This is a genomic window from Psychromonas sp. Urea-02u-13 (assembly GCF_002835995.1).
GTDB lineage: Bacteria > Pseudomonadota > Gammaproteobacteria > Enterobacterales > Psychromonadaceae > Psychromonas.
Genome location: NZ_PJBZ01000040.1, coordinates 57,672 through 152,678, shown reverse-complemented (window position 1 = coordinate 152,678; position 95,007 = coordinate 57,672). Strand labels below are relative to the sequence as shown.

The 95,007-nt window shown below is 39.4% G+C and carries 72 protein-coding genes, 1 tRNA gene and 1 pseudogene (1 of these 74 cut by a window edge); 39 read left to right on the top strand and 35 right to left on the bottom strand.

Annotation, left to right across the window (positions count from 1 at the left end; genetic code table 11):
* Nucleotides 1-113: 113 nt before the first annotated feature.
* The 3 genes from purU (CXF74_RS03755) to gcvH all read right to left on the bottom strand — a co-directional run bounded on the left by purU (CXF74_RS03755) (nt 114) and on the right by gcvH (nt 5,162).
* Nucleotides 114-1,016: a formyltetrahydrofolate deformylase gene (gene purU / locus CXF74_RS03755; protein WP_101081059.1), complete on the bottom strand. Its 903-nt coding sequence runs from the start codon at nt 1,014-1,016 to the stop codon at nt 114-116.
* Between the two features lie 625 nt (nt 1,017-1,641).
* On the bottom strand, nt 1,642-4,542 hold the full coding sequence (gene gcvP / locus CXF74_RS03750) for an aminomethyl-transferring glycine dehydrogenase (RefSeq protein WP_101081058.1): 2,901 nt from the start codon (nt 4,540-4,542) through the stop codon (nt 1,642-1,644).
* 233 nt (nt 4,543-4,775) lie between these two features.
* Nucleotides 4,776-5,162: a glycine cleavage system protein GcvH gene (gcvH, locus tag CXF74_RS03745; protein WP_101081057.1), complete on the bottom strand. Its 387-nt coding sequence runs from the start codon at nt 5,160-5,162 to the stop codon at nt 4,776-4,778.
* Nucleotides 5,163-5,600: 438 nt separating this feature from the next.
* Between gcvH and CXF74_RS03740 the strand changes: the two genes are divergently transcribed.
* From CXF74_RS03740 to CXF74_RS03690, 11 genes are all read left to right on the top strand, one after another.
* On the top strand, nt 5,601-6,263 hold the full coding sequence (locus CXF74_RS03740) for a helix-turn-helix domain-containing protein (RefSeq protein WP_232772430.1): 663 nt from the start codon (nt 5,601-5,603) through the stop codon (nt 6,261-6,263).
* Nucleotides 6,264-6,359: 96 nt separating this feature from the next.
* The gene (gene gcvT, locus CXF74_RS03735; protein WP_101081056.1) at nt 6,360-7,478 is read left to right on the top strand and encodes a glycine cleavage system aminomethyltransferase GcvT; all 1,119 of its coding nucleotides are present in this window, start codon (nt 6,360-6,362) and stop codon (nt 7,476-7,478) included.
* Between the two features lie 1,245 nt (nt 7,479-8,723).
* Complete coding sequence (nrdA, locus tag CXF74_RS03730) at nt 8,724-10,991, top strand: class 1a ribonucleoside-diphosphate reductase subunit alpha (RefSeq protein ID WP_101081055.1); 2,268 nt, start codon at nt 8,724-8,726, stop codon at nt 10,989-10,991.
* 151 nt (nt 10,992-11,142) lie between these two features.
* Complete coding sequence (nrdB, locus tag CXF74_RS03725; protein ID WP_101081054.1) at nt 11,143-12,288, top strand: class Ia ribonucleoside-diphosphate reductase subunit beta; 1,146 nt, start codon at nt 11,143-11,145, stop codon at nt 12,286-12,288.
* A gap of 5 nt (nt 12,289-12,293) precedes the next feature.
* On the top strand, nt 12,294-12,545 hold the full coding sequence (gene yfaE, locus CXF74_RS03720; protein ID WP_101081053.1) for a class I ribonucleotide reductase maintenance protein YfaE: 252 nt from the start codon (nt 12,294-12,296) through the stop codon (nt 12,543-12,545).
* 181 nt (nt 12,546-12,726) lie between these two features.
* The gene (locus CXF74_RS03715; RefSeq protein ID WP_232772429.1) at nt 12,727-14,412 is read left to right on the top strand and encodes a tetratricopeptide repeat protein; all 1,686 of its coding nucleotides are present in this window, start codon (nt 12,727-12,729) and stop codon (nt 14,410-14,412) included.
* Between the two features lie 69 nt (nt 14,413-14,481).
* Entirely contained in the window at nt 14,482-16,098 is a 1,617-nt protein-coding gene (locus CXF74_RS03710; protein WP_101081051.1) for a cation:proton antiporter family protein, read from the top strand.
* Between the two features lie 196 nt (nt 16,099-16,294).
* Complete coding sequence (gene asnB, locus CXF74_RS03705) at nt 16,295-17,965, top strand: asparagine synthase B (RefSeq protein ID WP_101081050.1); 1,671 nt, start codon at nt 16,295-16,297, stop codon at nt 17,963-17,965.
* A gap of 191 nt (nt 17,966-18,156) precedes the next feature.
* Nucleotides 18,157-18,645, top strand: coding sequence for a YchJ family protein (locus tag CXF74_RS03700; protein WP_101081049.1), 489 nt, complete (start codon nt 18,157-18,159; stop codon nt 18,643-18,645).
* 13 nt (nt 18,646-18,658) lie between these two features.
* A complete protein-coding gene (gene purU / locus CXF74_RS03695) occupies nt 18,659-19,495 on the top strand; it encodes a formyltetrahydrofolate deformylase (protein WP_101081068.1) in 837 nt (278 codons plus the stop codon).
* A 263-nt stretch (nt 19,496-19,758) separates the two neighbouring features.
* Nucleotides 19,759-20,319 (top strand): VC2662 family protein, encoded by a 561-nt coding sequence (locus CXF74_RS03690; RefSeq protein ID WP_101081048.1) that lies wholly within the window; start codon nt 19,759-19,761, stop codon nt 20,317-20,319.
* Nucleotides 20,320-20,424: 105 nt separating this feature from the next.
* Here CXF74_RS03690 and CXF74_RS03685 read toward each other — a convergent pair whose 3' ends face one another.
* Nucleotides 20,425-20,976 carry a DUF3332 family protein gene (locus tag CXF74_RS03685; protein ID WP_101081047.1) on the bottom strand — a complete coding sequence of 184 codons (552 nt, stop codon included), beginning with the start codon at nt 20,974-20,976 and terminating at the stop codon, nt 20,425-20,427.
* A gap of 196 nt (nt 20,977-21,172) precedes the next feature.
* The gene (locus CXF74_RS03680) at nt 21,173-21,703 is read right to left on the bottom strand and encodes a VC2046/SO_2500 family protein (RefSeq protein WP_232772428.1); all 531 of its coding nucleotides are present in this window, start codon (nt 21,701-21,703) and stop codon (nt 21,173-21,175) included.
* Nucleotides 21,704-21,847: 144 nt separating this feature from the next.
* Here CXF74_RS03680 and CXF74_RS03675 point away from each other — a divergent pair.
* Nucleotides 21,848-21,931, top strand: a tRNA-Tyr gene (locus CXF74_RS03675).
* Between the two features lie 142 nt (nt 21,932-22,073).
* Nucleotides 22,074-23,708 (top strand): tetratricopeptide repeat-containing response regulator, encoded by a 1,635-nt coding sequence (locus CXF74_RS03670; RefSeq protein WP_101081046.1) that lies wholly within the window; start codon nt 22,074-22,076, stop codon nt 23,706-23,708.
* Here the strand turns inward: CXF74_RS03670 and hrpA are convergent.
* The 6 genes from hrpA to hisS all read right to left on the bottom strand — a co-directional run bounded on the left by hrpA (nt 23,705) and on the right by hisS (nt 33,259).
* The gene (hrpA, locus tag CXF74_RS03665) at nt 23,705-27,640 is read right to left on the bottom strand and encodes an ATP-dependent RNA helicase HrpA (protein WP_101081045.1); all 3,936 of its coding nucleotides are present in this window, start codon (nt 27,638-27,640) and stop codon (nt 23,705-23,707) included. The genes CXF74_RS03670 and hrpA overlap by 4 nt on opposite strands.
* 105 nt (nt 27,641-27,745) lie before the next feature.
* Entirely contained in the window at nt 27,746-27,970 is a 225-nt protein-coding gene (locus CXF74_RS03660) for a zinc ribbon domain-containing protein (protein WP_101081044.1), read from the bottom strand.
* 12 nt (nt 27,971-27,982) lie between these two features.
* Entirely contained in the window at nt 27,983-29,452 is a 1,470-nt protein-coding gene (der, locus tag CXF74_RS03655) for a ribosome biogenesis GTPase Der (RefSeq protein ID WP_101081043.1), read from the bottom strand.
* 474 nt (nt 29,453-29,926) lie between these two features.
* On the bottom strand, nt 29,927-31,129 hold the full coding sequence (gene bamB / locus CXF74_RS03650) for an outer membrane protein assembly factor BamB (RefSeq protein WP_101081042.1): 1,203 nt from the start codon (nt 31,127-31,129) through the stop codon (nt 29,927-29,929).
* A gap of 17 nt (nt 31,130-31,146) precedes the next feature.
* The gene (locus CXF74_RS03645) at nt 31,147-31,821 is read right to left on the bottom strand and encodes a tetratricopeptide repeat protein (protein ID WP_101081041.1); all 675 of its coding nucleotides are present in this window, start codon (nt 31,819-31,821) and stop codon (nt 31,147-31,149) included.
* Between the two features lie 166 nt (nt 31,822-31,987).
* The gene (hisS, locus tag CXF74_RS03640) at nt 31,988-33,259 is read right to left on the bottom strand and encodes a histidine--tRNA ligase (protein ID WP_101081040.1); all 1,272 of its coding nucleotides are present in this window, start codon (nt 33,257-33,259) and stop codon (nt 31,988-31,990) included.
* Nucleotides 33,260-33,706: 447 nt separating this feature from the next.
* Here hisS and CXF74_RS03635 point away from each other — a divergent pair, with 447 nt between their 5' ends.
* Nucleotides 33,707-35,620 (top strand): methyl-accepting chemotaxis protein, encoded by a 1,914-nt coding sequence (locus CXF74_RS03635; protein WP_101081039.1) that lies wholly within the window; start codon nt 33,707-33,709, stop codon nt 35,618-35,620.
* Nucleotides 35,621-35,933: 313 nt separating this feature from the next.
* Here the strand turns inward: CXF74_RS03635 and ispG are convergent, their stop codons facing one another.
* The 7 genes from ispG to CXF74_RS03605 form a co-directional block, all read right to left on the bottom strand.
* Nucleotides 35,934-37,043: a flavodoxin-dependent (E)-4-hydroxy-3-methylbut-2-enyl-diphosphate synthase gene (gene ispG / locus CXF74_RS03630; protein ID WP_101081038.1), complete on the bottom strand. Its 1,110-nt coding sequence runs from the start codon at nt 37,041-37,043 to the stop codon at nt 35,934-35,936.
* 21 nt (nt 37,044-37,064) lie between these two features.
* The gene (locus CXF74_RS03625; RefSeq protein ID WP_101081037.1) at nt 37,065-38,165 is read right to left on the bottom strand and encodes a RodZ domain-containing protein; all 1,101 of its coding nucleotides are present in this window, start codon (nt 38,163-38,165) and stop codon (nt 37,065-37,067) included.
* Nucleotides 38,166-38,167: 2 nt separating this feature from the next.
* Nucleotides 38,168-38,950 carry a type IV pilus biogenesis/stability protein PilW gene (gene pilW, locus CXF74_RS03620; RefSeq protein ID WP_101081036.1) on the bottom strand — a complete coding sequence of 261 codons (783 nt, stop codon included), beginning with the start codon at nt 38,948-38,950 and terminating at the stop codon, nt 38,168-38,170.
* Nucleotides 38,951-39,119: 169 nt separating this feature from the next.
* Nucleotides 39,120-40,238: a bifunctional tRNA (adenosine(37)-C2)-methyltransferase TrmG/ribosomal RNA large subunit methyltransferase RlmN gene (locus CXF74_RS03615; RefSeq protein ID WP_101081035.1), complete on the bottom strand. Its 1,119-nt coding sequence runs from the start codon at nt 40,236-40,238 to the stop codon at nt 39,120-39,122.
* A 242-nt stretch (nt 40,239-40,480) separates the two neighbouring features.
* On the bottom strand, nt 40,481-40,711 hold the full coding sequence (locus CXF74_RS21890; protein ID WP_157822322.1) for a FeoC-like transcriptional regulator: 231 nt from the start codon (nt 40,709-40,711) through the stop codon (nt 40,481-40,483).
* The gene (gene feoB, locus CXF74_RS03610; RefSeq protein WP_101081034.1) at nt 40,708-42,996 is read right to left on the bottom strand and encodes a Fe(2+) transporter permease subunit FeoB; all 2,289 of its coding nucleotides are present in this window, start codon (nt 42,994-42,996) and stop codon (nt 40,708-40,710) included. Before feoB ends, CXF74_RS21890 begins: the two co-directional genes overlap by 4 nt.
* Complete coding sequence (locus CXF74_RS03605) at nt 42,993-43,223, bottom strand: FeoA family protein (RefSeq protein WP_101081033.1); 231 nt, start codon at nt 43,221-43,223, stop codon at nt 42,993-42,995. Before CXF74_RS03605 ends, feoB begins: the two co-directional genes overlap by 4 nt.
* A 156-nt stretch (nt 43,224-43,379) precedes the next feature.
* Between CXF74_RS03605 and yciH the strand changes: the two genes are divergently transcribed.
* Together yciH and CXF74_RS03595 are read left to right on the top strand one after the other, a co-directional pair.
* A complete protein-coding gene (gene yciH / locus CXF74_RS03600) occupies nt 43,380-43,706 on the top strand; it encodes a stress response translation initiation inhibitor YciH (protein ID WP_101081032.1) in 327 nt (108 codons plus the stop codon).
* A gap of 10 nt (nt 43,707-43,716) precedes the next feature.
* Entirely contained in the window at nt 43,717-45,810 is a 2,094-nt protein-coding gene (locus CXF74_RS03595) for an AsmA family protein (RefSeq protein ID WP_101081031.1), read from the top strand.
* Nucleotides 45,811-45,948: 138 nt separating this feature from the next.
* On the opposite strand, the gene CXF74_RS03590 is transcribed toward CXF74_RS03595, so the two are convergent.
* Nucleotides 45,949-46,899, bottom strand: a complete 951-nt coding sequence (locus tag CXF74_RS03590; protein WP_101081030.1) for a TDT family transporter — start codon at nt 46,897-46,899, stop codon at nt 45,949-45,951.
* 104 nt (nt 46,900-47,003) lie between these two features.
* On the opposite strand from CXF74_RS03590, the gene CXF74_RS03585 reads away from it, so the two are divergent.
* Nucleotides 47,004-47,894, top strand: coding sequence for a LysR family transcriptional regulator (locus CXF74_RS03585; protein WP_101081029.1), 891 nt, complete (start codon nt 47,004-47,006; stop codon nt 47,892-47,894).
* Nucleotides 47,895-48,056: 162 nt separating this feature from the next.
* Here the strand turns inward: CXF74_RS03585 and aroC are convergent, their stop codons facing one another.
* Nucleotides 48,057-49,145 (bottom strand): chorismate synthase, encoded by a 1,089-nt coding sequence (aroC, locus tag CXF74_RS03580; protein WP_101081028.1) that lies wholly within the window; start codon nt 49,143-49,145, stop codon nt 48,057-48,059.
* A gap of 102 nt (nt 49,146-49,247) precedes the next feature.
* Nucleotides 49,248-50,159 carry a 50S ribosomal protein L3 N(5)-glutamine methyltransferase gene (gene prmB / locus CXF74_RS03575; protein ID WP_101081027.1) on the bottom strand — a complete coding sequence of 304 codons (912 nt, stop codon included), beginning with the start codon at nt 50,157-50,159 and terminating at the stop codon, nt 49,248-49,250.
* Between the two features lie 54 nt (nt 50,160-50,213).
* On the opposite strand from prmB, the gene smrB reads away from it, so the two are divergent.
* Nucleotides 50,214-50,756 carry an endonuclease SmrB gene (gene smrB / locus CXF74_RS03570; protein WP_101081026.1) on the top strand — a complete coding sequence of 181 codons (543 nt, stop codon included), beginning with the start codon at nt 50,214-50,216 and terminating at the stop codon, nt 50,754-50,756.
* A 565-nt stretch (nt 50,757-51,321) separates the two neighbouring features.
* Here the strand turns inward: smrB and CXF74_RS03560 are convergent.
* The gene (locus CXF74_RS03560; RefSeq protein ID WP_101081025.1) at nt 51,322-51,849 is read right to left on the bottom strand and encodes an NADPH-dependent FMN reductase; all 528 of its coding nucleotides are present in this window, start codon (nt 51,847-51,849) and stop codon (nt 51,322-51,324) included.
* A gap of 129 nt (nt 51,850-51,978) precedes the next feature.
* A complete protein-coding gene (locus tag CXF74_RS03555) occupies nt 51,979-52,848 on the bottom strand; it encodes a sterol desaturase family protein (RefSeq protein WP_101081024.1) in 870 nt (289 codons plus the stop codon).
* A gap of 156 nt (nt 52,849-53,004) precedes the next feature.
* On the opposite strand from CXF74_RS03555, the gene CXF74_RS03550 reads away from it, so the two are divergent.
* From CXF74_RS03550 to CXF74_RS03540, 3 genes are all read left to right on the top strand, one after another.
* Nucleotides 53,005-54,333 carry an imelysin family protein gene (locus tag CXF74_RS03550; RefSeq protein ID WP_101081023.1) on the top strand — a complete coding sequence of 443 codons (1,329 nt, stop codon included), beginning with the start codon at nt 53,005-53,007 and terminating at the stop codon, nt 54,331-54,333.
* Between the two features lie 74 nt (nt 54,334-54,407).
* On the top strand, nt 54,408-55,874 hold the full coding sequence (locus tag CXF74_RS03545; protein ID WP_101081022.1) for a di-heme oxidoreductase family protein: 1,467 nt from the start codon (nt 54,408-54,410) through the stop codon (nt 55,872-55,874).
* A gap of 623 nt (nt 55,875-56,497) precedes the next feature.
* Nucleotides 56,498-57,007 carry a hypothetical protein gene (locus tag CXF74_RS03540; protein WP_101081021.1) on the top strand — a complete coding sequence of 170 codons (510 nt, stop codon included), beginning with the start codon at nt 56,498-56,500 and terminating at the stop codon, nt 57,005-57,007.
* Between the two features lie 317 nt (nt 57,008-57,324).
* Here CXF74_RS03540 and CXF74_RS03535 read toward each other — a convergent pair whose 3' ends face one another.
* Nucleotides 57,325-58,896, bottom strand: coding sequence for an alpha-amylase (locus CXF74_RS03535; RefSeq protein WP_101081020.1), 1,572 nt, complete (start codon nt 58,894-58,896; stop codon nt 57,325-57,327).
* A 545-nt stretch (nt 58,897-59,441) separates the two neighbouring features.
* Between CXF74_RS03535 and CXF74_RS03530 the strand changes: the two genes are divergently transcribed.
* Complete coding sequence (locus tag CXF74_RS03530) at nt 59,442-60,494, top strand: aldo/keto reductase (RefSeq protein WP_101081019.1); 1,053 nt, start codon at nt 59,442-59,444, stop codon at nt 60,492-60,494.
* Nucleotides 60,495-60,821: 327 nt separating this feature from the next.
* On the opposite strand, the gene CXF74_RS03525 is transcribed toward CXF74_RS03530, so the two are convergent.
* The 3 genes from CXF74_RS03525 to leuA form a co-directional block, all read right to left on the bottom strand.
* Nucleotides 60,822-61,862 carry a succinylglutamate desuccinylase/aspartoacylase domain-containing protein gene (locus CXF74_RS03525; protein WP_101081018.1) on the bottom strand — a complete coding sequence of 347 codons (1,041 nt, stop codon included), beginning with the start codon at nt 61,860-61,862 and terminating at the stop codon, nt 60,822-60,824.
* On the bottom strand, nt 61,859-63,352 hold the full coding sequence (locus tag CXF74_RS03520) for a hypothetical protein (protein ID WP_232772426.1): 1,494 nt from the start codon (nt 63,350-63,352) through the stop codon (nt 61,859-61,861). Before CXF74_RS03520 ends, CXF74_RS03525 begins: the two co-directional genes overlap by 4 nt.
* A 406-nt stretch (nt 63,353-63,758) precedes the next feature.
* The gene (gene leuA, locus CXF74_RS03515) at nt 63,759-65,516 is read right to left on the bottom strand and encodes a 2-isopropylmalate synthase (protein ID WP_269800757.1); all 1,758 of its coding nucleotides are present in this window, start codon (nt 65,514-65,516) and stop codon (nt 63,759-63,761) included.
* A gap of 276 nt (nt 65,517-65,792) precedes the next feature.
* Here leuA and CXF74_RS03510 point away from each other — a divergent pair, with 276 nt between their 5' ends.
* Nucleotides 65,793-66,257, top strand: coding sequence for an Lrp/AsnC family transcriptional regulator (locus tag CXF74_RS03510; RefSeq protein WP_101081065.1), 465 nt, complete (start codon nt 65,793-65,795; stop codon nt 66,255-66,257).
* 415 nt (nt 66,258-66,672) lie between these two features.
* Nucleotides 66,673-68,631: a methyl-accepting chemotaxis protein gene (locus tag CXF74_RS03505; protein WP_101081016.1), complete on the top strand. Its 1,959-nt coding sequence runs from the start codon at nt 66,673-66,675 to the stop codon at nt 68,629-68,631.
* Nucleotides 68,632-68,768: 137 nt separating this feature from the next.
* Here CXF74_RS03505 and CXF74_RS03500 read toward each other — a convergent pair whose 3' ends face one another.
* Nucleotides 68,769-69,650, bottom strand: a complete 882-nt coding sequence (locus CXF74_RS03500; RefSeq protein ID WP_101081015.1) for a LysR family transcriptional regulator — start codon at nt 69,648-69,650, stop codon at nt 68,769-68,771.
* Nucleotides 69,651-69,820: 170 nt separating this feature from the next.
* Here CXF74_RS03500 and CXF74_RS03495 point away from each other — a divergent pair, with 170 nt between their 5' ends.
* The 3 genes from CXF74_RS03495 to CXF74_RS03485 all read left to right on the top strand — a co-directional run bounded on the left by CXF74_RS03495 (nt 69,821) and on the right by CXF74_RS03485 (nt 73,510).
* On the top strand, nt 69,821-70,735 hold the full coding sequence (locus tag CXF74_RS03495) for an aldo/keto reductase (protein WP_101081014.1): 915 nt from the start codon (nt 69,821-69,823) through the stop codon (nt 70,733-70,735).
* A 377-nt stretch (nt 70,736-71,112) separates the two neighbouring features.
* Nucleotides 71,113-72,411 carry a lipase family protein gene (locus CXF74_RS03490; RefSeq protein WP_101081013.1) on the top strand — a complete coding sequence of 433 codons (1,299 nt, stop codon included), beginning with the start codon at nt 71,113-71,115 and terminating at the stop codon, nt 72,409-72,411.
* A 181-nt stretch (nt 72,412-72,592) separates the two neighbouring features.
* Nucleotides 72,593-73,510 carry a DUF368 domain-containing protein gene (locus CXF74_RS03485; RefSeq protein ID WP_101081012.1) on the top strand — a complete coding sequence of 306 codons (918 nt, stop codon included), beginning with the start codon at nt 72,593-72,595 and terminating at the stop codon, nt 73,508-73,510.
* 432 nt (nt 73,511-73,942) lie between these two features.
* Here CXF74_RS03485 and CXF74_RS03480 read toward each other — a convergent pair whose 3' ends face one another.
* Together CXF74_RS03480 and CXF74_RS03475 are read right to left on the bottom strand one after the other, a co-directional pair.
* Nucleotides 73,943-74,539: an ankyrin repeat domain-containing protein gene (locus CXF74_RS03480; protein WP_101081011.1), complete on the bottom strand. Its 597-nt coding sequence runs from the start codon at nt 74,537-74,539 to the stop codon at nt 73,943-73,945.
* A 467-nt stretch (nt 74,540-75,006) separates the two neighbouring features.
* A complete protein-coding gene (locus CXF74_RS03475; protein ID WP_101081010.1) occupies nt 75,007-76,260 on the bottom strand; it encodes an MFS transporter in 1,254 nt (417 codons plus the stop codon).
* A 97-nt stretch (nt 76,261-76,357) separates the two neighbouring features.
* Between CXF74_RS03475 and CXF74_RS03470 the strand changes: the two genes are divergently transcribed.
* From CXF74_RS03470 to CXF74_RS03445, 6 genes are all read left to right on the top strand, one after another.
* On the top strand, nt 76,358-77,146 hold the full coding sequence (locus CXF74_RS03470; RefSeq protein ID WP_101081009.1) for an AraC family transcriptional regulator: 789 nt from the start codon (nt 76,358-76,360) through the stop codon (nt 77,144-77,146).
* Between the two features lie 346 nt (nt 77,147-77,492).
* Nucleotides 77,493-79,022, top strand: coding sequence for a methyl-accepting chemotaxis protein (locus tag CXF74_RS03465; protein ID WP_101081008.1), 1,530 nt, complete (start codon nt 77,493-77,495; stop codon nt 79,020-79,022).
* A gap of 925 nt (nt 79,023-79,947) precedes the next feature.
* Complete coding sequence (locus tag CXF74_RS03460) at nt 79,948-80,913, top strand: CsgG/HfaB family protein (protein ID WP_101081007.1); 966 nt, start codon at nt 79,948-79,950, stop codon at nt 80,911-80,913.
* The gene (locus tag CXF74_RS03455) at nt 80,913-81,233 is read left to right on the top strand and encodes a hypothetical protein (RefSeq protein WP_101081006.1); all 321 of its coding nucleotides are present in this window, start codon (nt 80,913-80,915) and stop codon (nt 81,231-81,233) included. The genes CXF74_RS03460 and CXF74_RS03455 overlap by 1 nt, the downstream gene beginning before the upstream one ends.
* Complete coding sequence (locus tag CXF74_RS03450; protein ID WP_101081005.1) at nt 81,230-81,598, top strand: DUF4810 domain-containing protein; 369 nt, start codon at nt 81,230-81,232, stop codon at nt 81,596-81,598. The genes CXF74_RS03455 and CXF74_RS03450 overlap by 4 nt, the downstream gene beginning before the upstream one ends.
* Nucleotides 81,598-82,245 carry a GNA1162 family protein gene (locus tag CXF74_RS03445; RefSeq protein WP_101081004.1) on the top strand — a complete coding sequence of 216 codons (648 nt, stop codon included), beginning with the start codon at nt 81,598-81,600 and terminating at the stop codon, nt 82,243-82,245. Before CXF74_RS03450 ends, CXF74_RS03445 begins: the two co-directional genes overlap by 1 nt.
* Nucleotides 82,246-83,550: 1,305 nt before the next feature.
* Here CXF74_RS03445 and CXF74_RS03440 read toward each other — a convergent pair.
* Nucleotides 83,551-84,285, bottom strand: coding sequence for a MipA/OmpV family protein (locus CXF74_RS03440; protein ID WP_101081003.1), 735 nt, complete (start codon nt 84,283-84,285; stop codon nt 83,551-83,553).
* A 256-nt stretch (nt 84,286-84,541) separates the two neighbouring features.
* Nucleotides 84,542-85,278, bottom strand: a pseudogene (locus tag CXF74_RS03435) (sulfite exporter TauE/SafE family protein).
* 1,455 nt (nt 85,279-86,733) lie between these two features.
* On the opposite strand from CXF74_RS03435, the gene aspA reads away from it, so the two are divergent.
* Nucleotides 86,734-88,194 carry an aspartate ammonia-lyase gene (gene aspA / locus CXF74_RS03430; protein WP_101081002.1) on the top strand — a complete coding sequence of 487 codons (1,461 nt, stop codon included), beginning with the start codon at nt 86,734-86,736 and terminating at the stop codon, nt 88,192-88,194.
* Between the two features lie 140 nt (nt 88,195-88,334).
* The gene (locus CXF74_RS03425) at nt 88,335-89,642 is read left to right on the top strand and encodes an anaerobic C4-dicarboxylate transporter (protein ID WP_101081001.1); all 1,308 of its coding nucleotides are present in this window, start codon (nt 88,335-88,337) and stop codon (nt 89,640-89,642) included.
* A 399-nt stretch (nt 89,643-90,041) separates the two neighbouring features.
* On the opposite strand, the gene CXF74_RS03420 is transcribed toward CXF74_RS03425, so the two are convergent.
* Both CXF74_RS03420 and CXF74_RS03410 read right to left on the bottom strand, forming a co-directional pair.
* Nucleotides 90,042-90,776, bottom strand: a complete 735-nt coding sequence (locus CXF74_RS03420) for a MipA/OmpV family protein (RefSeq protein ID WP_101081000.1) — start codon at nt 90,774-90,776, stop codon at nt 90,042-90,044.
* A gap of 259 nt (nt 90,777-91,035) precedes the next feature.
* The gene (locus CXF74_RS03410; RefSeq protein ID WP_101080998.1) at nt 91,036-91,770 is read right to left on the bottom strand and encodes a sulfite exporter TauE/SafE family protein; all 735 of its coding nucleotides are present in this window, start codon (nt 91,768-91,770) and stop codon (nt 91,036-91,038) included.
* A gap of 1,142 nt (nt 91,771-92,912) precedes the next feature.
* Between CXF74_RS03410 and CXF74_RS21885 the strand changes: the two genes are divergently transcribed.
* The 4 genes from CXF74_RS21885 to CXF74_RS03395 all read left to right on the top strand — a co-directional run bounded on the left by CXF74_RS21885 (nt 92,913) and on the right by CXF74_RS03395 (nt 94,735).
* The gene (locus tag CXF74_RS21885) at nt 92,913-93,332 is read left to right on the top strand and encodes a hypothetical protein (protein WP_157822321.1); all 420 of its coding nucleotides are present in this window, start codon (nt 92,913-92,915) and stop codon (nt 93,330-93,332) included.
* Nucleotides 93,251-93,523, top strand: a complete 273-nt coding sequence (locus tag CXF74_RS23065; RefSeq protein WP_101080997.1) for a hypothetical protein — start codon at nt 93,251-93,253, stop codon at nt 93,521-93,523. The genes CXF74_RS21885 and CXF74_RS23065 overlap by 82 nt, the downstream gene beginning before the upstream one ends.
* Before the next feature lie 55 nt (nt 93,524-93,578).
* Complete coding sequence (locus CXF74_RS03400) at nt 93,579-94,052, top strand: AAA family ATPase (protein ID WP_157822320.1); 474 nt, start codon at nt 93,579-93,581, stop codon at nt 94,050-94,052.
* 143 nt (nt 94,053-94,195) lie between these two features.
* A complete protein-coding gene (locus CXF74_RS03395) occupies nt 94,196-94,735 on the top strand; it encodes an ATP-binding protein (protein WP_232772425.1) in 540 nt (179 codons plus the stop codon).
* Between the two features lie 49 nt (nt 94,736-94,784).
* Here the strand turns inward: CXF74_RS03395 and CXF74_RS03390 are convergent, their stop codons facing one another.
* Nucleotides 94,785-95,007, bottom strand: partial view of an HNH endonuclease domain-containing protein gene (locus tag CXF74_RS03390; RefSeq protein WP_101080994.1) — the 3' portion only. Its footprint extends 458 nt past the window's final position; 223 of the gene's 681 nt are visible here — the last part of the coding sequence; its start codon lies beyond the right edge, outside the window — the gene reads right to left on this strand; its stop codon occupies nt 94,785-94,787.

The window sequence follows — 95,007 nt, the reverse complement described above, 5'->3', positions numbered from 1 at the left end:
CCCGGCTAAAAGACGACTGGGATGACGGAGTTCTGCATAGATAAACTAGCGATTCTAGCACTGAGATCCCGGCTAAAAGACTACCGGGATGACGGGCCTCTGCGTAATCGCAATTACTTAGCAAAAACCACGGTTTTTTTACCGTACAAGAAAATTCTATGTTCAATATGACAACGTACTGCCCTCGATAGCGTTTGGCATTCAATATCACGCCCTTTAGCGGCTAAATCCTGTGGCGAATAACTGTGGTCAACGGTTTCGACACCTTGGCTAATGATTGGACCTTCATCGAGATCGTCACTGACATAATGCGCTGTAGCTCCCACAAGTTTAATACCGCGTTCATAGGCTTGGTAATAAGGTCTTGCGCCTTTAAAGCCGGGTAATAATGAGTGATGAATATTAATCGCTTTACCGGAAAGCTTTTTGCTCATTTCATGAGAAAGCACTTGCATATAACGCGCTAATACCACTAAATCGGCTTCACAATCGTTAATGATTTTAGCGACTTTGGCCTCTTGTTGTGGTTTTGTTTCTTTACTAATAGGCAAGTGGTAATAAGGAATATCATGCCATTTAGCGAGCGCTTCTAAATCAGGGTGATTAGATATTATCGCGGGTATTTCGATATTAAGATCCCCCGTGCGGTAACGATATAACAAATCATTTAAACAATGATCGTGCTTTGACACCATGATCACCACTTTCGACTTATACGGGCTTGAGGCAAGGTTCCACTGCATTTCAAACTTGTTCGCGCGTGGTGAAAATTCGTTGCAAAAATCTTCTCGATTAAACTCGGCAGCCGTATCGGCTCTAAATTCGATACGGATAAAAAATCGCTGTTCATCGGTATCATCAAAGGAGTGAATATCATTAATATAAAACCCTTTCTCAAACAAAAATCGTGTCACTACATCCACCGTACCGGTCTGGCTAGGACAATCAGCCGTAATAATATGGGTTTGTACTAATGGTGTAGGCTGTACGTTAGAGAGTGGTTTGATATCGGGCATTTTCGATCCTTTATATTAATGTAAAAAGCAGCTAAGTCTGAGTATTCAAACTTAAAGAGTTTTATTATTATCGGAATTGAAACTTGTTTTGGGCTGACTCAAATTGAGTGCATCAACTAAACAAGGCGTATTAGAAAAGCATTTACAACAGGTACATTAAACAGTGTCAGAAACAAAAAAGGCGAACCTATATTGGTTCGCCTTTGCTTATACCCATGTGACCCCAAGATGCAAAGTCAGCAAGACAAATTGTGCCGAGATACCAGGCAGAAAATTGAACCTTTCGAGAGATTAATAAAAACACATAAATCCTCTATCGGTAGAATAAACATAAACACGTTAATTCCTTACTAGTTATTCTAAGTCGAAATTTGATAACGACGTAGATCGGTACAAGTTGCCTTGCCCTACGGGGCGCAAGCTCGAAAACCAGCTCGGTGTTACAACAATCAAAAAGTGAATAACAATAATGGATTAAAGTCTTTTTTTTAATCCCACCGTTAGAAGGTTCACGTAGTTAACGTTCGATAGGTTACCTCATGTTGTGCCTTGCCCTGATTATCGAGCTTGTGCCTGACAAAGCATCTTGAGGTAACATGGGTATAACTCATTAAATTTTAGAAGATTAATCTTCTACGTAATTTTCAATACTTGGGCACGAACAAATTAAGTTACGATCCCCAAATACGTTATCTACGCGATTTGTAGAAGGCCAGTATTTCGAATCTTTAGTGTGAAGCGACGGGAAACACGCTAACTCACGTGTGTAGTTATGGTCCCACTGTGCATCCATTAAATCCACTTGTGTATGCGGTGCATTCACTAATGGGTTGTCCGCTAATGTCCATTCGCCATCTTCTACTTGCTGCATTTCGTGACGGATTGCGATCATCGCATCACAGAATCTATCTAGCTCGCCTAGGTCTTCTGATTCCGTTGGTTCAATCATTAACGTGCCCGCTACAGGGAACGACATGGTTGGCGCATGGAAACCGTAATCCATCAGGCGTTTTGAAATATCTTCACCTGAAATACCAGAGGTTGCTTCAATCGGACGAATATCAATAATACATTCGTGCGCGACACGGCCTTCTTTACCAATGTATAAAACAGGGAAATGAGGACGTAAACGCTCCATTACATAGTTGGCGTTTAATATCGCCAGCTTAGTGGATTCGGTTAAGCCTTGTTCGCCCATCATGGCAATGTATGCGTATGAAATAGGTAGAATAGACGCTGAGCCTAACTCGGCAGCAGAAACTGCGTAATGTTTGCTATCAGCAGATTCTGTGACTTCGATATGTCCTGGTAAGAACGGGATCAGATGCGCTTTAACACCGATAGGTCCCATACCTGGGCCACCGCCACCGTGTGGAATACAGAATGTTTTGTGTAAGTTAAGGTGTGAAACATCTGAGCCGATGAAACCCGGGCTGGTTAAACCAACCTGTGCGTTCATGTTTGCGCCATCAAGGTAAACTTGACCGCCTGCGTCATGTACCCAATCACACACTTCTTGAATCGCTTCTTCGTACACGCCGTGTGTTGAAGGATACGTGATCATGATGCACGATAGATTTTCACGGTGTTTTTCGATTTTTGCTTTTAAGTCAGCATGGTCGATATTACCTAACGCATCACAGCCAACCACGACCACTTTCATCGAGACCATCGATGCGGTTGCTGGGTTTGTACCGTGTGCAGAGCTTGGGATTAAACAGATATTACGATGACCTTGGCCATTGCTTTGATGGTAACGCTGAATCGCGATTAATCCTGCGTATTCGCCCTGTGCGCCTGAGTTTGGTTGTAGTGAGAAACCATCGTAACCGGTTATTTCACATAACATGGTTGATAATTTCTCAGCCAGTTCTTGGTAACCAAAGCTTTGCTCTGTCGGTGCAAAGGGATGCATCTGTCCAAATTCAGGCCAAGTAACAGGTAACATTTCAGCCGCTGCATTTAGCTTCATGGTACAGCTTCCTAATGGAATCATACCGTGGGTTAATGAGTAATCTTTGTTCTCTAATTTTTTCATGTAACGCATCATTTGCGTTTCACTGTGATGCGCGCTGAAAACAGGATGCTGTAAGTATTTACTCTCACGGCGACAGCTTGCTGGAATGCCTGCAAATTCATCACTTGCCACTTGTGTCGTTAAATCAGCCACTTTTAATGCTGTGCCCGTAATCGCTAATAATAAGTCTTCAACATCTTGTGCTGTGGTTGTTTCATCAAGGCTAATACCTAATTGTACAGGCATGTTATCTGGTGTTGGGAATTTACGTAAGTTCATGCCTTCGGCTAATACACGATGATAAATCGCTTTACTGTGTTCATTAGTATTAATCGTTAAGGTATCAAAGAAGTGTTCGTTTTCAAGTTCAATGCCTTCAGCGCGTAAACCAGCTGCTAATATAGCGGTGAAGTGATGTACACGACGACCGATTTTACGCAGACCTTCAGGACCATGATACAAGGCATAAAAAGCAGACATATTGGCTAATAATGCTTGTGCCGTACAGATGTTCGATGTCGCTTTTTCGCGGCGGATATGTTGCTCACGTGTTTGCATTGCCATACGCAGTGCAGGTTTGCCTTTGCTGTCTTTAGACACGCCAATAACACGGCCCGGCATGGTACGTTTGAATTTGTCTTTAGTTGCCATGAAACCCGCATGTGGACCACCAAAACCCATCGGCACACCAAAACGTTGTGCGCTACCGATAACCACATCGGCGCCCATTTCACCCGGCGCTTTTAATAGCGTTAAGCTTAATAGGTCAGAAGCCACGGCCACTAAGGTCTTTTTAGCATGTGCGCTTTCAATCACATCGGTTAAGTCTTGCACGTTACCCGTGGTGCTTGGGTATTGTAAAATAGCACCAAATACATCGTGAGAATCTAGCTCTTCAACCGTGCCTGTGATGATGTCGTAACCGATGTATTCTGCACGCGTGCGGATAACATCGATAGTTTGTGGGTGTAATTGGTTGCTCACAAAAAAGGCGTTACTTTTGTTTTTGCCGGCACGTTTACACAATGTCATCGCTTCAGCAGCGGCCGTTGCTTCATCTAATAAAGAAGCATTAGCAATTTCCATTGCTGTTAGGTCCATGATCATTTGCTGATAGTTAAGCAGTGACTCTAAACGTCCCTGTGAAATTTCTGGCTGGTAAGGCGTATAAGCGGTGTACCAACCTGGGTTTTCTAATACGTTACGTAGCACCACATTTGGCACAAACGTGTTGTAATAACCTTGACCGATAAAACTACGGTTAATGACGTTTTTCTCGGCGATTGTTTTTAACGAAGTGAGCATATCAGCTTCACTTAACGCTTCAGCTAGCTGCATTTTTTCAGGCGAGCGGATAGCCGCAGGCACGGTTTGCTTTATTAGCTCATCAATACTGCTTAAACCAATGGTTTCTAGCATTATTTTCTGTTGCGCTAAATCTGGGCCGTTATGGCGTGTCGCGAAGTCGTTGTTATCACTTAATGAATCAAGAAACGTAGCATCAGTCATGGTTCTTCCTAAACGAGGTTATTTGTAATTATTAACACTTCTTAATATGAGGTGTTTAACAAACTGACAGTAAATGTTCAGGGCTAAGCCATTTAGGTCTAATTCAAGGCAAAAAAGCGCAGTTTAGTCGTTTAAATGAGCATTTTTTAACGAAGAAGTAGGCTTAAATGGCAACGGCCTGAGCATTTACTTAAAAAAAGCGCAGAGAATCTGCGCTGATATTATTGGTTTACTTAGTCTTCATCTTCTTCGTTAGCGGCCTGATAATCTTCATTTGATAACAGGTTATTTAACTCGCTTTCATCACTCATTTTGATTTTTACAATCCAACCTGCTGAATAAGCTGATTCGTTGATTAACTCAGGGCTATCTTCTAGCTCTTCATTAATTTCAATGATTTCGCCCGTTACCGGTGCGTATAAATCAGAAGCGGCTTTTACTGACTCAACTAACGAAAACGTTTCACCCGCTTCCACTTCATCGCCAACTTCAGGTAAATCAACAAATACCACGTCACCCAAGAAACCTTGTGCTTGGTTAGAGATACCCATAGTGATAGTACCGTCACCGTTATCAAGTGCCCATTCGTGCGTTTCAGAAAATTTTAATGTGCTTTCCATGTGTGATCCTTAATTGTTGTAATGATTGAATTGATTGTCTGCCAGTGTCTTGTTCAATATTAAGTTACTTTTGTTAACGTTATGCGAGCGCAGGAAAAAGAGTGCATAAGGTATTATTGGCACTATTTTCTACGTAATCATTTCCTGTGTTTCCTATAGTGGAAATTAAGCGCAAGGCTTCCACTCTCAACAAAAAACACACCACAAAAACATAACTCACTGATAAATAACAAAATATATCGCAATTGCATTGATCGCGCTAACCATTAACGTGATCTAGCCACTGAATTTTGTTTATTATATGGTCATTATCTCTTTGTGTTTAGTCATAAGTTTCCAAAAGGAAATATTGTTGCAGAAATGTTAAGTTGATCGGTTTTTCGCCAAGTAATTTTATTTTTGATAGTTACTATGTAATGCAATAAAGAAGGAAGTGTTATGAACGATGCTAACCAAGCAGAGGGTGATTCAATGAAAATCACCACGCCACCACAAGATGTTTATCCTTCAATGACCGTGAGTCATGGAGATGGCGAGAATAAAATCGCACCGATTAAACTCGGACAACGTTTAAAAGAGATCCGTAAAACATTGGGTCTGACATTAGAGGAAGCGAGTCAAAAAACAGGTTTAGCCCGTTCAACGCTTTCAAAAATTGAAAATGAACAAATTTCACCGACTTTTCAAGCGATGCAAAAACTGACCAGTGGTTTACAAATTGATATACCACAACTGTTTGCGGTGCCTAAACAGCTCTCAGCAACAGGTCGTCGTGATATTACTCGGTTTGAAGAGGGGAAAACACACCCGACATCAACCTATGAACACGAATTATTAGCAGTACAACTGACCAATAAAAAAATGATGCCATTTAAGTCATTAGTGCGTGCCCGTAGCTTTGAGGATTATTCAGGCTGGATACGTCACGATGGGGAAGAGTTCTTATTAGTCTTAGAGGGGGAAATCACCTTCTTTTCTGAATTTTATGAACCCGTTAACTTAAACAAAGGAGATTCAGTTTATTACGATGCCAATATGGGTCATATGCTGATTTCTGCGAGTGAACAAGATGCGCTAATTCTATGGGTTACTGCCTCTTAACGTGTGCATGCTCAGGTCGTCGCCATTTAATATTAATAGCACTTCGATTAATTCAAAGGTGCAAATACAACACATCATCTTATGGAGTATTAACCAATGACTGAACAACTGTTAACCACCCCGCTACACGCTTTGCATCTTGAGGCTAGCGCTAAAATGGTGCCTTTTGCAGGCTACGATATGCCAGTGCAATACAAACTAGGTGTGAAAAAAGAGCATTTACATTGCCGTGCGCAAGCCGGTTTGTTTGATGTTTCACACATGGGTCAACTGCGTTTAATTGGCGAGAACGCTTCTGCCTTTATGGAAACCTTAGTGCCTGTTGATATTATCGACTTACCTGCAGGTAAACAGCGTTATGCCTTTTTCACTAATGAGCAAGGCGGTATTAGTGATGATTTAATGGTCACTAACTTTGGCGATCATCTCTTTGTTGTTGTAAATGCGGCCTGTAAAACACAAGACATTAAACATATTCAAGCAACATTACCGAGTGATGTGCAATTAGAAATCATCGAAGACAGGGCTTTACTGGCATTACAAGGTCCACAAGCGGCGACAGTGTTAAGCAAATTAAATCCAGCAGCTAACGATATGGTGTTTATGGATGCACTTAAATTAGACCTTGCTGGTGTTGAATGTTATGTCAGTCGTTCAGGTTACACAGGTGAAGACGGTTATGAAATTTCAGTACCCGCTGCACAAGCCGATACATTAGCGCGTCAATTATTAAGCGATGATGCCGTTGAGTGGATTGGTTTAGGCGCACGTGACTCGCTACGTTTAGAATGTGGTTTGTGTTTATACGGACACGATTTAGACCCAACAACCACGCCAGTTGAAGCAAGCCTATTATGGGGCATCAGTAAAAATCGTCGCAGTGATGGAGAGCGCGCAGGTGGTTTTCCGGGTAGCGATTTAATTCTGGATCAAATCAAAACTAAAAATGTAACACGTAAACGCATTGGTTTAATTGGCCAAAGCAAAGCGCCAGTACGCGAAGGCACTAAGTTGTTTGATGCAGATGACAATGAAATTGGCATCGTGACAAGTGGTACTTACGGACCTTCAATTAAAAAACCTGTGGCAATGGGGTTTGTAACACTCGCTTTTACAGCAATTGATACTGAAGTGTTTGCCGAAGTACGTGGTAAGAAATTAGCCATGACAGTAAGCAAAATGCCGTTTGTTGCGCAGTCTTACTTCCGCGGTTAAGCAATAACAACACACTTTAAACGCGCGCTTATAAAAAGTGAGTGCGACAAAAAGGGATACAAACCGTGATAATCAGGTTTGTATCCCTTTTTTGTTAGCCAGTATTAAGCAAACAGCTGGTTTTTAGCGATAGGGTTCAAACACGCTTCCAGTTCTTCCTCTGTTGTTGGCATCATGCCCAGTTCAAAGGTTCTGTTAGATCCCAACATATAAGCACTCGTTTCACCATGATCGTGATGAAACCATTTTCCGTGAAGACTATACCCAAGTTACTTCAATATGCTTTGTCAGGCACAAGCTCGATAGGCAGAGCAAGGCACAACAAGAGGTAACCTATCGAACGTTAACTACGTGAACCTTCTAACGGTGGGATTAAAAAAGACTTTAATCCCTTATTGTTATTCACTTTTCGATTGTTGTAACGCCGAGCTGCCATGGTTGAATAATAAGCGAGCTTACGCCCCGTAGGGCAAGGCAACTTGCACCAATCTACGTTGTTATAAAATTTCGACTTAGAATGACTAGGCTTCAATTTTATGCCTGGCATCTCGGCACAATTTGCCTTGCTGACTTTGCATATTGAAGTAGCATAGGTATATATCCGTATAACATTTTGGCTGCATCAATAATTTCATAGTTATCCCTGTCTGTTTTTATACTAGTGAATAATAGAGTCGCTCTTTTCGTTAACATGCTATTAACGCTTTTGAATCCCCATAAAAACCGATTCAGCCATAAGACGCGTTGATTTAGATCAACCCGACGAATTAGTAAACAAATTGTAACCAGTTTGTGGCGACGAATGTGAACTCACGACAATAAACATAACCCGCGCATAATTGATGCCAAAACGCACTAAGATAAATTCAAAAGCCACTATAAATCATAAAAACATGAAGCAAATGGAATTTATGAGTTTTAGTTATTTAATTTTTTTTTCTTCATTGAAGGCAGATTTATTTTGTAAAAAGTGTTTGCATTTCATTACAAACATAGCTGACCTACGGACAAATGTTAGTGACTACCAACATCTTTTTTTATACGCAATTTATCCACAAATTATCCACGGAAAGATTAAAAATATTCACTTGAAAAAATGCTCAAACGCGTTATCTTGTGCCTCCTCATTTAACACAACACTACATGTTGTGTTTAAAATGAACAAATCACACAATTTACAAACAACCCTGTATTTGTTACATGGTTGTTATTCAACTTCTAAAAGTATTCGGGAAGGTAGTCATAATGAATAAAAACCTGTTTGTTACTAAACGTAATGGCAAGAGAGAGAGTATTGATCTCGAAAAGATTCACCGCGTCATCACATGGGCGGCCGAAGGCCTTAATAACGTTTCTGTTTCACAGGTAGAGTTAAATTCTCATATTCAATTTTATGATGGCATTCGCACCGATGATATTCATGAAACGATCATCAAAGCAGCTGCTGACCTTATCTCTGAAGAGTCGCCAGACTACCAATATTTAGCAGCGCATTTAGCGGTTTTCCACCTACGTAAAAGAGCCTACCAGCGCTTTACACCACCGAGTGTATTTGAACATGTGAGCAAAATGGTTTCCAAAGGGAAATATGATGCACATCTGTTAGAAGATTACAGCAAACAAGAATTTGAAGAGATGGATACATTCATCGATCATAATCGTGATTTGAACTTCTCTTACGGTGCGGTAAAACAGTTGGAAGGTAAGTACCTTATTCAAAACCGTGTAACCGGTGAAATTTACGAAAGCGCACAGTTTTTGTATCTTTTAGTGGCAGCGTGTTTGTTCTCAGCGTACGACAAATCAACACGTCTTGATTACGTTAAACGTTTTTACGATGCGACATCACAATTTAAAATCTCACTACCTACGCCAATTATGGCCGGTGTGCGTACACCAACACGTCAATTTAGCTCATGTGTATTAATTGAAACAGGCGATAGCTTGGATTCTATTAATGCAACATCAAGCGCCATTGTTAAATACGTGTCACAGCGTGCGGGTATTGGTATCAATGCGGGCCGTATTCGTGCAATGGGCAGTACTATTCGTGGTGGTGAAGCATTCCACACGGGTTGTATTCCGTTCTACAAGCATTTCCAAACAGCGGTAAAATCTTGTTCTCAAGGTGGCGTTCGTGGTGGTGCAGCAACGGTTTTCTACCCAATCTGGCATTTAGAAGTAGAATCGTTATTAGTCCTTAAAAACAACCGCGGTATTGACTCTAACCGTGTTCGCCATTTAGATTATGGTGTTCAATTAGGTCGTTTATTCTACCAACGTTTGATCGACAAAAAATCAATCTCATTATTCAGCCCTTCTGATACACCTGGGTTATATGATGCTTTCTTTGAAGACCAAGATGAGTTTGAACGTTTATACAACCTTTACGAAGGTGATGATTCAATTCGTCAAAAAAGCATTCCAGCTGTCGAGCTTTTCTCGCTGTTAATGCAAGAACGTGCAAGTACTGGCCGTATCTACATTCAAAACGTAGATCACTGTAATACACACAGCCCATTTGATAGTAAAGTTGCGCCGATTCGTCAAAGTAACTTATGTCTTGAAATTGCCTTACCAACGAAACCATTGAAACATATAATGGATGAAGAAGGTGAAATTGCGCTGTGTACGCTTTCAGCACTTAATTTAGGTGTAATCAATGAGTTAGATGATTTAGAAGAGCTAGCAGAATTAACAGTACGTGCGTTAGATAATCTATTAGATTACCAAGACTACCCAATTAAAGCGGCTGAAAACAGCTCAATGGCGCGTAGAACACTGGGCATAGGCGTGATTAACTACGCTTATTACTTAGCGAAGAATGGTGTTAAATACTCAGACGGCAGTGCAAACAACTTAACGCACAAAACCTTTGAAGCGATTCAGTTCTACTTGTTAAAAGCATCAAACAAGTTAGCGATTGAGCGTGGCGCTTGCCCTAAGTTTAATGAGACTCGTTATTCTCAAGGTATTTTACCGTTAGATAATTACAAAAAAGCAACGGATGCTATTCATAGCGAACCTTTGCATCATGATTGGGAAACACTGCGCGCTGACATCGTTAAGCACGGTTTACGTAACTCAACACTTTCTGCATTAATGCCGTCAGAGACGTCTAGTCAAATCTCTAACGCAACGAATGGTATTGAGCCCCCACGTGGCTTTATCAGTGTTAAAGCAAGTAAAGATGGCATTTTGAAGCAGGTTGTTCCTGAATTTGATAAATACAAAGATAACTATGAGCTATTATGGACAATTCCTAATAACAAAGGTTATTTAGAGTTAGTTGGTTTGATGCAAAAGTTTGTTGACCAAGCTATCTCTGCTAATACAAACTACGATCCTAAACGTTTCGACGATGGTAAAGTACCAATGACTAACCTGTTAAAAGACTTGTTAGTGGCTTATAAAATGGGCGTTAAAACATTGTATTACCATAATACCCGTGACGGCGCAGATGATGAAAAAGTGATCGAAGATGATTGTGCTGGTGGCGCTTGTAAAATATAAGCGAAACTAACAGCTACGGGCTACGAGCTACGAGCTACGAGCTACGGGCTACGGGCTAGAAGCTACGAGCTACGGGCTACGGGCTACGGGCTAGAAGCTAGTTACTAGCGATTAACACATAATAATAAAATACTGATATTTGGAGCATTTAATGGCTTATACAACTTTCTCTACCATTGCTAATGACGCAATGAAAGAACCTATGTTTTTTGGTAACCCAGTAAATGTGGCACGTTACGATCAACAAAAATTTGAAGTGTTTGAAAAACTAATTGAAAAACAACTGAGTTTTTTTTGGCGTCCTGAAGAGATTGATGTAAGTCGTGATCGCATCGATTTCATGAACCTGCCAGACCATGAACAGCATATTTTCATCTCTAACTTGAAATACCAAACACTGCTTGATTCAATTCAAGGCCGTAGCCCGAACATGGCATTATTGCCGATTGTTTCACTGCCTGAATTAGAAACATGGATCGAAACGTGGTCGTTCTCAGAAACGATTCACAGCCGTAGTTACACACATATTCTGCGTAACCTCTTTACTGACCCAAGTGAAGTGTTTGAAGATATCGTGACTAACGAAGAAATTCAAAAACGTGCGACTGATATTGCAGGTTATTACGATGCCTTAATTCATGCAGTGCAGTTCATGCAACTACATGGCTTAGAGCAAGACAAGGTTGAGTATTTCAACCTTGAAGGCAACCAAGAAAAATTAACACTACGCACGATTAAAAAGAAACTTTACCTGTGTGTTTGCTCTATCAATGCATTAGAAGCGATTCGTTTTTACGTTTCATTTGCTTGTTCTTTTGCTTTTGCAGAGCGCGACTTATTAGAAGGTAATGCAAAAATCATCAAGCTAATCGCACGTGATGAAGCATTACACTTAAACTCGACACAGCAAATTCTTAACCTTTGGGCTGACGGCAAAGACGATCCTGAAATGGCAGAAATTGCATTGGAATGTTTTGCTGAAGGTCGTGAAATCTTCTTAGAAGCGGCTGCACAAGAAAAAGAGTGGGCACAATACCTGTTCAAAGATGGATCGATGATTGGTCTTAATGAACAAATCCTTTGTCAGTATGTTGAATACATTAGTAATATACGTATGCAAGCGATTGGTTATGAAGCACCTTTTGAAGTTAAAACGAATCCTATCCCATGGATTAATCACTGGTTAGTGAGTGATAACGTACAAGTTGCACCTCAAGAAGCAGAAATCAGCTCTTACCTTGTTGGTCAAATCAACAGTAAAGTAAACAGCGACGATTTGAGCTCATTTGAGTTATAAAAAACATGGCTAACACACTGACTGTTGATGGTATTGAATATCCACTAGATACACAAAAAACCTTGCTTGAGAACTTAGAATCTCACGCAATAAAAGTGGAATTTCATTGCCGAGATGGTCATTGTGGCGCATGCCGTTGCGCGCTATTGGAAGGTGGCGTTGAATATGTCACTTACCCAATGGCCTATGTACGCGATAACGAGATTTTAACCTGCTGCAGTAAATCCTCTCAAAACATTAAAATAGCCACCTACTAAACGCTCAAAATATACTCCATAATAAGTAGCCTCTGTGAGTTTACTCACAAAAAAATATCTCCATTAAAGAAGATTCAACGACAAGTAACCATAAAATATCAAATGCCTTATACTTTAAGTATCTGCAATTTTTGGAAACCCACGTTACTGGATGTTTACGTTTTTTAGATTCACCCCTATTATGCTTTTTTTAGCAGCGACATTTAATGCTGGGGCATCGTCACATGCAGAATTCAATGCGGGTTATGACGCAGCGCAGTCAGGTAATTACAAACGCGCCGTTGCTCTGTGGACCCCACTGGCTGAGCAAGGTGATGCCTCTGCTCAATACACATTAGGCTGGATGTTTGAAAGTGGCCAAGGCGTACCGCAAAATTACAAACAAGCAGCATTTTGGTATACAAAAGCAGCTAAACAAGGTGACGTAGCAGCGCAATACGTACTGGCCACTATGTATAACAAAGGCAATGGCGTGCCATTAGACAACTTACAAGCGGTACAATGGTTTACTAAAGCAGCCAATCAAGGTGATGCGGTTGCACAGTTCAAATTAGGCGTTCACTTCCAAAAAGGCTCAGGGGTTGAACAAGACTACAAACAAAGCTTAGTCTGGTTTACTAAAGCGGCGGAGCAAGGCCATCTCACCTCACAAATCAACCTTGGTAAAATATATCAATCCGGCAGAGGCATTAAGCTCGATTATAAAAAAGCCATTGAATGGTATGAAAAAGCGGCTAATCAAAATAATGCATTAGGCTTATATCACCTTGCTTTTATGTATGAACATGGCCGTGGTGTGCTTCAAGACTTACTTAAAGCTAAATCCCTCTATTTGCAATCTGCCAACAGTCAATATGCCCCCTCAGCCTACAAACTGGCAGAGTTTTATGAACAGGGAAAAGGCATTGATATTGATTTTAAACGTGCCGGGAAATGGTACAAGCGTTCAGCTCAAAAAGGCAATAGTGGTGCACAATTTAAACTCGGTAATTTATACAAAGAAGGCAAAGGGGTAAGAAAAAACATTCGTACGGCCATTGACTGGTACATTCAAGCATCAAATCAAGATCATGCCCTTGCCCATTATCAACTCGGTGTTATTTATGAGAAGGGCGTGGTAGAAAAACAAAAGAGTCAGTCGGTTAATGTAAATTACAAAAAAGCATTACAACATTTTAAGCAGTCCTCGCAATTAGGTTACTTACGCGCACATGCTCGCCTTGCTTATCTTTACGAGAATGCACTCGGAACAGAAATAGACATTGATCAAGCGGTGGCGCTTTATCAACAAGCAACACAACCTTGGGCACTAGAACGCTATCAAATATTAACTAGCCAATTGGCTTGCTTTGATACCGCAACCACGCAATTGTTTTCAGTCAATATTGCTTGTACAACACGACAAATATTACGAGAAAAAATAAAAGAACAAAAAATAATCGCGATTGATGAAAACATTAATCACTGGTCAGACACCTATTTTACTGGCGCGATGATACCCGGCAGTAGCCAACTGCAGATAACTTACAGTCGCGAAGATTTATTTGTCAGCGCAGAATACACCTTTGTTGGGCGTAATAAACCAGCGCTAATCAGCCAAGTTAAAAACAAATTGGTTGAAAGATATGGCCCGCCTACAACACAAAGCGGTGAAGTGAAAGAAGGACCTGCTAGTTTTGAATGGGTGTTAGAGGATGGCATTCATTTAAGTGTCAGCCGCGCTTGGCCAGACACCACTACGTTTGTATTGTATACCTCGCCAGAAAAACAAAAAACACAAGAAGCGCAACAACTACAATCAAGCGATAAAACGTTTATACCACCTGAACAACAAGCAGGTGCTAAAATTGAATCCGAACTTTTTTAACAAAGCGTTTGGAATCATCATTTTATTCCCATAGAATCATATAGATAAACACTTATATAAGTTGAAATAATGGATACCACGTTACTCTTTTTCATCGGCACTGCATTTACATTTGGCATGGTCATTAACTTTACTGGCTTACCGCCTATGGTTGGCTTTTTATTGGCCGGTTTTGTGCTTAATTACCTTGGCTTTGAAGTCACTGAAGGGTTAACCACACTGGCTAATTTAGGGGTAACAATCCTACTTTTTTCAATCGGTTTAAAACTGGATATTCGCACCCTGTTTAAAGCAGAAGTATGGGCAGGCGCCTCGATTCACATCTTTGCTAGCATCCTCTTTTATGGGGCAATACTGTTTCTTTTAAAACACCTGGGTTTGCATTATTTTATCGACTTAGAGGTCAGCTCTCTCTTATTAGTCGCCTTTGCGTTAAGTTTTTCTAGTACCGTTTTTGCTGTAAAAATTCTTGAAGAAAAAAGCGAAACAAACTCTCTGTATGGTCGTATCGCCATTGGTATTTTGATCATGCAAGATATTTTCGCGGTGCTCTTTTTAACCGTTTCTGTCGGTAAAGTTCCCTCTCTTTGGGCGCTGTGCTTATTTGCATTGCCGCTTATCCGCCCGCTTCTGTTTAAATTATTAGACCGAGCAGGTCATGGCGAACTATTAGTTTTATATGGCTTCTTTTTAGCCCTAGTAGTAGGCGCTGGTCTCTTTGAGGCTGTGGGTATGAAAGCGGATTTAGGGGCGCTGATTGCAGGTATGTTATTAGCCGGTCATGCAAGTGCTAAAGATATGGCTAAATCGTTATTTAATATGAAAGAGCTGTTTTTAATCTGCTTCTTTTTAAGCATTGGATTAGGTGGGTTACCCGGATTTAATCATTTTGTAGTGGCGAGCATCCTTTCGGTATTATTACTTGGAAAAATTGCCCTCTACTTTTTAACACTCACTAAATTCCAGTTACGTTCACGTACCTCTCTTTTTGCAGCCTTCTCGTTAGCGAATTACAGTGAGTTTGGGTTGATTGTTGCGTCATTAGCCACTTACAAAGGCTGGTTATCTCAGGATTGGTTAATTATTACTGCGATAGCTGTTTCTCTTAGTTTTATTATCGCGTCTCTCTTTAATAAATACGCAGATGATATCTATACCCATTTCTCGCCGACCTTAAAACGTTTTCAATCTAAACACCTGCATAAAGATGATAGACCCGTACGCGTAGGTGACGCACAAATACTGGTGATGGGCATGGGACGTATTGGCGCAGGCGCATACGATGCTTTAAAGGTAAGTTATGGCGAACACGTAATGGGTATCGATTATAACCATCAAACCACCCTCAAACATCGTGAACTAGGTCGACGTGTGATCACCGGCGATGCACTCGATTCAGATTTTTGGAACAAATTACAGTTAACCGATAACATTAAACTTATTTTACTGGCCATGCCTGATCATAACGGTAATCGTTATGCGGCAGAACAGCTTAAAAAAATAGACAGTTGTAACTTTAAAGTCGCCGCACTAGCACATTATAAAAGTGATGAAATTGAGCTTAATGCACTGGGTGTTAACCCAGTTTTTAATATGTATGAAGAAGCGGGTTCTGGTTTTGCTCGACACGTATGGTCGGAGTTACAACCACAGATAGTGAACAGTCGTGGCGATCAAGAATTATAACCCTTTAACAAAAAGCAACATTCGCGCTTATTTAGGCAATTATTCCTCACTTACCGAGGAAGTGTGACTTGGTGAGTGCTATTTTGTGTGACTTTTTACACTTATTCTGTAAAAATCGCCGTTAATTAAACAAATTTATTGTTTAACATCGGTTAATTTAACTTATCTAAAACAATAAAATTATAAAGGTAATATTATGTGTTCTATTTTTGGTGTATTCGACATTAAAAGCGATCCAATCGCTTTACGTCAGCAAGCAATTGAGATGTCAAAGTTATTACGTCACCGTGGACCTGATTGGTCTGGTGTTTACGCAAGCAATAAAGCGATTCTTGTTCACGAACGTCTTTCAATTGTTGATGTAAATACAGGTGCACAACCTCTATACAACCAAGATAAGAGCCACATCCTCGCGGTAAATGGTGAAATTTATAATCACAAAGACTTAGAAGCAACATTAACCTGTGATTACCAATTCAAAACAAAATCTGACTGTGAAGTTATTCTTGGCCTTTACGAAGAAAAAGGTAACCAATTTTTAGATGATCTAAACGGTATTTTTGCATTCTGTTTATACGATACCAATAAAGACAAATACCTGATTGGTCGTGACCACATGGGTATTATTCCACTTTACATGGGCTGGGATGAATTCGGTAACTTCTACGTTGCCTCTGAAATGAAAGCACTAACACCTATTTGTGTAAAAGTTGAAGAGTTTCCACCGGGTCATTACCTTGATAGTGAAGTGGGTGAAGTAACAAAATATTACGTTCGTGATTGGATGGAATTTGATGCAGTTAAAGATAACGGTGGCAGCGCTGCAGAAATCGGTAAAGCATTAGAAGAGTCAGTTAAACGCCAACTAATGTGTGATGTGCCTTACGGTGTATTACTTTCTGGTGGTCTTGATTCATCGGTTATTTCAGCTATCACGCAAAAATTTGCGAAACAGCGTGTCGAAGATAATGATGAAACTGGCGCTTGGTGGCCACAACTTCACTCTTTCTCGGTTGGCCTTGAAGGTTCACCCGATTTAGCAGCGGCACAAAAAGTAGCTGAAGAGTTAGGGACGGTGCATCACCCAATCATCTTTACAGAACAAAATGGTATTGATGCCCTTAAAGAAGTTATCTATCATCTTGAAACCTACGATGTAACAACCATTCGTGCTTCTACGCCAATGTACTTAATGGCGCGTAAAATCAAAGCGATGGGTATCAAAATGGTACTTTCTGGTGAAGGTGCTGATGAAATATTCGCGGGTTACTTGTACTTCCACAAAGCACCAAATGCAAAAGAATTGCATGAAGAGCTAAACCGTAAACTAAACAAACTACATATGTTTGATTGTTTACGTGCTAATAAATCAATGTCTGCTTGGGGTGTTGAAGCACGTGTCCCATTCTTAGATAAAGAGTTCTTAGATGTTGCGATGCGCACTAACCCTGAACTTAAAATGATCAAAGACGGTCGTATTGAGAAAAACATTTTACGTGAAGCCTTTGATGGGCAATTATTACCAGAAGTTTTATGGCGTCAAAAAGAGCAATTCTCTGATGGTGTTGGTTACAGCTGGATTGATACGTTAAAAGCACATATCGAAACACAAGTTACCGATCAACAGCTTACAAGTGCTGAGTTTAAATTCCCAATCAATACACCCGATACTAAAGAAGCTTATTTCTACCGTAGTATTTTTGCAGAGCACTTCCCACTAGACAGTGCTGCACAATGTGTACCACATGGTAAATCAGTGGCTTGTTCAACCGTTGAAGCATTAGCTTGGGACGAAAGTTTCCAAAATAACGCAGATCCATCTGGACGTGCAGCCGGTATACATAACGACGCATACGTACAAAAATAATAAATAATCACATAGGATGTCGTGATTTAAAACTTACTTCATCGTTGAAAAATGCTAGTTTAGAATATTAAACTGCGCTTTTCCACCTTGAATTAAGCATAAATAGCTTACCCCTAAGCAATGTTCAATAGTATTATAAAGCGCTCATCGAGCGCTTTTTTTATGGCTTACATTTAAGCGAGAATAGAATAATGACAAATACTGTTGCAACGATTTGCCCTTGTAAAAGTGGTCAAGATTACCAACATTGCTGTGATGTTTTCCACAGTAAACAACAAAAACCTGCAAGTTGTGCGCAGTTAATGCGTTCTCGTTACAGCGCGTTTATATTACAACTGGGTGATTACCTGCTTAATACTTACCACCCTGATTTTCGTGGAGAGTTAACCATTGAGCAACTCTCAGAGAAAAGCTTAAATTGGTGCAATCTACAAATAATAGACACTGAAAGCTTACCAGAAACAGGATTTGTTGAATTTAAAGCCTGGTATTTCAATAAGGGTCAACTCTCATGTCACCATGAACGCTCTAACTTTGTGAAAGATCATGATCAATGGCTTTATTGCGATGGGACTTTTTATCCAGAAGAAAAATCAGGTAAGATAGCTCGCAATGATCCTTGCCCTTGTGCAAGTGGTAAAAAATTCAAAAAATGTTGTGCATTAAATAACAAGAACTGAGATAAACATGGAAATGGAAAAGAAAACATTATTGACCGATTGCCCAGATAGCAAAGGTCTTATCGCCCAAATTACTAATATATGCCAAAAGCATCAGCTGAATATCGTTAAAAATAACGAGTTTGTTGACCATCAGCATGGGCGATTTTTTATGCGCACCGAGATTGAAGGTATTTTTAATGACCACACATTATTAGCAGATCTTGATTACAATTTGCCTAAAGGCTCACATCGCTCTTTGATATCAGGAAAAAAGAAACGCATCGTTATACTAGTGACAAAAGAAGCGCACTGTATCGGTGATATATTAATGAAAAGTACCTATGGCGGTATTGATGTTGAGATTGCAGCTGTTGTGGGTAACTACGATATACTTGAAGATCTAGTCAGTAAGTTCAACATTCCTTACCACACTGTAAGCCATGAAGGTTTATCACGTGAAGAGCATGAAGAAAAAGTATTAGAAACGATTGCACCTTACACACCTGATTACGTTATCTTAGCGAAATACATGCGTATTTTAACGCCTAATTTTGTTGAAACCTATGCGAATAAACTAATCAATATTCACCATTCATTTCTGCCTGCCTTTATTGGTGCAAAGCCTTATCAACAAGCTTTTGACCGAGGCGTGAAAATCATTGGTGCTACGGCGCATTTTGTTAACAACGATCTTGATGAAGGGCCTATTATTACTCAAGATGTTGCACATATTGATCATGCTTACAGCGCTGCAGATTTAGCCAAAGCAGGCCGCGATGTTGAGCGTTCAGTATTAAGCCGTGCATTACAGCAAGTGCTTGATGATAAAGTATTTGTTTATGGCAATCGTACTGTTGTTTTTAAATAAGAACCTTACCTCAGGCTGCTGAGACTTAAGTAACCTGAGTTCTGGTTCACTATTAAATGCCCATTTCTTATGCCCTATTATTGGGCTAAATGGGCATCTTTCCCAATCAAGTTTTAGATAAAAGAAACAAACACCTACAATAAACCCCTCCCCCTAGATTATACTAAACTTACCAGTAACATGATGATGCTAAATTAGCGCATTAATCTATTTTGATACAATTATTTATAAATTCACTTATCGTTTATTTAATAGGAATCATTATGAAAAAATTACTTTCAGCAGTCGCAATTATAAGTGCCTTGAGCTCTATTTCAGTACAAGCAAGTCAATCCACATTTATGTACTCCTCGCTAAATGGTTACAATGCGCCACAAGCAGAAACAGTCGCTGGTGTTCGATTAGCGCTATTACACGGTGAAGTAAACGAAGTGAAAGGCCTTGATCTCGCTGTGATTGGCATGTCAGAAACCAATAAAACAACAGGGGTTAACTTAGGTATTTGGGGAGCGGCAAAAGTAAACCAAAGCATGACCGGCGCGTCATTGGGATTGTTTAATTGGATTCCAGGTCAAACCGTAGGTGCAAACTTAGGTATCGTAAATATTACCGGTGATGTAAAAGGCGCAAACCTTGCCCTTATGAATTACTCTGAAGGTGATACTGTCTTTGATATGGCAGCGGTCAGCATTTCTAAATCATCTACCGTGCAAGTTGGTTTTGTTAATATGACCGACAATATTAAAGGCGTACAAATTGGTTTATTAAATTGTGCAGATAATGGCTTCTTTAAATGTTTTCCCATTTTTAATTTTGCAAAGTAAAAACTAAAAATGAAAAGCTAAGTTTAAAAAAGGCCCGCTAATAGTGATATTAGCGGGCCTTTTATTTTTAGGTTTAGCGTTAGGTTTGCAAACTTAACGTTTTTATTAAGCTTTAGGTGCAACGTAAGCTTCTAATTCCGTAATAGAGGCAGTTGTTACAAACTCGCCGTCCATGTAGAAAGTAACCATGTCACCCTGTTTTTCACCACGTAACACCGCTTTCTCGCCATTTGTGTAAACGATATGAAAATCAAGTGTATCTGCATTAATAGCTTGAGCTTGTGCAGAATAAACAGATTTATCACCCGCCCCTATTTGTGTAATAGGATCAATCGGCGCTTCTTTTAGTGAAGGGTCTAAATCGTCATTAATGTTTAACATTGTTTTTGTTTTAGTATCAAAAATATGCGGTTTACCATTTAACGGGTTTTGGCCAGACCAAAATCCAATCGCATTGAATACTAACGCATCAACTGCAACTGTTAAGGCGTACACAGGTGCTAATAAAATATTTAGCCCACCACGCGCATAACGATTATCAACCGCTTCGAGGTTAAACTGCATCAACTTAGTCGTGACCGCATTACTACCGACACAACCTGCAAGGCTTGCGCTTAATGCAATCATAACGCCTATTTTCATTAGAATTTTTTTCATTGTCAGTTCCTTTAAATGAATTATTTTAAATCAAAGCCAAGTTTTGATGTTTTGTCCACATGACACTATGTGTCCAAAATGTAGCAAAAGAGAAAATAAAGTCAAAAAAAATTGATTTAAGTTAATGAAAACAGTGATTTTTTTAACAAAAGAAATGAATAAAGCGAGGAAGCTCACAGAGTAGAATGAAACTAAACTACATCACCCTCAACTTAACAGGCTTCTCATCGAGGTTTAAATCTTGGTATTTTTTTATTAAGGCGTAATCAACACCATTAGCTTCAGATGGGTTAGCTAACGCTTGGCTCTCTTTTAAACGACGCTGTGATAAAAATGATAAATTATCAACAACCTCAGGATCAAAGTTAGTATTGTTGCTACGTGAGAGAATAGCTTCATTATTTAACAGAGACTGTAAACGGATAGAAGAAAGGTCTTTTCTATGTGCAGCTAAACTTATGTTTTTAGCCTGTTGTAAAGAATGACCTTGGTTAACCAGTGGCTGAGCTTCCGACAAAGAAAACGACTCACGCAATTCCATTTCACTCAAAGCGCCAATTTTTGCTTTAGGCAAATCAAACTGTGAGAAATCGCGGGCATCATCTGACAACAAACTAAGCAGTAGATTAAATTTATTACGCGTGCCATTAGTTACCGCAACATTTAGTTGCGATCCTAATTGCCACTCGTTAATTAATAATCCAGCTTCCGCTTGTATGTTTTTCATTCGACTTTCATCTTTTGTCTTCGATAATAAGAGTTATCGGCAACAAACTGATTTTATTTAGTATTTTTTCTTATTATTTAATAGTTTTTTTGCTTTTCCTCTTCACAAAGAGAATTAATCTGATATTATTCACCGCGAAATGAAGGAGGGGTTCCCGAGTGGCCAAAGGGAACAGATTGTAAATCTGTCGCGTAAGCTTCGGTGGTTCGAATCCACCCCCCTCCACCATTTCATCCCTCAGCAATAACATTATCTACAAACTCCCCCAAGAATATAAAAACATAATATCTGTATAATATTTATCGATTAAATCCCCATAACTATCAGTTTCATCTACACTTTGTACATTGATTTTATTTGAAGGTTTGCAATGTTCAGTTACAAAAATAAACGTATTTTAATCGTTGATGATCAAAAGCCCTTTCATATAATGCTTAAAACTATGCTCACTAATCAAGGCGCTAAAAACATCAGCTTTGCTGATAGCGCAGACAGCGCAACAAAATTGGCTCACCGTAAAGAATTTGATATCTATCTGATTGATTACAACCTCGGCTCAGGAAAAAATGGATCTCAACTATTAGATCACCTTCGACATAACCAACTTATTCCACACAGCGCGTTATGTTTTATTATCACTGGTGATAGTAATAAAGGCATGGTATTAACCGCCATCGAAAAAGCACCCGATGACTACTTAATGAAACCCTTTTCGCAAACCCAGTTATTTAATCGTTTAAGTAAAGCCAGTCAAAAAAAATTAATATTGTCTGGTATTTTTGAGGCATTAGCTGAAGAAAAATATGATCAAGCGATACTGTTATGCAAAGAGAAAATACAAACAGAAAGTAAGTTTCGTAGTTTATGCAAAAGCCTGTTAGCTGATATTTTAATTACCACTGAACGTTATGACGCGGCCGAGCAAATTTTAAAAGCCCTTGTTGATAATCGCCCTTTAGTGCGTGTCAGCATTACCTTAGGTAAAGTCTACTGTTTACAGAATAAGTTTCCTGAAGCGATCAAAATATTAAAGGAGGTAATTTTAAATACTCCCTTACAAATGGAAGCTTATCAGTGGTTATCACGTGCCTACCAAGGCAGCGGAGAATTAAGTAAAGCGCTTGAGATCTTAACGCAGGCTGCCAATATGACCCATCACAGCATCGTTCGTCATCAAGAGGTCGCATTACTCGCTAATGAGATGAACGAGCATAAAATAATGCTCAGTAGCTATCACTCTATTTTATCCCTAAGCCGTAACTCTTTTTACCCCGATCCTTGTCATCTCGCTAACTATATTCGTAGTATTATTAATTATGCCAATGCGCAGGAAGAGATCAGTGAACGAAAAATTATATTAAAACAGGTGAACTCGACGTTATATCAAAGTCGTTTTGAAGAAGGCCGAAATAAAAGTTTTGATTTCAATCGCTTTGATGAAATCTGCCAAGCTAAAGTGTTCTTTGCTCAAGGTGAGAGCTTAAAAGCAAAACGCAGAATTTTAAATACCTTAGAAAAAAATGATACTCCCATTGATGAACTCGATAATACTTTTTTATGTGAGAGCCTTTTTTCACTGCTTGAGATTGGCGAGTTTGAATATGCAGCACCTTACATCACAGAATTGAAGCAACGAGATATCATCGATTTAACCACGCAAGTGGCTATTGAGCAGAAAACCGGTGAAATACTCGATAAACGCGTTAATGACTTTAAAGAGCATAATAAGTTAGGTATTCAAGCCTTTGCAGCTAAGTCTTTTGCAGTGGCATTAGACCACTTTAATAAAGCGCTTCATCTTGAGCCTTTAAATTCAGGGGCGCTACTTAATCGTATCCAGGTCTTTATTCAGTTACTTAAACAGAAACAAACAAGTGATCGAAAAAATCAAATAAGCAATTGCCAATCGAGCTTTAGCTTACTCAGTAATACTCAATTATCTGATGATCATGCAAAACGTTATCGTGAGCTCCATGAAGAATTCATAGCGCTCAAAAGAAGTTAACCTTTTAATTCGGTTAACTTTTGTTTCACTCTTTTTGCTGAAATAGGATAAGCAGTACCCAGTTGTTGCGCAAAAAATGAGACTCGTAACTCTTCCATCATCCAATAAACCTCTGCAAGCTGTTCATTTTCTTGCTCATTGCTCAACATCGTTTTACACAGCGCTAAATAGCGTTGCTCTAACTCATGCAACTCAATGGTATGCAATCGATCTTGATTAGGGCTCGCCACTAACTTCTCAAGACGTTTTTCTAGCGCTTGCAGGTAACGTTTTAAATCAGGTAGTTTTTTCTCGCCCACTTGGCAAGCAAAACCAGGGAAAATTAAACGTTCTAATTGTGATTTAATATCTCCTTGCGCCACTAACATGCTTAAATCGATTTTACCCTTCAACTTTTTACTCACTGCATGTGCCAGGGTCAATACTTGCTCCACTAATTGTGTGATCACCAGTGTTCTATCGGCAAGCTCTGCACGTACTTTTTCTTTTTGAATTTCAAAAGCATTGGCATCTTGAGGTGTTATTTCGCTTTGTAAAATCGAATCAACGGCACAAGCGATACAATCATCAATCAAGTCTTTTACCTGACCAAATGGATTAAAATAAAGCCCTAGCTTGGCTTTATTAGGCAGACTTTGTTGCAGGTACTTGATTGGCGAAGGCACATTTAACAAGACTAAACGGCGTAACCCCTGTTGATTTGCACGTTGTGCTTTCTCTTCACTATCAAACAGTTCAATAGCAACACTTTTGCTTTTATCGACTAACGCAGGGTAAGCTTTTACTTCGTAGCCACCATGATCCTTTTTAAAGGAGTTCGGTAATTTTCCAAAATTCCACTCTACTAAATCTGTTTTTTCAATACCCTGCTTAGACACTTTTGAAAGCGTTTGTTTCACCTCCCCCTTTAAATCATGCTGCAACTGAAACAGATCAGTACCTACTGCAATCACTTTTTTATTATCGTCGATAACATTAAATTTGATACGAAGATGTGTAGGTAATGCACTAACATCCCATGATTTTTCTGGAATTCTCACCCCAGTCATGCGTAACAATTGTTTTTCGAAGGCCTCATAAAGTGGTAATTTTAACGGCTCTAAATTGGCCATTGCTGCCTGTGCATAATTAGGCGCAGGCACAAAGTTACGACGAATAGGTTTAGGCAAGGTTTTAATCAGCGCAATTAATAACTCTTCGCGTAATGCGGGAATTTGCCATTCAAAACCTTCAGCCGTTATTTGATTTAATAACACCAGCGGAATCTGCACGGTGACACCATCCTGCGTAGTGCCAGGCTCAAAGGCATAACTAAGCTGAAGCTTAAAGTTACCCTGTTGCCAATAATCAGGATACGCGTTGGCTGTTACGTTGGTCGCTTCATGTGACATGATGTTTTCACGCTGATAATTTAACAGGTCAGGTTGTTTTTTCTTCTCACGGTCCCACCAACTATCAAACTGCTTTGCACTACATACATTTTGTGGAACATGCTCATCGTAAAAGCTATACAAGGTTTCATCATCAACTAAAATATCGCGACGACGTGACTTATGCTCTAACTCTTCAATATCATTCAGCAGTGCTTGGTTATCTTTAAAGAATTGATGGCGAGTATTAAACTCCCCTTCCACTAACGCATGGCGAATAAACAGCTCACGACATAATACCGGGTCTATTTTTGTGTAGATAACCTTACGTTTAATGACAATCGGCAACCCATATAAGATTTGATTCTCAAAAGCGCCAACCACACCTAATTTTTTCTGCCAATGCGGTTCGGCATAACTGCGTTTTATCAGATGTTGCGCTTGCTGCTCTACCCATTCTGGTTTGATACGTGCACTGATTCGACCAAACAGTTTTGAGGTTTCAACTAGCTCAGCAAACATCGCCCATTTAGGCTGTTTCTTAAACATGCCAGAGCCAGGGAACATGAAGAATTTACTATTACGCGCCCCGAGGTAATGCTGCTCTTTATCTTTAAAACCGATGTGTGACAGTAACCCAGCTAACAAGGCTTGATGAATATTATCGTGATTATTTTCGCTGTCTTTTTCAGTGCCGTTATTCGCATTAGCCCCATTATTAGACATCGGCTGGTTAACTTTAATATCTAGCTCATCAACCACTTGTTTGATTTGTGCATAAATATCCTGCCACTCGCGCACACGCATATAAGCCAAAAACTCTTTTTGGCACATTTTTCTAAACTGACCACTAGAAAGCGTATTACGTTGCTCTTTGATATAAGTCCAAAGATTCACAAAGGCCATGTAATCTGAGTCTTTGTCGTAAAAACGGCGATGCATTTCATCACTGGCTTGCTGTTTTTCCATTGGACGTTCGCGCGGATCTTGAATGCTCAGTGCTGCACTAATGACCATCACTTCATGCACACAATCGTGTTCTTTAGCGGCTAAAATCATACGCGCTAATCGTGGGTCTACAGGAAGCTTTGCAAGCTGACGGCCTAATGGCGTTAACCTTTTACGTGGATCTGACTCGCTTAAGTCAACCGCGCCAAGCTCTTCAAGTAAACTTAAACCATCTTTGATGTTTCTGTCTTCAGGCGGCTGTACAAAAGGGAACTGATTTAATTCACCTAATCCAAGTGCCAGCATCTGCAAAATAACCGAAGACAAGTTAGTACGTAATACTTCAGGGTCGGTAAACTCAGGACGCGATAAAAAATCGTCCTCTGCATAGAGGCGAATACAAACACCTGCGCTAACACGACCACAACGGCCCATACGCTGATTTGCGCTGGCTTGAGAAATAGGTTCAATTGGTAAGCGTTGCACTTTGGTACGGTAGCTGTAGCGGCTAATACGCACGGTGCCGGTATCAATAACATATTTAATACCCGGGATGGTTAACGATGTTTCGGCAACATTGGTTGCTAAAACAATACGTCGCCCACGATGTGACTGAAAAATCCGTTGTTGCTCAGACCCGCTTAGCCTTGCAAACAAAGGTAGTACTTCAGTATCACGCATTTGACGTTTATTAAGTGCCTCAGCAGTATCACGAATCTCGCGTTCACCATTCATGAAAATAAGAATGTCACCACGGCCTAAGCGTTGTAATTCATCAACGGCATTAAAGATGCCTTCGATTTGATCACCACCCGCGTATTCCTCTAAAGGACGATACAGAGTTTCCACTGGGAAGGTACGACCAGAGACTTCAATAATCGGCGCTTTGTTGCCTTTAGCATCACTAAAATGATTGGAAAAACGTTCAGGATCAATGGTTGCTGAGGTGATGATTATTTTTAAATCAGGACGGCGTGGCAATAAGCGTTTTAGGTAACCTAATAAGAAATCGATATTAAGACTACGCTCATGCGCTTCATCGATAATAATGGTGTCATATTTGGTTAAGAAACGATCTTGTTGAATCTCGGCTAATAAAATACCATCGGTCATCAATTTGATGTACGAGTTTTCACTGACTTTATCTGTGAAACGAACGCGGTAACCCACAACACCACCGAGCTCAGAATCTAACTCTTCCGCAATACGATTAGCAACGGTACTGGCAGCAATTCGTCTTGGTTGTGTATGGCCAATTAAACCACTCACACCACGGCCTAATTCTAAACATATTTTAGGAATCTGAGTAGTTTTACCCGAGCCCGTTTCACCCGCAATAATAATCACTTGGTGTTTTAAAATGGCTTCTGCTATTTCGTCTTTTTTCTGACTAACAGGTAGATCGGGGTAATTGATTTCTGGACGGTTATCAAAACGAAATTGACGTTTATCCATTGAAGTTTGAATATCGCAGGCGATTTTAACCAGGCTTAATTCAGCCTTTTCTTTATCTTTAATTTGGCTGTTATTTGCTAAGCGGCGTGAAAACTTAAATTGATCTTTAATTAAAACGTGAGAAAGATGTTTTTTAAGGGTGTTTACGGAGAGAGTCAAAATAGTTACCTAGCAAAATCAAAAAAGTGATCCTAGCAAGCGCAACAAAAAAGCGCAATGAGTTGCCCCATTGCGCTTAAGAAATTCAATTGGAATTTGAGTCAGTTAATCATCTTTTAAGGTATAAATCGCTGAAGATTTACTTTTCAGCTCATTACAACTATTACACCAAAAACTCACTGCCCCACATGCTTTTAAGCGCTCTATTTCATCACCACATTCATGGCAAGCAATAAACAATTTAAAATCGCTATTACAGCTTTCACAATGACGTTTTAATTCGCCACTGCGATCTAATTCATGCTCACATTTAGGACAATTCAATTCCATCTTAAATCTCTATTATTTTTTCTTAGTATGGTGGCTCATCATACGCTTACGTTTGTGCAGTTGGTTTGGTGTCAGTTTTTGACGACGACCTTCAAACGGGTTACTACCTTCACGGAATTCGATTCTGATAGGTGTGCCCATAATTTTAAGAGAACGACGGAAATAGTTCATCAAGTAACGCTTGTAAGAATGTGGTAGCTTTTTAACTTGGTTACCATGAATTACGATCAATGGTGGATTGTAACCACCGGCATGTGCATAACGTAATTTAACACGACGACTTTGTACCATAGGTGGATTATGATCATCTGTTGCCATGGTCATAATACGCGTTAGCATAGACGTTGAAATACGCTTAGTTGATGAGTCGTATGCTTCTTCAATAGACTCATAAAGATGACCAACACCCGTACCGTGTAATGCAGAGATAAAGTGAATTTTAGCAAAGTCGATGAAACCAAGACGACGATCAAGTTCGCTTTTAACACGCTCTTTATCGTAATCAGTCATGCCATCCCATTTGTTCACTGCAATTACTAATGAGCGACCTGCGTTTAGGGTATAACCTAATAAACACAAATCTTGCTCTGCAATACCATCACGTGCATCGATAACCAATAATACGGTATTAGCGTCTTCGATCGCTTGTAGTGTTTTAATTACCGAGAATTTCTCGATAGTTTCATTCACTTTTTTACGCTTACGAACACCCGCCGTATCGATTAAGATATATTCTCTTTCATCACGTGTCATCGGAATGTAGATACTGTCACGCGTTGTGCCAGGTTGGTCAAATACAACAACACGTTCTTCACCTAAAATACGGTTAATTAGTGTTGATTTACCTACGTTTGGTTTACCGATAATAGCCAATTTAATTGGCATAGCAGCAAGACGTTCCTGCTCTTTTAATAGTTTTTCTTCATCATCTTCGATGTATTCATCTTGTGCGAAGAATTCTTCGTCATCAAGTTCACCTTCAACAGGTGCTTCAAAGAAACCATCTAATGCTGTATCTATCATTTGGCGCACACCTTTACCGTGTGCAGCTGCGATATGATAAACTTCGCCTAATCCTAAACCGTAAAATTCAGCACAAGCTGAATCGGCATCAATACCATCGGTTTTATTAGCAACAATGAAAACTTTCTTTTCTTGTTTACGTAGATGATCAGCAATTGCTTGGTCAGCAACCATCATACCTACGCGGGCATCAACCATAAATAAAACGGCATCAGCTTCATCAATAGCCATCAAAGACTGCTCAGCCATTACAGCGTCTAAGCCTTCTTCATCACCAGTAATACCACCTGTATCGATAACGATAAATTCATCTTCATCGATTTTTGCTTGTCCATATTTACGGTCACGTGTGAGACCTGGAAAATCCGCAACAAGCGCATCACGTGTGCGTGTTAAACGGTTAAATAATGTGGATTTACCCACATTTGGACGACCTACTAAGGCGATCACTGGTAACATAAATTGTGTATCCTATAAAACTAAATAATACGCTTGCTTATTAAACGCGAGACTTTCTCAGTTCGTATAATTGTGCATGCTTTAAAACTAAAAATGCCCTAGTCAAAAAGGCGATAAGCTATTATACGTAGTAAATGTAAATTTACTATTTCTTATTATTTATGTGCGCTGTATAACAATAATTTCCACACAGAGAACACGAGAAAAACAGCTGTTAGCCGTCAGCTATCAGTAAATTCACAACATAAGTTCAAAAGCATTTCACCACGAAGCCGCGAACGCTACACGAAGAAAAAGAGCAAAACATGCTAGCTTTCCTTTTGTAGTTAATCGCTTTTAAATTGGGCTTTGAATTTATCTTTTGACCTTACTGACAGCTGATAGCTAAAAACTGATAGCTTGTTTCCCCCTCCCCTAAACGAAAAAAGCCTCTCGCCAATAAAGGCGAGAGGCTTATAAAGAGTAAATATACCTTTACTCTTTCTTATTAATTGACGGCTTCTCAATCGCAATCAGTTTACCACTACGTGTTTGCAGATAGAGGTAACTGTAGCTTTCGAAGGGTTGCATATATAAACCATCTGAATCTAATTCTTGTTGTGCGACAAATTGCCCGTTATCACGGTCAATCCAATGCAGGTAACCTTCAGCATCACCCACCACAATAAATTGATTAGCAATAGCAACACCGGTGAGATTACGATAAGTCAGCTGTTTATTGACCCAAATCTCATCACCTGTTGTTCTGTCGATAGCAAACAAATAACCGCGGTAATCACTCAGATAAATAGTACTACCCGATAAAGCGATATCGTTGTAACCCGAGTATTTACGTTCCCACAACTGCGTGCCTTTCATCAGGTCAATCGCAACAAGGTTACCGTTATAAGCTAATGCATAAATTACACCGTTACGAATAATCGGTTTCATGTCCGCATCAACAATACGATCAAGTTCCGTTGCACCATAAGGGCGGGCAACTGGCAACTGCCATAGTGGCTGTCCTGATGACAATAATGCAGCAGAAACAAATCCATCGGCGCGACCATAAATGATGCCACCTTGGGAAATAGTCGGTGTTGCACTACCACGTAAGGTTAATTTAGGTTGCTTGTTATTAAGTACCCAAACCTCTTCACCACTATTGCTATCAAGCGCAATCAGATCACCACGACTGGTATGAACAATCACTAGGCCGGTAGAATAAATCGGACTTGCAATCACTTCACCTGAGACTTTAACCAACCAGCGAAGGTCGCCAGAGTCTTTATCAATCGCTAAAACCTGTGCGTTTTCAGTGCCAATAAAAAGCGTATCCAGGGCTAAATGAACACCACCAGAGAAACGCGCAGAACGATTAAGCGCGTTACTTTCATGGTCGCCGAAGTCTTTAGACCACAGCTGTTTACCGGTCACTGCATTAAACGATTTTACTTCGCCTTCGCGAGATGCCACATAAACAGCGTCATCATCAGCGGCAGGCTGTAGTTGTGAATAGTATTTCTCAACACCACTACCGATACTTGCTGTCCAGGCGATTTGAGGTGTGTAGCTTGCTTCAAAAACGGGTAACTCAGCCATCGTAACAACATCTTCTTCACTTGAAAAAAGTGAACACCCGGTTAATAACAAGGTAGACGTTGCTAATGTTAGAAGCTGTTTAAGGCCTTTTTTCATTATTATCTCAACTATTGTTAATTGCCTAAAACGGGCTCAGTTGCTTCAGTTTCAACAGCGATTGCAATGTCATCAAACTGCAGTTGTAAAATAGGATCAATACGCCCTTTACTTGCATCAATGGCACTTTGAAATGCGATACGCGCATTATTTACATCGCCCTGTTGTAAATAAACAGTGCCTTTAATTTGCTCAGCTTTAGCGAGGAAGCCAGCTTCTGTAATCAAAGCAAGCGTTGATAATGCATCAGTTAACTGACCCAGTTCAACTTCAACACGTGCTAAACGCAAGTTAATAAGCGCATTCAGTGGCGCGTATTTGTTTTGCCCTTGCAACTGTACTAATTGTGTTTTTGCTAGCGTGAAATCTTTTTGTACGACGGCTTCTTTTGCTAATAACAAAGACGCTAATACTGCGTAGTTACTATCACCATTTTCAGTAATAAATGCTTGTACGTTATCAAGATCAGCGTCTGAACCTTGAGATTCAAACTGCACTAACATATCGCTGTAAGCTTGTGATGCTTTCTCTTGTCCTTCAACAACAGAATCGTTATAAAAACGCCAGCCCCAAAGTCCCGCTAAACCAACAACAGCACCAATCATTAATGTATTGCCGTTATCTTTCCACCACTGTTTAATAGCGTCAACTTGTTGTTCTTCTGTTTCGTAACCTTCAATAATATCAACCACAATCTTTTCCTTAATATATTATTTGTTCTAAAAATTATTATATAAGTGCTAATGTCCAGGGGTAAGGCATTTATGTCCAATTCAAGGCGGAAAGCGCAGTTTAATAATTTAAATGCGTATTTCCGCTTAAAATTTGCCTTAAACGACCTTAATCTAAAGCATGACCTTAAAAATAAGTCGCCAAAACCGCAACCAGTTCATCCATTGAAACAGTTTGTTGGTCAGCGTTGCCTTGTAAATCTTTAATAGTAACAGTGTTATCTTGTAACTCACTCTCACCAATAATTAACGCAATGCGCGCGCCGCTTGTATCAGCACGTTTCATCTGTTTTTTAAACTTGCCAGCGCCACAGTGATGCATCATTTTAAGCTGTGGTAATTCACTACGAATAAGCTCTGCCATTTTAAAGCCTGCAATATCGGTATCGTCACCCACAAGCACACTATAAATATCCACATCTTTTGTCACATCGCCATTAAGCTCAAGTTCGTTAAGCATTAATACAATACGTTCAAGTCCCATCGCAAAACCAACAGCAGGTGTTGCTTTACCACCAAGTTGTTCAACAAGACCATCGTAACGACCGCCAGCACAAATAGTACCCTGCGCGCCTAAGCTTGATGTAACCCATTCAAATACAGTGCGGTTATAATAATCAAGACCACGTACAAGACGTTCGTTGATCACGTATTTAATACCCGCTGCATCAAGGTATTGTTGCAGTTTTGCAAAATGAGACACTGATTCGTCATCAAGATGCTCAGAAAGTTTCGGTGCATCAACTAAAACAGCTTGAACGTCTTTGTTTTTGCTATCTAAAACACGTAATGGATTGGTTTTCATGCGACGTTTGCTGTCATCATCTAACTTATCTTCGTGTAATTCTAAATAACTCACCAACGCTTCTTTATATAAAGCACGAGCTTCATTTGAACCTAGTGAGTTTAACTGCAGCTCAACATGTGAGTCGATACCCAGTGCTTTCCATAAACGAGCAGAAAGTAAGATAACTTCCGCATCGATATCAGGCGTTGCAATACCAAAGGTTTCAATCGCAAATTGATTAAATTGGCGGTAACGGCCTTTTTGAGGACGCTCGTGGCGGAACATAGGTCCCATGTACCACATACGGCGTTCTTGGTTATAAAGTAAACCATGTTCGTTACCAGCACGAACACAAGAAGCAGTACCTTCAGGGCGTAATGTTAAACTGTCACCGTTATCATCAAAGGTATACATCTCTTTTTCAACGATATCGGTGACTTCACCGATTGAACGTTTGAAAAGCGCTGTACTTTCAACGATTGGCATACGAATTTCAGAGTAACCGTAACTACTCACCACGCTTCTTAAAAGCGTTTCTAATTTTTGCCAAACAGGAGTTTGCTCAGGAAGGGTATCGTTCATGCCACGAATAGCTTGGATCTTTTTTGCCACGATGAATTCTCAATGCTGGTGAATAAAAAATTAAAGATTATACCCGTTATCATTCAATATGCAAAATTCAGCAGCCCTTAGATGAACATAGTCGAGGCATGAAACCAAACAACGACTAGGCTCACGTACTGCTGGCTCATAAATTGTTAGTACTAAGACTTAATCAAAGCCGCTACATTTTTTTCCATCAATGATTCAAAAAAACAAACAATTTAACATACAGATAACTCTATAAATAAATCGCTTGTTTATCGGTCAATAAATACAAAAACAACCTAGAGCAACAGGTCCGGCAGCTCATGTCATATTTAGACAAACAAATATACAAATACAGCGTAGTTCTATAGTATTATTTTTTTAAAAAACCTGACTAGATCAATACTTATATCTGCATCTAGTGTTATTACAAATTGCAGATCAAACACCGACCAAAGGATACATACCCGCGTGAATTTTTTTTCAAGTTTTAAAGGCCGAATTATCACAGTTGTCATTTTACTGCTGACTATTACCCTAACGATTTCAAATGCCCTTTCATACCGCCAGCTATCTAGCGCAATGTCGGAAAATATTGATCAATACTCGACTTTAAAAGTGGAGACGACTTCAGCAAAAATAAACACGTGGTTTCAAACGATTAAAGAGGCGCTAATTGCGACGGCTCCAGACTTTGCGCAAGCACGTGGTGATGAACAAATTCATCACATGGTTAAACAAATTACAGCATCAACAAAAGCCTCTGATATTGTTGTTGGTTTTTCTGATGGCAGCACTTTCGGCGCAGCCAGTGGCAAACGAGACATCTCTCTTTACGATCCGCGGACACGTGATTGGTACATCCTCGCCCAAAAAGCACGTAAAACGATTGTCACGGATATTTACCAAGATGCACTCACTAAAAAATTATTAGTGAGCATAGCCGAACCTTTTTATCAAAATGGAAAATTAGAAGGCGTGTTATTAGCGGATATAGAATTAGATACGATTGAAGACATAGTCAAACAATCCCTTTTTTCAGGCGCCATGACAGGTTTATATGACCGTCGAGGCATTACGATAGCATCAACGGGTAACGTTGATATCCCAGGTAAAAGCAAACTCTCTGATTTTCCTGATCTCGTCGACTTGGAACATGAAGTACTAAACAACAACAAAGGAATCGTTAACTTCTCTTTGAATGGCATTGAGAAAATAGCCTACTTTCAATCTATTAACCTGAGTGATGACGTTAGCTGGCACTTACTTGTTGCTGTCTCTAAGTCTGTTGTTTACGCTGAAGTCGAAGAGGCATTAACCTCATTAATACTGACAGCAACCATCTTACTTTCATTCGCCATTGCCATTATCCTCCTTGTGCTTAATCAAATATATCGTCCTATTTTGGCATTGAAAAAAACTATCTTCGATCTGGCACATGGTAATGCTGATTTGACCCAGCGCCTTGCGGTAAATAGTGAAGATGATTTGGGCCAAATAGCTGAGTCTGTCAATAAATTTGTCAGTAATTTACAACAGATGATGTTAGAAATATCGGAGTCCACTGAGCATATTTCAGCAGGCGTTGAGCAACTAAAATCACAAACTGAACATAACAATGGCGTCTTACTTTCGCATGCATCCGAAACAGATCAAGTGGTAACGGCTGTAACCGAGATGAGTTCAACGGCTGATAGTGTCGCGCAAAGTGCAGCACAATCCGCTACATTCACTCAAAAGTCAGCTGATGAGGCGCGCCAATCTAAAATAGTGGTGGAAGGTGCTGTGCTTAGTGTTGCTGATTTGGTCAATGAAGTTGAAGCGATGGCAATTACTATTCAAACCATGAATGAAGATACAAAAAAAATTAGTACTGTGCTGGGTGTGATTGGTGCAATAGCCGATCAGACTAACCTACTGGCATTAAACGCAGCTATTGAAGCAGCTCGTGCAGGTGAACAGGGCCGAGGATTTGCTGTCGTCGCAGATGAAGTGCGAACACTGGCGGCAAGAACACAACAGAGTACTTCTGAAATCAATGCAATGCTGGCTAAATTGAACGCGGGCGCAGGCTCTGTTGTTCAAGCAATGGATATCACTAAAGTCAGTTGCCAACAAACGGCTGAAACGACATCTAGCGTCAATAATAGCTTAGATTCTATGACCGCTTCTGTCACCGAAATCAATGATCTCGGGATTCAGATAGCCACAGCAGCGGAAGAGCAAAGCTCAGTAACGGAAGAGATTAATCGTAATATGACTGCTATTCAAGATATGGTAGCTCAGCTTACTGATAATGGTGATAAAACAATGGATAGTACAAGAAGTCTAGCAAGTTGTAATGAACAATTGGTCGGTATTGTAAGTCGATTTAAGCTTAAATAGTTAGCTTCAAAAATCATCAAAAATAAAGTTGATACTATTTAATACCATTCCGCTTAATTAAGAGGCCTAAAATTGCGTAGGAAAAATTGATGCAAACAAGGCGTTTGATTGAGCAATAGCTGGCTATTGGGATTAAAAACAACGACGTTATCGTCGATTTTAACCAGCAAGGTAGATCAGAGAGTTAAGCGGATTGGTATAACAGCCGTTACCCTTAATAGACAATCAGGGTGCCGTTAAATTGGAAGTCAGCAGGTATAAAAAAACCCGTGATGCTTAAACATCACGGGTTTTCAACGTTCGAGTCTAGCGTTTACACTTTTAGAATTAGATTGTTTGGATCAGTACGGCTCACACGCGCACGAATTTTTGCTTCAAGCTGGTCGATAACATTGTCATTATCGAAGCGATCTTTTTGACGTTTACCGTCTTCATAAAAACCACTTTTGGTTTTACCACCGGTAATGCCGATATCTGAAATAAGCGCTTCACCAGGGCCGTTTACAACACAGCCAATAATTGAAACATCAATCGGGGTGATAATATCTTCTAAACGTTCTTCTAACGCATTCACCGTTGCTATCACATCAAACTCTTGACGCGAACAAGTCGGACACGCAATAAAGTTGATACCACGGCTACGAATACGCAGTGATTTTAAAATATCAAAACCGACTTTGATCTCTTCAACAGGGTCAGCGGCTAATGAAACACGTAACGTATCACCAATACCTTGCGACAGTAACATGCCCATACCCACCGCTGATTTAACACTACCGCTGCGTAAACCACCCGCTTCAGTAATACCTAAATGTAATGGTTGGATAATCTGTTTTGACAATAGCTGGTATGACTCAACGGCAAGTAACGCATCAGACGCTTTAACACTCACTTTAAATTGTTCAAAGTTAAGTCGGTCTAAAATATCAACATGGCGCAATGCAGAATCAACCAGGGCTTGCGCCGTAGGTTCACCGTATTTCTCTTGAATATCGGCTTCAAGCGATCCGCCGTTTACGCCAATACGAATTGGAATATTATGAAAACGCGCGGCATCTACCACACTGCGAATACGTTGTTCGTTGCCGATATTACCTGGGTTAATTCGCAGGCAATCGACGCCGTACTCAGCGACTTTAAGCGCGATTCGGTAATCAAAGTGGATATCCGCAATTAACGGAATATTACTTTGTTTTTTAATTTCTTTAAACGCTTCTGCAGCGTTCATAGTGGGTACTGAAACACGTACCATATCTGCACCAACCGCTTCTAAGCGTTTGATTTGTGCCACTGTGGCTGCAACGTCAGTGGTTAAGGTATTGGTCATCGATTGGACTGTGATCGGGGCACCACCACCAACGGGAACATTGCCAACCATTATCTGTTTAGATACGCGGCGAATAATTGAAGAGGTATGACTCATAAAAGCAACTCTGTGTAAAATTTAAGAGAGTGGTACGCTAAACTGCGCACTACGACCAGGTGTAAACTCACCTTCGATAATTTGGTCTTGATATTGTATCTCGACAACGCTGGGATCACCTAATTTTAGCTGAAAAGGAGCGCTGCCAGAAAGCATTAATACACGGCCAGCTTTGTACAAACCAAAGGCAATTCGGTCGCCCTTTGCATCAAATACTTCTGTCCAACAATCGGCATTAAAAGCCAGCGACAAAGCCTCTGGCCCTGCGGGTAATTCTTCTTCAATCGCGGCTTCAGCGGTTTCTTCTGCGAACGCTTGTTCATCGTTTTCAGTATCAGAGGCAACTGCTTCAAAAGCATCAAAGCTTGCTTCAACTTGTTGAACAGGTTCACTGCTGCTTTCTGCAGTGCTAACGTCTTCGATAACCTCTGTGGGCTCAACAAGTGGCACCGCGACATCTTCTGCAATGGGTTCAACAACATGCGCAACAGGTTCAGGACTAACGTTTACCTTAATGGCGTCTTTTTTTGCTTGTGTCGACGTCTCGTTAAGCGTGTCATTAGCGCCTGTATTTTCACTGTCTGTTAATTGCTTTTCACTCTCTGATGAAATATTTTCTGTGAGGATCAGCTTTGTACTCGAGCCTTCGTGTTCAACACTGGTTGAGAATGTTGAATTGATAGCCTGAAATACGTTCAGAAAGGGTTTGTTAAACAGGAACAATACCGCTGCAATGACAATAGATAGCATAATAAAAATAAATAAAACGGGTAAAAATTTAGAGCGTTTCTTAGTCAACGGAATAGTTAGAGAGGAGGAAGAAATGGATTTTGTTTTTTTCTGCACAGTGCAAAGTTGCTGATATTCAACAAACAACTCTAAGGTATTTAATCCAACTAATTTGGCATAGTTGACAAGGTAACCGCGTAAATAAATCACTGGGTATTTTTTCGTTTCTAACACACTGTCCAGCGCATCTTCAAGTTCATGTACTGTAGCAAGCCCTAAATTCAGCTTCTCTGCGACTTCATCAACCGATAATGAAGCCTGTAAACGTGCATCTTTTAAGGCTTTACCTAACGGGACAATAATTTCAGGTGATTCACTATCATCTATTTTCATTGTTAATAATACTCATGGTTTAAATAATCTAATGCACGCTCAGAGTCAGGGAACTGCTCTAATAGCTGCCCGGCATACTTGCTTAAACTAGCCCCTTTCTCGGTCGCGTAACTTAAGCGAATCCATTGCCATAAACTTTCTGCATTGGTTTTGCTTTTTTTCTGGAAATTAAACAAGTTTAAACGTGCGGCAGCATATTCTTTTTCATCAATATTCAGTTTCGCTAAAGAAAGGTTAATGTAAGATTTGTTAGGATTATGCGAAAGCGCATATTGGTAATAATAAAGTGCTTTTTCGGTGACGCCTGCTTTTTCTGCACACACAGCGGCATTCTCATAAGTATTTGCAACACCGGTATAAGTCGACTGCTCAACAGCGGTTACAAAAGCTTTTTCAGCTTCTTTATAACGCGCCAATTTACATAAAAAAGTGCCGTAGTTGTTATAGGTATCTGCATTTTTTGAGTCGATACGCAGTGATTTTTTATAATACTCTTCAGCGGTATCATTTTCGTTTACGCGTTGATAATAGTAGGCAAAAATTCGGTAAATATTGGCATCATTGGGTTGGTATTCTAAGGCTTTATCGAGGTTTTCTTTTGCTTGTTGCATATTACTTTTACGCAAATAAACCAATGCAAGTTTAACCCGTGTTTCAGCGGCCCCTTTTGGGTCGAACTGAGTTGCATGACCTGCGCCTGTATTTTTGGTGGTGATAGATGTTTCGCTAGAGACACAAGCACTTAAAAACAGAACAGATGAAAGAACAACAAAAAATAGACGCATATTTCCCTTAGACTATTTGATAAGCAAGATATACCCATAATCATCAACTACGTAAAGAAAGTATTTTGAAGAAATATGGGTATAGGCATTGTGACCGAAGTAATGCCATTTTTCATTCTATTTTGTGTGGTTTTCCTACTTCGATCATTCTGTATATTAAGATTTTATTTTAAGCTTCTGTAATTGAGATTGTTTCGCCTTGCTGACGCTTCTTAATCACACGTTTAGTACGGTCAATAACATCACCAACCAATTGACCACAGGCTGCATCAATATCATCACCACGCGTTTTACGCACAATAACGGTATAACCATATTCCATCAATACTTTGCTGAAACGATCAACACGACTATTACTTGGTTTTTCATAATCATTACCCGGGAATGGGTTAAATGGAATCAAGTTGATTTTACATGGCGTATCTTTTAAAAGAATGCCTAACTCATGTGCTTGATCCGTTGAATCATTGAAGTGATCCAATAATAAATATTCAATCGTTACTTTGCCACGGTTTGCTTTTGATTTTTCCATGTAGCGTTTTACGCCAGCAAGAAAATCAGCAATGTTGTATTTATCATTAATCGGCATCATTTGTGAACGTAAATCATCATTAGCAGCATGTAATGAGATAGCTAATGCAACGTCAATTCGATCACCTAAAATATCTAATGCAGGTACTACACCCGATGTTGAAATAGTGACACGACGTTTTGATAACGCATAACCGAAATCATCTAGCATCAGTTCCATTGCTGGAATAACGTTATTTAGATTAAGTAATGGTTCGCCCATACCCATCATTACAACATTAGTAATAGGACGTTTGCCCGCTTCACCCATCACACCGACAATTTTAGCTGCACGCCATACTTGACCAATTATTTCAGAAACGGTTAAGTTACGGTTAAAGCCTTGCTGCGCTGTTGAACAGAAGTTACACGCTAATGCACAACCCACCTGTGATGAAACACATAATGTCGCACGATCTTTTTCTGGAATATAAACAGTTTCGATATCTTGGTTACCAACACGCATAACCCATTTAATGGTACCATCGCTACTGCGTTGCTCTACTGTTACTTCTGGTGCAACAATTTCAGCGCGTTGCTTTAATTTTTCACGCAGTTTTTTATTGATGTTATCCATCAAATCGAAGTCTTCACAGCCAAAATGGTAAACCCATTTCATCACCTGTTCCGCACGGAACGGTTTTTCGCCCATTTCGACAAAAAATTCACGCAATGCCTCACGGTTCAGATCTAATAGATTTACTTTTTTAATACTCATTGGAGCCTCGATAATACAAAATGCTAAAAAAGAGGGATTCTACAATATTTAATATATATAGCTACCCATAAAAAGTAGTGCTCATTTAATATTCATTCTATTTTTAGTGAGTCGTAGCGTAAGTAGCTGATATATTTTTATTATTATAAATTATACAAGGGAATGGTAGAGGAGCACGCGATTTATGCTTAATTCAGTGTACTGAAATAAGCATAAATAATGCCCCCCTAATAAATCATTTTTTAAACGATTGATATCGAGGGGATTTGAGTGTCTGATGGATAACTGTAATAAACAAGTGGAGTGAGTTTTTCACCCCGTTGATGTAATGTTTTTTGTATTTTTCCTCGTTTTAACAAAGGCGACATTAATGCATTTAAACCCTCTTGGCGAAGATGAAAGTGCTTTAGCAAGAGAGATTCCTCTACCCGCCCAGCCTGTAAAACATAATCACAAATTGATTTTAAAATCATGACACTAAACTCACAGCCAGTACGTTACCGCGACGCTTGAGCATAAACACCACACCGCCCATAATCACAATCGAGACAATGATATACAAGACATGGCTATTGGGCTGCATTGAAAAAGTTGCTATTTGATAATAAGAAACCGACACAATGTACGCCACTGCGCTTGTCCATATTGCAATAAACTTAGCCCACTGCCCGCCCACTTCACGCACAATAGCGCCCATTGCTGCCGCACAAGGTGCATATAACAAGATGAACAATAGATAAGCAAAAGCGGCTTCTGGTGTCACAAAGGCATCTTGAATATTTTTAAAGATAGTTAAGTCCACACCTTGGTCTTCAGCTGCAGCTTGTAAATCGCCTAAATCACCGACATCAATACCTAGCGGATCGCTGACACTAATACCCATTAAGTTTTCAGGGATTGTCGCGACAGCCTCGTTGAGTTTTTCAAGTAACGTCAGTTCTGCTTCATCATCACTTTGCTGTGTTGAATAAAGGTTATTTAACGTGCCAACCACCGCCTCTTTGGCAAATAATCCAGTCACAATACCTACGGTTGCTGGCCAGTTATCCTGTGTCACACCGAGTGGAGAAAGCACGGGTGTAATAATTTGTGCGCTTTTACTGAGCAGAGAATCCGCACTGTCTTGGTGACCAAAACTGCCATCTAAACCAATCGAGTTAATCACATTTAACAGCGTCACTACGATAACAATCGTTTGCCCTGCGCCAAATAAGAACCCTTTTAATTTCTGCCATGTTTTAGTTAATGTATTACGTAATGTAGGAAGCTCGTAATCAGGAATCTCCAGGAACATATTTTCACTTTTTCCCGGTAATAAAGTACGACTTAAGATATATCCCGTTAGTACCGCGACCGCAATACCAATTAAGTAGAGAATAAAGACGATATTTTGGCCTCTGTCAGGAAAAAATGCGCTGGCAAATAAAGCATACACAGGTAATCTTGCACCACAGGACATAAAAGGAGACATCACAACCGTTAATAGTCGCTCTCTCTCTTTTTCTAGTGTTCTGGCCGCCATTACCGCGGGCACTGTACAACCAAACCCTACAATCATCGGTACAAACGATTTACCCGGTAAACCAATAAACTGCATCGCTTTATCAATCACAAAAGCGGCACGCGCTAAATAACCCGACGCTTCCAGTACCGCTAAAAATAGATACAAACACGCAATCACGGGAATAAAGGTCATCACCGTTTGAATACCGTTACCCACGCCATAGGCTAAAACATTAATTAACCAATCGGGGGCGGATATTGCGGATAATAATTGCGCACTGCCATCAACAAAAATAGCACCAGCGCTGATATCAAAAAAGTCGATAAATGCACTGCCGATGTTAATCGAAAACATAAACATCAAGTACATCACCAATAAGAAGAACGGCACACCCGCGTAACGATTCATCACAAGCGCATCGATTTTCTCGGTAATACTACGGCCTAACTTACCCTGCGTACGCACTGAATCTTGTGTCACTTGGTAAATAAAGGAATAACGTGTATCTGCAATTTGTAAGTCAATCTCTTCATTTTGTTGCGCTGAAAGTAGCGACTTTTGCTCAATAAAGATTGCTTGTTCAACTTTGGGCAATAACGACAGTACCGTTTCATCACCCTCTAGCAGTTTGATGGCAAGCGCCCTATTTTGTAGATGATGTGTCACCTTCTCTAATAGTTGCGTGCTGGTTTCGATAATAGGCGTGAGCGTTGAACCATAATCCAGCTCAATCGGGGTTGTTAAGTTTTTCTCTGACAAGGTTTGTAATTGTTGGCTTAATTTAGCAACTGATTTTTTATCATGTGCAGAAATAGTCACCACAGGGCAACCGAGCTTTTTAGCTAAGCTTTTTTCATTAATGAGCAGTTTTTTCTTCAGCGCGACATCCATTTTATTGATCACCGCAACAACCGGTAAACCCAGCTCTTTAAGTTGCACCGTCAAATACAAACTACGCTCTAAACAGCTCGCATCAATCACATTAATAATCACATCAGGGCTATTTTGCATAATGTAATCAAAGGCGACACGTTCATCTAGTGATGAACCTTCACTGTCATAATCTAAGCTATAAATACCTGGCAAGTCGATGATACGCACGTCTGTTTTATCACTGAGAGAGAAATAACCGGTCTTTTTCTCAACCGTCACACCACTCCAGTTCCCGACATTTTGATTTGCGCCAGTGAGCATATTAAAGAGCGTGGTTTTTCCTGAATTGGGGTTACCAATGGTGGCTATCGATAAATTCATTTCAACAGCTCCACTTTAATTTTACTAATGATCGATTTTCGTAACGCAATACTGCTACTTGCACAGCGAATTACCACAGGGTCGCCCATCGGGGCCAAACGTAATAACTCAACTTTTGCCTTAGGTAAGAATCCTAAATTTAATAATTTTTTACGCATCGCCGGCTCCATGGACTGCATATTTACTATTTGGGCAGACTGCCCTGCACTAAGATCTGATAAAACCATCAGTTATTTACCTTATCATTAATTGCTAATACCAATCACTCTCATTTGCATTAAATGGTAAAGTAAAAAATACGGGTAAACAATGTTTTTGATCAATCTTAAATGACTCTCTGCTAAACTGAGCTAATATCGTATTTTGTAAAGTAAGGAAAAAACATGGACTTAAGTGGACTTAATCTGGTTTATTCAACAGATGGTGGAAAGATAGAACAACCGAAAGAAAAAAAATCAGCACCTGATGGTGATGGGGTTATTCGCTTACACCGTGAAACAAAAGGCCGTAAAGGCAAAGGTGTGACGCTAATTAAAGGTTTGCAGTTAGACGAAAAAGAGCTGAAAGTTTTAGCGAAAGACATCAAAAAACGTACCGGTACAGGTGGTGCAGTCAAAGATTTTGTTATTGAGATTCAAGGTGAACAACGAGAAATAATCAAAACCTTGTTAGAAGCAAAAGGTTATACCGTCAAATTAGCAGGCAGCTAAAGGAATAAAAATGAAACTTTTAATTAAATTATCCATCGCAATCTTTGCATTACTGGCGCTAACAATTACTTTGTTATTAATCTTTGTTGACCCAAATGATTACAAAAGCGAAATTGAAGCACAGGTTAAAACAAACCTAAATCGAGATTTACATATTGTTGGTGATATTGGCTGGACATTTTACCCACAACTTGGGTTTTCTAGTGGCCAGATTGAGCTAGATAATTTAAGCGGTTTCAGTCAACCTCATTTAGTAAAAATTAATAAAGCTTCTCTCGGCATTAATATTTTACCCTTATTAAAAGGTGAAATTTCAATTGGTAAGTTAACCCTTGATGGTTTTGAATTAACACTATTAACGGATAAAAATGGCCTTTCTAACCTGGATAATATGGGCAAGAAAAGCGCTGAAACAGATCAACCTGCAGCGGTAAAAGATGCAACACCAGCAGAGGAGACGGTAGCTTCAGAGAAAGATGAACCTTTCTTTGCCTTTGATAAAACCCAACTTGCTGGCATTGATATCAATAACGCGATAATTGAGTTACAAGATCTTCAAGCAGGCAGTCATCAAAAAATTACTATTAATGAGATAAAACTGGGTGAGTTTGCGTTCGACAAAGAGACTGAACTTGTTATTAATACTAAGTTAGTGATTGATGATTTACAGGCAGAAATACAACTTAATTCACAGCTTCTTGTTAATAAAGATATGTCCAATATCAAACTTAGCAAACTACAAGTCGACACTTTAGTGACAGGTAAAGTATTACCTAACGGACAACTAAAAAGTGTGCTGAAAACCGATGTCGATTTTGCAGTGAATAGCAAAAAAATCACCTTGAGTGATTTTGATATCAATACCGTTATCACAGCAGATAACTTACCCAACAAAAAAGTCAGTACACAAGTTAATGCAACGATTAGCTACCAACTTGATGAGCAGCTTGCCACCATTAAGGCGTTGAAACTGAAGGTTGATCAGCTTGAATTGGCCGGTGAACTGAGCGTTCAAACCGCGAACATCACTAAAATACGTTACAACTTAGTGGCGAATAAGTGGGACCTTAATCACTACATGGCTAAAGCGGCCGATAAAAAAGACAGCGCGCCTGCTGATGCTAAGGCGAACGAAACAAGTAAGCCTTCTACAACCAGCAGTGCTGTAGAACAGGCAGCGGAAGTTGAGCCTGATTTAGCTTTTTTACATGATTTAGATATTGACGGTCATTTAAAAATTGCCGGTGTCAAAGTGGATAACATCAATATTGGTGAAATAAACAATCATTTGATTATTAACAAAGGCACAGCAAACGTAAAATTATTAACGGCTGAATTATACCAAGGTTTATTAACGCTAAACGCGCAAGTAAGCGACAGTAAAGGACGTAATAAATACCAAGCAACAAGCACATTAAAAGGTGTTCAAATACGCCCTCTATTAATAGATGCTGCAGAAATAGACCTGATTAGTGGTGAAACTAACTTTAACTTTAAAGGTAAAGGCCAAGGGTTAACCGCGACTAAGATAAAACAAGGTATTGTTGGTAAAGGTAGTTTTAGTTTACTTGATGGTGAGATTTACGGTGTTAATATTCCGCAAGAAATACGTGCATTAAAAGCAAAATTAACCGGTAAAAAAGCACCGACTGAGGATAATATTAAAAAGACCGATTTTGCCTCGTTAACCGGCGACTTTAGTATTAATAAAGGTCTGGTTAATAATCAAAAATTCTTGATGTTGTCACCTGTAATGCGTCTTGATGGCTCAGGACTGGTTCATATCATTAAAGAAACGCTTGATTACAAACTCAGTATTAGCCCACTTTCGAGTAGTAAATCAGATACCGATTATGCTGATTTGAATGGCTTAACTATTCCGATGTTAATTAAAGGCAGCTTTACTGATCCTAAAATTTCTCTGGATACCGACAGCGCCCTGAAAGAGCAGTTAAAAGCCAAACTTGATGTTGAGAAAAAACGTCTACAAGAGAAAGCAAAACAAGAACTTAAAAAATACGAAGATAAAATAGATGTAGAAACACAGAAAAAAATAAAGAAAGAGGGAAAACGTCTAGAAGATAAACTTAAAAAGTTCTTCTAAACATACCTTTGATAAGAGCGCCTTATAAAGGTGCCCTTATAAAAAGAGAGCGAATGGATAAACAATGAGGTTTATTCATTCGTTACCCATCAATAAACAACGACCCTCCCCGCTATTCATTTCAAAAACTTAACTTCCTTACTCACTACCTTGGCTAAAGTGCATCACATAACGTAATGACACATAGACCACCATTAAGGTAGCTAACGTCAACTCTACATAAGCGATATATTCAGCCAGTTCAGCTAATTGCACACTGTAACCATGAGTCAATAAATAGTGGCTGGTTTTAAACATCGCCGTTGCGCTAATCACCAATGGGAAAGTAAACGCTGAATAGGCAGGGCTAAAAGGTAAGCGTAACAGCTTAGTTAACGCGCAATAGATGAATAATGTCATTGAGAAAGCAATTGTGCCTAAGACTAATACCATCAAAAAATGTGGTGTATCAACAATGGTTAAGTACCCCGCTAAACTCAAACTCGCAGGGGCGGCAAATACCGCAATCGTTGGCTTTTCATGATCCGCTATTTTGTCATGTAAAAAATAACGATATAACACTGTGGGTAATAAAATGGCATAGGTCACTAAGCCAAAAATTAATAAGCCATTAGCAATATGTATCAGCGACCCACCCGGAAAAGAAACCACCGCAACCACGATACCAACAGGCGGAATAAACCAGCTCGGTAACACATGCTCGAATTTAAAATCTTTAATGCGGAAATAGCTAAACATAATCAAAAAGGTTAAGTGCAAACAGATAGCCATTAACCATAAAATAAGGGCTGCTTGATGGTTATAATAATTAACACTGTTAGCGATGACCATAGTGGCCATACTGAACGTCGGTACCACACTGCCACTCATATGATGAGCCAGATCTTTTTTCAGCAAGTCAGGGTTAAACAGGAACTTCAATAACAATGCACTCACTAAAAGAGAAGCAACAAATGCCCCGCTCATTTGCGCTTGCCCTTGAAAGTCGCCACCACTTTCCCAACACCAGCCTAAACTCGCAATACCTAATGCAAGACCGGCTAATGCGGTAGGTACTTTTGCACACCATGTCGCTATTTTATCTATCATAATTGCCCCCTTAGTGAATACAGCCTATTATATTCGCCACAACATGTTAAAAACAGTTTAAATTATTTAACTTAACGTTAACAAATAATGAACATGAGCAAACAATGAACATTACACTCAAACAATTACGGGTATTCATTTGTATTACCCAAGAAAAAACCATCACAGCGGCAGCTGAAAAACTATTTTTAACTAAACCTGCTGTCAGTATGAGTTTAAGTGAACTGGAAAAACAGCTCGGACAGCCACTCTTTGAACGTAAAAATAATCGCCTTTTCATTAACGACCTTGGTAAACAACTGTTACCACTTGCCGATGAACAAATTGAGCGCAGTAAACTCATTAGCACGCTTTTTAGCGACGCTAACCAGCTCAATGGGAAATTACGTATTGGTGCGAGTAATACCGTAGGTAATCACTTATTACCCTTGATGCTAGCAGACTTTAGAAAACAGTTTCAACATCAAAATCAATCTTTATTAATTGATAACAGCCAGACTATCAGCGAGCAAATAAAAGACTATGAATTAGATATTGGTTTAGTTGAAGCCAACCTTTTTGATAGCCAACTTGAGTCTACTAAGTGGTTGAAAGATGAGATGGTTGTTGTTTGCGGCAAGGATCACCCCCTCAGCCTTAAAAAGTATTTAAATATTGAAGATTTAGAAGATCAACAGTGGATTTTACGTGAGACAGGATCCGGAAGCCGTACCTTTTTTCTAAATCAAATAGGCCGAAAACTCAGTGATTATCAAATATCGTTAGAGCTTAAAAGTACCGAAGCGATTATTAACAGTACCAGTGCAGGATTAGGCATTGCCTGTATTTCAAAAGTAGCCGCCCGTCATGCGCTAGCAGATAAACGTTTAATACAATTAACGTTGAATATGGATATGCACCGAGACTACTGGTTAATTTGGCATAAAGACCGTTACCAAAGTCCATTACTTAAAACCTTCATCGATTTTAGTAAAAAATGGCAATTACCTTTCTAAAAGAAGCTGTCAGTCGATAGCTATCAGCTATCAGCTATCAGTGCAAGATAGTTCAGCAGTAAGGCGAGAATGCACAAGGATTTCAAGCCTTCAAGCCCAAATTTTAGATATAAAAAAGGTAGCCTTGTTCGCTACCTTTTATTTATCCACACTTGATTAGATTTATGTAATCTTTGGTGTATTCGTTACAACGTGCATGTTTTGTGCACGATGACGTAACAGGTGGTCAAGTAACGTGATCGCCATTTGCGCTTCAGCGATTGGCACAGCGCGGATACCCACACATGGATCATGACGACCTTTAGTGATCATCTCTGTCGCTTCGCCATCAACAGTAATAGTACGACCGGGAATCGTTAAGCTCGAGGTTGGTTTTAGTGCAATCGAAGCAATAATATCTTGCCCCGTTGAAATACCACCTAACACACCACCCGCATGATTTGATAAAAAGCCTTCAGGTGTCATCTCATCACGGTGCTCTGTGCCTTTTTGATTCGCAACCGCAAAACCATCACCAAATTCAACACCTTTAACGGCATTAATGCTCATTAATGAGTGTGCAAGTTCTGCATCTAAGCGATCAAAAACCGGCTCGCCAAGACCCACTGGAATACCTTGAGCAACAACCGTTACTTTAGCACCCACAGAGTTACCCTCTTTGATTAACGCTTTCATGTAATCTTCAAGTGCAGGGATTTTACTGGTATCCGGGAAGAAGAATGGATTATTTTCCACTTCGTTCCAATCAATCACATCAGGTGTAATATCACCTAATTGGCTTAAATAACCACGAATTTCAACACCTAATAACTCTTTCAGGTATTTTTTCGCAATCGCACCCGCCGCCACACGCATTGCAGTTTCACGCGCAGAAGAACGGCCACCACCACGGTAATCACGGTGTCCAAATTTCTGATGGTAAGTGTAATCAGCATGACCAGGACGGAATAAGTCTTTAATTTCAGAGTAATCTTTTGAACGCTGATCGGTATTTTCAATCAACAGGCCAATACTACAACCGGTTGTTTTACCTTCAAAGACACCAGAAAGAATTTTTACCTGATCACCCTCTTGGCGCATCGTTGTATAACGAGATTGCCCCGGACGACGACGGTCTAAATCATGTTGTAAATCTGCTTCACAAATTTCTAACCCTGGTGGAATACCATCAACAATACAACCTAATGCAACGCCGTGGCTCTCTCCAAATGTAGTCACTTTAAAAAGTTGACCAATACTACTTCCTGCCATTGTCTTATCCCTACTATCTAATTAACTGTTTGTTAGATGACGGCATAAACTTCAACCGACGACATGATTTACATGCCGTGATGTTAAGCCGTCATTAACACCTTAAATGCTAATATTATCCAGTTGTGCTTTAGTCAGCACAAATACGCCGTGACCACCTGATTTAAATTCGATCCACTCAAATGGGATTTCAGGGTAGCTTTCTTGTAAATGTACCTGTGAGTTTCCTACTTCAACAAATAACAAGCCATTTTCGTTTAACATACCGGCCGCTTGATTGAGCATCTTACGGACTAAATCTAACCCATCAAAGCCACAAGCTAAGCCTAACTCCGGCTCATGTCTGAACTCTTCTGGTAAGTTTGCCATATCTTCTTCATCAACATAAGGAGGATTTGACACGATCAGATCATACTTCTCATTTTCGATACCAGAAAACAGGTCTGATTCCATCGGAATCACTTGTTGCTCTAGGCCATGTCCTTGAATATTGATGTCTGCCACTTCTAATGCATCATCTGAGATATCAACTGCATCTACATAAGCATCCGGGAACGCATAAGCACAAGCGATGGCAATACAACCACTGCCGGTACAAAGATCTAAAATACGCTCAGGTTGCGTTGTTAACCAAGGTTTAAAACCATCGTTAATTAGCTCAGCAAAAGGTGAGCGTGGCACAAGCGTGCGCTCATCAACATAAAACTCAAGGCCTGCAAACCAAGCCGTGTTAGTTAAATAAGCCACAGGAATACGTAGTTCAATACGTTTAGCAATTAAATCCACCAGCATTTCACGTTCACTACGTAATAAACGTGCTGTTAACATCTCCGTGCCACCGTGTAACGGTAAGCTTAACGAAGGTAAAATAAGTTGCAGTGCATCGTCTAGTGCATTGTCTGCGCCGTGGCCGTAAAAAAGTCCGGCTTGGTTAAACTGAGTGGTCGCAAAACGCAACATGTCTTGAATAGTAAGCAGCTCTGATACTGCTTCTTCACGAAAATTCGATTCCAATTTTTTCTCCAACTACGTTAAACTGCGTTTACAAAATAGAGAGTTGGAAAAACCATGACAGATAAAAACAGTAATGATGATTTTTCGCTATTTAGCGCAGAATTTTCAGGTATTAAAAAGTTAACGCAGGATACCATAAAACTGCCACCTAAAAACATCAAGAAAAAGCAGGTTATTCAAGAAAAAGCGGCTGCTAATTTCGAAACAGATCATTTCTCCGATGGCTTTGAACCGCACCTAAATGAAGATGGCCCAGTGCGCTACAAACGTGATGATGCTCAGAAGTACCTGCTTAAACAACTACGTCGTGGTGATTTTGCACCGGAAATCATTCTTGATCTACATGGTTTAACACAGGTAGAAGCAAAACGTGAACTCGGCGCTTTAATTTCGTGTTGTAAAAAAGAGGGATTATATTGCTGTAGCGTATTACACGGCGTTGGTACTTATGTACTTAAAAAACAGGTGCCCCTGTGGCTCGCACAGCACCCAGATATTTTAGCCTTTCATCAAGCCCCACTTGAGTTTGGTGGACACGGCGCATTATTAGTCTTAGTTGAACTTGCAGACTGGCAGATGAAGCGAGAGTTTGAATAAAAGCGTCTACAACTTAGTAGCCGCCTCTATCTATATCTCGTTCCCACGCTCTGCGTGGTAATGCATAACTACCGCAAATAACCACCACCATTTAAATAAATTCAAAAGAAGTTAACCACGAAGGCACGAAGAAAAAGAAGGTTAACGAGCAAATTAAATTTTTGATATTGGTTTCTTCGTGGTCGTTTTTTATTGAAATAATAGGCAACAACCATTTACATCAAATGACGCCTTGAATTAAGCCGTTTTTACTACGCAAAATTTAGTTCACATACTTAGTGGAATTGGCATTACTTTGAACGATGAGATGAAGATGATTTTCAAGAATACCGCAACGAATTCAAAATAATATCCACCGTCTGCGCACGAGTAAAAACGGGTCTCCAATGCAATACCGTTAATGTGACAAAATGAGGTGCATCTTGTTGAACTATTTTGTATCTGCTTCTTCCCATGGTTACGCATTACCACGCGGAGCGTGGGAACGAGTTGCAACGTGTAACCGTACGCGAATTTAATAAAGGCAGTCGTAACTTAGTAGCAGCCTCTTTCTATTTTGAGAGGCTTACAATGAAAGCTTCGCAACGGCTTTTTGTAGTTGATCATTTAACTCACTGTTTGTAAGTTTCCCTGCTTCAACGTCAAAATTATCAAAGAAGCTTGGGATAGATAACGTACTTTTCACATCTGCAGCAAAGTAAGGTGCAGAGCCAGAAGCAGCAGCAAGTACACTTGATGCACCACCGGGGCCAGGTGATGTTGCTAGCATTAATACAGGTTTGTTTTGATACACTTTCATATCAATACGTGATGTCCAATCGAACAAGTTTTTAAAGGCTGCTGTGTAAGAACCGTTATGCTCAGCAAAAGAAATAATAATCGCATCTGCTTCGCCAATTTTACTAAAAAAGTCTTTGGCTTGCTGAGGTTGGCCTAATTGCGCTTCACGTTTATCGCTAAAGATAGGCATTTCATAATCATTAATATCAAGCACTTCAACATCAGCGCCCTCTATTAAATTAGCAGCATAAGTTGCTAGCTGTTTATTAATTGATTTTTCACTGTTACTTGCTGCAAATGCTAATACTTTCATGATAATTCCTTAGGCTGCTAAATTAGTGTTTAATAAGTGTTTGGTAACTGTTAAAAAGTATATCAACACTTAATAAAAGCATAAATAGCAATAATGGCAATTAATTATTTCCATATAACACCTAATAGACTACTTACCTCTTACCCCCCGCCACTGCTGTTTTAGTGTTTGCCTGTTTGTTTTACCTTTATCGAGACCAAAGCCAGAAACACTTTGATTATTACTGAGTAATAAACAGTTAAACCATCGATCCCAAATCGCTAATGCACTGCCAAAGTTTTTATCAAAATGCTTGAATTCAATACTGTGGTGTATTTGATGTTGCGCGGGGCTAATAAAGTACTTTTCCCAACGGCCAAATCCCAAGTAAAAAGGACTATGGCGCAAGTTACTACCGGCAAGATTAAACATAAACACAAACAGGTTAACGCCAATGATAGTAAAGACCGAAACCGTATTAGCAAACAGGTAAACAAAGAGGCCGCTGACCACCGCACCCACTAAAAAACTACGCAGGCTATTAATAACAAATTCAACGGGGTGAAGTCGATATAGCGTTAAAGGTGTTAGCGTGGTTGCACTATGATGAACGGCATGAAATGGCCAAAGGAAAGGTAAGCGGTGGAAACTAAAATGCACAATAAATTTACAAAAATCATCAATAACAAAGAGAGTAAAAGCAAAAAAAAGGGTAAAAACAGGCACACTTAACTTAAATAAATTCCCCGTTGCAAACAGATCAATCAGCGTGCTATTAACCCATAATGCAGCACTCACTTGCAGTGCAAAAAACGGCACGATCCACAATTTTAACAGTAGCTGATTAATCACTAACCAACCTAAATCAACGGCATAAGAAGCGCTCCACAGGGGGATTTTTTTGCAGGTTATTTTATGGCGAAATAACAAAATAAGTAAACCACTGCACAGTAGATATAACCAATAAATTCGCTTTTGAGGCTCAAATAAAAATACCAACGGTGACCATAAACTGTCCATTAAAAATGCGATCTTACTTTCCTTTTTTGTAAAATAGTTGTTAAAACACTTGATTTAATAAATGATAGTAATTACCATTCGCCAAAGATAACAATTATCAATACCAATGTAAATAGCGCTATAAACACCCATGCACCTATAAGGAAAGCCCTACTAATGTTCAGCTCAACTGGTTTTAAGACTTCATCATTTAGCAAAAAAGCACTATCAATCGCACTCGCTTCTGCTTTGTCATTCACTAGTGCCGTTGCCATTGCATCGTTTGCGGATAATCAACAACACCGTGGCGTAGCAACCTCTGATGTAACCATTGAGCAAGTAAAAGCGAATTACGTCACTATGGCTTATGCTGCTTATGACGACTCTTACCTGACAGCAAAAACATTACAAAAAAGCATTGAGGCTTTCCTAGCAAGCCCTTCTGAAGCAACATTAAACAGTGCAAAAGAAGCGTATAAATTAGCACGCGCACCTTACCAACAATCAGAAATTATGCGTTGGGATACAGATATTACCATTAATGCAGACCTCGCTAAAAAAGGTGGATTAGGCAGCGTTGATGATTGGGAAGGTCAAGTAAACGCATGGCCACTTGATGAGCAAGCAATTGATTACGTTCAAGGTAATAAAAATGCAGGTATCATCAACCAAAAAAATGGCGAACAAATTACAGCTGAATACCTTGTTAAACAAAACGGTGTTGGCGGTGAAGCAAACGTAACAACCGGTTATCATGCCATTGAGTTTTTACTTTGGGGTCAAGACTTAAACGGTACTAAAGCTGGCGCCGGTGAGCGTAGCTTTAACGACTTCCAAACAGATAAAAGCGGTCTATGTAGCGCAAGTAACTGTGATCGTCGTCGTGACTACTTAAACGTTTCAACAGAATTATTAGTTGATGATCTACAAGCAATGAAACTTGAATGGAATGAACCTGCAGCAACAACGGCAGGTACATTGGCACATAACTTTTTAAACAGTGATGACGCCATTCGTTACATGTTATTTGCACTAAAAAGCATGGCCACTGATGAGTTAGCAGCAGCTCGTATGAACGAAGGTTTAGAAGGTGTTGATCCTGAGCAAGAGCATGATTGTTTCAGCGATTTAAGCCACATTGCTATCTACCATAACTTCCAAGGTATTCGTAATGCCTTTTACGGTGGTTACCAAAGCATTGATGGTAAAATCGTACAAGGTGCAAGCCTAGCAGACCTTATCAACCAGAAAGATAAAAAACTGTTCAACGAATTTGATAGCGCATTTCAGGCAATCGAAAAGAACATGAGCAAAGTATTAAACGCTGGTGAACAAACAAATAATCCAATTCGTTTTGACCAAATCATTGGCCAAGCAGATAGCGCACCAGAAAAGAAAGCGGCACTAGATGCAGTTTATCAATTGGTTAGTTTAAGCAGTAGCTTTGACAAAGTAGAAGCACTACTGTCGATTGAAGCACTGACTCTAAGCGGTACTGGCGACTAGGTTTCAACACTTAGTCCCAACGAGTCAAGACAGCATACGCTGTCTTTTTTGCTTTCTGCCTTTAAGTGATTTTTATGAAAAACCAACTACTAACTTTTACCCTACTGCTTAGCTCTGCAGCCAGTTTTGCAAGCGACAAAGCACAACACCTTTCTGCCGGTGATACCACAGTCAAACGTACACACGCTTCTGCTTATTCAGCACATTCTGCCAACTTAAAAGATGTAAAAGGTATCTTAAAATTTAACGGTGGCAATAAATTTTTTGAAGAACCTTGGGCGCAAAGTGTCGGCTCTGTCAGCTCACAGGATGGTTTAGGCCCGTTATTTAATAACAATGCTTGCCAAGATTGTCATGTACGAGATGGACGAGGTCACGCGTCAGAAGCATTAGATAATCAACAAGGCACAGATTTTTCGACCATGTTATTACGTGCAGCTAAAAGTGATATTAGTGAATCACAAAAAAATGCTATGTCATTAGGTTTGCAGGCGAATGTGGGTGATACCTGTATTGGTGGGCAACTACAACATGAAGCCAACTTTGGTATTAAACAAGAAGCTTCACAAGCGGTCAGTTATCGCTACCAAGAGATTAGCTTTACAGATGGTGAAAAAGTCACTTTGCGTGACCCAATCTGGCATGTAAAAGGCATTAACTGTGAAATTGATGACGATACAGTACTCTCTGCTCGTGTTGCGCCACCGATGATCGGACTCGGATTATTAGCGTTAATCGACGAAAAACAGATATTGGCGCAAGAAGATATCAATGACAGCAATAACGATGCTATTTCAGGTAAAGCCAATAAAGTCTGGTCTGTTAAAGCGCAGCAAGTCACCCTTGGTCGATTCGGCTGGAAAGCAGGACAACCGACATTACGCCAGCAAACAGCGGGTGCATTTTTGGGTGACATGGGGCTAACCACTGACTTTTTTCAACAGGAAAACTGTTTAGAGCACCAATCAGATTGTAAACAATCACCAAATGGTAATGGCGATATGGCAGATGCTGATTACAAATTCGAAGTATCAACCAAAGTCTTAAATAAAATCACTTTTTATACTAATCACTTAGCGGTTCCAGCACGTCGTAATGCCTACAGCACACTGGTTCGCAATGGACAAAAACTGTTTAATGAACTGGGTTGCCAACAATGTCATACGGCCAGTTACACCACAGTGAAAAGTGCTGAGTTTCCTGAATTATCAAATCAAAAAATTTACCCTTACACGGATATGTTATTGCACGATATGGGCGAAGCATTAACTGATTTTGATAAAAACAGTAAAACCGTGAAAGGTGATATTCCCGTTGAGTTTCTCGCACAAGCCAATGAATGGCGCACTCCACCACTGTGGGGCATTGGACTGGCACAAACAGTTGATCCTAACGCAACATTTTTACACGATGGACGAGCACGTAATTTATTAGAAGCCGTTTTATGGCATGGCGGTGAAGCTGAGCAGAGTAAACAGAAAGTATTACAACTCTCAAAAAAACAACGTGTTGAATTACTTGCATTTTTAGAGGATTTGTAAAAGACTGAAGCGCCTCTTCCTTTAACAAAAATAACCTTGATATAAATGATGGATGTTATCCCGTCATTTATATTTATTGAATATATACTAACGGCCTTACTAGGTGACTAAAATACTAATCTCCTTCATACACAAATCGCAGGCAGACTCTTTTATCAACGTCACCATTAATCTATAAAAAACCAGTAACCTATCAGAAAAGTAATCTTACAAACCGATACAAAGTACACCTATTTTCCAGTCACGGTCGCTTATAAAATATAATTTAATTATTACCACTGGATTTCAATTATGCATAATAAGAAGTTATCAAAGGCAGCCACATGAGATCTTACCACTACCGCCATTTTATTAACTGGTTACAATAGTAAAACAACCACAGTGACACCTCCAACTTTGACCCCTACCTATAGCATCCTGCTAGATAAAGTGGATGACTATATTGATAATTTCAAACAAAACATTTAAGAAACCAACTAACATTGGATGGTAAAACGTACCCATTAACAAGTGATTTTACTGAAATAAATGACAACTACATTCTGAGTGAGTTCAATGCGGGATAGTTAATTCTTCCTTTTTATTTTAAACAAAATGAATCTCTGGCTAGGCTGAGAATTTTAATGGGAGACCCAAACCAAGGCTTTGAAGAGACCTCTTCTTATCAAGAATATACCGCCAAAGAAAAGCCTACGATTGAAGAGCAAGAAGATGATTATACCTATAACGTCGTCTTCATGGACCCAACCGGAAATTATCAGTACGACATGATACTAACCTATAATGAATCACTCATTGAAGCGGGCTCCAGTGAATTTAGCTATCAGGAAAACACTGTAATAATCACTGGTGAGCTAGGCACGAATACTTATATGCCAATGGAAAACCTGATCAATAACCACCCTAAGATTAAGATACTAGCGTTGCAGAATATCAACGGGTCGGTTAACGATGATATCAATATTTTTACTGGCCGTCTTGTACGTAAAGCAGGCATAACACGAAAAGTCGAAGAGGGAGCAAAAGTAGCAGTACACTCTTGGTGTTGTCTGATGATGGAAAAGCATCCAACCAGCTATCTAAAGAAGATAAAGCACACGGGCCTCAACTCACCTATTTCAGAGAGATGTTAGGCACAACACTCGGACCCGATTTCTATTGGTTTACTCTGGATAAAGCTAACTTGATGCCACAATTGAAGAGATGTAAATGTCGCAGCAAAAGTTACAGCAATACCAGCTAAAAGACTAAGCAATAAAATGAGCTTGTATCGTTCAGTGAATAATAATAGTTAAAGTTCAGCAACAAAGTTATCACCCTCTTCATGACGATACCCAAAAATCCAAGGTGTTAACACCTTGGATTTTTACGGTGCTTTCTTTTTCTGTGGGGCTAGCTGTTAGTTAACCTCAGTTCTGGTTAATGGGATTGAAAGCAGCATTAAGATTATTTAGTCTTTAACCCAAACAGACACGCTACCCGGCTTAGTTTTGAAATTCCCCCACCCTTTATTATTAGTGCAGACTTTGTCAATCGCAGCATAGTTACCGGTGATGTCGGTGAAACAAGCATTTTTATGTGCATCACCTGCTTTCATCCATTTATAACCTTCGTAGCTGTTATCCGTCATCAATACCGCTAGACCTTTCCAGTGCTCAGCATCTCCCTCACGTGTAAAACCGACTACGTCAGAATGATCCAAGTAGCTATTTTGAACGCCGTAAGCGTAGTCTCTACGAGCCTTCATCAAGATATCTAGCGTCGCTTTATGCGATTGCATGTTGATGGTGTAATCCTTACCATCGTTGCCTTTATCTGTATAGGTCGCACCGTAATAATCCGCGTAGAATACATTTGGGTAGCCTTCATTACGAAGCAGGATAAACGAGTAAGCCAACGGTTTGAACCAGTCTGCAACCGGTGATTCTAATGATTGTAATGCCTGGGTATCATGATTCTCAACCAAAGTAACGGCATAAGCCGGATTTGATTGCATTAGGGTCCCATTCATCAGGCTACCCATATCATAATTACCATTCGATGTTGAAGCGACATGAAAATTCATATGTAGAGGAGCATCAAATAGCGACATCGTATATTCCGAGTCGGCTAAGTAATTATGAAGAGTCGCAAGGTTGTAGGTCCAATATTCGGCAACAGTAAACATTTGTTGGCAGGTATGAGCACGTACCGCGTTAATCCAGTCTTTAGAAAATCCGGCATTAATGTGTTTTACTGCATCGACTCGAAAACCATCAACCTTAGTCAAATCAGCATACCATTTCCCCCAATTTTTCAACTCATTAACAACATCAGGGTGATCCATATCGATATCAGCGCCCATCAAGTAGTCGTAGTTGCCTTTTTCACTAGCAACTTTAAGATCCCAGGACTTTCCAGCACCACGAAACTTGAAGATCGTATTCTCTCTAGTGTTTGCATCGTAGTCCGTTCCATCAAAATGATACCAGCGCCACTTGAATTCAGAATAAGTATTATTACGAGCAGTAAAATCGAAAACAGTCCATGCGTCAATATTGACATCACCACCGTATTCATTGTTACGGTTATCCCAATCTACCCTTACCGCAGTAACAGACTCAGTCGCATCGGCCCCAATCTTATGATTGAGTACAACATCAGCATAAATTTGTACACCGGCAGTGTGCGCATCAGTAATAGCGGCCAAGTACTCATCTTTAGTCCCGTACTTAGTACGCACCGTCCCTTGCTGGTCAAACTCCCCTAAATCATACAGATCGTAAACGGAATAACCCACATCATACGTTCCACCCGAACCTTTATATGAGGGAGGCAACCATAACGCGGTAATACCAACATCAGATAAATTCTGCGCTTCTAAAGAGACCTTGTTCCACAGGTTGTCTGAAGCACTATTATACCAATGAAAATACTGCATCATAGTACCGTTAGTTTGTGCGAATGTTGGAGCTGACATTACTATTAAGCAGGCTAAGAGAGAAGCTTTAAGCCACTTTGCTTTGATCTTTAATTTTTTCATTTCTTATCCTTAAGCAGTAAAAAAAGACAGTACTTACTTAATGCCTTTTTTTCAACATATGTTTTATTAATATGTTTTTTATGAACGAAGGATTTTAACCACAAGGAAATTAAAGTACAACGCACTGTTTATTATTCTGCAAGTAAATTCCCAAAAATCATCGAAAAAAACCGTACCGCGCATCCTTTTAAGCGGCATAAAATGACAAGGTCATAAATCCTATTTATTTTTATTTTTCTTGCCAGACATCAAAAAAGTAAATTCCCTAGCCTTGCCTCAGACACTTTTAAAGTCACATGACCTAACCGGAAAACTGGCTATCCACTGCAAAATAAAGCTGCTACATAAACAAACGACGGTTACTTATTTCTCGATCGTTAAAAAATAAAGTACAACGAATTTCGACTTTCAAAACAAGCATCTATTGAATTGCTTGCAATTTCATTCGATTTATAAAAAACTGTATGACTGACATCATTGCGAACTAACCTTTGCTATGAACATTTACAATTTGCCTTTTAATTAAGCAATACAGCGAGGTGCACATGAAATTTTCAACACTAGGCTCAAGTAATCTATCGGTTTCACGTATCTGCTTAGGCAGTATGACCTGGGGCTTGCAAAACAATCAACAAGACGCCAACGAACAAATTGAATATGCACTCTCACAGGGCATTAATTTTATTGATACCGCTGAAATGTATGCAGTTCCGCCCTCTGCTGATACCTATGGTAAAACTGAAACCATCATAGGTAACTACATAGCTGCAAATCCAAATAAACGTAAAGACTTTGTTTTAGCCAGTAAAATAGCAGGACCAGGATTAGCCTGGGTACGTGATGGAGGCCCTATTACAGGCCAAGCGGTTATTGAAGCCGTTGATGCTTCGTTAGGCCGTTTACAAACGGATTATATCGACTTATTTCAGTTACATTGGCCAAATCGTCAAGCGCCTCATTTTGGGCAACATGCGCCAAATTCGTTTAAATTTACCGATTTAAATCGCGAGCAACAAACAGAAAACATGCTCGATATTCTTCAGGGTTTAGATAAATGTGTTAAAGCCGGAAAGATTAGATTTTGTGGCCTGAGCGATGATACTCCTTGGGGAATTAACAGTTACCTAAGACTCAGTAAAGAGCATAATTTACCAAAAATCGTTTCTATTCAAAACGAATTTAGTTTATTACACACGAAAGATTGGCCTTATTTAATTGAAAACTGTGTGCATGAAGATATTGCTTATTTACCGTGGTCGCCAATGGCAGCGGGTATATTAAGTGGAAAATACCTAAATGGTGCACGCCCAGCAGGAAGTCGTTTAACTTATAGTCAACGTAACCGTTTATTCCGCGATACACCAGCAGTGGACTCAGCGGTAAAAGCCTACCAAGAAATCGCTATCGCGCATGGCATGAGTGCTGCCCAACTAGCGTTGAAATGGGTTGATCAAGTTAATGGCGTCACATCCACAATTATCGGCGCAACAACCATGGCGCAATTAACAGAAGATATTAATGCCTTTAATTCACCTTTATCAGAACAAGCATTAACCGATATTGCCAGTGTATTAAAACAATACCCAGCACCGTTTTAAGCTAAAAAATAGCTGCCGGCAACTTACTCGCAGTTATACCCAAACCACCTGAAAATGCAGATTCAGGTAGTTTGGGTATAAACATAATTTCCCCAGCATAAGGGTGAAAGTATAGTTCCGATATTTAAAGCAATGGTTAACCAACACACACAACAGATAGATTTTAAGTATTTTTGATAATTATTAAAATATATAAAAATATGCTGTTTTTACCGTTGAAGTCCCACTTCCAAAAACACACTCCACCAAAATTCCCTTATAAGTAATCTTTAGCACGTATTAATCATAAAACCACAAAGAATAACAGAGCCAATAAACTCATTTTTTTCATGAATCAGCGCCAATGAAATAGAATAAACAGTCTGTTTTAGCGATGAACGAATTGGTAGTGGCCATAAAAATTTTAAGCGGATGGCGGGCATAAAGTTCATCACCTTTTAATACAAAATACTCCTCTAAACGTTCGACACCTAAGGGGTCTTTTGCAGTTAATAGCTTTAATCCATTAGGTCTTAGGTAACCAATCAACTCATCTTTAGTGAGCATGCCGTAGTTAAACTTGTCTGCCCTTAATGGCAAGGTAATCACGGCATTGTCTTGTGCTTGATGGCCATAAGCGACAGGTGCATTAGCGATAGTTTCAAGGCGTATGGGATTATGATAAACATTAACCGGATATTGCTCGTCATCCATTGCTAATACTTGTTGTGTAGAAAGATAACGATGCAAACCTTCTTGAGCAATCATCAATGAGGCGGCATCTTTTGCACCACCACATTCAATAGTTACCGTACACAAGTCTTGCTCGCTGAGTTCCATTAATGCCCCAAGGCGTAAATCCGTGACAATCAAATCATTGGTAAATAAAGAGGTTAATGCCACGTGGTTATTATCCTCCTTTATCGCCACGGCAAAAGCAGGACCCGAACCCGATGTATTATGAATATCAATCAAACACTCAGGGTTAACCAGATGAATCAGTTTAAGAATCGCATTCGCCACTTCACCTTGATGATCGTCATAAGGCGCGCTAAAGCAGCGGTTTAAATCTCGCTGTTGTGGTTGCATACGGTGGCTAAATAAAGGGTCTAAACTGGCGGCTTGTACCGATGCAATAATAAATAAGGTATTAACAACGGGTTTCTTTTTACTTTTTAAATAGTGAAAAACAGCACTGAAACCAGAGGGCTCATTACCATGTAATAACGTACAAACGGCGCGTGTACGAGTATGGTCTTCCCCGGTGATAAAAATAGCGCTGGTTTGGCCTAAATACTTTAAAAACGCTTGTTCTGAATCGCCGATTAAATCGCTATCAGGATCATGAAAAAATTGAATATAATCACAATTAAATTCGCCTAGCATCATAGATTATCACTCCACTCATGCACCGCTTTTGCGGTTTTATATTGTTGATAATAGTCTTCCACCATCATTGCTAGCGCATCTTCTCTAGCATGTTTTATTAAGTAGTGGTTAAAGCGCTTTAACTGCCATGTTGCTCCATTCATTTGAGTTGCTAACCCGCCACTAATAACCGCCATTTGTTCAGTGATCTCTTGTTCATCGACACCTAATAAGTGTAACCCTTCAACCGCCGTGGGTAATAGGTTAGACAAAATATCAATCACAGGCCGTTCAACTAAATGACCATCTTGTTTATTAGGCCAATATAACTTTGCTTGTAAGCCGTATTTTGCAGCCCGATAAAAGTTTTGCTCAGCAAAATAAAAGGGGATTGCAGGTAATAACGTGCTTATCTTTGACTCTAACCCTTTGATTAAACCACTCGCAAGGGCTGCATTAGCAACCATATTTTTAACGCTTGGGCCGGCAGGTAATGATCTTAATTCAATGCGTAAATGCCCGCCTAACACAGGGTCATAAATAGGACGATTCCATGTCCAAATACTGCCTTGGTGTAAACGTAACTCATCCAATGTGCTACGCCCTTTTACTGCAAATTGTGCCTTTGCAGAATGCGCCGAACAAACAGGTAATATAGGTTCAAAGAGGTATACACCTTCGGCAAAAATCTCATAAGCACTCTCTCTTACCCAGCCTAAGCCAAACAGAACCCGTGAGGGTAAATGCTGAGTAATCGCTTCTTTTACTCTATAGTCCGTCGCTTGTTTGAACAGCGCGATTCTTGTTTCATGCCAAAGCTGTTTTCCTAGAAAGAGAGGTGAATTAGCGCCTATTGCGATTAACAAAGGCGTGATAAGTTGCGCGGCATTATAAGCATTAGCAAAAGCTTGCGGGGTGACACGATAATGAAATTGAAATGAACTATTGGCCCCCTCAGGTGAAATATCTTGCCAGTGCAATGCTAAGGATTCAGCCCCTTTGATATGCAAATGAAAATCTTCACCGCGTTTATCACGTAATACTTTTGCAAATAACTGGTAGCGAGCTTCATCGGTGATGGTATCAAAACCAAGGTGTTTGCTTTGTAATGTAGGCAAAATGCCAATCGGTAAAATACGAGCTTGATGTAATGCCGATGCCCTTTCAAGTTTATCGAGTGCCGTAAACATCTGTTTACTGAGTTGCGTAAACGGCAATGCTTGTTGCTCAATAGGCGTAAAATTATATTCGAGATTTACATTGGTGAGCTCTAAGGATAGCTGCGAATCATTAATCTGTTTGTGTAATAGTTTATTAATAGGATAAGGGTTAGCGGCTGGGTCGATAATATACAGTTCAAGTTCCGCCCCAAATGATGGCGCCCCTTGACCAAAATCAGGATCGGCTAATAACTGTTTAAAGACATGTAAGTTATCTATTAAACGTTGTCGAAATAGCGAATGTTCTTGCTCAGTAAAATGTGTTTTCTTAATATTTTGTCCCACAGGCATCCCTTAACGAATGATTGTAGTCATCTTAGCGACTTGTCTATTATCGGTTAACCAATACCAACGAGCGATAATTTAAGAATAGCTAAAAATAGAAATCTCACAAAATAATAGCAGTACTAATGCCATAGCAAAAGGGGGCGCATAAACGGAGCAGTAACAAAAAAGGCTAGGTTAAATATTAATTTAACCTGGCCTTTTACACTGTAAGTAACTGCTCTGGGCTAAGCCCTTTAGGTCTAGTTCAAGGCGGGAAAGCGCAGTTTAGTGGTTTAAATACTTCGTACATCCTGTACTACGCCCTACGGGCCATCTTACAGATGTTCAAATTCATTCCCGATGAATTTGTGAGTATTTCCCAACGATGAAATAGGCTTAAATGGCAACGGCCTGAGTAGTTACACGTTAATTAAACACTAACTAACAGGGCTTCTTTATTGGCTGCTGTAGACGTAGAAAACGCTAAACCACTTTTATGAATCGCATTTAAAACAGCCTGTAGTGAAGCACTCACGATATCTTCACACTTAGCAGCTGCACAATAACGTGTGCCTTTAATACTCAATTGCACGTAAGCGATAGCGACCGCTTGCTCATTTTCAGCGCCTTTTTCACTTGGCATTGCGTGTTCGTTATAATCGATTAAGGCAATATCGGTGCTAATTGCATCACTTAAACCACGTACAAATGCATCTAAAACACCTTTACCTTCGCCATTAATCGCCACTGCATTATCTTCAACCACTATTTCAGCTTGTAAGACATCTTTGTTGCCATCACGATTAAGCTGATAACTGTTGATACTAATATTTTGCTCAGCCGCTAAATAAGTTGCCGAGAAAATATCATGGATAACAGTCGATGAAACTTCACTTTCACTTTTCTCTGCTACCGCTTGCACGTAAGGGCTGAAATCAACCTGCATCCAGCGAGGCATTTGAATACCATAATCTTGTTCCAATACATAAGCGACGCCCCCTTTGCCCGATTGACTATTAATACGAATCACTTGTTGATAAGTACGTCCTAAATCTCGTGGGTCTATTGGCAAATAAGCCACTTGCCATGCTGCCTCAGGATCAACGGCACGTTTTTTATCATCAATGACCATACATTTATTAATAGCGTCTTGATGACTACCCGAGAAAGCAGCAAAAACCAATTCTCCGGCATATGCATGACGCGGATGCACGGCTAATTGAGTACAGCGTTCAACGGTTGCAATAATACGGTCCATATCTGCAAAATTTAACTCAGGGTCAATACCTTGGCTGTAAATGTTCATCGCCATGGTCACTATATCCATATTACCCGTACGCTCACCATTGCCTAATAACGTGCCTTCAATACGATCAGCACCGGCAAGTACGCCTAATTCAGCGGCGGCAACACCACAACCGCGATCGTTATGTGTATGTAAACAGATAGTCACCGCTTCACGATGGCTAATATTGTCACAAACCCATTCGATTTGATCGGCATAAACGTTTGGTGTTGAAACTTCTACGGTTGCAGGTAAGTTAATAATCACTTTGTTAGCAACAGTGGGTTGCCAAACCGCAATAACGGCATCACACACTTCGACGGCATAATCCATTTCCGTACCCGTAAAGCTTTCTGGCGAATATTGGAAAGACCACTTTGTTTCCGGTTGCGATAAAGCACAATCACGTACCCACTGCGCGCCATTAACTGCAATGGTTTTAATTTCGTCACGTGATTTTTTAAAAACTTGTTCGCGCTGTACTGTTGAAGTGGAATTATAAAGATGCACAATCGCTTTTTTTGCACCTTTTAACGCTTCAAAGCTACGCGCTATTAATGGCTCTCTCGCCTGTGTTAATACTTGAATCGTCACATCATCAGGAATTAAATTTTGTTCAATTAACTGACGAACAAAATCAAAGTCAGGCGCAGAAGCAGCCGGAAAACCTACTTCAATTTCTTTAAAACCAACATCAACTAATAGTTTAAACAGTTCCAATTTTTGACTTGGGCTCATCGGCTCAATTAATGCTTGGTTACCATCACGAAGATCCACACTACACCACTGCGGTGCTTTTTCGATAACCTGATTTGGCCAACGGCGATCAGCTTTTTGCATTGGAGCAAAAGCGCGGTATTTTTTATGATTAAAACTTGTTTGGCTATTAGTTTGATTTGACACGATTCATTTCCTTGATGAGAGTTTTACAGAGAGGAGAGGTGAATTAGCGAGTTGACTCACCATTGTAAGGGTATTGTCACCGGTTTCCGGTTAGAAACGTCGCTCGCTATCCATGGCGTAACTATAGCGAGAATTATGGAGTGAATGGTTGCAAAGTCACCTTTAATTAACCACAATAATGCAATCTATCACTGCATAACAAACATTTATTAGTGAAATAAACCAAACAAGGAATTAATTGTGCAAGAACCCCATAATACAGCCACCAAATTTCCTATAAAATTAGATAGAACTGACAAAAAAATTCTTCAGCTGATGCAAGCAAATGCGCGCATCAGTAATTTAGAACTTGCTGAGCATATTGGTTTATCACCGACCCCCTGCTCGCGTCGCGTAAAACGCCTCGAAGAATCAGGCATCATCGATAAACATGTCACTCTATTAAAGCCACAAGCTTTAGGCCTGAACCTGACTGCGATGATAGGTATCACTATGGATAGGCATACCCCTGAGCGTTTTGATAATTTTGAAACAGCAATAGCGCTGTTACCCGAAGTCTTAGAGTGCTGGATTGTGACTGGTCAGTCTGCGGATTTTTTATTAAAAGTAGTTGTGCGAGATATGCAACATTATGAAAAGTTTTTACTCGGCCATGTAACCCGCTTAGAAGGGGTTACCGGTGTACACTCAAGCTTTGTATTACGTGAGGTCCTGAAAAAAACAGAATTGCCTTTAGATTAACTTAGCAGCCTGAATTAAAAAGGTGACGCTCCATGGTAATAATGGAGCTACTTACTACACAGGCTAAGCCGTGGCGTATTAGTAAATTAACGTGTATTAGTTTTCCCCAAAACATGAGCTGAACTTGAAATTACAAATCATAAAAACAAATATGCATCAACAAACATCATTTATTTATATTTTTTTACCTGTTAATAGGCTCAAAAACGCTTAATTAATAATAATTAAAACTCACAAAACACACCTTATCGCCTAAATATCATACAGATACAATCACAACACTGATTACCCTCTCCCCTATGACCTGACATCGCTCAGGTAATGACAATTATTTTCACAGGCAAAATGTATAAGATATTTGGCTATAGTCATTAAACAAGGAAACGGTCCTGTATTACAACAAAATGGTGATTATATGTATCAGAATTTAAAGTTATCAGTGCAATTAAACGTGGCGTTTGCAGTGATTTTAATCCTGCTCAGTGTTGTATCAATCGTTGCATATAAAGGCTTAGACAGTGGTTTTAATAACTTTAAAGAATACAGAGGCTTAGCCAGAGATACAAACCTAGCCGGTCGATTACAAGCCAATATGCTGTTAGTGCGACTTAATGCATTAAAATATTTAAAAGTGTCAAAAGATGACGTATTAAGTGAATATCATCAACGTTTTGAAAAAATGGAAAGTTTCCTCGAAGAAGCAAAACAAGAGATACAGAACCCGCAACGGGCGCAAAATGTGAAAGAGTCTATCGACTTAGTAAAAGAGTATAAAAATGGTTTTGAAGAAGTGGTTAATTTAATTGCCCATCGTAATAAAATAGTGGCGGCAGACCTTAACCCGAGCGGTGTCAAAATGCGTAAAAAGATGAGTGATCTACGCGAATTTGCCAATAACAACGGAATGGAATCTGCACATTACCAAATTGCCAAAGTGGCTGAGAACGTATTGTTAGGCCGTTTATATGTAGTTAAATACCTGGTGACCAACTCAGAAGATGATTACAAACGTGCCAAAGTAGAGTTAACGGATAACTTAAGAGCAGATCGTCAATCTTTAAATAGTCTATTTTCACAAGGAGAAGGAAAAAGATTACTTAATGAATTCGATGATTTACATAATAAATATGTGAAAACAATAGATGAAGTACATAACACAATTAATAGCCGTAACAATGTTATCAATAATACCTTAAATCGAGTCGGCCCCATTGTTGCTAATAAGATTGAGGAAGTTAAATTATCCGTTAAAGGCGAGCAAGACAAGCTGGGTCCTCAGGCACAAAGCACTGCACAAAGTGCAATTTCAATTGTAACCTATACCTCTATTGCCAGTTTAATTGCAGGTGTAATATTGTCTCTATTCATCACTAAAATGATTAAAAAACCCATTGGTGGCGAACCTAAAGACATCGCCAATATTACCCAAAATGTTGCTCAAGGTGATTTAACCTATCAATTTCCAGATATCAGCAACGCAACGGGCATTTATTTAGCTGTGGCCGAGATGACCATCAAACTGCGCGAGTTAATTGGCGGCATTGTTTCAACAGGTAATGACATCGCAACCAATGCACAACAAGCACAAAGCATTTCTCAACAAACCAGTGAAGCGGCCGGAGAGCAAAAAGAACGAACAACACAAGTTGCAACGGCCATTCAACAAATGTCTTACAGTATTCAGAGCGTCGTAAAACATGCATCTGAATCAGCAGCTGCAACGCAGGATGCTAAAAAGAAAGCCGAAGATGGCAAGGTAATGGTTGATAATACCATTATGTCCATTCAACATTTAGCGGAGCGAGTTGAGCAATCTGTTGATGTTATCCAGTCATTAGAAAAAAATTCTATTGAGATAGACTCAGTGGTTGAAGTGATACAAGGTATTTCAGAACAAACTAACCTATTAGCATTAAACGCAGCGATTGAAGCCGCACGTGCAGGTGAGCAAGGTCGAGGTTTTGCAGTGGTCGCCGATGAAGTACGCGGACTTGCACAAAGAACAAAAGAGTCAACGAGCGAAATTCAGAAAATGATTCTGTTATTACAAACCGGAACAAGTGAAGCGGTTAAAGTGATGAATGAAAGCCAAGTAGAAGCACGCGAGACAGCGACAAAATCACAAACAACGGGTGATGCACTGGACAGCATATTAGAAACCATTACCCATATTAATGATATGAATAGCCAAGTATCAACCGCAGTTGAAGAACAAGCCATCGTTGCAGAGGAGATAAATAACAATATTACCGCCATTAATGATTCAGCAGAGGTAACCGCAAATGGTGCAAATCAAACCTCTGAGGCAAGTCAATCATTAGCAGACTCAGCGAAGAACCTGCAAACAATTGTGGCAGGGTTTAAAATAACCTAATATTCATGTTAAACCTTTAAAAGGTAAGACAAAAAATAGCGACAAGTCATCAGACTTCTCGCTATTTTTTATGTTTAGCAGATTCATGTTTAACATTATCTTGGATAACTAAAATAATGTGTTTGTACTCGGTTAAACTAATATTCTTGTTTTGCTAAGCTTTCTTGAACAAAGCTGATAAACGCTTTTAATTTGGCGGAAGGATAAATTAACTGCGGATGAAGCACATAAATACTTAACCCCGGTACAGATTCGTTTTCTAATACCCTCTGCAATGTCCCTCGTTTTAGCGCTTTATCAACATAATAATTAGCCACACGAATGATCCCTTTCCCAGCTAATGCTTGCTGTTTTAGCAAGTGATGATCGTTAATTGTTAACCACCCTTTTACGGTGACGTCTGCTGACTTTAAAGGCCAAAGTTGTGTTTCTATTGCTGATAAACAATGATGCGAAGCCAGATCGTTAATGTTTTCTGGCATGCCGTATTCCGCTAAATACTCAGGAGAAGCACATAAACAATGTTGGTAAGAAAATAGCTCTTTTGCCACCATATTTTGTGGTGGCTGCGATGTTGCACGAAAGGCTAAGTCAAAATCATCCTGGTTCAAATCATAATTGATATAACTCGAATCGATAACAAAATATATCTCCGGGTACTTCAGCTTAAAATCATGGCAGATATCAAGCAGAAAACGTTCTGTGAATAACGTTGGCGCAGTGATCCTTAACGCGCCAGATATCGCATTATGCTCCTGATGAACGTTGCGATCCAAATCCAACATGGTGGCTTTTATTTTCTTGCCTTGGGTGAGTATTTTTTCTCCCTCAGCTGTCAAACGCACACTACGTGTCGTGCGTACTAATAATGGACACTTAAATTCAGCCTCTAGTTTTTTTATCTGCTCAGATAAATACCCTCTAGAGATTGATAGATTTTTGGCTGCTTTGGTAAAACTAAGCTGCTGAGCAATCTCAACAAATAACATTAAACATTCAATTTTTTTATGTTGTTGCATTATTGTCGCCCACAGCAAAAGAGAGTTATTAGCATTTAATTCTACGCTATAACAAAATATTAATTGAAACTATTTTTTATAGCGAACAATGATTTCATTATTGCCCTCTTAATGGATGCTCACCATTGTTGTTAGAATCAAGCCCTAAAAATATTTAATTGGAGTTTGTTATGAGTCATGTTGAAAAAGTATTAATGGCGCCACAGGGCCCTCAGTTTTCTAAATTAGTTCAGGGTTACTGGCGTTTAGGTGCTTGGGATATGAATGCTCAATCACGTTTATCTTTTCTTAAAGCACACGTTGAAATGGGCATTACCTCTGTTGATCACGCTGCGATTTACGGTGCAGGAGAGTGTGAAACATTATTTGGTGAAGCATTAAAACTTGATTCATCGATGCGTGATCAAATCGAAATAATCTCTAAATTTGGTATTAACGGCATTGCAACGGGTGCTAATGAAAAACGCGTTTCTCATTACGACAGCAGCCAACAAGCGATTTTAGCATCAACAGAACACTCATTACGCCGTTTAGGTGTAGAGCAGTTAGATACTTTATTGGTGCATCGCCCTGATTTTCTGATGGACGCAGACCAAGTGGCAGAGGCATTCACGAAATTAAAACAAAGCGGTAAAGTGAAACACTTTGGGGTATCAAACTTCACAGCCTCACAATTCGACTTATTACAATCTCGTTTAGACATGCCGTTAGTGACCAATCAAGTTGAAATTAACCCAATGAATTTTGATGTGATCGAGAATGGCGTTTGCGACCAATTACAGCAAGTACGTGTTCGCCCTATGGCATGGTCATGCTTAGCCGGTGGTGAAATTTTTAGAGCACAAACAGAACAAGCTAAACGCTTACGTGAAACATTAACTGAACTAGCGCAAGAGCTAGGGGCAAGTTCAATGGAGCAAGTTATTTTTGCTTGGGTATTAAAACATCCATCAAACCCAGTTGCATTGATCGGATCAGGAAAAATAGAACGTATAAAAGAAGCCGTTAGTGCGTTGGCATTACAAATGAATACAGAGCAATGGTATCGCGTTTGGGTTGCATCTAAAGGTTTTGGTGTGGCATAGAAGAGCAAGCTAACAAATAAAAAAATCACTATGACCATCGTTATAGTGATTTAGACTTTTGTTATCTGTTATCAACAACAAAGGTGCTTTCAACTTTCTTGTTCTCCTCTCCCCATTAACAATAAATAGTTCTGCTTTCAGCCAATTTAAAATATGCTTACTTACGCTTTAATTTTTTAACATCATTAGATAAAGCAAGTGCTTCTGTGTACCTAGAAATTCAATTGCAACCCTCAATATTAGCGAATCAGGCCTCAAGTCTCCTATTCAATATTAACTTCATAATGTGTTCAAAAAATACTGTATTCTAACTTTATCGCTAAGCCACCCTATTTACGTGGTTTAAGGTTGCTAACTATTATGGGTCTGGAGAAATAATGCAGAAATTTTTCATATTTATCATTAGCGTTTTAAGCATCAACAGTTATGCGCTAGATACAACCTACCTTCAATGCTACGGTGTTAAAGACTCTTTTACGCCACGTTCAGAGTTAATTAAAAAATCATGGGCGTTCGATGAAAATAATCAGTACCTAAAACTAGAGGGACATTGGAAAGACAATACCTATAACGCGATAACGGAAAACTATTTTATCGTAAAATCGATTAACGCCATCGATGTAACCTCTGCAGAAGTGCATGCAATACTAACAACCATGTGTAGCAATACTCTCGCTGAAAAGTATTCAGTGGACTTCACTAAAAATATTATTTATTTCGCAACCGATAATGCTTACGGTTACGAATATCCAATACTTAGTGAACAACAAGCATTGGCACTCAATAACACTGAACCCTCTTTCTCCTACAATAAAATACTGCGTTATGCCTTTGCTGCTAGTTATATTTACAGTACAGAGCCAGGCTCAAATTCATTCTCTTTTTATGACGATCCCGTGTTTACAAAATTGATGTTAGCGACTGATAGCAATCAAATCACGATCCTTGATACCTTTGTGGGTAACAGTGGAGTCTATGGTATCGCTATCAAAGTGCCCGCTATCCCTTCTGAAAACCTTGAAGAGGAAGTGATAATTTCATTCAAAGGTACCAGTAGTAATGGTGATGTGTTTCAAGACATTGAGTTAATGTTAGCTAATTTAACTGAAACAGATGAAGACTGGCAGCTTGATGCCTACAACTTTGTGCAAAGCGTAATAGAAAAGTTTCCACCGAATGCGCGTTCAATCGCTCATGGTTACCAAAATAAACAGACAGAAAAATCATACAATGTGGTGCTTACAGGACATTCGTTAGGGGGTTATACCGCAATTGATGCAGGTGTACGCACGGGTATATTAACGCGAACATTCTCATCACCAGCAACCCGTATTATAGAAAATTATATTCATGTGTTTGCAAATAAAATGCGTTATAGCAATGTCATCAATATGGTTCGAGAGAGAGATCCAGTTTCTACAATGTCTGGGCGTCATAATGAAAACATGATCTATTTCCCTGGTGCAACAGGCACCTTAGACCCAGGCCGTAGTCATTATTTAACACCGTTTATTAATGACATTCTAAAACCATTAGCGCAACAGCCAAACACTAGCCAAGCAAAACCTCGTTATATCTATATCACGGCAGAGACTTCGATAGGTGCGGGGTTAAATAATATTGGTAATTATTGGGGAGAGACAGATAATCTCCTGCGAGTTGATAATAAGCTTTGATAGCATATTAGCTCTTCAGTAATTCAAAGATAAACACTCCCACACAAGCTTCATTCTCAAAAATGAAGCTTGTTGTCGTAAAAATATATTTTCATAAATAATTGTTATCAAAAACATATTTCCCACTGTTAGTCTGTATAATCTGCATTTTTAAATAATTACAAATTATTAGGACATGAATATGAGTAACTTACATACCTTTTTGAAAGGTCTTGCAATGGGAGCAGCAGATATTGTTCCGGGCATATCAGGTGGGACAATCGCATTTATAACAGGTATTTACGATACGTTATTAGAAAGTATTCGCCGTGTTAACCCAAGCTTATTCTCTATTATCAAGCAAGAAGGCGTTAAACACGCTTTTAACCATATCAATGGTACGTTCCTGATTGTGTTATTTGCAGGTATTTTAACCAGCATATTTACCTTCGCACAGTTAATCACTTGGATGCTCACGACTCACCCGATTCCACTATGGTCTTTCTTTTTTGGTCTGATCATCGTGTCTGTTATTCACATGTTAAAGCAAGTCAAAAAATGGCAACTAACACGTATAGTCTCGCTCATTTTAGGGGTTGTATTTGCTTACGGCATTACCGTATTACACCCTATTAATATGGAACCCACACATTTAAACATGTTATTCGCAGGTGCCATCGCAATATCTGCCATGATATTACCGGGTATTTCAGGTAGTTTTATTTTGTTGTTATTAGGTATGTACGGGCCATTATTAATCGCAGCTAAATCCTTTGATATTATTACCTTAATCACCTTTGCATTAGGTTGTTTAATTGGCTTGTTATCATTTTCACATCTTTTATCGTGGTTATTACGCAGCTATCGCGATATCGCATTAACCTTCTTAACTGGTTTGATGATCGGTACTTTAAATAAGATTTGGCCATGGAAAGAAGTATTAACCTGGCGCACCAACTCAAGCGGTAACCAAGTACCATTATTAGAGCAGAATTTATCTCCTTTTTCTTTTGAGCAAGTGACAGGTACGCCGGCCTTAATCGCTTACGCTATTGTGGCTGCTATACTAGGATTTTTAGCGGTTTGGGGACTAGAGAAGTTTGCAGATAAAACAGCATAACGAATAAATCCCCCGCTTACTCCATCTTAGAAAGCCCTGTAATAGAAATGAATTACAGGGCTTTTTTTTAGTGCGCTGTTTGGGAAATGGAATTTTTGTATTGCTGGGTTTGTGGCGTTTGCAACAGAGGCAAGCCTAAAGGCTCACTTCCAAGTGATATATTGGTAGCGTGTTGTTTTACAGGCGAACATCAGTCCTGCAGGGGTTGTGGCGTTTGCAACAGATGCAAGCTTCAGAGAATTTTAGTAGCGTACTTTTGGAAGTGGGACTTCAGTCCTGCAGGGGGTTGCGGCGTTCGCAACAGAGGCAAGCTTAAAGGCTCACTTCCAAGGAATATGTTAATAGGGTTTTGTTTTGCAGGCGGACTTCAGTCCTGCAGGGTTTGTGGCGTTAACAATTGATTCCATAACACTGCATGGCAGGCGCGATTTATTAATAAGTCGGAGCAAGTGTTTTGCTGGATTGTCGGCTGGCTCTGTCGGCTTTGATTGCTGTTAATTGAGTCAGGGTTAAATCCCCTTTCTCAGAAATTAGAAAATTGGCACAATTCATCGCACCATTATGAATCGCCCACTTTAGCGCCCCATTATAGTTGGTCTTACAGCCATTACTGATTAACAATTTAGCACAGCTTAAATGCCCATTGCCACATGCAGCATTTAACGCTATCGAGCTATTTGCTTCACAGCCATTTTTAATCAGTAGCTCAGCACAGGCTAAGTGACCTTCAGCGCATGCGACTAATAACGCGACTTCATTCTTCACATTACATCCGTGAGTAATCAATAAAGAAACACATTGATGCTCATTACGTTCACATGATTCCAGTAACGCGTAGGCATTATCCGCATCGCAGCCATTTTTAAGTAATAACTCAACACTTTCATGAAACCCTCGCTTACATAACCACTCTAAAGCCACTGCGTTGTCTGCATTATAGCCACTGCCAATCAATATTTTCACATCAATTGGGTCGCCATTTTTACATGCATCTAGCAGCGTGACGTAAGAGGTACTAAGTAGTGTCATGTTTATCCAAATTATATAAATTAATCTCCACCAGAAAAAGTAACGATGGAGGTAAGGCAGTAAAAACTGATGCAACGGTGAATCTAATACGTTAAAGGGGCAGTTTAACTTAGCTTATAAATGGGCTTATAAGCTGGCTTGTCACTTACTTTAAAAGCAAGCAACTAAGCAGCCCCGTTACTGTATTACCGACAGACAATTCGAGCGCTTATTTTCCGGTGTGAATTTTCCGGTGCGAATTTTCAATAAAATACAACGGTAAAATAACATAAACGAGATTAATTTTAACCAATAAAAGGTTGAATATACGAACTAAATACGCAATAAGCGCCACACTCATGCGTAAAAATAAGAAAGCAAAATTAACGTATAAAATAATGCTAAATTTATGACTTAGATTATTTTAAACGTTGCTATTAAATGCAGTCAAAAAACAGGTGTTCCCCATTTTCGTTCTACATATTCTTTTACTTTTTGCTCTGCACAGGAGGAAGAATAGGACTCTGTTTTGTGGCTAAGAAAGCAAAAAAGCTCCACAGCACACTGATAGCAGCACAAATACTCAAGGGTAATAGCCAATTTCCTACCGATTCGTGCAATGCGCCTATCGCAATAGGTCCCGATGCAGCCAGCAGATAACCACAACATTGTGCCATACCAGATAGTGCAGCCGCTTGATGTGCACTTTGTGTACGTAAACTAATCAATGCCAGTGCAAGAATAAAACCTCCCCCCACACCCACACCAAAGAACAATACCCAAACAATGGCCAGCGAAGGTTGGGCGATCAATCCAGCGATACCAATAAATGCCAATAAGGACATCGATACCGTTAATGCACGTTTATCGTGAATTTTAGCCATTAAGGGGATCAAAATAAGAGCAGGCATAGCCGTTGCTAGTTGAAGCATACCGTGGATAAATCCTGCTTCTTGATGGCTATAACCATAATCGATCAAAATAACCGGTAACCAACTGACAAAGATGTACATCAACAGTGAGTTGAGCGCTAAGAAAATCGTAATATGCCAAGCACTCGCTGAACGCCAAAGGTAACTATGGTTATCAACTTCCGCCATCTCGGCCGTTGGAGCACTGTGTTTTTTTAATTGTGGTAACCAAAATAGTATCGCAATCACAGGAAAGGCAACAATGCCTGCTAAAGAGAATGCCCAATTAGGAATGAACGTAATCGATAATTCACTGGCCATGTTCATCACCGGAATAGCGAAACTCGCACTCAACGTGGAACCAACACCCATCATAAGTACATACACGGCGGTGATCGTTGTGACCTTAGTGGGAAAGTCACGTTTCAATAAACTGGGCAGTAAAACATTCGCGATGGCAATACCTGCACCAATAATCGCAGTACCGATAAATAACCAACTAGCAGAGCCCAGCGATCGTATAATAATACCCATCAGTATTAATACTAACGCCAACATCAAAGATTGTTCAAGGCCACGTTTACGCCCTAAAATAGCGGCAATAGGAGAGAAAAAAGCAAACGCTAATAAGGGTAAAGTGGTTAACATACCGGCTTGCATCGACGATAAATGTAACTGTTCGCGAATCACATCCAATAAAGGACCTAGCCCCGTAATAGGACTACGTAAATTCAGTGATATCAGTAAAACCCCCACAACAGTTAACAGGGAGAATGCTTTTGAGGCATTGGAAGATATTGAAGGTGTTAAAGATAAAGGTTGCTCAGCCATATAATGTGTCCGATTATTCACAAAACACTAGGTTAGCCTTTATTTCACTTACCGTATTGGGCTATATTGACAATATATATCTATAAACGGTCATTTCATGCTATCTCTTCCCCCTTACTTTCCCGCATTCGACTCCGATGAATACCCTCAGAAAGTGGTGGCTTTGCAACTGACAGGCGGTGAAAAAGAAGCTGAAACACCCTTTCACCACCACCGAAAATGCCAGCTAGTGATGCCCGTGACAGGGTTTGTAAAATGTAAAATATCCGATGCTATTTGGATGGTTCCCCAACATTTCGCAGTATGGATCCCCAGCCAAGTTCCCCATAGCAATAAAATATCGGCGGATGCCAATGTGTGTATGCTTTTTATCGACCCCGATGTTGTCAGTATGCCCAATAAGAGTTGTACTATTTCTATCTCTCCCTTACTAAGAGAGTTAATCGTTCACCTCACCCAGCAAGATCAGCATTATTTACCCACCAGCCAAACAGCACGACTCGCGGATGTATTAATAGAACAATTAACCACCATGCCGACGGAGCACTTTGATTTTCCTATTCCCGTAGAGCCAAGACTCAATGCGATCGCTTTAGGGTTACTCGCCACACCATCAGATAGACGCACAGTCGGTGAATGGGCTTCACTCTTTGCCATGAGTGAACGAACCTTGGCACGGCTAGTTAAACAAGAAATTGGCTTAACCTTTGGAAAATGGCGCGGACAACTGCATATCGTGGTCGCACTACAAAAACTTGCATCAGGTAACTCAGTACAACGAATCGCAGATCATTTGGGTTATGAATCAGTCAGCGCGTTTATTACCTTTTTTAAGAAAACGCTTGGACGTCCCCCAAAACAATATATGAAAGGCCGTGAAGCTTAATTTATCTCAAATAAAAGACCAACAAGAGATAAAACCTCTGCTAATTAGACTTGACGAACAACCATTAAAGCAAAGACAATACGCCACCTTTTTATACTGTAATACTATTTTTGCTTTTCACTGTCTAGAGTGTGGTTTCTGTTTTTTCAAAATTGCATTTTATTATTCGCAATATCAATCAGCTAGGACGATTCAGATCTCTACCATCATGCAAAGTGTAATATTTATTCATTGTTAATTATTAATGGTGTCAAAAATATAAACACTCGCGTTGATGTCTCTTTTTCGACCCACACTTTCCAATAACAACGCGCTAAGTAGCAAACTCAATTTACGGATATTAAATATGCACTCTGGTAAAGAAATCACCTTCCCTCAATCTGAACAGCTTATCTCTATCACTGATTTACAGGGGAAGATCACATACGTAAATGATAATTTTTGCAAAATAGCAGGTTACACAAACGAAGAGCTCGTTGGACAACATCATAATATAGTGCGTCATCCTGATATGCCTAAAGCAGCATTTTCTGATTTATGGCAAAAGCTAAAACGAGGAGACTCATGGAGAGGAATGGTAAAGAACAGCAGCAAGAATAACGATTATTATTGGGTAGACGCTTACGTTACCCCCGTTTATGAAAACGATATTATTATCGGTTATCAGTCAGTGCGTACTTGTCCAACAAACGATCAAAAAATAGCAGCGACAAAGCTTTACCAAACGTTAAATAAAGGAAAATCAGTTTCTGAACTTTCACTTAACATTACCTTAAAACGCATCGTAGCCATTATGGTTGCGCTATTAAGCCTTACGCTGGTTAATATAAACTACGGGTTACAAGCGGCACTTATTCAGCTTATAACCCTGCTTTTCCTGATCGCTATTTTTGCAGAAGAGATGTTTTCGTTACCACGATACGTTAAAAGCATTAAAGCCAAATATGATAGCCCGTCACGTTTATTATTCTCAGGCAAAGGGCTCAGTGCTTTACTCAATTACCCTCAACTTATACAAAAAGCTAAAATCCGCACTATTTTAGGCCGAAGCCGTGACTCTGGATCAGTATTAAATAATTTAGCGTCATTGCTCTCTCAAACATCAGAACACACATTGAACGGTTTAAGAGAAGAAGGTAATCAATTAAATCAATTAGCAACTGCGATAACTGAAATGAGTGCAACGATAAGCGAAGTCAGTAAAAACACCACAGAAACCCATGATAAAGTGGTTGAAATAGCCGATCAATGCAACCTATCAATTGGCACCATCGATAAAAGTGAAATGAAAATTATAATGCTTTCACAAGAGGTAGAAAAAGCAGCGTCAAGTGCTAACGATTTAGTAAAAGATGCACAGCATATAGCGACGATTATGGACGAAATCGAAGGCATAGCAAATCAGACTAACTTACTGGCTCTTAATGCCGCAATCGAAGCCGCTCGTGCTGGCGAACAAGGTAGAGGCTTTGCAGTCGTTGCCGATGAAGTAAGAACATTAGCAGGCCGTACTCAATCTGCAACCGAAGACATTCGCAAGTCAGTTATTACACTGCAAAATACCTTGTTATCCTGGAGCAACATCATGATAGCGAGCCGTGATGAGGCTAATTATTGTGTTGAACAGACACAAGAAGTCAAATTAAGCGTCAATAGTATCAAATCGATGGTTGAAAATGTCAGTGATATTACCGCTCAAATAGCAACCTCGGTTGAAGAGCAAAGCATTGTGGCTAATGAGATTAATCAAAACATTTACGCCATTGACAGCATCTCCAAACAAAACACAGAAAGTGCAGAAAACGTTAATAAAAACAGTAACAAAGTTAACGAAAATGCAGTCGCTTTAGAAGCGTTAAGCTCAACGTTCCGTTGAGTCTTAATGAGGAGAACTTATCCGGCAGGATAGGTGAAATCGAATCAGGGCTTCGGTGAATTTTCTAAAAATTCGTACTTTTAATACGCCATAGAACAAAAAGCCCCTGTAGTGGTCAAGTAAACAGGGACTAAAATGAAAAAACTGCTATTTAATTGCTTAGATAGCGGTTTTTTAAATGTTGTACTCAAGCGTTCAGCTGTCATTCGTCTAGGCCAGAAAACTCTCAAAGGATCCAAAAACTCATTAGAAAAATCTTTAGATCACTGGGTTTTACAACCATATTGTACATGCATTATTGGGAGGACGTGGTGAAAGTGCTCACCTTAACCACTAATACTCTAAATTATTGCTTCTTAAACTTTATAGTTTAAATAATTAATTTACCGTGACTCTCTTCACAAAGGATACGCTGTAGTTTATTATGTGATTTATTACTTACCCAATGAGGTAAAGTTCTTAATTTTAACTACACAGAGTACTCAAAGATGCTGTAGCGACTACAGTCACGCATTTGTGTTTAAATGCGCGGGTTAAACTACGGGTATCTATATTATCGAGATAGAAAACAACTCACTCACGACCCCCCTATATCAGACTAATTATAAAAAAAATTGAAAAACACTAAGAGTCCTTACAGAAAAAGACTAGCAATGCGACAGACTTTACTACTAATCGATAACTACTTAATTTTACAAAGTAATATCATGAACAACTTAAAGATCATTAAAAAAACAAAGTTTTTCATCTGCTATTTTATGGTTAATATCGATTAGTTAACCATTAGTTTTAAGTAATTTGTTTTGATTTAATAATGAAACCGTTATTTATGTGAGAGAAAGTCATTTTATACACAAAAAATTTACTAACAAAAAACAACATTAAAAACGCAGTAATTCTCATAATTTTAAACTAAGGAATAACCATGAAGTATAAATTAATAGCTGTTTCAATTTTATCTACGGCGATGTTGGGATGCGCAACACAATCTCCTCAAATGAAAGGTGTTGAAGGCGAACACTCTCAAGAGGCACAAGCTACAGCCCAAAAAGCGGCATTGGAACTTGTTGTAGCTCCCACACTGAAGCGAAAAGTAGCATTAGGCCGAATTACAAATGAGACAACATACGGTAAAAGTCTCCTTCGCGATGCTAAGGGAGATGTTTTGGGCAAGCAAGTGACTGACATGCTGTCTAAGTCTTTAACTCAATCAGGTCAGTATATGGTTTTTGAGAGACCAGATATTGCTCGCCTTCAAGATGAAGCAAAGCTCACAGGCGAGGAAACAAATTTGGTTGGTGTTGATACATTAATAATTGGTTCACTTACTGAATTTGGGAGAAAAACAGAGGGTGAAAGTGGATTTCTTTCCTCTACAAAAAAACAAGTTGCCCATGCAAAAGTTGATCTTCGTTTAGTCGATACAAAAACAGGACTCGTTTACTACTCTTTATCAGGTGCGGGGGAGTCTAGCTCTGAATCAGAGTCTGTAGCTGGTTTCGGATCTAAAGCAGGATATGACGGAACGCTTAATGATTTAGCCATCTCCAACGCGATTTCAGATGCAATCAATAAACTGACTCAAGAAATGCAAACCCGCCCTTGGAAAACCGATATTTTAACGGTTGAAGATGGTGTCATTTATATCAGTGGGGGTAAATCTCAGGGTATAAGAGAAGGCATGGTATTTAATGTTGAGACTCAGGGTAAGGAAATAAAGTCTAAGCAAACAGGGTTTGTGATTACTCTTCCTGGTAAAGAAGTGGCTAGTATCAAAATACTTCAGTTGTTTGGTGACAACGAGAGTAATGAAGGTGCTGTCGCATCAATCGTAAGTGGCTCTATTGATAATTATAAATTTAACGAACTTAATGTTTTGGAGAAAAAATAATGAAAACTAAATTTATTATGCTTTATTTTTATGCCTTTGTTCTGGCCGGGTGTGTTCAAATGCCGACGTTAGAGAGTAAGACTGTCGATAATAGACCGCAACTAACATTTAGCATTACTGGTGAGAGTAATGTTTCAAATTACTCTGTCTCTATCGATAATTTGGATAATGGCTCTATTGCCCCTTACACAGATACAAATGAAGCATTGAGAGTTCTTTCTGGAACGCATCTTATTGAAATATATAAAAATAATGAATTAATTTCATCTCGAAAAATATACCTTGGTGATGGCGTAACTAAGGAGATCATCATCAAATGAAAAAAATAATGATTATTTTTATCCTCACATTACCTTTTTTGTTGTCTGGTTGTCAGACAACAAAAAATTCACTTTATAGCTGGGGTGGATATCAGAGTGATTTGTATGAATATTATTATGATCCTGTTGGTGCGGCTGAGTTTCCAGCCATTCTAGAGGCGCATCTAAAAGAAATTGAGAAAAGTGACAAAAAGCCCGCACCAGGGCTTTATGCTGAAGTTGGTACTTTTGCTTTGCAGACAGGCGATATACCTAAAGCGATAGAGTTTTACAATAAGGAATCAAACGCTTGGTCTGAGAGTAAATTTTTAATGCAAGCGCTTGTGGATAATCTTAAGCTTCAATTACCAAAGGAAGATAAATAATGAGATTTTTTAAGCTAACACTAATATTTATTATTCCATTCGTGCTGAGCGCTTGTCAAACAACTAAGCCTATCGCTAAAGACATGAGATTTACAGAGCATAGCCCTACATCTATACTCGTACTGCCTGTTGTTAATCACAGCGTAGATGTGCAAGCCCCTTTAGCTGTATATAGTTCATTGCCAGTGTTATTGGCAGAGAAAGGGTACTACGTATTCCCGTCTTATACGGTAAAAACTGTTCTTGAATATGAAGGACTTTATGAACCATATCAAATCCAAAACCTACCAACTAATCAGCTAGCGGATATGTTTGGTGCTGATGTTGTGCTTTACGTTACGATTAATACTTGGGACACCACGTATTTAGTTTTGTCTAGTACAACGAATATTAACTTTTCTTATGAATTTAGAAATAAAGAGGGTGAAACAATTTGGAAGGCAACGAAAGCCATGGCTTATACGCCAGATAGTGGTTCGTCAGGCAATGCGCTTGTTGATCTGATTAGTATGTTGATTACGTCAGCAATAAATCGAGCGGCTCCTGATTATATGCCTTTAACAAATGCAGCCAATCAGCAAGTTTTTCATATCGATGCAGCTACATCTTTACCTAATGGACCTTATGCTTTGCCGTTAAAAAAATAGTAGTTAATATGATTGGTATATCTCATTAGGTGAATCTATACATTTATCATAATACCCGTTAAACGCATAACTTGAAGGCTACCTAATTGGTCAATGTCGATCATTTAAATATCTATGAATAAAAATAAAACAAGTTTGCAGATAGATAAAAACCCTCAATCTTATTAAAGGTAGGGGATTTTTTCAATCAAGAAACGGAATTAGTTTATAAGTTATTTGAAAAAAAGACTCATAGTACAGCAACGTTTTAACTGTTATTGAGACCATATGGATTGAGAGGCGTCATTAAAAGCAAGTATTCGATGTCGACGCTTACCAGCGGAACAAGCGGTATGGCTCATCATTACGATAGGTTTGAAAATTGGAAACATCCAACGCTTTAAAGAAGCCAATCGGGGACATATATGGTCACTCCTTATAAATCAAGGTTACACTGTTTTTTCTTTGCTATTTAATAATCGATATCGTGCAAAATAATCGTCGCCACTTAAACAGTAAGGGCTAGGTTTTCTGGTTAAACCTGTTTTTGCTCTTTATCGTTTTATTAGATAGATCACCTTTCCTGAATTGCTTTTTCACTGTTGAGATAACGGTTTCTTGACATATATCCGGCGTCTTAATGACTCTTTATGGGGAGTCGCGCCCTCCTGAATTCCAGAAGAAGTCTTACAAGCCTTTGCACCCACCAGGAAAAGGCAGGACACCCGAACCTTTTTCACTAAGCCTCAGTAGTTAAAATGATCCACTTCCATTCTGAACTAGAGGCAATGGAGACCTCTCCGAAGTGATGAGATGAGCGTTATTATGTCTCCTTGTGTTTACTGTCAATTTGGGTTATCCCGACTGAGTGCGGGTATAGGGAATCAATGCAGTAGCAAAGATTCCGTTTACGTTTTTCTTAGGTGAGTAACAACTTTAGCAAAAGAAATCATGGAGTGAATTGAACGACAGTTCAGGGTTATGAACGGGCTAAGCACTGAGTGCCCCTTGATTTTCATTAGCTTTTTCTTGCTGTTGAGAAGCATGATTCCCTAGAACTGCGAAACTACGTTTCGGTTTCTAATCATCGACTCGCCAAAAGGCGAAACCCCTGCCAATTAAGCTTGACGACCGACTATAAAAACCCCAAAAGGTAGGTTCCCTCCCCTGCGAATACCGGTATACGGAATCAATGTGACAACACAGACCCCCTATATCTTTTTCTTAGGTGAGTAACAACTTTAGCAAAAGATAAGAGGCATAAGCAGGCTAAGCACTGATGTGTTTTTTATTTATACCGCCTTTAAGTTAATCCTAGTTAGTTGATTAATTTGTGAATTTATAAGTGACACCTAAACTTAATCCCCAAGCGAGGTCTCGTTGTATAAGTGAACTATCGCTATCATGATGTTCCACATCTAATTTAATTAAACCTAACCACTTAGGCGTGAATGAGTAAATTCCTACTAGGCCAGCTTTATAAACAAAAGAACCATCAGCTTCAAATTCATTCAACCCTGATGCGATTGACTCGGTTGCTGAAACATTATAAAGATGCTGTGATAAATGCTTATCTCTGTAGTCAACTTCTGCGATAGGCGTTAGCGTAAAGCCTGTTAATGGCGTGTCAAATTTATAACCTAAATGGAGCTGTAATTCGTAACCATCATGAACATTTGTTACATCGTGTAAATAAGTTAACCGCGCACCAACAGTGCCTAGTGTTATCCCTAATTCACCATTACCATCACGGTCTTCGATGCCACTAGGAAGTGAGTCTACGTCATTCGATACTTCAGCGAATCGCCATTGTCCTGAAATACCTAAATAAGGCAATACCGAAACATTAACAAGGCCACCATCAACAAACCCATACTCGCCGTAATAGAATATATCCGGCACGACACTAAAACTGCCTTGCTCTTCTGTGAAGACTGACTGGCTATATTTTCCATCAAGACCAACAAAACCAAAGTCGTAATACTGTTCTTGTGCTGTTGCTTGAAAAGACGTTACCGCTACCGTACTAATTATTAAGCCAATCCATTGTTTACATTTCATTTGTTACTCTCCTAATTATTATTTAAAAGAGAACGGTTTTAGCGATAACAAATTGCACGATGGATTAAATTGTTTTTGGGATTTTAGATTGGCAGTTTATTATTTTGTGGAAAAATCGGATAACCCAGAGCTTTTAAAAGAAAAGAAAAAAGAGCTCCAATCGAGGACACCCGACTCTTTTTGACTGAGCTTCAAATTATCACAGAATCAAAAAAGGGATGCCCTTGATTGCTTCTCGATTGCTTCCTTCTCCGATTTAAAGTTCAACGATAGATTTTACCGCCAAGGTTAATGCACTCGCAGTACAGAGTACCAAGGTTAAGCTTTTTATCTGCTTCTTATCAATGCGATGCACTAACTTACTGGAAACTAGATAGCCCAGAAACAGAGCAGGGAGCAACATAATAGAAAGTAATAATTGATTCATATTTACAAATCCCGCGATGGCTAAAATCGCAAGAGAAATCAGAGAGCTAAAAATAAAAAAGGCAGAAAGTGTCGCACGGAATTGATTAGCTTCTTTACCCGCTAACAGAATCGCAATCGGTGGACCGCCTATATAGCCGCAATATTACCGAATATGCCAGATAATATACCTGCGATAAATAAATTTAAGCGATTAATATTGATATTGAATTTTAGTACGCTGAGCATGACAGTTAAACCAACAATACTTGCAATAACCAGCCCGAGTATCGGTTGTGGGGCTATCAATAACAATCCGACACCAATAAACCCACCTGGAATTCGGCCTAATAAAGCATATTGCATCCCATTAAATTTCAACTCTTTACGTTCCCTAAGTAAGGTTAATAATGAAATTGAAAGCCCCATTAGTATGATGGGAACAGGAACAAGTCGCGGATCAAGAATATAAAGAAAAGGAGCCGCGACCACGGCCAGACCAAAACCGATGAGCCCTTGAGTCAAAGATCCAAAAAATATGATGACAGAAGCTAATAATAATGTTGTTGGTTCGATAAGGCTAAGCACGGTGTTTCTCGATTAATCAAATGGTTTGAAATAACGATACCACTAAAAACAAAGATAATTACAAACAAACCGATAGCTCGGATTTATTTGTAATTAATTGCGATAGGGACTTCGGGTTTTTCGCTAATAGTCATTAAAACACTCTAATCTAGCGCATCAAAACCTTAGGGTGCAGTGTAGTGTTAAAAACGATTCAGCGATATAAACTTTAATTGCCTGCCTTGTGTTTGCTGTCAATTTGGATTATCCCGACTGAATGCCCCTTGATTTTCATTAGCCTTTGCATGCAAAGGCGGTGCGTTAAGAAGTTGCTGCTTACCTAAGAATAAAAAACGTTTCGGAACGGCACTTTTGGGTTACTTTTTCTTGCTGTTGAGAAGCATGATTCTCTAGAACTGCGAAACTGCATTTCGGTTTCTAATCATCGACTAGCCAAAAGGCGAAACCTCTGCCAATTAAGCTTAACCATCGACTGGATGAGCTTGACGAACGACCATGAAGCAAAGAGGGGATGTCCAGTTTTATCTATCCAGTTTTATCTACGCCTCAAAAGGATCAAGCAAGTCGATCCTTTTTGATCCTTAAATTAATTATTTTTAAGACTTTTTTAGGGGCTGAGTAGTAACTTGTTTTATTACTACTAAACGAGCTAAAACTTAAGGTAAACAGTATTTCATAAACAATAAGAAGAATAGAAAAGAATACTTTATGCAACAATAACCTCATAAAAAAAAACAACAAAGACATCAAGAAAACAGCTTGTTTTTACATGAAATTTTTTAGATCCTGCCAATTCTACGTAAGCGTCTGGGCAATGGCACCTAGGAAGCCAATCGGGGCATTCACATCTTGATATAAACAAAATCAGTAAGTTAAAATTATCATCGGGGAGCCCGAAAGTTTTTAATCAATATATATAAAGATCCAATCGGGTACCCGTGTCTTTTTGACTGAGCTTCAAAACCCACGTTCAACTTGGAAGTGCACTAAGTATTTCATACTAGATTTCAAAAGGTGTTTTGTAACCGATACACTTTCTTGGTCTTGAGTTTAGTGTGTTTTCGATCTCTTCTATTCGCTTTGAAGAGACTAAAATAAAGTCCGTTCCTTTGGGTAAATACCTTCTAATCAAACCCTTCACTTGCTCTACCGCTCCTTTTTCCCAGAAAAAAAATCCAATCGAGAACACCCATATCTTTTTGACGCAACTTCAAGTGCCCTTCTATGTTGAACAAGGGTGATTAATATCACCGAATCAATAAAGGGATGTCCTACTTTACTCAGTAACTTGATCTTGATTATAGAATCACCTCTAAATAGGGAGGAATCTACAGTTAATTCGATGATGCATTTGGAGTGCATTTCTAGCTCATGCTTACGAATGGATTCTTTACAATAGCAGGATCAATATCCTAATTTTTATTGTTAATAAAAATTTTTCATTAAGGCTTTGTTATGTCTCAAACAACTTACCTAGAACAAAATGAAACTACGTTAAACATTACAACTCGTACTGAAGAAGATTTGCTTGGTAAACGTCAAATACCAGCCGATGCTTACTGGGGAATTCATACTCTTCGTGCTATCGAAAACTTCAATATATCTAAGCACACAATTTCAGATGTCCCAGAATTTATACGTGGCATGGTCTTTACTAAAAAAGCAGCTGCAATGGCAAATAAAGACTTAGGCTCTATTCCTTCAAAAATTGCCCAATATATTATTCAAGCTTGTGACGTGATGCTTAATACGGGTAAATGCATGGATCAATTTCCATCTGACGTATATCAAGGTGGCGCAGGTACATCCGTTAATATGAACACCAATGAAGTTATTGCTAATCTAGCGCTTGAATTAATGGGTAAACAAAAAGGCGAATACAACATTATCAATCCCAACGATCATGTTAATAAAAGCCAATCTACCAACGATGCTTATCCAACAGGTTTTCGTATCGCTGTTTATAATAGTTTAATGAGCATGGTTGAATCGCTTGATTACCTTAGAAAAGCGCTTGAGGCGAAAGGCCTGGAGTTTGCTGATATCTTAAAAATGAGCCGTACCCAACTTCAAGATGCAGTGCCAATGACAGTAGGCCAAGAGTTTCATGCATTTTCCACTTCTATTAAAGAAGAAATTAAAAACATTCACTATACCGCTAATTTATTGCTTGAAATTAATTTAGGTGCGACTGCTATTGGAACAGCACTAAATACCCCCGAAGGTTATCAACCACTAGCAGTTAAATACCTTGCTGATATCACTGGATTAGCCTGTACACCTGCCGAAGATCTTATTGAAGCAACATCAGATTGTGGCGCGTATGTCATGGTGCATAGTTCGCTTAAACGTACTGCCATTAAACTATCTAAAATATGTAATGATTTACGTTTACTTTCGTCTGGTCCTCGCACTGGATTTAATGAGCTTAATTTACCTCAATTACAAGCCGGCTCTTCTATCATGCCAGCTAAAGTAAACCCAGTAATCCCAGAAGTAGTAAACCAAGTTTGCTTTAAAGTGATTGGTAATGACACCACAATTACCTTTGCTTCTGAAGCAGGCCAATTACAACTTAATGTGATGGAGCCAGTCATTGGACAAGCATTATTTGAATCTATTTCATTACTTAATAATGCGTGCATAAATCTAACTGATAAATGCATTATTGGTATTACTGTCAATAAAGAGGTTTGTGAACAATATGTCTTTAATTCAATCGGTATCGTCACTTATTTAAACCCATTAATTGGTCATCATGAAGGAGATATCGTCGGTAAAATTTGTGCTGAAACGGGTAAAAATGTCCGAGAAGTCGTTCTTGAACGAGGCCTGTTAAGCGAAGAACAATTGGATGAGATTTTTTCAATAGAAAATTTAATGCACCCTAAATATAAAGCAAGACATTACGGCTAGAGCATTAAGTTCAAACCACCGATAGCGTGTGATTGATAATAAAAACGCGCTATTTTTCCTATTTTTTTTCATTTCATCATTTATTTCATCATTTATTTCATCACTCATTTCACCATTCATTTCAAATAAAGGAATACCTCATGATTACTTTAGAATTCATCACCGTGATCGTCTTTATATTTATAGGCGCAAGAATAGGAGGTATTGGCATTGGCTTAGCAGGTGGAGCAGGTGTGATTTTTTTATCACTGGTGCTTGGAATGCCCACCAGCCAATCACTTATCCCTATTGATGTTATTTTAATCATTATGTCTGTTATTACCGCTATTGCTGCAATGCAAGTCGCAGGCGGACTCGATTGGTTAGTACAACTGGCTGAAAATTTTCTGCGTAAAAATCCCAAAAGAATAACTTTTTATGCGCCTATCGTCACTTATTTCATGACCATCTTTGCTGGAACAGGACATACCGCATTTTCAACATTACCGGTTATTGCTGAAGTTGCCAAAGAGCAAGGTATACGTCCATCTCGCCCTCTGTCGATTTCCGTTATTGCATCTCAAGTAGCGATCACCGCATCACCCATTTCTGCGGCTGTTGTTTTTTTCTCCGGCATATTAGAGCCTGTAGGTGTTAGTTATTTAACGCTTCTGTCTATTTGTATTCCAAGTACGTTTATCGCGTGCATGATTGGTGCATTTGTAGCGAATAAAATGGGCTGTGAGTTAAAAGATGATCCTGTGTATAACGAACGTTTAAAAAAAGGATTAATTAAAATGAGAGGAGTGACTAAACGTGAACTCCCTGCAAGTGCAAAACCTGCAACCTGTATTTTCATGCTGGCCATAATTTGTGTAATCATCTACGCAGCTGCGATTTCATCCTCAGTAGGTTTGATCCAAGATCCGACATTAGGGCGCAATGAAGCCATTATGGCGATCATGTTAACGGCAGCCGCTGCCATTGTGGTGTTTACAAAAATAGACGCATCAAAAATAGCCAATGCACCTACCTTTATTTCAGGTATGACAGCATGTATCTGTGTACTTGGTGTGGCTTGGTTAGGTAGTACATTTGTGAGTAATCATGTTGTAGGCATTAAAGAAGTTGCTGGTGCAGTATTGATTGATTACCCATGGACTCTTGCCATCATTCTATTTTTGGCTTCAATGTTACTTTATTCTCAAGGCGCCACCACCGTCGCACTAATGCCAGCCGCATTAGCTATCGGTGTCGCACCACTAACCGCCATTGCTTCTTTTGCAGCCGTGAGTGCACTGTTTGTATTACCCACTTATCCGACGTTACTTGCTGCCGTTGAAATGGATGATACTGGCTCCACTCGTATTGGTAAATTCGTCTTTAATCACCCCTTCTTAATCCCTGGAGTCTCGACCATTGCAAGCTCAGTGATACTCGGTTTCTTTTTTGGCGGGATGATCCTTTAATTATTATTCATTATTGTGGCTAATACCTGAGTCAGCATTAGCCACAATAAATAAAAAAAGGCAAAAAAGGTAGGGCCCCCGAACCTTTGGGCTAAGCCTTAGTCGTTTAAATAGCCGGCTTCCATTTTGAACTACTAGAGCTAATGTATATTTTCACAACGTTACGAGATGAACGTTATTGTCTGCCTTGTGTTTTCTGTAAATTTGGATTATCCCAACTGAGTATGGGTATAGGGAATCAATGTGGCTACAAAGATTCCGTTTACGTTTCTCTTAGCTGTACAGCAACTTTAGCAAAAAACAATAGAGTGAATTGAACTACCGTTCAGGGTTATGAACAAGCTAAGCACTGAGTGCTTTTTATTTATACCGCCTTTAAATTAATCAATAGTCAGTTGATTAATTTGTGAATTTATAAGTGACACCTAAACTTAAGCCCCAAGCGAGGTCTCGTTGTATAAGTGAACTATCGCTATCATGATGTTCGACATCTAATTTAATTAAACCTAACCACTTGGGCGTGAATGAGTAAATTCCTACTAGGCCAGCTTTATAAACAAAAGAACCATCTGCTTCAAATTCATTCAACCCTGATGCGATTGCCTCGGTTGTTGAAACATTATAAAGATGTTGTGATAAACGCTTATCTCTGTAGTCAATTTCTGCGATAGGTGTCAGTGTAAAGTCTGTTAATGGCGTATCAAATTTATAACCCAAATGGAGCTGTAATTCGTAACCATCATGAACATTGGTTACATCGTGTAAATAAGTTAATCGCGCACCAACAGTGCCTAGTGTTATCCCTAACTCACCATCACCATCACGGTCTTCGATGCCACTAGGAAGTGAGTCTACGTCATTCGATACTTCAGCGAATCGCCATTGCCCTGAAATGCCTAAGTAAGGTAATACCGATACATTAACAAGGCCACCATCAACAAACCCATACTCGCCGTAATAGAATATATCCGGAACGACACTAAAATTGCCTTGCTCTTCTGTGAAGACTGACTGACTATATTTTCCATCAAGACCAACAAAACCAAAGTCGTAATACTGTTCTTGTGCTGTTGCTTGAAAAGACGTTACCGCTACCGTACTAATTATTAATCCAATCCATTGCTTACATTTCATTTGTTACTCTCCTAATTATTATTTAAAAGAGAACGGTTTTAGCGATAACAAATTGCACGATGGATTAAATTATTTTTTTGGATTTTAGATCGCAAGCTTATTATTTTGTGAAAAAATCGGATAGCCCAGAGCTTTTAAAAGAAAAGAAAAGAAAAGAAAAAAGAGATCCAATCGAGGAGACCCGACTCTTTTTGACTGAGCTTCAAATTAATATCACCGAATCAAAAAAGGAATGTCCTCGATTGCTTCCTTCTCCGATTTAAAGTTCAACGATAGATTTTACCGCCAAGGTTAATGCGCTCGCAGTACAGAGTATCAAGGTTAAGCTTTTTATCTGGTGTTTATCAATGCGATGCACTAACTTACTGGAAACTAGATAGCCCAGAAGCAGAGCAGGGAGCAACATAATAGAAAGTAATAATTGATTCATATTTACAAATCCCGCGATTGCTAAAATCGCAAGAGAAATCAGAGAGCTAAAAATGAAAAAGGCAGAAAGTGTCGCACGGAATTGATTAGCTTCTTTACCCGCTAACAGAATCGCAATCGGTGGACCGCCTATGGCTGCAATATTACCGAATATGCCAGATAATATGCCTGCGATAAATAAATTTAAGCGATTAATATTAATATTGAATTTTAGTACGCTTAGCATGATAGTTAAACCAACAATACTTGCAATAATCAGCCCGAGTATCGGTTGTGGGGCTATCAATAACAATCCGACACCAATAAACCCACCTGGAATTCGGCCTAATAATGCATATTGCATCCCATTAAATTTCAACTCTTTACGCTCTCTAAGTAAGGTTAACAATGAAACTGAAAGCCCCATTAATATGATGGGAACAGGAACAAGTCGCGGATCAACAATATAAAGAAAAGGAGCAGCGACCACGGCCAGACCAAAACCGATGAGCCCTTGAGTCAAAGAGCCAAAAAATATGATGATAGAAGCTAATAATAATGTGGTTGGTTCGATAATGCTAAGCACGGTGTTTCTCGATTAATCAAATGGTTTGAAATAACGATACCACTAAAAACAAAGATAATTACAAACAAACCGATAGCTCGGATTTATTTGTAATTAATTGCGATAGGGACTTCGGGTTTTTCGCTAATAGTCATTAGAACACTCTAATCTAGCGCGTCAAAACCTTAGGGTGCAGTGTAGTGTTAAAAACGATTTAGCCATAGAAAAAACTAATCAGGTATAGGGAATCAATGTGGCTGCAAAGATTCCGTTTACGTTTTTCTTAGGTGAGTAACAACTTTAGCAAAAAAATAATGGAGTGAATTGAACGACAGTTCAGGGTTATGAACGGGCTAAGCACTGAGTGCCCCTTGATTTTCATTAGTTTTTGCATGCACTGGTATGTGTATTCAAAGGCGGTGCGTTAAGAAGTTGTTGGTTACCTAAGAATAGAAAACGTTTCGGAACGGCTCTTTTGGGTTACTTTTTCTTGCTGTTGAGAAGCATGATTCTCTAGAACTGCGAAACTGCGTTTTGGTTTCTAATCATCGACTAGCCAAAAGGCGAAACCTCTGTAAATTAAGCTTAATCACCGACTGGATGAGCTTGACGAACGACCATGAAGCAAAGAGGGGATGTCCAGTTTTGTTCATCAAGAGTGAAGCAACAATCGAAGACACCCGATCCTTTTTGACTAAGCCTTAGTCGTTTAAATAGCCTGCTTTCATTCTGAACAAAAGGTGTTCGATATTTCCACGACGTAATAAGGTAAAAGTTGTTGCGTCTCCTTTTGTTTACTGTCAATTTGGATTACCCCCAGCTGAATACAGGTATAGGGAATCAATGTGGCTGCAAAGATTCCGTTTACGTTTTTCTTAGGTGAGTAACAACTTTAGCAAAAGAAATCATGGAAGATTTCATTAGCCTTTGCATGCACAGGGATGTGCATTCAAAGGCGGTGCGTTAAGAAGTTGTTGCTTACCTAAGAATAAAAAACGTTTCGGAACGGCACTTTTTGGTTACTTTTTCTTGCTGTTGAGAAGCATGATTCCCTAGAACTGCGAAACTGCATTTCGGTTTCTAATCATCGACTCGCCGAGAGGCGAAACCTCTACGAATTAAGCCGAACCATCGACAGGATGAATCATTGAAGCAAAGAGGGGATGTCCCGTTTTGTTAAAGAGGCTGAATTGCATCAATGCATATATCTGCTTAATCAAACAGGCTTAACTGACGATGCAGATAGCATACTATTTACGGATATTGATGGGTTACCAAGCATCATCGTTGCAAAGCTATTTGGTAAAAGAGCTAAATGCTATATCGAATTATTAGGCCACATCTTACAACCACTGGCAAAATCCCCACTTACCCTTAATGACTTTGAATATATTGAGAAGGAGACGTTACTTAGCTTTCTCGATGTCGCTGTTAACAACTCCTTCAAGGGGATTAATGTCTTAATCTACGGGCTGGCACAGGTAAAACAGAATTCTCTAAAGTGGTGGCGAATACACTTAATGCAGAGCTTGTTAGTATTCAAACAATTGAATCATTTCAAGGTAGAGGTCAACACAAAGTAACAAGCTCAACTATTCGGTTACAATTTCTCAAATTAGTGCAAAATATCGTTAATCATAATGACAAAACCATACTGTTATTAGATGAATGTGAGGATGTTTTTGCTCAAAACCTATCAAACTATGGAGGAGGCAAAGATCTACTACATCACTTACTTGAGTCAAATGTGCTTCCCACTATTTGTGGTAACTAATCATATAGATGAAATCCCTCATAGCTGTTTAAGGCGATTTTCACATATAGTTAATGTGGAAATACCTGATAAACGCATCATGAGCAAGCTACTCGATACAAGCTTTAAAGGGTTAAGCATCTCAAAATCATTTAAAGAGAAGATCTTGAGGAATGACAATATAGCCCCCTCTCATATCACCAATGCATCCTTTATCAGCAAAAGCATCAAGCAAAAAGGAAAAGTGGCCGAACAGTCAATCGAAACATCGATCACGAATGTATTAACAGCATGTGGTTATGATTCTACCCACCAAGTGTACAAATCACAGATCCCCTTCTCCACTGAATTTATTAACTTGAAAGAAGGTAATCAGTCTATCGATGAGATTGAAGGTGCTATCACTAAGCATTGTGATGTACGAGTGTTATTACTGGGCCCATCAGGGACTGGTAAAACGGCTTTAGTTCATCACTTAGCAGAGCAAGCAGGGAAGGAGTTACGCACGATACGATGCTCAGATGTGTTAGATAACCTGAGTTCCGGTTAATGAGCGCTTTAACTGAATATTTATAATGTAATGATGCACTGTCAGCCAGTGCTGAAATTTTTGTGATTATCGAGGCAAATTGAGAAGTGAATAGCTGGCTATTCTGAGTTAATTTAACGAAGATAGGCGCCAAAATAGCAGTATTGGGGAGCGTTGCTTATCCAGAATTCAGGTTAGATAAGTATGTTGGAGGAAGTGAGAAGAATATAGCGAGGATATTTCAACAAGCAGATCACGACAACTGCATTCTCTTCTTTGATGAAGTCGACAGCTTGTTATTAGATAGACCAGGCTTGAGTCAAAGCCATGAGATACAGCAAGTTAATGAACTGCTCACACATATGGAATGCTTTAATCAGCCTTTTTTTGCCGCTACTAACTTTGCAGAGCGATTAGATAAAGCAGTGATGAGGCGGTTTGATTATAAGCTGTCATTTGACTTTTTGAAGCAAGAGCAAGTGCAAGTGCACCTACTTTACAAACAAACGACTAAATCAAAGACATTAACGAAAGCAATAACGTCACAGCTTAATCCCCTAAAAATCCTTACTCCCGGCGACTTCTCTATCTTAGCTAGGCGTCAAAAAATAACAGCTAACAAGCTTCTTGGACACGAATGTATTGGGGTATTAAAATCAGAAAATAAGAGAAAGAGTACAAGCAATAGTATTGGGTTTATTTAAGTAATTACATAAAACATTATCAGTAGTACGGTAAGGACACCCTTTTATATTAACGTTCCAATCTCTCAATAGGCTTTACCTGAGCATCATAGCACTCCATAGCACTCCCTTTGACTTCCTCTAAAATTAGTCTTTTCACTTCAGGGTATTGCGAAAAAACTTGTAACCACATTGAAAAGAAACCATCACAAGATCTAGCAGTCTGCCTTACCATTGCTGGCTCATTAGGTAATTCCAAAAAATCATTTAAGGAAACTTGAGCTTTTTGCCAT

Coding starts and splice junctions, on each gene's coding strand:
- CXF74_RS03500 (WP_101081015.1), bottom strand. CDS start 69,650: ATGCAACAACATAAAAAAATTGAATGTTTAATGTTATTTGTTGAGATT.
- CXF74_RS03455 (WP_101081006.1), top strand. CDS start 80,913: ATGAAAACTAAATTTATTATGCTTTATTTTTATGCCTTTGTTCTGGCC.
- CXF74_RS03425 (WP_101081001.1), top strand. CDS start 88,335: ATGATTACTTTAGAATTCATCACCGTGATCGTCTTTATATTTATAGGC.
- CXF74_RS03540 (WP_101081021.1), top strand. CDS start 56,498: ATGGGAGACCCAAACCAAGGCTTTGAAGAGACCTCTTCTTATCAAGAA.
- aspA (WP_101081002.1), top strand. CDS start 86,734: ATGTCTCAAACAACTTACCTAGAACAAAATGAAACTACGTTAAACATT.
- CXF74_RS03530 (WP_101081019.1), top strand. CDS start 59,442: ATGAAATTTTCAACACTAGGCTCAAGTAATCTATCGGTTTCACGTATC.
- der (WP_101081043.1), bottom strand. CDS start 29,452: ATGTTACCAGTGATCGCCTTAGTAGGTCGTCCAAATGTGGGTAAATCC.
- nrdB (WP_101081054.1), top strand. CDS start 11,143: ATGGCTTATACAACTTTCTCTACCATTGCTAATGACGCAATGAAAGAA.
- ispG (WP_101081038.1), bottom strand. CDS start 37,043: ATGAGTCATACCTCTTCAATTATTCGCCGCGTATCTAAACAGATAATG.
- CXF74_RS03520 (WP_232772426.1), bottom strand. CDS start 63,352: ATGCCTGTGGGACAAAATATTAAGAAAACACATTTTACTGAGCAAGAA.
- pilW (WP_101081036.1), bottom strand. CDS start 38,950: ATGCGTCTATTTTTTGTTGTTCTTTCATCTGTTCTGTTTTTAAGTGCT.
- CXF74_RS03710 (WP_101081051.1), top strand. CDS start 14,482: ATGGATACCACGTTACTCTTTTTCATCGGCACTGCATTTACATTTGGC.
- CXF74_RS03660 (WP_101081044.1), bottom strand. CDS start 27,970: ATGGAATTGAATTGTCCTAAATGTGAGCATGAATTAGATCGCAGTGGC.
- CXF74_RS03590 (WP_101081030.1), bottom strand. CDS start 46,899: ATGATAGATAAAATAGCGACATGGTGTGCAAAAGTACCTACCGCATTA.
- CXF74_RS21890 (WP_157822322.1), bottom strand. CDS start 40,711: ATGATTTTAAAATCAATTTGTGATTATGTTTTACAGGCTGGGCGGGTA.
- CXF74_RS03490 (WP_101081013.1), top strand. CDS start 71,113: ATGCAGAAATTTTTCATATTTATCATTAGCGTTTTAAGCATCAACAGT.
- CXF74_RS03690 (WP_101081048.1), top strand. CDS start 19,759: ATGAAAAAATTACTTTCAGCAGTCGCAATTATAAGTGCCTTGAGCTCT.
- CXF74_RS03625 (WP_101081037.1), bottom strand. CDS start 38,165: ATGAAAATAGATGATAGTGAATCACCTGAAATTATTGTCCCGTTAGGT.
- CXF74_RS03525 (WP_101081018.1), bottom strand. CDS start 61,862: ATGATGCTAGGCGAATTTAATTGTGATTATATTCAATTTTTTCATGAT.
- CXF74_RS03545 (WP_101081022.1), top strand. CDS start 54,408: ATGAAAAACCAACTACTAACTTTTACCCTACTGCTTAGCTCTGCAGCC.
- yciH (WP_101081032.1), top strand. CDS start 43,380: ATGGACTTAAGTGGACTTAATCTGGTTTATTCAACAGATGGTGGAAAG.
- gcvH (WP_101081057.1), bottom strand. CDS start 5,162: ATGGAAAGCACATTAAAATTTTCTGAAACGCACGAATGGGCACTTGAT.
- CXF74_RS03420 (WP_101081000.1), bottom strand. CDS start 90,776: ATGAAATGTAAGCAATGGATTGGATTAATAATTAGTACGGTAGCGGTA.
- CXF74_RS03680 (WP_232772428.1), bottom strand. CDS start 21,703: ATGAAAAACATACAAGCGGAAGCTGGATTATTAATTAACGAGTGGCAA.
- CXF74_RS03470 (WP_101081009.1), top strand. CDS start 76,358: ATGCTATCTCTTCCCCCTTACTTTCCCGCATTCGACTCCGATGAATAC.
- yfaE (WP_101081053.1), top strand. CDS start 12,294: ATGGCTAACACACTGACTGTTGATGGTATTGAATATCCACTAGATACA.
- CXF74_RS03485 (WP_101081012.1), top strand. CDS start 72,593: ATGAGTAACTTACATACCTTTTTGAAAGGTCTTGCAATGGGAGCAGCA.
- CXF74_RS03550 (WP_101081023.1), top strand. CDS start 53,005: ATGTTCAGCTCAACTGGTTTTAAGACTTCATCATTTAGCAAAAAAGCA.
- CXF74_RS03440 (WP_101081003.1), bottom strand. CDS start 84,285: ATGAAATGTAAACAATGGATTGGCTTAATAATTAGTACGGTAGCGGTA.
- CXF74_RS03715 (WP_232772429.1), top strand. CDS start 12,727: ATGCTTTTTTTAGCAGCGACATTTAATGCTGGGGCATCGTCACATGCA.
- asnB (WP_101081050.1), top strand. CDS start 16,295: ATGTGTTCTATTTTTGGTGTATTCGACATTAAAAGCGATCCAATCGCT.
- CXF74_RS03535 (WP_101081020.1), bottom strand. CDS start 58,896: ATGAAAAAATTAAAGATCAAAGCAAAGTGGCTTAAAGCTTCTCTCTTA.
- CXF74_RS03595 (WP_101081031.1), top strand. CDS start 43,717: ATGAAACTTTTAATTAAATTATCCATCGCAATCTTTGCATTACTGGCG.
- purU (WP_101081059.1), bottom strand. CDS start 1,016: ATGCCCGATATCAAACCACTCTCTAACGTACAGCCTACACCATTAGTA.
- CXF74_RS03615 (WP_101081035.1), bottom strand. CDS start 40,238: ATGAGTATTAAAAAAGTAAATCTATTAGATCTGAACCGTGAGGCATTG.
- aroC (WP_101081028.1), bottom strand. CDS start 49,145: ATGGCAGGAAGTAGTATTGGTCAACTTTTTAAAGTGACTACATTTGGA.
- nrdA (WP_101081055.1), top strand. CDS start 8,724: ATGAATAAAAACCTGTTTGTTACTAAACGTAATGGCAAGAGAGAGAGT.
- CXF74_RS21885 (WP_157822321.1), top strand. CDS start 92,913: ATGTCCCGTTTTGTTAAAGAGGCTGAATTGCATCAATGCATATATCTG.
- CXF74_RS03605 (WP_101081033.1), bottom strand. CDS start 43,223: ATGGTTTTATCAGATCTTAGTGCAGGGCAGTCTGCCCAAATAGTAAAT.
- CXF74_RS03670 (WP_101081046.1), top strand. CDS start 22,074: ATGTTCAGTTACAAAAATAAACGTATTTTAATCGTTGATGATCAAAAG.
- CXF74_RS03450 (WP_101081005.1), top strand. CDS start 81,230: ATGAAAAAAATAATGATTATTTTTATCCTCACATTACCTTTTTTGTTG.
- feoB (WP_101081034.1), bottom strand. CDS start 42,996: ATGAATTTATCGATAGCCACCATTGGTAACCCCAATTCAGGAAAAACC.
- purU (WP_101081068.1), top strand. CDS start 18,659: ATGGAAAAGAAAACATTATTGACCGATTGCCCAGATAGCAAAGGTCTT.
- CXF74_RS03465 (WP_101081008.1), top strand. CDS start 77,493: ATGCACTCTGGTAAAGAAATCACCTTCCCTCAATCTGAACAGCTTATC.
- CXF74_RS03555 (WP_101081024.1), bottom strand. CDS start 52,848: ATGGACAGTTTATGGTCACCGTTGGTATTTTTATTTGAGCCTCAAAAG.
- CXF74_RS03505 (WP_101081016.1), top strand. CDS start 66,673: ATGTATCAGAATTTAAAGTTATCAGTGCAATTAAACGTGGCGTTTGCA.
- CXF74_RS03740 (WP_232772430.1), top strand. CDS start 5,601: ATGAACGATGCTAACCAAGCAGAGGGTGATTCAATGAAAATCACCACG.
- CXF74_RS03475 (WP_101081010.1), bottom strand. CDS start 76,260: ATGGCTGAGCAACCTTTATCTTTAACACCTTCAATATCTTCCAATGCC.
- CXF74_RS03700 (WP_101081049.1), top strand. CDS start 18,157: ATGACAAATACTGTTGCAACGATTTGCCCTTGTAAAAGTGGTCAAGAT.
- gcvT (WP_101081056.1), top strand. CDS start 6,360: ATGACTGAACAACTGTTAACCACCCCGCTACACGCTTTGCATCTTGAG.
- gcvP (WP_101081058.1), bottom strand. CDS start 4,542: ATGACTGATGCTACGTTTCTTGATTCATTAAGTGATAACAACGACTTC.
- CXF74_RS03560 (WP_101081025.1), bottom strand. CDS start 51,849: ATGAAAGTATTAGCATTTGCAGCAAGTAACAGTGAAAAATCAATTAAT.
- CXF74_RS03495 (WP_101081014.1), top strand. CDS start 69,821: ATGAGTCATGTTGAAAAAGTATTAATGGCGCCACAGGGCCCTCAGTTT.
- bamB (WP_101081042.1), bottom strand. CDS start 31,129: ATGAAAAAAGGCCTTAAACAGCTTCTAACATTAGCAACGTCTACCTTG.
- CXF74_RS03685 (WP_101081047.1), bottom strand. CDS start 20,976: ATGAAAAAAATTCTAATGAAAATAGGCGTTATGATTGCATTAAGCGCA.
- CXF74_RS03445 (WP_101081004.1), top strand. CDS start 81,598: ATGAGATTTTTTAAGCTAACACTAATATTTATTATTCCATTCGTGCTG.
- CXF74_RS03585 (WP_101081029.1), top strand. CDS start 47,004: ATGAACATTACACTCAAACAATTACGGGTATTCATTTGTATTACCCAA.
- CXF74_RS03480 (WP_101081011.1), bottom strand. CDS start 74,539: ATGACACTACTTAGTACCTCTTACGTCACGCTGCTAGATGCATGTAAA.
- smrB (WP_101081026.1), top strand. CDS start 50,214: ATGACAGATAAAAACAGTAATGATGATTTTTCGCTATTTAGCGCAGAA.
- CXF74_RS03460 (WP_101081007.1), top strand. CDS start 79,948: ATGAAGTATAAATTAATAGCTGTTTCAATTTTATCTACGGCGATGTTG.